The sequence below is a fragment of the Rhizobium sp. F40D2 genome, from assembly GCF_051810745.2.
Lineage (GTDB): Bacteria > Pseudomonadota > Alphaproteobacteria > Rhizobiales > Rhizobiaceae > Rhizobium.
The window spans coordinates 1-112,152 of the sequence record NZ_JBPWQX020000005.1 but is presented as its reverse complement, the minus strand read 5'-3'; the positions used below and the strand labels follow the sequence as shown (position 1 = coordinate 112,152).

The window sequence follows — 112,152 nt, the reverse complement described above, 5'->3', positions numbered from 1 at the left end:
CGCGCTGGGCATGCGCCGCCGCCTGGAAGATAGCCCGCTTGTCGTCAGATAGGACCTTCAGCCACGAGTCCAGGTAAGACGCATGGTCCGGCCGTGGCTCCAGCTCCGGTGCGATCCCGAGATCGGCGCAAAGGAAGCAGCTTCCAAGTTCGGCGATCAGTTCTTCGCGAGCCCGCTCGCTCTTGTCTTTGGCATATCGGCTGAGATCGCGCCCGACGCGATCGGCGCCCGCCGTCCAATGGCAACTTTCGTGACTCAGGGTTGCCACGTAAGACGCGGCGTCGCGGAACGTCTCGAACGGCGGCATCTGGATGTGGTCCGTGACTGGCGAATAATAGGCCTGCACCCCACCATGGCGGATGACTGCGCCGGTGTTGCGGAAAAAGCGATCGGCGTGCTCCATGCGCTCGTCAGGATCGAGCACCGGACCTGGTTTGTGATGGTACGGCTCCGGCAGCCCGTCGATCTGCTCGATGTTGAACACTGTATATGCTTTCAGAAACGGGATTTCCCGGTCGACTTCTCCACCATTGCCGTCCGCCTCGGACTTGGTGAAGCGGCTGGCGAAGACGACCGTCGAACCGGTCTCGCCCTTGCGCACCGCCGCTCCCAGTTCGAGCGCCTGCTTGAACGTCATCCACATGGGTGAGGTGAAGCCGCGCGCCATTCCCTCCGACCATAACAACAGAATGTTCATGCCCGAATAGGGCTGACCGTTGTAGCGTAGCGGCCGGGTAATCCGGCCATTGGTGTTGGCCGCGTGCCAGGGTTTCATCCAGGGTTTTACACCTTTTTCCAGATCGGCAACGATCCGGGCCGTGATCCGTGCATAGATGTCGGCGCGTTCGCCCTCGGCTTTCCTGCTCATGTCATTATCCTCCGTTTTGGAGGCCGCGCCCACCGCGGCCCCGTCGCGGAGGTCCGAAGGCAGGAGCGATCGGGTGGCATGCCGCACCGGAACGGCCGGAACGGAGAGAAGGACGGCGAAGCCGTTGCGGCGGACAACCGGCTCCTGCAGGACCGCCGACCGGGACGGGGTCGCGTGGCGAGCGGGGTCCATGTTTCTCTTCCTTATGATGACCTGGAAAAAGGCCGGTCCCAAAGGAACCGGCCTAATGATCAGGGAGAGGGAAGAATGGGCGGAGCCGAAGCTCCGCGCGAAAAGCGGCTCAACCGAGTGCCGCCATCTGCGCCTCCGCCGCTTTGCGGTCGAGCGACTGGCCCGGGTTTTCGACCGGGCGGTCGAAAGGCTTCCAGGCTTCGCCGATGACGTGGCTGTAAGCTGCGACTGCGCCCTCGGCGGCCATCCGCAACGCGTGGGACTGTATGCCCATGTCGGCGGCGAATTCGCGTTTGCGCTGGGCGGCGCTGTCGTAACCGACCGGGCCATCGAGGTCCTCGTCGCGGGCATCGTTTGCCGATTTGGCGGTGGCGTCTCGCGCCTCGGAGACCGCCCGACTGTAGAACTGGCCGGCTCCGTGCGCCGAGCCGACATAGGCCCCGACGATGCGCTGGAGATGGATCTGCATCGCTTTCTCGCCGAGACCGTCCGAGAGGCTGTCGGCGGTCGCAATGATCAGGCGCTCGTGGAGCTCACGGATGCCGTCGCTGTCGACCACCGCGGATCCAAAGCTCTCGGCGATCAGCATTGCCTGGACGGTGTCCGGGCATGTGAGCCTGACCATCTCGAGGGTCGCGCCCTTGCGGAGCGGCACGACGCGGGGGGAGGGTCGATTGGTTGCGGGCTTGGCCATGGGATCTTCCTTTCGTGGTTTTCACCGAAGCGGCTCCGGCCCCTGCCGGTCTGCCCTTCGATGCGGTCGACAGGAACCGGTTGAGGACGGGCGCTTTCACGGGTCCGGGACGGCCGGACGAGCGAAACGGGTTTGCGGACAAGCGGGGTTAAGCCCTGCGAAGGACGCGGAGCCGTTTTGCGAGGGAGGCTGCACCGGCCGCTCCGCGGCGCCGCCAGCGGCCTTGAAACGACCGGCCGCCGGTTCAGACCGCAGCGAAAACGAAGGGCAGACCGGCAGGGGTCGGGCTATGGATCCGAAACCCCGGAGGAGAGAAACCCCTGGGAGCGACAGCCAGCATTCCTCCTCCAGCGCATCAGCCGCCGCGAAAGCCCCCATACGGTCGGACTCACGCCGCCGCATTACCTGCATCATCGCCGAGCATCATACGCATGGTAGTGATCGCCCGCTCCTGATGTTGGAGTTTGCGAGCTAGGGCAGCGATTTCCGTTCGCCGTTCGAAGCTGAGCCGCTCGACGTGATCCTGAAACAGCTGTTCGTCGGAGCGCGTCCACCGCGACCCGCCCCGGCGGTGCGAGCGGGCTTTCGCCTTCTCGGTAACCGCTATGCGTTCGGCCCGGCCCGTGATCTGCCGGTGAATGCGATCGAGATGGTGGCGCGTCTCTCGCCGCGCCGCCTCCATGCTGGACAGAAGAACGCGGGGACTGACCGGATTCATGGACCGGTCACCCGCGCCTGCCAGTTGATGAAAGACGACGATCCGTCATAGGCAGCGTGGCGCGCAGGATCGATGACGAAGCCAAATCGGCCAACCTCGTACTCGTCGCTTGGCACGAGAAAGCGTCGCTCTTCCGCATCGGTGGCCCGCGCGCCGCCGATCGTGGCGATGACCTCGGTCATCCCGGCATGATGACCCGAGCGTAGCGCGGAGATGACGATCCAGTCGCCGGCACTCTCCCGCTCAAAGGCGCGGCGATCCTTCTCATGGGATTCTCCGGACGCAAGCAGACGGCCGAAAATTGCCTCCCAGGCATTGGGCGAGGTATCTCGCACCGTCCGATCGGCGCACTTGCGCTCGTATGCGGTAAAGAGGCTTGGATAGGTGAGGGCAACCGCGGCCCACGCGGCATCTTCCTCGTACCAGCCGTTGGCGCAACGCAGCATCGGATGGATCTTGGCATTGCGCTCGTTGGACAGCTTGAACCCGCCATGCCCGGCAGTGGTGTGAGCGACGATACCCTCCGCGTAGACGGTGGCGCCCTGCGACGGTCCCCAGGGGGTGGAGCAGTTCATCCGGACAGTTTGTCGGTCGAGCGCCCGGAGGTCTCGGACGTGCTCGGCCTGCTCGATCATCCGTGCCCGAAATTCCGCCTCGTCCGCAACGGCGCCATGATGCGAGTAGAAGTCGTCGCGATTGAGCTCGTGAAGCTGCCGTGACACACGCCAGGCGCTGGCGAGAAAATGCTGGCCGTCACGTCCCGGCACCATGGCGAAGACGAAATCGCCGACACGGGCGACGGGCATGTCATCGGCGCTGCGACCGAAGGCCACCCCTGAACCTTCAGGGGTGGAAGCTGCTTTGGCTTGGAGAGCAGGCGTGTTCATGCCGCGACCCTCCCTTCGACATGGGCGGCCGCCACTTCATCGGCAGTGACCTCTTCCAGCACGGCATTGGGATAGCTATGCCGGGTCAGCCATTCCTCCGCGGCTTGGCGATTGGCGGCGAGGTGGACGAGCTCGGCGTTGTCGCCGGCGCGGTCGAAGACCCTGATGTAGCCGAGCTGCGGGCGCGCGATCACCTTGAATGTCAGGCTGCTGTCGAGTGAGAACGTCCTGTGGTTACGGATAGTGATGACGCTATTGGTGCCGAAATCGCCCTCATGCAGCGTAAAATCCGGCGACAGGCAGGCATTGCCGATGCCGCGCTTGCCCTGTTTGCGGATCAGCCTGCCCTTGCTGTTGCGGTTTTCCCAAGCGGCGAGTTTCCTCCTGTGGCGCTCGGGCGGGCGGGGCGTGCCGTCGGACCAGGTCACAATCGCGCCGATCGGGGCGAGGTCATAAATCAAAGACGCAGACATCTTCGTTCTCCTGTTTTGAGGTGTGGAAACAAAGCCGCCGCCGGTGATGGCCGGCGGCGGTATCGATCAGTATGACGTTGTGGGGCAGGGTTACTCGGCCGCAATTCCGTAAGCGGTATCGGGATCCTCGGTGCTGGTGTCAGCGTCGGCTTCATCCAGTTCTTCGAGCCCGGTGTCGGCTGCGTTGCCGCCGTCCCCGGCTTCCGGAACATGGGGTTTGTCGACCGCGCGGTCTTCGATCGACGGATCAGACTCACCGTCGGCGCCGTCCTCGATGCCGCCCATCGGCCCGTCGTCGGGTGCATCGTCGTCCTCGCCACCATGTCCCATGTTCTTGGCCAGCCACTCGGCCAGCTTTGCGTCATCGGGTGCGAAGAGGGCAGACGGATGTACGAAGCGTTCATCCTTGAAGTGCTCGACAAGGGCAGCGCGGGTGTCCCTGACACGCGGGCGGGGAACGACACTCGTGCCGCCGCAGGACGCTTCCAACGCCGGGCGGGAAAGGCACGCGAGGAATTGCTCCGTGCCCATGTTCGGAAGATAGGTGTCGGCGCCGATGGCATTGCCGGCGATCCGGGCGACAATGCCGCTGTCCGTGCGGTTGGTCCGCGCCGACAGTGCGTCGATCAGGGTCAACCTGGCCACGACACGAAGCGTATCCGTGGCGAACTCCAGCTTGCCGCTTTCACCGATCAGCCGGACGGCGTGCCGGGCGAAACGCCTGGAGCCGTAGAGATGGTTGGAGGTTTCGGAGCCGGAATCGACCGAGACGTTCTGCCCGGCGAATGAGAGGACGAGCAGCGCCATGAGCGTATCGTCCTCGATCGGCGCTCGTGCCAATGCCTCGTGCAGAGCGTCTGTGCGGAAATCGCCGATCATGTCGAGGCCGTTTCGAGTCACGTCGGGCCGTGTCTTGGCTGCAACGTCGATACCCTCGTTTCCGTCCTCGCCGTCGAGCGCGGTCGGATCGGCGCTACCCTTGACTTGTCTGACCTCCGGCATCCGGAAGTGAGCAGTCTGCACCTTGCCGTCACGGTCGAGATACATGGCGGTGCAATCGCCCTTGCCGGGCTTGCCGTAGACGCGGTCCGCCTTCGGCGGCAATTGCGGCTGGCCGAAATTGCTAACTTCGACGATGGCGCCCTTCTTGGGAAGATTGCTACTCATCCATTCCTGCTGCGCACCGAGGAATGCTTCGACGTTGGTGGTGTAGCGGTTATCCTCGTCGGCCGGTCCGAACAGGTCTTCCGCCCACTCGATGCCGTAGGCCTGGCGGAGATCGTCGCCGAAACTTGCATCGCGCGCGAACATGCGGGTCTTGGTGAGGCCGTTGGCGATCGCCCACCAGGACGCCGTGTCACCCTTCTTCGGCTTGTGGGCCTTCCAGACTTCCTTCTGGTCGTCGAGTGACGCCGCGGAAATCGTGCGCAGCTGCTGCTCGCTCGGCATGTCGCCCCTGGCCATGTGATCGAGCATCGCCGGCAGCACGTTGGCGAGCAGGCGAAGCTTGCGGATTTGTCTGACCGGCAGTGCCAGCGCGATCGCAATCGCCTCCTCGGTCCAACCGAGTGCAATGAGGCGCTCGATGCCACGCCATTGATCGACCGGATTGAGCGGCTCGCGCGCGATGTTTTCGATCATCGAACGCATCGCGCCATTGTCGTTGGCCGCCTCGACGACGATAACATCGATTTCCTCGATGCCGGCGGCGATCGCCATGCGGGTGCGCCGGTGACCGGCTTCGATGACATAGCCGTTGCCGCCGGCTTCGGCGAAAATGACGGGCGGCTGGATGATGCCGACGGCCTTGATGGTCGCAAGCAGCAGCGCGTCGGCCTGGGGCGTCGACGTCGACTGGCGGGTGTTGTCGGGATTGTCCTTCAGCGCACGCGGATCGACCTTCATGAGTTGCATGGGAGTGTTCCTTTCCGGGGGATGCGGACCTGGCCCTCTGCCGGTCCTTCCTGTCTTCATTTTTTCCTGAAGACATCTCCCGGACCGCAAAGCGGCCCGACCGGCGCAACTGCGGTCGAGCAGCCCTGCCGCGAAGGACAAGCGGGGCTAACAGCCCTGCGAAGGAGGAGTGGCCGGGATGCGGAGGCGGCGGTTGAGCGACAGCGGCGGCGGGAGGACCGATCTGCGACCGGTTTTCCTTCCCTTTCCCCTTCTCCCTTTCCCAACTTCTTCTGATAAGCGCTCTGCTACAGAGCTCGCAATCTGGTTGCGAGGGAACAAAAAAATGGGCCGTCGGAAAACCGAGGCCCATGAAGTGTGAAGGTCAAAAACCTCCAGAGGGGAACAGCTGTTGCGGCGGCACTGGGAGGAGACCGCCATGTGCATCAGCTGTGTGCACTATGATCATTTTTTGATCAGATGGAAAACATTTATTGTGCAATGCACGTATGCGCATGCTGCACTGATTACCTGGCAGAGGTACCTGCCTCGCGCGCCTCGGCTGCGAGTTCCGCCTCAACGTCCCGGAGCTGGCGACGCTTTTCGCCCAGTTCCCCGGCAAACGCGAATTCGCCACACTCACGGGTTTGGTATGAGGCAAGACGTCTGCGCGCCTCCTCCAGCCGCTGGCGATAGCGTTCCCGCTCCCCGTCGAAGTCGTCGAGCGCGTGCTCAAGGCGGGAGACCGCGCCGAGCGGCGTCACCGTGACAGCGAGATCGATCTCGTAATCCGCGCCCGTGCGCTGAAGCATGGTCGTGTAGCGATAGCCGTCAGACCTGCCGAACCGCTCGCCATCATAGACGAGATCGAAGCCACCAATGGAAGCGATGACGATCTCACCCTCCTGTTGAAGCTGGACGAGGGTAAGGATTTCCTTCATCAGCGCGCGGCCGGCTTCCTTTCGCTCGTCGTATGAAACGGCCGTGACGGTCATCGTGAAGGCATCTCCCGCAGTCGGAACCAGCCGTTGGATATCCTTGCCGATGTCGCCGATGCGCCGGGTCGACACCTCAATGTCGCGTTCGGCGTCCCGGACCTGCCGGCGCACTGCGAACAGGTCATCATCATGCGCGGCGCGTAACCGCTCGAGACGAGCGATATCGGCTTCGAGACCAGCCTTCTGCATCAGGCGCTCGTCGCCCGAGGCAATCGCCTTGGCCATGGCGAACTGGTTGGCCTGGCCTTCGCCGAGATCGTCCAGCCTGCGGATCGATGTATCGCCGGAAAGAGCGGCAGCGATGAAGCGGGCCTTGCGCTCGTTGTTCTGCCACATGGAGGCATCAAGTGACCCTTGCGTGGCGTAGGCGAAGATGTCGACGACATCGTGCTGATTGCCCTGCCGGACGATGCGGCCCTCGCGCTGCTCGATCTGTGACGGCAGCCACGGCACATCAAGGTGATGCAGCGCCTTCAACCTGAGCTGGGCGTTGACGCCAGTGCCCATGGTCTCAGACGAGCCGATCAGGAAGCGAACCTTGCCCGATCGGACGTCACCGAACAGTCGCTGCTTGGCGTCGGTCTTCTTGAAGTCTTGTATGTAGGCGATTTCCGAAGCGGGCACGCCCATGCGGATCAATTCGTCACGAATCCAGCGATAGGCGCTGAAGCCTCGCGTCTTCTCGACATTGATGGTGCCGAGATCGGAGAAGATCATCTGCGCGGCGCCCGGAAGCTCGTAGGGCTTGCCGTCCCGACGGACATAGGCGTTTTCGCTCGTTTCCGTCCAGATGCGAAAGGCGTTATCGATGAGGAGATTGAGCTTGTTGTCTGGCTCATTATCGTTTGCCGGAATGACCAGGCGCAGGTCGATCGCCGCGTGGCGGCCGTCGGTGATGACGGACAGTAGGATATCGTCACCGGGCTGGGCTGGCCCCTCCCGCATCTCGATTGCCTTGATGCGTCTGTCGAGGATCTGCTGATAGAGTTTGAAGGCCGGCGTCGGCTTGGCCGTGAGAATTTGCCGCCGACCGGTCGAGAGGTCCGGAACCTTCACATATTGTTTCAGGTCCGCCGGCATCACCACATCGGCAAAACTGCGGAACATGGCGATCAGCTCCGGCACGTTGACAAAGCTCGCAAACCGGCTGACCGGCTTGTATTTGCCGGATGGCTGGATTTCGAGTTCGGTCGTCGTGTCACCAAAGGTCGAGGCCCAGGCGTCGAATTCGTGAAGCCCGCGTTCGCGGAGCGCCTCGTGGCCGAGCAGTCGCTGGATCGAGAACATCTCACCGAGCGTGTTGGTGATTGGCGTGCCGGAGGCCAGCACGAGCGCGCGGCCGGGATTCTTGGTCTCGATATAGCGGGACTTGACATAGAGGTCCCAGGCCCGCTGCGATCCGTTGGGGTCGATGCCTTTCAGTGTCGACATATTGGTCGCAAAAGAGAGTTTGCGGAATTCCTGCGCCTCATCGACGATGATCTGATCGACGCCGATTTCCGAGATCGTGAGAAGGTCGTCCTTGCGGGTTGAGAGCGCTTCCAGCCGCTCTTGCAAACCTTCCTTCAGGCGCTCGAGCCGCTTACGCGACACCCGATCCTCGCTGTCCACCTTGGTCAGAAGATCCTCGTAGAGCTCCAGCTCGTCATGGACCATTTGGCTCTCGAACGCCGACGGCACGGCGATGAACCGGAAGGCGGAATGGGTGATGATGATCGCATCCCATGTGGCCGTGGCGGCTCGGGACAGGAAACGTGCCCGTTTGTCCTTGAAAAATTCGTCTCGTCGGCGACGAGGATACGAGCGTTCGGATAGAGGGCGAGGAATTCGCGCGCCGCCTGCGCGAGGCAATGGCCGGGCACGACCAGCATTGCCTTGGCGATCAGGCCGAGACGGCGCTGTTCCATGATGGCGGCCGCCATGGTCATCGTCTTGCCGGCACCGACGGCATGAGCGAGATAGGTCGAGCCGGAGGAGATGATCCTCCAGATTCCACGCTTCTGGTGCGCGTAAAGCTGGAAGGCACCACTGGCGCCGGGCAATTGCAGGTGGGAGCCGTCGAACTTTCGCGGCGCGATGTTGTTAAACCGGTCATTGTAGACTCGCGCCAGCCGGTCGGTCCGATCAGGATCGGTCCAAACCCAGCCCTGAAATGCCTCTTTGACCTTCTGGAGCTTGTCGCGGGCTGCTTCGGTATCGACGACATTCAGAACGCGACGTTCACCCCCAACATCCCTATACACGTCGAAGATCTGCGGAACCCGGCTGTTCAGCGCGTCGGCCAGCAGTTCGCCGGCGTGATGGCGGCTTGTGCCCCATTCGGAGGTTCCAGCGGCGTTGTAGCCAAGCTGCCGTGCCTCGACGGTCCAAGACCCGAGCTCCGGCATGTGGTGGATTCGGATGTCAGCATCCATCGTCTCCTTGACGAAGGCGACGATATCGGCAGCCGGGATCCAGGGCGCGCCGAGACGGGCGGTGATATCCGACGGCCGGAGGTCTGCGGGCTGGACGCCCTGCAGCGCTCGGACATTGCGCTCATATAACGGATCGAGCGCCGCCGCCGCTTCGGCGACCGTGAGCTTCGTGCGGACCGGGCCAGAGAGAAAGGCGTCAGAGGTCTGCCATGACCCGTCGGCGGGATCGCGGAAGATGGCGTCCCCGAGCTCGCCGATCACAGCGCCGGGATCGCGATGCAGCAGCTCGGCAATATGCTCGGGATCGACGCGGCCACGCTCGTTGAGAACGACGGCGAGCGCATCGGCCGCTGAGGTTATGACGGGTGGTGCAGGAGGGGAGATCACCCGCTCGGAGAAAATCAGACCGGGCTTTGCCGTATCGGTTTCGAGGTCATAGTCCTCGATCGAGGCCACCAGCCAGCAATCCGGGTCGTCCAGGAACGGCTGGAGATTGGACCGGCGATGGGTTTCGCGGACCTCGCCGCTTTCCTCAAAGTCCGAGATCGAAACCGTCGTATGGTTGATCGGCCCGAAGTCGCGCACAAAACTCGACCAGGCGATGCGCAGCCGAACCTGCAGATCCCGCCACGGTCGGTCCAGCTCCTGCGCTTTGAGAACCTCGCGCACGGCGTCGCGGATCGGAATCAGCTTCTTGATGATCCGGACATGCTTTTCGGGCAGGCCGTCGCCTGACCGGCCTTTCCGCACCGAAACCGCGAGCGGCACTCCGTCGATCATTTGCATGAGGCCGTGGCGGTTATTGATGAAGAAGCTGCCCTCGCGGACCTTGTCGTTGCCGGAGCGGAGATCGACGATCTCGCCCAGTTCCTCCTCCAGATCGATGTCGATCTGCGTCGGCTCGCCGTCATACAGATCCTCCGGAAGAAGAGCGATCACGGCCTTCAGTGCCGTTTCGAGATCTTCACCGGCGCGTGGCCGGCACGTATAGGTCTCGCCGAACGGGCCAGACGTTAGGGCGTGCTCGCCGAGCACGAGATGCGGGCGCCGCGCGAACCAGCGGTTCACTCGGATTGCACCGTCGTCGGATGTGGCCGGGCGCACCTCCTCCAGATCGAGCCACGACAGCTCGCCCTCCGGCTCGGCGATCCGGCGCTTGCGGAAGAACAGGATGTCCACCACTACGTCCGTGCCGGCATCTGCCCGGAAGCTGCCCTCGGGCAGGCGGACGGCGGCGATCAGATCGGCGGATCTGGCGATATGCTCGCGGGCCGTCGCGTCCGCCTTGTCCATCGTGCCCGAACTCGTGACGAAAGCGGCGAGTGCGCCAGGCTTCAAGAGATCAATCGACCGTGCGATGAAGTAGTCGTGCAGCCGGAGACCGAGCGGACGGTACTGCCGGTCCGACCGAACCGTGCGATCGGAGAAGGGCGGGTTGCCGATGGCGAGATCATAGATCGCGTTGAGATCGGTGCGCGCGAAGTCGGCGTTGATGACGCGCGCCTTCGGCTGAAGCAGCCGGGCAATCCGTGCCGTCACCGGATCGAGTTCGATTCCGGTAACATGGCTGGTATCCCTGAGAGCTGTTGGCATCAGCGCCGGAAACAGTCCCGTGCCGATCCCTGGCTCCAGAACACGTCCGCCACGCCAGCCGAGACGCTGAAGGGCCGCCCAGATTGCGCGGACGATGAACTCGGGGGTGAAGTGAGCATACTGGGTACAGCGCGCGAGCGAAGCATAGTCGGCATCGGTGACGGCGCTTTCCAGCGAACTGCCGAGGTCGTCCCAGCCTTCCCGGAAGTCGACTTCGCCTAGACGCCGGAACATGCAGTTTGCGAGTTCCGATGCGCCAAAACCGATGAAGCGGATCAACCTCGCCTGCTCGTCACGGGTGGCGGGTCGATCCTGCTTTTCGATTTCGGTGGCAGTCAGGATGGCCGCAAGATTTGCCTTCGCCCGCTCCTTCCAGGTCGCGGCCAAGCCGCGGTCGTCGCCGTCGTTGAGATAGAAGTTGGTTCGCTCGCCTTGTCTCCGCGTCGCCGGCCGCTTTGCAGCTGGCAGAGGCAATGCCGGCGTGGGGGAGGACGGCGGCGGATCGGGATCGTCGTCATTGGCGGCGAAACCGCCAAACGCGGTGACGCCCAGGCCGAAGCCGGACGACAATGCGCTGCTGCCGAACATATCGAGGGTGAAGGGATCGTGGGACATGAAAGCTCCTTTTCGAGGATGTGCGCCATCGCTCCCGGGACAGGTCCCGTGGCTGCGAAGGCGGATGAAAATGAGTTGTGGGAATTTCGACCTGGTTCGTCCGGCGGCAGCGATCGCGACCTACGAGCGTGTGATTACGGAGAGCTGCATTGTTTCCGTCGCAAACTCCGCCCGCAGATGCGTGGCTTCCGGGTTTGTGGAAAGCATGGCTTCCAGGCTCTCAGCGTCGATGAAGACGATGCCGTCGTCTCCCCCGAAATACCGGCGCTTGTAGTGCCAGCAGTCCGGATTGGTCTTCGGATCGCACTCGTCGGCATAGACCGCGAGTGCCCTTTGGCCCTCTGCCAATTTTCCGTTAGAAAGCAGATAGACGCCTTCATCGCCGACGATCCACAGGCCTTGCCGTTCGTCCTTATCCGGGAGAAGTCCATAGTGAGGATTGCGGAAACCGCCATTGGCTGCCGCGTCGGTGCGTCCGCGCGCGATCACCGCACGGACGTCGACCACGCTAAAAGTGAACATGGCGTCCTCCTCACGCGGCGATCGGGGAGGGAAGGTGGCGAAGATGCACCGGCAGCTTCACAGCGATCTCCCCGTCGGTGAGTTCCTCGAGCAGCTTCAGGAAAGTGCCCTCGTTGCCGCCATAGAGCACGACGGTGCGCTTGCCGCGAGCGGACTGCGGCCACTTGTCTCCGGCATAGCCGCGGTAATCGTCGGCAGTCGTGCTCCAAATATGCTCAAGCCGCTCTTGCCGCGTCATGGCCCGGACCGGACGGCTTTCGCGCTCGATGATGGCGACGCGCATCGTTTCGACGGATGCCTTGTCGGAAAGATCGCAATAGCCATGGAAATATCGAATGGCCGCGTCGATCTTGAGCGCAAAGAACACTGATGTCACCGAGCCGGTCATGTATTCGCGCATCGCAAACATGGACCCTCGGATCCACAATGGCGGTAGGATCTCTAACATGTAATCATGCTCGGTCTCGCCGATCTCGAACCATTCGTCTGCGTAGAATGGTGCGGCATCACCATCCCAACGGTTTGGGCGCGGCGCGTGGCGATCGAACATGCGGAACATCTGCTGGCGGCTTGCGACGCCCTGAAAAACCTTTCGGATGACGGGAGAGGGGATCATCTGCGGCTCCTTGCGCGTTTTCAGACCGAAGTGCGGCGCCGTCATCTCGACCTCGCCATCCCCTTCAATCCTTCATGACCCCTTCCGAGCCGCCGGCATCGTGTCCGGCCGGGTCAAGGGCCGGCTCAGCCGGGCGAAGCCTCCCTTGACGCGGGCGGCGGGAATGCGGCACGCCTGCTTCCTTTCTCTCTTCCTTCTCCCTGATCTTCAGGGTCTCGTTCCAGTCCTCCTCGGGCGGCCGCAGCCGCGTCCAGTCGCAGCCGGCATGTTCGGCGAGCGCCCGCAATCGCTCGGCAAAAAGATCGCCCTGAGAGTTGGCGTCGGTCGCCGCGACCAGCTGGGCGTCAGGTCTGGAGGCCAATTCCCTCAGCGCGGCTTGCGTGGACGGCGACCATCCGCCGCCGGTGCTGAGATAGAGCGTGCCGTCACGCAACGCCTCGATGGCCGCGAGACTCATGGCATCGATCGCGGCTTCTGTGACGGCCAGGCGCAACGCAGTAGGCGGCCCGAGACGGAAAAGAACCTTGTTCCCTCCAGAGGCGAACCCTCGGTATTGTGGACCTCGCGCCTCCCAGCCAGTCACAACGCCGACATCGTCCGTATGCGCTGCCCACATGCTGCCATGTGGGCCTTCCCGAAGAAGCTCCACTTTGATCGCCGCGTGGAGCAAAGACGCCGGCAGGCAACGCTCACCATTGAGGTAACGCCATGTCGAGGATCCGGGCCATGGGCTGCGGCGCGCCTGCCAACGCTCAGGGAGAGAGGGGTTGTATCCACCGCCACCACTCGCAGGCTGCCACTCCGGTTCCGTGATCGCGAAACCGACGAGATCCGCGACCCGCCCGGCGCCTTCGAGAAATCCGACATGATCCAGGTGCTCGACAAGCCCGAACACGTCGCCTTTCGCATCGCTGAGCGGATCGAACCATCCGCGCCCCTCATGCGTGACGATGATGATTTCGCCGCCACGGCGAAACTTGATCGCCCGCCGGGTGCTTTCCTTGATGTCGATGGCGAAGCTCGCGTGTTCGAGAACGGCTGCGCAGCTCACTTGACTGCGCAACGCTTCTACTCTCTCTCTCTTCATTTTGTTTCCGATCGCCCGGCGATCGGCCTCCATTGCCTTTCCTTGCCCGTCGTTTCGCGGGCACCTTTCGGCCAGCCGCGAAGAGCAAAGGCGGCAAGGGCGCGGCTGGCAATTGTCGGATCATGCAATGCCAGCTCAGCCGCGGCGAAGCCTCCCTTGCGGCGTGCAGCGCGCAAGCGGCACGCCAAAAGCAAAGGCCGGCTCAATGCGCCGGCCAGGGGAAAAATTCGTGTACGATCGCAAGATCGTCGTCGGCGTCGATCTCGTCAGAGGGCAGGACGCCGTACTCGCCGTCGACTTCGAAGACGGTGACCGGGACCATCAGGTCGCGGGAGAGCTGGAAGGCGTGGGACTGTGCGAGCGAGAGGTCGTGCGACATTTTGAGAGGCTCCATTCGGGAGCGGGCCAATTCCCGCTCGATGGCTCCTCAAAAGGCTTGGGTCCGGGCGCGATCACCGCGACGGCAAAGCCATAGCGGCCGCAGCTTGCTAGCGGACCCTTTACGGGTTGATCGTGGAAGATCCGGAGCCGGGCCAGGACGCCATCAAAAGAGAGCGGGATTGGCTTGCTTCCGCTGGGGACTCGGATTTCCGCTCGGCTCTCGTGCTTGATCCAGCCGCTCTGTGTCACCCCAGCAGCAACGATCGCCTCCGTTTTCTAAACCGGCGGCAATGTCCGCTCCATTGGATGCCACGTCGATATCGCGGCAAAGCGTTGCAAGGCTTGATTGCCACCTGAGGCTTCAAGCGTGCTCCGCGGCCGCCGGACAGCGATCCGCTCAGATTAATCGGACTCAGACAGGTTCGCTTTCTGAAGCGCCTGTTTTATCGACTTAGCCTCAAGCGCGACGAGGGCACGCTGCAGGTAGAGCTCGATTTCGGGGACGCTTTTACCCTCCAGCATGGCGATCTCGGCGAGGGGCCTGTCTTGCGACACCCAACGGAGGCAAGCCTTTTCAAGTGGCGAAAGCATCCGTGTCTTCATGACAAAAGTCAACTTATGTTGTTATGTTATAACAGATCGCATAAGCATATTTATGGAACTGGAGGTGGCGGGCTCTTTTTAGCTCGCCGTGTCCAACCCGCGGAGTCGAGGTGGCATCTCAGTTGACTGGCAAACGCGCATCGAAGTGACCGGGCGGCAAACTTGACTGACCGATCCCGAAGAACTCGCGGGCGGTCAAGCAAGCGCCATCGCCTGGGACGCAGGCGCGGCAGACGTCAGGCCGAAGATCGTACACTTGACAGGATGTCTCTGAACCGACCAGGCCGAACAGAGCGGAACAACGGGCACCGTCGCAACGCATTCTTGCGGCTACGAAATGCGCCGGCAGCAAATCGAGAGCAGCTTCTGTTTCGGTGGAAAATCTGGGCCAGCTCGGCGAAAAGGAGCAGCAGGCTCCGCAGCTTCGACAATCGAAATCGATCAGCGATGTCATGACCCGCTCCTACCACACAACCTGCCAATGATAAGGCTGCAGGCTAACCGCTTCTCTTGGAGCGAGCGCACCCCATCGATAGCCGACGCCAAGCGTTCGATCCCGACGGCGGGTTCTTGACATCGCTTTCCTTTGACAAGGCGCCGTCACACGGAGGTCGAGCCTGCCGATGGAATCTCAATGATAAGCAGCCCTTCATCCGACCAGATTTTCTGAAGACGTCCTTTAAGCTGCTTTTCGACCATTGCGCCGACAATCACCGTGCCAAAACCTCGTTTGGCTGATCTAGGTGGAGTGGGAGCGCCCACCTCCTGCCAGCGGATGTTAAAGCCGGCCCCGGACGGTCGGGGCTTCCAACTGATTGTAAGCCTGCCTTGCGCCGCGGCAAGCGCACCGTGATGGGCCGCATTGACAGCGAGTTCATGGAGCACGAGCGCAAGGGGCTGGACGACCGGTGCAGGCGTTCGGATGCCAGGCCCACTGAAAATAGCGCGGGTGGCTGCGAACGGCGTCACTTGTAGGCGAATGAGTTCCTCAAGAGAAATGCTTGTCCATCCCCGTGCAGCAACAAGGTATGGGCCCGGGCGAGCGCCTGCACGCGGTGTTGTATAGCGGCGGCATAAAGGGCCGGGTCATCGGCATTGCTCAGTCGGACGATGCTGTCGACGATCGCCAGGACGTTCTTGGATCGGTGGTCGACTTCCATCAGCAGGCGGTGCTCGGAGGCCTCCAGTGCCTCGATCCGCCGATATTCCGTCATATCGATCTGAGATCCAAAGAAATACAGTATCCTTCCGTCATCCCCATGGATGGGACTTAGATGCAAGCGGTTCCAGAACTGCTCCCCGCTCTTCTTATAATTGAGGATCTCTACGCTGACCTCACGCTCGCCGGCGATGGCGGCACGAATTTCGGCGACGGCGATCGGAGACGTCGCAGGGCCCTGCAGGAAACGACAGTTGCGGCCTAACACTTCATGGGCCTCATAACTTGTCAGTGCGAGGAATGCCTTGTTTGCAAGCACGATCGGCTGATCGGATTTACGCGCGTCGGTGACGACCATCGGCATCCTGGTGCGTTCAAACGCGATCGCTGCCAGCTCTTTCCGATCGGCGGAGGCTGCTTTTGAAGATGCGGAAGGCAAATCCCCATGCAGTTTTTCTCTCGAATGGCCTGTCATGCTTTCACGCTCACTAAGACGTCGGCTGATAACGCGGCTCGCGTATCTTTGTTTCCGAGAAGGTCGCTCGTTTGAGTGCGTGATTTACTCATCCGACACCTGCCCGGCGAAGAGCCACATCCGCATCTTGGTCAACACGACGGCCTCCGCTATAGAATCGGGATGTGGTCGATCGGCCTTGCAGCTCCGGAGGATCAGGCGCAACATATGATCATGAAACTCTTTTCCAATTCCAGCCGGTCACGGGAGCGCTTTCTCGAAGCCATCCTGCAAAGCGCGATCGAGTATGCGATCATCTCCACGGACTTGGATGGGCTGATAACCACATGGAACGAGGGCGCGCGCCGGATTCTCGGATGGGATGAGCCCGAGATTATCGGCCAGCCCGCGGCCATGATCTTCACCGAGGAAGACCGGCAGGCCGGGATTCTCCAGCGGGAAATGGCTGCCGCTTTAACGGAAGGTCATGGCAATGATGAGCGCTGGCACGTTCGCAAGGACGGCTCATCGTTCTGGGCATCCGGGCAGATGATGGCGTTGACGTCGGACAACGGGGAGGTCGAGGGCTTCGTAAAGATTCTGAGAGATCGCACCGAGCAGCGAGAGAATGAGGAGCGACAGCGCGTCCTGATGCACGAACTCTCTCACCGCATGAAGAATACGCTGGCCGTCGTTCAGGCTATCACCAGCCAATCCTTCCGAAACGCCAGCTCTATGGAGGATGCGGAGCAGTCGATCGCGGCACGCATCAATGCTTATTCGAAGGCGCACGACATTTTGCTGCAGCAAAACTGGCTGGGCACGACCATGGCGACAATCGTCGAGGCGACCGCGATCAATCTTGGGCTTGAGGCGTCACGACGTTTCGAAGCACGCGGTCCTGCGGTTGAACTGGGGCCCCAGGCGGCTCTTTCGTTTTCCCTCGTGCTGCACGAACTTGTCACCAACGCCAACAAGTACGGCGCGCTGTCGGTCGATACCGGGACGATTGAAATCGAGTGGTCTGTGCGCGGCGCGGTGGGCGAAAAGCGCCTGGACTTCAGGTGGCAAGAAGCCGGGGGCCCGGCGGTGGTGGCGCCGAACAACAAGGGGTTTGGTACGCGCCTCGTCAACTCCAGCCTGGCGGCCTTCGGAGAAGTCGCTCTCGATTACCCGCCGACAGGGTTCATCCTGAAGCTCGATGCGTCGCTCCAGAAGCTGCAATACAAGACCTATTCCGACGCCGAGGAATAAGTGGAATGTTGAGCGGGCATTGGGGAAACCACACGGCGCCAGGCTGCAGGCGTCTCAGTCTCTCCGATCGAATGGGATAAACCGACTGTCCTCATAGACTCGCAGATAATTCGAGTGAACAGGCTCGGCGAGCCGACGCGATTTCATGTACGCCAGTGCTGAACATATTGGCCCGCCGGCGACTGGTTCCACGTCTAGCACTACGCGCAGGTTGCCGGGTATGCCGATCGATTCCAGCCGATCCAAACTTGCTATCGTATCCTCGCCGGGCTCGTAAAGTTCACCGACGACGCGATAGCCAATGCCCGGTTCATTGAACATCATCGGAGCGAACCAAGGGCCGGCAATCAGCATCGGATAACATTCCCGCGTCCGGAAAATTCCAAGAAACCTGGCGCGGAAAAGTCCCTGCTCATGAAGGGGAAAGCCTTTTTTTAAAGTTCCAAAAACGAACAGGTTCCGTGTCATCCGGGCCAGCCCCATGCGCGATCGGCTAATCCCCCAAAAGATTGGAGCGATCGTGATCGCCTGCGTTTCCATCAGGCCGAAGAGGATCACGCTCAGTCACGCTTCATCACGGGTGGCGCCGTCGCCAGGTTGTCTGCTGCGTCTGTTTCCGGCAATCCTTCTACCCTTTCATTGTCCGGCTGGGCGCGGCGCGTCGTCGATCTCTCCGAAGGACGGCCGGCTCGCGCTTTAACGCGCTTGCCGACAACTGCACCGGGGTCTTCACCTCCACCTTCGGACCGGATCGGCTCGAGCTCCATCTCCGGTGGGCGCAGCTTATTCCGGTCTTCGATAGGGTCGTTTGATTTCTTCTGCATGATCGATCGGGCCTTTCTTCAATGCCGGCGGTGATCCCAGGACGTCCGCGGCTTTCCCTACGGCTTGAGAACGACCTTTATGCAGCCGTCCTTCTTGTCGCGGAAAGTCTTGTAGAGCTCAGGACCTTCTGCGAGGGTCGCACGATGCGTGATAATGAACGACGGATCGATTTCGCCCTTTTGGATGCGTTCCATGAGTAGTGGCAGGTAGTGCTGCACCGGCGTCTGCGCCATTCGGAACGTCAGGCCGCGATTGATCGCCGAACCCATCGGGATCTTATCGAGGAACCCGCCATAGACGCCAACGATCGACACCGTGCCGAAGTTGCGGCAGCAATGGATTGCCTGGCGAAGAACGTGGGGGCGATCGGTTCCCATGAACGTAGCGATCTTGATGCGGTCAAGCCTTGAGTCCCAGCTCGCCGACGGATCGGCTTCGGTGCCAACCGCGTCGATGCACGCGTCGGCGCCGCGCCCGTTGGTCAGCTCCATGAGCTTGTCGTAGATGTCTTCGTCCATGAAATCGAGAGTGGTTGCTCCCGACGCTTCGGCAAGAGCAAGCCGCTCCGGCACGGTATCGATTGCGATAACGCGTTCGGCGCCGAGGATGAAGGCCGACTTGATCGCCATCTGTCCGACAGGGCCGCAGCCCCAGATCGCAATCGTGTCCCCCGGCTGGATATTGCAGAAGTCAGCCGCCATGTAGCCCGTCGGAAAGATGTCGGAGAGAAAGAGCACCTGCTCATCTGTCAGTCCGTCCGGCACCTTTATCGGTCCGACGTCCGCATAAGGCACGCGCAGGAACTCCGCCTGACCTCCACTGAAGCCGCCAAGAAGATGCGTATAGCCGAACAGGCCCGCGGGTGAATTCCCCCACATCTTCTTGACCTTCGACGGATCGGGGTTGCTGCGTTCACATCCGGAATAAAAGCCGCGCTGGCAGAAGAAGCATTCGCCGCAGGAGATGGTGAAAGGCACCACGACACGGTCACCGACCTTGAGCTTTTTATTGTCATTGCCGACTTCGACGACCTCGCCCATGGTCTCGTGGCCCATGATGTCGCCGCTATGCATATCCGGCATCACACCGTTGAACAGATGGAGATCCGAGCCGCAGATCGCGCAGGCTGTCACCTTGATGATGGCGTCGCGCCCTTCCTCGATTTGAGGATCGGGAACGCTCTCGCATCGAATATCGTGTTTACCATGCCAGGTCAGTGCTTTCATGTCGCCGTCCGCCTTTCGATCCCGAGCGCAAAGCGGACGCGTCGCCTTGCCACTCCTTTTCGTCCCTGTCCTGAAACTCAAGACAACCAAACCGTGATCCGAGGGAGTTGTTCCAGAAAGCGAGATGGATCCGTTTGCCCGGAACAAATCCGCCTTGGGTTTGTTTAGCCGGCGAATCGACAATGGCGGGCATGAAATGGCCTTCAATCTTGATCCGTATTGTGGCAGCGCTCCGGCACCTCAGCTGCTGATGTCGGATTGGAATTTCGATCCCTACCTCCTGCTTGCGGTAGGCATTGCGGCTGCGTTGACTTGGCTCCCGGCGCGTCGGGACAAGCGGGTCGGGCAGTGGTTTGCAGCCGTCGCTCTTTTCACCGTCGCCTTCGTTTCCCCGCTTTGTGCGCTCAGTTCAGCATTGTTCTCGGCAAGGGCAGTTCATCATATCGTATTGATCTCGCTCGTTGCGCCGCTCGCGTGGCGCTTTCTCTTCAGCCATCCGATGCTCCTGGATCGAGTGCCGTCGATCTTCATATTCGTCTTTCACACGACGATGCTCTGGCTATGGCATTTGCCCCTACCCTACGCCTGGGCTCTCTCTGGGAGCATTCCCTATTGGATTATGGAAATCCCGCTTTTCCTGTCGGCGGCGTGGCTGTGGAAGGAAATCCTCGATGCTCGACGGCCTTCAGGCGGCGCACTTGTGGTCTGCGCCGCAACCCTTCTGCAGATGACAGCGCTCGGTGCGTACCTGACTTTTGCATCCCATCCTCTGTTCAGTCCGCACTTCCTGGCGGCTCCGGCCTATGGCCTATCCCCGCTTGAAGATCAGCAACTCGCAGGTCTGTTGATGTGGATTCCCGCATCACTGCCCTTTGCCGCGGCCTTCCTGTTCAGGATCGCTCAAGCCATCACCCGGCCAGACGGAGGGCTCTCAGCCGGACGGTACCCAGTCGCGGCGAGATTGCCTCGTTAGGCTTCGGCGCATGGCCGGAGCGTTTCGCCGAAGCAGCGCCGCGCCATCGTGGTCTCTTCGTGCAGCCGCCCGACGGCAGGCATGCCGTTTGCGTTTGATAAGGCCAGCGAGCGCCTGACAATTGCTGAGCGGGCCGGGAACAGTTTGGCGCTTTTGAAGTTCTGATGCCACCAACCAGGAGACCAGACCATGAAGAAAATCATCATCGCCTCCATCGCGGTTTCGCTTGCTGGACCCGTTATGGCCCAATCAGCCGCGGAAAAGACCGGAGTCAACTCGCTGATCGGCGTTGCACCGAAGACGGCGGACTTCGTGAAGGAGGCCGCCACCAGCGACATGTTCGAGATCGAATCCAGCAAGCTGGCACTCGAGCGTGGCGATGCGGCAACCAAGACCTTTGCCCAGCAGATGGTGACGGACCATGAGAAAACGAGCAGCGAGCTCAAGGCGCTGATTTCCGGCGGCAAGGTTAAGGCGCAGCTGCCAGCCGCCATGACCAGCGCCCAGCAGAAAATGCTCGACAAGCTGAAGGGCCTTCAAGGTAGTGATTTCATCAAGCAATATCATTCCGATCAGGAATCCGCGCACGAAGATGCGGTCGACCTCTTCAAGCGCTATGGCGAAGGCGGCGACAATGCGGAGCTGAAAGCTTGGGCGGCAAGCACGAGGCCTGCGCTTGAACACCATCTGCAGATGGCGGAGGAGCTTAACAAATAAGATTGCGCCGAAGATGGGATGGAGGATTTCCATGACTTGGAGAGAACGGAAATGCTTCAGGAACCTTTCTTTCCCCTTCAGGGTTAGGCGGCCGGACATTGGGAGCCTATGCTGATGAATTATCTCTGGCTGTTTGCGGTGGCAGGAGGAGCAGCGCTTCTCGGAATTGCCCTTGCTTTCGGAATGATCAAGCAGGACGGGCGACGGTCTGTCTTCGCCATAGCCGGTGCGTTCATCGTTGCGATCGGCGCGCTAGGAGCGGGCGTCTATATTGCCCGGGCGCCGGCGGCTCCGGTGCGCGGCTCGGACAGGGAGCAGTCGCAGCAAAGGCTTCCAGGTGCTGCGACGACCGAGAAGGACCTGCCGGGAAAGTGACGCCCAAACAATTGCCGATCAGTGCTTTCTGGCTAAGGCCCAGAAACGCGCCGTCGGCAGGAGGTGCATGGTGATGAATTTTGCGGCTGTCTCGGAGCGTGAGTTCGCCTTGGCTCTCGAGGCAATGACGGACGACGAGCTTTTCGAACTGATGGCTGATCTGGAGAAGCGGAGTGAAGCATTGAATCGAGCTTCGCCGACCGATGAGATCTTCGCAAAAATCGTTCTGACGGAGAACGCGATCGAAAGGCGGTTTCCCGGCCAGATGCTGTTGCCATACAAGGAATGGAAGGATCGGCCCGACCGGTTGACGCTGCAATAGCGCCCACATCTTATATCAATGAACTACTGAACCGCAGCCAATGAGCGATGGCCGGAATCCGGCCAACTGCGGCCTGATACTCCCGGAACATCGTAGGCGTCAGCTGCGAACGCTTCCAAGGATGTGCGATTGCGAACGATAACAAGCCCCCGGTGAGAATAGATGAAGTGCTCGCCTTCGAGGATGTGCAGCGCTTCGGTGACGCTGGAGCGGCGCACTCCGAGCATGGTCGCCATATATTCATGCGTCAGCTCGATCTCCTCGCCGTCCATACGGTCATGGCACATCAATATCCACTTCGCCAATCGGACGTCGATCTTGTGAACGGCATTGGAAAGCGCAGTGTGGGCGACCTGTGCGAAGAAGCCTTGAAGAAAGCGTGCTAGCAGTTGCCGAACGGCGGGCTGATCAAACAGAAACCCTGCCAGAGCGCGCGCTTCCACGCGACGTCCCGCGCCGCCGACCTGCATCATTACGTCAAACGAAAATGCCTCCGCCTCCATCGTCAGGGCCGGCGGCGATACGCCGTCTCTGCCGACCAGGCCGATCTCGGCTTTCTTGCCTTCGGGCGAAGTTGCCACCATGGAGGCGATGCCGCTTTCCAGGAAATAATAGTGGCTGACCGGCAGCCCTATAGAGGCGAGTTCGAAATCGCGCGGCAAAGCGAGCGGCTCGAGAATTCTCTCGAAAACCAAAAGCTGTGGCGTCGTCAAATGGAGCAGGAAGAGATTTTTGCTTTCGAAAGGAGGCATCGCCTTGCCCTCTTGTGTGGCAAGAGCGGATCGTCTCCCAGCCGTCGGCGCCAAGAATTCTGCCAACGATGATCGAAGTATGGGCCGCAAGAGACCCCATTGCAAGTCGTTTGTCCATCGGCCGCGAATGTGGGCGGGCCATCTATCGCCGCGTCGCGGCGCCAGCCGCATATCGCGACGGTGGATCTCGCGGATTTCCCGTCCAACCTCTGCCAAAGCCTTCACCAGTCCCAGCGCAATCTAGATCGCCCTTCTGGTCAATGAGTTGGTGACGAACGCCTGCAAACACACCTCCCTGATGTCCGGCAGGGGTATCGTCAGGGCGCATAGTGCCGACGACCAAATTCTCGTCGAAATCGCAGAAGGCTGAAAGGCCTGCCGCCCGGAATTTTTCGTCCTTTGAAAACGACGGCAAAAGCCTGGGGATGAGCGTCGTGCACGGTCTCGTGCAGCAGCTGAAAGCCGAGATCGAGATCAAAGATCAACGGCCGGGCGCGCGATTTTTGATCCGGTTGCCACGCAATCCATAATAATCTCACCGGCAATTGGATCGGCTTGGCGCCTGATATTGGAATTGTCAAAACCGCACAAAGCCCCTCCCGAATATGGCTATACCAGCCTTTTTGACGCATAAGCTGATCATTACCACGATCGTGACGGCTGCTGGTATGAGCGCGGGCTCCCTCCCGAAGGAGACGTGCATGCCCGCACCCGACCAGCGTAACGTTCGTAACTTGCTGCTGAAGGCTCTGCCCGTCGATGCGTTCGACCTGCTCACTGCAGATGCCGAAACGGTCCACCTGCCGACCAGGCATGTCTTGGTCGAATCCGATCAGCCGAATGCGCATGTCTGTTTCATCGAGGAGGGTCTGGCGTCGATGGTGGCGACCAGCGCCGAAGACGAAGCTGTCGAGGTCGGGCACGTCGGATATGAGGGCATGGTGGGGGCCCATGTGGTGCTGAAGACCGATACAACGCCCAACCGGACCTTCCTTCAAGTCGCCGGCTCCGGCCTGCTGGTCGCCGTCCAAACCCTCAAGCGGGTGTCGGCTGAATTTCCGGCGGTCAACGACCTGCTCCTCAATTACGTGCATTGCTGCGACATACAGCTGTCTCAATCGGCTCTCGCCAACGGGCGCTACAATATGCATGAGCGGCTCGCTCGCTGGTTGCTGATGTGCCATGATCGTCTGGTCGGAAACGATCTGCCCCTCACCCATGAATTCCTGTCGCTTATGCTTGGCGTACGCCGATCGGGGGTCACCAACGAGCTGCATATTATCGAAGGGATAAAGGCGATCAGGGCCACCCGCGGAAATGTCAGGATCATCGATCGGGCAAAATTGGAAGAAATCGCCGCGGGCAGTTACGGCATACCGGAGCGGGAATATGAACGCCTAATTGGCCTGCCGGTCCGGCGATCGGTTACTCGAAAGGTCTGATCGTTTCCGTGAAAGGGACGATCAATAGAACAGCGCCCTCTTCGTTACAAACCTGGATTTCCCTGGCTGAGATATCTTTCCCAGAAAGCACCGCTTGGCTCATCAGCGCTCTGGCGTCGCGTACAGCCTCATGCTTGGCGTCCTCGAGCGTCGCTAGCTCGGTACCTTCGAAGTCGGCGATCGTCCCTGTGCCGGAAACGATGTTGAAATAAAATCGTGGCATCGCCCGCCCCATCGCTGCGGAATCAATGCCATAAATTTCTAGTCAGTTCCTTAGAAATATTTCGCCTGCTGTCTCGGTTCGAAGATAGCGGAGGACGATCAAGAGGGTCCTGTCCACGACTATTTTAGGCGCCTCAATGGGAAATCCTGCTGCTCTGGCCGCCCTTCAAATCGACCATTGTCGCGCGAAGTTGTAGGAGCTCATCAACGATCCTCTGCCAACACTCGTCGTCGGCTCTGGCGATCGATAGCATTGAAGCGCGGATCGTCTGAAGCAGACGAATGAGCGCCGGGTATCGGCCGGCACCGCCGCCTGCAGCGTCGCCATCGCAGATTTCTTGAAGTTCATCAACGATCTGCCCCACGACAATCTGCCGATCGACGGCATCGAGCGCGGCCGGATCCGCGGCGATCGCCTTGAAATAGAGAAGTCTGTCCATCATAGCACACTGGTTAAGCCAATATTGACGGCAGGACGCAGCGTTTCGCAATGCGGTGCTTTCGTCGAGGTCGATACGCTGTCGAAATCCATATGCATATATCGCATCAGGCCACTGAGTTTGCGCTGGTCTCGAATGCCGCACTCGAACCAAGATACAAGTTCCCTCGCGACATGCTGCGCCGCCGGACTGGAAATGCCATATGACTTCTCTTGACACCATCCCTGCAAAACAGCCTGCAACATGGCGATATCACCAGGCTGCAGAGCCGGCTTCGTAATTCCAGAGTGCTGCGTCATCGTGTTCCTCCCAAGCATATGAGGCGATCCTAAAATTCCAAATTTTCGATTTCAACCGCTGGTGCGGAACCGTACGAGTCCGGATCCCTTTCACCTTGCCGTCGGCCAGGGAACCAACGCGGCACGATCGGGTTCGGCGGATTAAATGAACGTGGTACGGCAAGCTTGAATATGATACCCACAGCCCTGCCAGAGCGGCCTGAAATGCCATTTGGCGGCATGATCACGGTCCAACCGACTTTTGCAGGCGTCCGCTATGAAATCGCTCAGTCCGGTCGCTGGAAAGACGATCGTCATCATCGGAGGCCCGGGCTTTGTCTCAGATGGCGTCAAAGAGGCATGGGCCGCCCGCCGAGCTGTGGTCGTCATCAGCAGCGTCGATGTGGTCGCGATGCATAGCTCAGATGAAACCTTGCCATACGACGCCGCGATCATCGACGTCACCATCCCCGACCAGGCGATGCTGACAATGAACGAATGGCTGGAGATGCGGCGAATACCCTTCGTCTTCGCGCAAGGGCATCGTTCCGAAGCGCTCTCAGCCGGCTTTGTCCTCAGCGATCGCCCTGGCGATATCAACGCGATCGTCGCCGCATTGTTCGGACCCGGTTCGGGTTATTATCACTAGATCCGTGCGCTTGCGTACGCAGCGTTGCGCTTGATGTGTGCGGACCTCATGATGATGGCTGCATAATTCGAAGCCTTTATTCGAGGAAAGGCACTATGCTCGATTCTCAGTCTGCTCACTTGATGGCCCTTGATTCAGCTGACCTCAGTCATCTGCAGGCGATTTTGAACACCATATGTCGCGAGACGGGAAAGCCTCTGCGAGCGCCTGAGACGCAGGAGATCGCGGCTTTGCTGATCAGCCTTTACCGACATGGAGTGGCAGACCAGAACAAATTGCTTTCGGTGGGTCGCCTGGCATCTGTCCGCAAGCGCCGCCGCTGAACGCCGATCACGCCAGTCTTGATCAAAAGATCACTCAGCGCCCAAGTGGACTGCCGATCAGCCGTCGATATTCCTCCTCCGCCGCGCCGTAGGAGCCATGCGCCTCTTCGATCAATCCGCGCCTGTTAAGAATGACGATCTGCCTTCGGGTGGACCTGATCAGACCTTTGCCTTCCAGCAGATGCAACGCAACCGTCACTCCGGCGCGGCGGACCCCCAGCATCACGGCGAGAAACTCGTGCGTCAGGGATATCGTCATGCCGTCCGTCCGGTCATGGACCATCAACAACCACCGCGCGAGCCGCTCTTCGAGTTTGGCGTGACCATTGGCCAGCACCGTCGACGTCGTTTGCGCAAGCAGCGTCTGGACATAGGCGAGAAGCAGGCTGCGCAAGGCGCGGCTTTCTTCCATGGCCGCGGAAAGGATGGGTGCCGGCAATTTGAAGCCATGGCCTGAGATCTGCATGAATGTCCGGTTGGCGGATTGATCACCGCCGAGCATCACGGCGGCACCTGTCATTCCCTCCCGGCCGACGATGCCCACTTCGATATCGCGCCCGCCTGGAAATCTTGCCACGATCGATGCAAGCCCAGACTCGGGGATATAGATGTCGCCGACCGGCGTATTCTCCATCTCAAGCATCAAGGGGACATCGAGAGTGATTGGCTCCAGATGAGGCACGATCAGATCGCGCTCTTGTGGGCCCAAAGCCCGCAACAGCTCATTTCTAAAATTCAATTGCTCGTCATCCATGTTTCGTCCACATGCGGCCATCCTTCGCCCGTTGCTGCTGCGAACCTAACCATCTAGAATCGTTGAGCAATACACTGTGCCATACCGTACAGACGGTTCGAAGTCTGCGCGACCCTGTTCGCCGTGAACAAGAGGGCCTGACGGTTTCGATGGCCGAAACCACTCGAATGACGGCCCGTCGGCTACCCCTCGTCGGCAGCCCCTTTCCGGTGGAAGTGGCCAGGCGACGAGGGTTATTTTCAGATGGAGAGCGTGAGCCGGAGCAGTCGGTCTCAGCGTTGGATTGGGGAGCGCCAAGACGGCATCGAGATCAGGACCTCGGACAATCCGCCCTCCAGGTAGCACACCAAGGCAGAGCCAAACGCGATTTGAACCCTCGGCATGACTCTTCTCAGTCGCAATGATTAAACATCAGATTATGTCGGACTTCAAAGCGCAAAGCGTGCTTTACACCTCTCAAGGACCCGCGCCACCGCGTGGTTGCACGAGCCACGACACCCTTTGCGGGAACAATTCGCAATGGTGAGGGTTAGCTGCACCTGAGCGCCTCATGTGGATCTAAGACATGACCTATCCAACCCCTTCTTCGCGCGTACTCATCTATTCTCACCCGTTTCGCGCTGTCCCACTTCATTTTTCAGCGGCGTGTTTTGTCGGAGCGTTGGCCACGGATATCGCCTATTGGCGGACCGCGGAGATGATGTGGACGAATTTTTCGTCATGGCTGCTGGCCGCTGGCCTGCTGCTTGGCGGAATCGCCGCAATCGGAGGCATTGCCGATTTCGCGACTGGGCGGCTGCCGTTAAGAGCAGGCATCGGATTGCTCTACGCGCTCGGCAATCTCGCGGTCTTTGTGCTCGCGCTCTTCAACGCCTTCGTTCACAGCCGCGACGCATGGACATCCGTGGTTCCGACCGGCTTGACGCTGTCGGCGGTGACGGTGGTCGTCATTGTCATCAATGCGGTTCTTGGGCGGATGGTACAGCGGCAGTTTTTTGAGGACGCTGCATGATGAGCCGATCTTTTCTCTCCCGCAATCTCCGTGTCCTGGCCTTCTCGCTGCTTTGCGGTTGCAGCCTCGGCCTGACAGCCTGCAGCGAGAATGAAGCCGATCCCAGCAGCGAAATCGGTGCCAATCCGAAACTGCCCGCACAATCGCAATATCTCCTCCCGCCGATGCATATCGCCTCGGTCGTCGGGTGGAAGGAAAGCGAGACGCCAGTGGTTCCGAAGGGTCTTCAGATCAAGGCTTTCGCCACAGGACTGAAACATCCTCGCGCCGTCTACCTGCTGCCGAATGGCGACATTCTCGCAATCAGATCGGTCGCGCCGCCGGAGGCGGCCATCAAGCGCCCGAAGGACCTTGTCATGGGGTGGATCGAGGCAATGGCAACGTCAGGCGGCAAAGCGAGCACCGAAGGGAGCAACCGCATCACTTTGCTTCGCGATGCCGACGGTGATGGCGTGGCCGAGGTCAAGGAGACTTTTCTCGATCATCTCAACTCGCCATTCGGCGTGGCGCTTGTCGACAACGATCTTTTCGTTGCGGCGACCGACGCGATCATCCGTTATCCCTATCAACCGGGTGAAACCAAGATCAGTGCGCCGGGCATGGTACTGACGGAACTTCCGGGTGGACCGATCGACCACCACTGGACGAAGAGCCTCGTTGCCAGTGAGGACGGCAGGTTGCTCTATGTTGGCGTCGGCTCGAACAGCAATATCACAGAGAATGGCTTGGAGGCGGAGAAGGATCGTGCGTCGATCTGGGAGGTCGACAGACAGACGGGACGCCACCGCATTTATGCGGACGGCTTGCGCAATCCCAACGGATTGAGCTGGGAACCACAGACCCATGCTCTTTGGACCGTGGTCAACGAACGTGATGAACTCGGCCCCAATCTGGTTCCGGACTACATGACCTCGGTCAAGGATGGCGGCTTTTACGGATGGCCCTACAGCTATTTCGGCCAGAATGTCGACCCGCGGGTCGAGCCGCAACGGCCTGACCTTGTCGCCAAGGCGATCATTCCCGACTACGCGCTGAGCTCCCATGTCGCGCCTCTCGGCATGGTGTTTTACACCGCCCAAAATCTGCCGGCGCAATATCAAGGCGGAGCGTTCATCGGCGAACATGGAAGCTGGAACCGTTATCAATTCAACGGCTACAAGGTAGTCTATGTGCCCTTCAAGGACGGGCGTCCGAGCGGCAAACCGGAGGATGTCGTCACCGGCTTCCTGCGAGGCGAGGACGAAACACACGGCCGGCCGGTCGGACTTGCCGTCGACAAGGCCGGGGCGCTGTTAATCGCCGACGACGTCGGTGATACGATCTGGCGCGTCACCGGCGCGCCTTAGCTCCTGGCGAACATAGAGATGGCAGCACGGCCTATTCGACGATGTCAGCCAATCATTTTCGACTGACGAATTTGTTGAACCGGCTTGTCCCATCCTCGGTCTTGTCCTGATAAAGAAAGGCCAGCTCGTTTTCATCGAAAATGGCGAAGAATTCGTCCCAGGAGATCTTTTCCAGGTTCTCTTCCGGCTCTCCGAAGTCAATCCGCAGTATGCCACCTTGCTTGGCGCCTTTGACACGGGAGGGTTGTCCCTTGCGCGCTTCCACCCATTTGCGAATTGCCGAATGATCGGTCGTCGTAGTTGCCGTCGTCATGGAAACCTCCGTTCGATTTCGGCCCCGCGGTCTCTCGCGGCACGGTGCCGAACCGATCTCGCGAGGGAAAGTTCCAGGCGATAGCGTGCCTCAACATGACACGGGGCAAGAGGCAGAGATCGTCTCGCGCTGGAGCGGAGCTTCCGACACCTATGGAAAATCTGAGGAGGAATATGAGCGAATGATTAAGCCTCTCAGAAAATCGAAACGATGAAGGATCGCGATGATACTGATATTTGATAACCGACATGCCGCAACAGATGCTCAGGTGAGATGACGGTGCGATAGCGCACGATCCCTGCATTTTGGCCGGAAAGGTTTATTGTATCACCCTGTATTTTAGGAGTTTGGCCATGAACGTTGCAGGGACGACGTCCATCCTTCTGATGGAGGATGAGATTTTCATCGCGATGGACGTGGAAGACATCCTTCATGGCGCCGGCTTCGATCGGATAGAGACAGTGTCGTCTTGTCGAGCAGCCGAAGAGTGGCTGACAGCGAACGATCCCGATCTCGTGGTGATGGACATCGAATTGACGGACGGGGTCGCTGGAGCGATTGCCAGATCTTTGCGCGACCGCAATATCCCATTCATCGTTTACACCGGTGCTCAGCGGAAGATGCACCCGGATGCCTTATCATTTTCCGAAGGCGTGTGGTTGGAAAAACCATGCGAACCGGCGACATTGCTGACGGAAGTTATGCGCTGCATACGTCAGGGGCCGACGTCGATTGTGGTCGATGGCTGCAGGGAAAGCAAAAAGACGCGATAAGGCCATCTGGCGGGAACATTGCCGTTGTTCTTTGGTTTGGCGAACCAGGGGAGAGGCAGATGAACCAGGAATCGGACGGTCGGACTTTGATCATCTACATCGGCGCCATCACCGTAGTCGAGCTTTTGATCGTTTGCGGCTCAATTATCTCGTTTAACGCAAGCGGCAGAAATGACGAGCCTGCAAAGATTCTGACGGAAGTGAAACCCTGATGGACAGGCCCGAAAACGGTCCCATTCAGGCAACCCGTACCAGCGCTGAACAACAGCGAAATAGCCTTTCAGGTGGGCGGATTGCGGTCATCTTGATCGCGACCGTGGCCGCCATCGCCTTCCTGCTTTACACCGTGATCCTCGTCTACGGGCTGGCGCACAGAATGTGACTGCATCCGTGGCGGATCTGCCTGGCATATTCGGGTGCTGGCTCAAGGACGCAAGCTCGGAACCTTTCATTGCGACACAGGTTTGCGGTCTTTGACAAGCAGAGGACGAGTTCGATGCCCAATGCCGCCGATATATTGATAGACACGCTGATCGAGTGGGACGTGAAGGTCATCTTCGGCCTCCCTGGAGACGGGATCAATGGGGTCATGGAGGCGTTGCGCAAGCGCCAGGATCAGATCCGCTTCATCCAGGTCCGGCATGAGGAATCGGCCGCCTTCATGGCGAGCGCCTACGCCAAGTTCACCGGAAAACTCGGCGTTTGCCTTGCGACGTCTGGACCGGGCGGCACGCACCTGCTGACGGGTCTCTACGATGCCAAGCTCGACCAGATGCCGGTGCTTGCGATCACCGGAACGCAGTTTCACGACCTGATCGAGACCTTCACCCAGCAGGACGTCGACCTGACCCGCGTTTTCGACAATGTCGCTATCTACAATGCGCATGTCAGTGATGCCTCGCATATGGAAAATGTCGCCAGCCTTGCCTGTCGTTCTGCGCTTTCGCGCCGCAGTGTTGCCCATCTCTCCATCGCCAACGACATCCAGGAGATGGACTCGAAATCGCGCTCGAAACGCAACCGGCCAAAACACGTGCCGAACCGCTTTTTCCGCGGCCGCCAAGTGCCCGACGATAGCGAGCTCGATCATGCCGCCGAGATATTGAATGGCGCCCGCAAGGTTGCCATCCTCGCTGGCCGGGGCGCCGTCGGCGCCCAGGAGGAATTGCGCGAGACTGCCGACCTGCTCGCCGCGCCGGTCGCCAAAGCCTTGCTCGGCAAAACGGCTCTCGCCGATGACGATCCACTGACGACCGGCGGAATCGGAATTCTTGGCACTGGACCGTCGCAAGAGGTCATGGAGGAATGCGACTCCGTACTGATCGTCGGCTCCTCCTTTCCCTATATCGAATATTACCCGCGACCCGAAGCCGCCCGTGGCGTGCAGGTCGACAGTGACCCCCAGCGGATGGGCCTGCGGTTCCCCATCGATGCTGGCCTAGTGGGCGACGCGAGGGAAACGCTGCGGCTCCTCAATGTCAGGCTGAGGAGGAAGACGGATCGCTCGTTTCTGGAACAGGCGCAAACAGCAATGTCCGGCTGGCGCCGAAAGATGGAAATGATGGAGACGGAGCGAAGTGCGCCCTTGAAGGCGCAGGCGGTGGTCCGCGCCTTCGGCAATCGCATTGCACCTGACGGTGTCCTCGTAGCCGATTCCGGACAGAACACCGAACTCGCGGCCCGCCATATTGATCTCGGCACGGGGAACCGGTTCGCCGTCTCGGGCGCGCTCGCCTCGATGGCCTCGGGCCTGCCTTACGCGATCGCCGCTGGCGTTGCCGATCCGAAACGACCGATTTACGCGGTCGTCGGCGATGGCGGGTTCGGCATGCAGCTCGGAGAGTTCTCGACGGCCGTCCGTCTCGCTCTCCCGCTGAAATTGCTGGTGATTTGCAACGGCATGCTCAATCAGATTGCCTGGGAACAGATGATGTTTCTTGGAAATCCGCAATTCGCCTGCGAGTTGGCACCGATCGATTTCGCCCTCGCCGCAGAAGCAATGGGAGGCCGCGGCTTCACGATCCGGGAGTTCGATCAGATCGAACCGACTTTGACTGAAGCTTTCTCAGTTGCCGGGCCTGTCGTCGTCCAAGCCTTCGTCGACCAATACGAGCCGATGATGCCGCCTAAGATGCCGAGAGACTACGCCAAGAACTTTCGCGATGCTCTTCCCGAGACGCCTGGTCATGAGGCGATTGAGGCAAACATATCCCGCCCGCCGCTTCGCGAGATGATGATCGCTGGCGAACAGCAACAGGAGATATCCGAAACTACGACCGATTTGCCGGGCACGCCGTGAACTGTGAGCTGGCGGAAAGAACATTGTGAGCAGTTTGTCTACTGTCGATGACTGTCTTCGCGGCGTAGCGCATCGCTTGCGTAGCTTGTTGTCGCCCCTACCAATTGGGCTTATAGCCGGGGTTCTGGCTTGCGCTTTGGTCTTGGTTTTTCTCTTTCGCTACATCACCGATGCTGATCCGCGCTTCGATTCAAAGACCGCCGCGTTAACGGCTGGCGACGCAACGAAAGGAAAATTGGTTTTTCTGGCCGCCGATTGCACGTCCTGCCACGCGACCCCGGGCCAGCCCGACCGATTAAAATTAGGTGGCGGTCTGGCTCTCGCCTCACCGTTCGGAATATTCAGGCCGCCGAACATCTCGCCGGATCCAACGGACGGAATCGGAGCGTGGTCGGTCGCCGATCTTGCCAATGCATTGATCGCCGGCGTTTCTCCCCGTGGCGAGCACTACTATCCGGCATTCCCCTATCCAAGCTATACCGGCATGTCGCTCGACGATGTGAGAGACCTTTACGCCTACCTGCAGACGTTGCCGCCGGTAGCCGGACGGCCGCCACCACACGATCTGGCTCTGCCGCTCAAATTTCGCCGTCTCCTTGCGTTTTGGAAGCTGCTGTTCTTCCGCGAGGGTAAGTCGGGGGCGACGGTCGGGGGCAACGCCGCTGATCGCGGCGCTTATCTGGTCGAAACGCTCGGCCACTGCGCCGACTGTCATTCGACCCGGAACGTGCTTGGCGCCATCAAGCCGTCGACACGCTTTGCCGGAGGCTCGGACCCCGAGGGCACCGGCTTTGTGCCGAACATCACTCCGCGCCGGATAGGCCACTGGTCTGAGGCGCAGATCGCCCTCATGCTTAGCACCGGTGAGACGCCGGACCATGGCCGGGTTGGCTCGTCAATGGCGGATGTCGTCATCAACACTGCACAGCTCCCGCAAGGCGATCGTGATGCGATTGCACGCTATGTCAAATCGCTGCCGCCTCGGCCGACGCCGCATCCGTGAGTTACTGCTCGTAGAGATAGGCGGCGAGATCCCTTGCCTCGGCCTCGGAAATCCCGGTTGCCGGCATGGCCGAATTCGCCGAAAACCGTTGCGGAAAAACGATCCATTGCACGAGGTTCTCCGGCGTGTTGTTGACGACGCCGCCGATGTAGACGCGTTGCCGTAGATCGGTCAGCGGCCCGCCGACCTTCCCGTCGGCGCCGGGAACGCCTGGGATAATGTGGCATCCCACACATCCATAGCGGCGAAATATCTCCGCCGCCCGCGTGGGGTCGCCTGATGTCATGGCGATGGCAACGTTCTGCCGCCTCTCCCGGTCTTTGACGATATTGGCTGCGACGCCGATCGAGACCAGTATCAGGACGACACCGGCCATGACGTAGCTAAGGCGAGCATAAGAGATCTGCATTGGCGCCTCTCTTGTCTATTGTATCGATCTGCAGCAACGCCATATCGAGCACCGCAGAACCGGAATCATCAGGATGAAGGTGATCAGTGCGCGCATGGATTCAGCAGCAGCGTCGCCGCCCCCTGTAGAATGAGAGCAAAGGCGAAGACGGCCCCAAACAAGATACCCACATTGCTGATGAAGCTGGCGCTGCGTGAGACAGCGGAGAGATGGCTCCGCCATGAGATCAGCGCGCCTGCCATAGCCAGAGCAGCTGACAGAAAAGTTGCGAATATGATCCATCCGGTTCCCGTGTCGCAATCTGCGGAGGGAAGCATCTGCCCGAGCTGGGTGCTTACGGCCCAGGCGGCCGGGGACAGTGTCAATCCTGAAATTCTTGCGATAGCGACACTCATTGGCGAGGCACCCAATAGATGCAGAGGTAGAGCGGAAGCCAGGCAATGACGACAAAGTTCCAATAAAGCGCGTTGTCCTGGACGTCGCCGTAACGACGGGCGTTGTCGCCGTGCCGGGAAAACATCAGACATGTCAGCACCAGCGTGTCGATCAGATCGGTAAGGATATGCGTCGTATGCAGTCCGAGCAGGGTCCAGACGATCGAGCCATAGGCGTTGTCATCCCAACTGATATGAAGAGCCGGAAATTCGAAAACGCGCAAAGCAAGCGGAGCAATGCCCAAGAGCGACATCACCACGAGGCCGAGCTGTACCCTTCTCAGTTTCTTATGCTTTGCCCAACGCGATACCATCATATTAGGGATGACGCTGATAAGAAGCAGGCCTGTCAGACACGTACCGGCCAGCAAGTCTGGCGGTGGCGCATCGATCGGCCACTGCGGTGCGAGGCTCATCAGGTAGAAGTAGACGGCAATCGCCAGGCCGAAGCCCGACCCTTCGATGAGCATGAAGGCTCCCGTCGCCCACCACGTCGGAGACGCAGTGCCCATCCCGTGCAGGGACAGTTTCGAGACGTCGAGCACAATCCGATCCTTCATGATTCATCCTCCGGGCTGCCCTTTGGCCAGAACCATCCGATCAATGTGACAGCAATCGGAATGGAGCCCCAGACGACGGCCCAAGGCGAGAACATCGACCAGATCAACATGACCGCTGTGGCGATCGCCGCCCAGAGCGGCCAGACGCTGTCACGTGGCGACGACTCGCGCGCTTCCGGCAGCGCTTCGACCACACTCGTCACCAGAAGCTCCCGACGATCCGTTCTCAGCCCGCTTGCAACCGCCAGCTCGCCATCGTTCGGCGAAAGCGCTTCGCGCGCATCCACGACGGGAATGCGGCGAAAATTATAGGAGGGCGGCGGCGAAGATGTCGCCCATTCCAGGGTCGTTGCCTTCCAGGGATTGGGGCCGGCGGGCAGGCCGTTTCGCCAGCTGCGGACGACGTCGACGAAGAAAACGAGGAAGCCCAGTGCCAACAGGACCGCACTCAGACTGATGAACAGGTTCAGACCGGCCCAGGGCAGCTCGGGCTGATAAGTGTAGACGCGACGCGGCATGCCCAGCAGGCCGAGAAGATGCATCGGAAAAAACGTCAGGTGAAAACCAATGAAGATCAACCAGAACGCCCAACGGCCCAGCCGTTCGCTCATCATCCTGCCGGTCATCTTGGGAAACCAGTAGTAAATGGCGGCTATCAAGGGAAAGACAGCGCCGCCGATCAGCACGTAATGAAAATGTGCGACGACGAAATAGGTGTCGTGCACTTGGGTGTCAAAAGGAACCGACGCCACCATGACTCCGGTCAGACCGCCGATTACGAATGTGGCGATGAAGCCGATCACGAACAGCAGCGGCGTTCGAAAGACCGGTCGCCCCGCCCACATCGTCGCCAGCCAGCAGAAGATCTGGATACCGGCCGGGATGGAAATCGCCATGCTGGACGCAGTGAAAAAGCTCTCTCCGAGCCGCGGCAGCCCGACCGTAAACATATGATGCACCCAGAGCCCGAACGACAGCACGCCGGTGGCGATCATCGCCATCACCAGCGGGAGATAACCAAAGAGCGGACGCCCGACGAACGCCGGCAGGATGGTCGACACCATTCCGACGGCTGGCAGAAAGATGATGTAGACCTCGGGGTGGCCGAAGAACCAGAACAGATGCTGCCACAGCAGCGCATCGCCCCCTTCCGCCGGGTTGTAGAACTGCGTTCCGACGAGGCGGTCGAGGATCAGCGTCGAACTGGCGAACATGATCGCCGGCATGGCCATGATGACGAGGAACGACATGACAAGCATCGCCCAGACAAGCACCGGGATCCGGTCCAACGACATACCCGGCGCCCGTTGCTTAAAGACGGTGACCACGATTTCAACGGCGACCGCGAGCGCCGAGAGTTCGGTGAAGGTGATCATCTGCGCCCAGATATCGGCGCGTTTGCCCGCACTATATTCGGGTCCCGATAGCGGCACGTAGGCAAACCAGCCGACATCGGGGGCGGTGTCGAGCGCGAAGGACAGCCAGAGCAGGACTCCCCCGAAAAGGAATACCCAATAGGAAAAGGCGTTCAGCCTCGGGAACGCGATGTTGCGGGTGCCGACCATGAGAGGCACGAAGTAAACGCCGATGGCTTCCATCACCGGGACGGCGAAGAGGAACATCATGTTCGACCCGTGCATGGTGAAAATCTGGTTGTAACGGTCGGGGCTGATGAAGCGGGCTTCCGGCTGCGCCAATTGCAGGCGCATGGCGAGCGCAAGCAATCCGCCGAGGATGAGGAAGATGAAGGCCGTCACGATGTAGCGTCGGGCGATGACCTTGTGATCGACGGATGCGACGGCGCCCCAGAAACCCGGGCGCGAGCCCCAGATTGTCGTAAGCTGGCGCTCGACCTCGGCATCGGCAAGCCCGGTATCGGCCGGAACCGCTGAGGCTTGATCCTTTTTCATCGGAGACTTTCCATGTAGGCGGAAAGCTGCCGCAGCTCATCGGCCGTCAGCGGTACCATCGGCATGTTGTTTCCGGGTTTCAGGGTCTGGGGATCGGCAATCCAGGCGGCGAACGAGCCGCGGGTGGTCTCAAGCAGGCCGGCTGCGATAGTGCGCCGCCCCGCGACATGGGTGAGGTCGGGTCCGGTTGATCCCGATGCGGAGGTTCCGCGGATCGCGTGACAGGCGGCGCACTGTTTTGCCAGAAAGACCCCTTGCCCGGCGATCGCCTCGGCTTCGGTCGGCGTTGCGGCATCGAGGCGTTGCCTGGCCAACCAGCGCTGATAGTCCGCATCGTCTTCTGCAATGACGGCGAAGGCCATGTGGCCATGCTGAAGACCGCAGAATTCGGCGCACTGGCCACGATAGATACCTGGCCTTTCGGCCCGCAGAGTCAGGGTATTTTCTCGCCCCGGGATAAGATCCAACTTGCCTGCGAGGCTCGGCACCCAGAAGGAATGAATGACATCGACCGCCTGAAGTCGAAGGCGGATGGTTTTACCCACGGGGATGTGAAGCTCATTCGCCGTCTGGAATATCTGCGTTTGATCGTGATCGGCATAAATGAACTGCCACCACCACTGCTGGGCCCGGACAACGACCGTCACATCGGCGTTTCCACCGCTGTTCAAGGCGCGGGTCGTATAGAAACTTGCCACGGTGAGGATGCCGATGATGAGCGCAGTGGCAGCAGTGGCCGTCGCAACGGCGATCGTCATCGTCCGCTCCGAGCGATTATCCGGGCCCGCGGAGTGGTTCCTGCGGGGCACCAGCGCGAATGTCAAAAAACCCACCACGGCGAGCCAAATGATGGCAGCTACCCACGCAATGAAGATGATCAGGTTCTTAAGCGCAATGGCCGCTTCACCATGAGCGTGGAGTACCGACTGCGCAGTGCTGCACCCGGAAAGCATGATCAATAGCGCGAGCGGCAGACAGCGGAGCTTCACGGCGATGGCCCCTGCTGAGGATGCAGCGGGATTGGACCTTCCTCGAAAAATTTGGCGGCGGGCGCTCGGTTTTCGGCCGGGCGCGTATATCGATCGTCGTTGCGGCCGGGGGCGACAGGGTTGGCGGAATAGGCTCCGATCGTCTTGACATAGCCGGCGAGCTGCCAGATCTGATCGATCGTCATCCTGTCTTTGAAGGCCGGCATCCCATGCGGCCGTCCGTCGCGAATGGAGGCGACGATCGACACCATTGAAGGGCCATAGAGCCACCATCCGTCGAGGAAGGACGGACCAGCCCCGCCTCTGCCGTCACCGTGACAGGACGCACAACCGAACCAGCTGTAGAGCCGCTTACCCTGGCTTAGGTCGTAGCCAGTCGCCTCATAAGGCTTGTCGAGCGCAAAATAGATTTCCGGGGGCGCGCCGCTGATCCCGTTTGCCATCAACCGGATACCGTCCAGCGCCGCCGCTACCGGCGGGTCGACACGGTACTGCCTCGGCTCCCGCAGCCAACCGATAGCGGCGGCCAAGATGATGGCAAGGATTAAAACTAAGATGCTCGAATACCAGCCAAGGCTCCCCTTCAAAATCTTCTCCGGCATCGCTTGATCCTCTAGAGCATGATCCCGAACGCATGACCGGATTTCGGATGACATCATGCTCCAGCTATGTATTGTGAAACAGAATTCGGTCTTGGGCCGACTGATCTCCTAAAATCATCCTGTTTATAAGCCATTCACTCGAGTGGTGCTGTTTCACATCGACTGAGGCGGACTGGCAGCAGCTTGTAAGATGGCGTTTTGGCCTTCTCGTCGTGGTGGTCGAGTGGAAAGAGCGGATTGGCTTCAGGGTAATAGGCTGCGCAACATCCGACCGGAATGTCGTAGGGGACAATTCTGAAGCCGGAGATCATGCGTCTAGTCTCGGGCTCAATGGCCGTCGACAGATCGACAAAGTCTCCGGCGACAAAACCCAACCGGGCAATATCGGCGGCGTTCACAAAAACTACGCGGCGCGTACCGTCGATGCCCCGGAAGCGGTCACTGTAACCATAAATCGTCGTGTTGAACTGATCGTTTGACCGTAAGGTCATAAGGTGAAGAACTCGTTCGTCGCCAACGCCTTCGAACTGCGGAAACAGGCGTTGCGGAGTGATGAAATTCGCCTTGCCGTTCGGAGTCACCCAGCGGCGCTCCCTGGCTGGCAGCGGCCGTGGAAAACCGCCGGGCTGGAAGAGCCGCCGGTTGAATCCCTTGAAGGTCTCCGGATATGTCCGCTCGATGGCATCGCGAATCTCGGAATAATCCGCAACCCAGCTATCCCAAGGCACGGGGCTTTCCGGCAACGTCGCCTTCGCCATGCCGGCGATGATGGCCGGCTCGGACAGCAGGTCTGGGCTGGCAGGCGTCGCCCTGCCCCGCGAGCCATGGAAATGTGCCACCGAACTTTCCATCGACACCGCCTGCGGGCCGCTTGCCTGCTTATCGATCTCCAACCGGCCAAGACACGGAAGAAGATAGGCGATCTCGCCATGGATGACATGGCTTCGGTTAAGCTTAGTGGCAATCTGCACGGTCAGGCGTAGCTTTTGCCATGCAGCTTCCATCGCCTCCGTCTCAGGGGCTGCGCGTAGGAAATTGCCGCCGAGGCCGACGAAGGCCCGGCTTTCGCCGCCCAGAATGGCTTTGCAGACATCGACGGTCGTGTGACCCTTCCAGCGCGGCGGATCGAAATGATAAAGTTCCGCCAGCTTGTCCAGCGGCACAAGATCCGGCTTTTCGGTTATGCCGACCGTGCGCTGCCCCTGGACATTGGAGTGGCCTCTGACGGCGCAGATATTGGCGCCGGGTTTGCCAATATTGCCTCGCAACAGGGCAAGATTAACCACCATCTGAACATTTTGAACGCCCATGACATGCTGTGTCAGCCCCATCCCATAGACCATAAGAACCGCATCGGAAGCGGCATAGGTACGGGCCGCGTGCGTCATCTGCTCGCGGGTCAACCCCGATACCCGTTCCAACTCCGGCCACTGATAGCCCCGCGCGGCGGCGGCGAACTCCTCGAAGCCGGAGGTGTGTTCGGTGATGAAATCATGATCCAGGACGTGCTTTCTATCGACCGCCCGCATCGAGGCCGCAAAGGCAACGGCTGCCGCATTGGCCGGATCGCCCGGCACTGCATCGGATCCAGCGACTCTGCTGAAACCGGAGCTATGCAGGGCGTCGTCGGCCTCTATCAAAGCCTTGCAGACACCAAAGATGGCCGCGACGTCTCCACCGTTCCTGACTTGATAATATTCGCTGGAAATCGGCGTTTCCTTACCAGTCAGCATCTGGCTCGGCGCCTGCGGATTGATGAAGCGCAGTAGCCCCGGTTCTCTGAGCGGATTAAAAGTTACGATCTTCACACCACGGTCGACCGCATCCTGAAGGTCATGCAGCAGACGTGGCGACGACGTTCCGACATTCTGGCCAATATAGAATATGCAGTCGCAATTTTGAAAATCGGAAAGAACCGCCGTGCCGACGGAAGCGCCGATGCTTTCCGGCAGCGCGACGGATGAACTCTCGTGACACATGTTGGAGGAGTCGGGCAGATTGTTGCTGCCGAAGATGCGAGCGAAGAGCTGATACATGTAGCAAGTCTCGAGCGAAGCTCTGCCCGAGGTATAGAAGTCCACCTTCTCCGGCGAAATCGCCCGCAATTCGCGTCCGATCTCTTCGAAAGCGGCAGCCCACGAAACCGGAACATATTTATCCGCTGTCGGGTCCCATCGCATCGGGTGGGTGAGACGCCCCTGTTCCTCCAGGTCGTGGTCGCGCCAGCTTTCAAGTTCGGTCAGGGTATGCGCTGCGAAAAAAGTCCGATCTGCTCGTTGGTTTGTCGTCTCCCATGTCGCCGCCTTGGCGCCGTTCTCGCAAAATTCAAGCGGATGGGTCTTGGCGGGTTTGGCCCAGGCGCAGCTCACGCACATATATCCATCCGGCTTGTTCTGATGCGCCAAGAGCGCTGGGCCCGAGAGGGGGATATGTTCGCGGATAAGAATTTCTCCCACCGATTTTGCCGAGCCCCATCCGCCCACTGGCCCGCTGTCAAATCCAATTTTCGGTGTTCTTCTGGGTTTTGACGTCATGGTTTGAACTATCCCGAAAGTTACTTCGCAACTGCTGCTGATGCCCGGCGGGGCAGCCGCCGGTCGGACATCCAGTCTTGACACTGGAAGGTCGAATCGACTGCAGCCAATGTTGCTGCCAAACTCCCGAAAGGACCCGTTGTTCCGCGGTCGCAGAGATGCGGTTGGGCCCCCCCGGAATTCTGCCCATCACGCGGTAGTGCACCGATGGTCAGGCAGGCCTTGGCGCCCTTTTACGCTGGCGGCGGTTTTGTGCTCCCCCGCCGGTGCATTTTCTCTTCGATTTCGTCCAGCACCTCTTCCGGCCTCACCTGCTCCTTTAGTTCCTCGAGCTCTTCTGTCGTCTCGATTTCGATGCCGAGCTTCTCGGCAATGGCTGAGACCAGGGTCAGCAACTCCGTCGCCTCATGCTCTGCCAGAAGACAGATCTGCAAATTGAGATCGGCGCGTTTGTCGTCAGCTTCCGCCATCCGATTTTGGCTGATCAGCACGAATGTCGAGATGAAAATGGCTTCGACGGAAGCGACCATCGCCAGAATGACAAATGACGGGTCGAAGACCGGCATGAGCGGAAGCAGGCCGATATTGAAGATGACCCAGAGCGTAACGACCAGCAGGTGCAGGTAGACGAACTTCATCGATCCCGCGAAACGGGTAATGGCATCGGCCACCCGCTCCTGCCGGCTCGCTTGTCGCGCCTCCTCCTCTCGCCGCTTCAGCAGAGCCTCGATATTGCGGTCGAGACGTCTCGATATCGTGCTTTGCTTCTGCTCGGATCTCGGCGCCGACATTGAATCTTCCATGTTGGAAATCCAAACCTCCTTGAAAGCAGAGAGTTCCGCGCGTTAGCAGTGCTGCTCATTTCGCCGGTGAACCGGCGGTTCCCGATGGCTTGGCTTCCCGCTCCCGCCGCTTTCACAGCTGTTCAGGGACGACCGGATGAGTTCCACGGCCCGCTTACCTATGCCGGGAAGCGCCAGGAGTTCGTCGTCGGTCATGGAGGACAATTTACTGACGCGCTTGATGCCGCTGGAAAAAAGCGCCTTGACGATCCAGGCAGGAATTTTGCTGCGGGCGAGCATATCACTCGAGGCTCCCCGCGGCTTTGATGTCTTTCCTGCTGGTCGAGGGGCCATGTTCATCCCGCAGATGATTTGCGACCGTCAAAACCGGAAAGAGGCTCGGTGGTTCCAGCCGATTCACCGATGACTGCAAACAATTTCATCCGGCCGGGCCGACCTCGCCCCTTCATCCGTGCCGATAGATGTCGTCGATGATTTCCGCGACCTCGACAAGTCGTTCGCAGGACGGATCGTAAGCCTGACCACCGGCGAGCCGGGCGGCCCAGTCCGCTGCCGCCCGGCCGCCCCAATCGTCGGGAGGCCGGACAATTTCTTCGGTCGATGTGCCGCGGAAGCGATAGGCCGCAAAGTCATAGAACGACCCGCCGACATTCCTGAAGGATGCACCCCCTGATGTTCCGAAGAAGTCGGCGCCGATGACCGCATCGCATCCTGCCTGCAGCCGCCAGGAGCAGGCGAGGCGGATGACCGCGCCAGTCGCCAACGTCAGGGTGGCAACAGCGAAATCTTCGACATCCCCCGCTGCACTGATCGGCTGGCCGCCTTTCATCAGCGTGCTCGTGGTGTCGACCACCTGGGGAAAGTCGAGGCACCAGAGCGCCATGTCGACGAGGTGGACGCCGAGGTCGATCACGCATCCGCCACCCGACAGCGACTTGTCGTAAAACCAGGATTTGTCCGGGCCGTAGGCATTGTGGAAGACCAGATCGGCGGCGAATACGGAGCCAAGCTCGCCATGTCTGATCAGATCGCGAATGCGCTGCATGCCTTGCGTATAACGATAGGAGAGATCGACGCCCAACAGCCTGTCGGCTGATCTGGCGGCGGCCACGACCGCTTCCGCCTCCGCCGCGGATCGGCCGAGCGGTTTCTGGCAAAATACGGCAACACCGGCCTGCAGCGCCCGGATCGACTGCTCGGCGTGCAGAGCACTCGGTGTGGCGATGACGACGCCGTCGAGGTCGAGCGACAGGAGCGCATCGAGACCGCCGACGATTTCCGCATCGGGCGCAAGGCGCAGGGCTTCTGTTATCATTTCCTCGCAGGGATCGGCGATGGCAACGGCTTCGGCCATCCGCGTGCGAAGAATTGCCTCCATCCGGTTTCTGCCGATCCAACCGACACCGAGGAAGCCGAGCCTGACGGGCTTGACCCGCGTCCGCAGGGAGCGATCTACCATCCTGTTCATCAGCACGTCACCATCGCCTTGAGGAAACCATCTGGCCTGTCCCGGGTGGCGTCGAGCGCTTCGCCCAGGCCTTCGAGCGGAAAGTCATGGGTATAGAGCGATGACGGGTCGAGCCTGCCGGAGACGACCGCTTCGATCGCCTCGTGCATGCCACTGATATAAATCCTGGGATCGCGTTCGTGAGCATTGATGACGTCGAGACCACGCCAGTTCCAGAGCTGCATATTGACATGCCTCGGACCGTCCTGATGGTATCCGGCCACCACCAGCCGGCCGCGCTCGGCGGTTAGTTCGCCGGCGAGATCGAGCGGCCACTGCTTGCCGACAGCCTCTATGACGCGGTGGCAGAAAGCACCGTTGGTCAACTCTCTCACAGCTTCGATGATCCGCCAGTGGTCGTCCATCGCCACGGTCTCGGCGGCGCCCATGCGCTTGGCGATTTCGAGGGAAAACGGGCGGCGCGAGATGGCGATGACGCGCGCGCCGGCGCCGCTGACAAGCTGCGTCAGCATGGCGCCGAGAAATCCGATCCCGATGATGGCCACGGTCTGACCCGCCTCGATGCGGCTGCGCCGGAATATGTTCATCGCGCAGCCGAGCGGCTCGCCAGGGAAAGGCTGGCCGTCGAGCGCCGGCGGCAGCGGCACGACCATGTCGGCATCCGCGATGTCGTGGGTGGCGTAGGCATGATATGAGAGCGCAGCGACACGGTCTCCGAGGTTAAGGCCAGACACCCCGTCGCCCAGCGCATCGATCCTGCCCCAGCCCTCGTGACCGAGACCGCCCGGCTCCGTCGGAAAGGTCATCCATTCCGGACCCGCCCAAGGGCCAAGATTGGAAGCGCACACGCCCGAGCCTTCGAGCCTGATCCTGACCTGGCCCGGCTTCGGCTGGGGAAGAGGCCTCTCTTCGACGGACACTTCTCCGGGGCCGGTGATGATCGCCGCCCGGATTGCTCCCTCGGCCGCTCTTGCCAATATGTTCATGAATTGCTCCTTCGTTTGGCATGGCCGGTCTGCTTGCCTACAGACGCCGGTGGCCGCTTCTCAATCTTCGAGGAATATTTCGCTCATGGATTGGCCGCCGAACCAGCGACGCCGCCAGATGTTCCGGATGATGTCAAAGAACATGTCAAAGAAGATGACATTGAAGCCGGAACAATCTTCGCCGCGCTTGGTTCGGCAGGTCATCTTCAACTTGAGCGGACGGAAATCAGATGGTGATGATCCTTGTAACCGGCGGCTGCGGCTTCATCGGAAGACATGTCGTCGAGGAGCTTCTCGACAACGGCTATGAGGTGCGGGTCCTCGATGCGTTGATCGATCAGGTTCACGGCGATGCTGAAACCGCGCTGCCCGAGGCTGCCGAAATCATGCGCGGCGACGTCAGGGATAAGACCGCGGTCGAACGGGCTTTGTTGGGTGCCGATGGCGTCATCCATCTCGCCGCGGAGGTCGGCGTCGGACAGTCGATGTACGAGATCGCCCGATATGTCGGCGGCAATGATCTTGGCACGGCTGTCCTTCTGGAGGCGATGATCGGTCGCCTGCCCAAACGCGTCGTCGTCGCCTCGTCGATGAGTGTCTATGGCGAGGGCCGATATGAAACCGCCGACGGTGTGCAGCTCGGTCTGGTCAGGCGACGCGGCGACCAGATCAAGGCCGGCCAATGGAACTTGCGCGGCGCTGACGGCAAAGTCCTGAGGCCGGTCGCGACGGATGAGGAAAAGCCGGTCGATCTCGCCTCGATCTATGCGCTGACCAAATATGCGCAGGAAAAGCAGGTCTTGATCTTTGGCGAAGCCTATGGCGTCGAGGCGGTGGCGCTCCGCCTCTTCAACGTATTCGGCGCCGGCCAGGCCTTGTCCAACCCCTATACCGGCGTCTTGGCGAACTTCGCCTCCAGGCTCGCCAATGGCCAGCCGCCGATGATCTTCGAGGACGGCGAGCAGCAGCGGGATTTCGTGCATGTGCGCGACGTTGCGCGCGCCTTCCGCCTGGCGCTCGAAAAACCCAGCGCTCCGGGACATGTGATCAATATCGGCAGCGGCCAGGCCTATACGATCGCTGAGGTCGCAACGCTTCTCGCCGATGCGATGGGCGTGCCGGAGGTACCGCCCGAGATCATGAACAAGGCGCGCTCCGGCGATATTCGCAACTGCTTTGCGGATATCGCGAAGGCGCACGAGCTGCTTGGCTTCGAGCCGCGCTTCAAGCTGGAAAACGCGCTCGGACCTTTCGTCGATTGGGTGAGACAGACCGGAGCGATCGATCGCGGCGCGGAGATGAAACGGCAGTTGGAGGAAAGAGGGCTGGTATCATGACCATATCCGCATTGTCCGCCGGGGCCGGCACGTCTTCTAGATCCTATGGTTTCGTCGAGTGGTTCCGCCCAGGCGAATATGAGCGGACGTCGCAGACGATCGCAGACGTGGGAATAGGCGGCGCCAGCTACTTGCGCACGCATCTATCATGGGCCGAATATCTCGCTCCGGGTGGCGAAGCGTGGTTTGATTGGCTGATCCCGAAGCTTGGGCGCGAGATCGATCTTCTGCCGTGCATTCACTACACGCCGCCGTCCTTATCCCGGACGGGACGATCGTCCGGCGCACCGGCCGATCTCAAATCCTATGCCGACTTCGTCGACCACGTACTCACCCGATACGGTCGGTATTTCAGCCATATCGAATTGTGGAACGAGCCCAACAACCTGCTCGACTGGGACTGGCGCGAGGACAAGGACTTCCAGCTGTTTTGCGAGATGGTCGGAGCCGCCGCCTATTGGGCCAAACATCGCGGCTGGAAGCCGGTGCTCGGCGGGCCATGCCCCTTTGATCCCTATTGGCTCAACCTGATGGGCGAGCGCGGCGTGCTGGGCGTCGTCGATGCCGTCGGCTTCCACGGCTTCCCCGGCACGTGGGACAGCGAGGAAGGCGCCTGGGGCGGCTGGGACATGCATCTCGGCGAGATGCGAAAAATCATCGACCGCTTCAACGACAAGGCCGAGATCTGGATAACCGAAACCGGCTATTCGACCTGGCGCAATGACGAGATGGAGCAGGCGCGGCGTTTCGTGAAGGCTCTGAGCGTGCCGGCTGACCGGATGTATTGGTATTCCTGGCGGGATGTGCCGCCGGATGTACCGGTGCAGGAGGGCCTCTGGTTCGACCCCCGGCACTACCATCTCGGTGCCGTCACCCATGAGAACCAGCCGAAGCTGCTCGCGCGCCTGCTGATGGAAGGCGGCGTCGAACGGCTCGAGCAGGTCGCCCGGCTCGCCACCCCCAACGTCGCCAAGGGAGCCGCCCCCATCGTCATCACCGGAGGCTGCGGCTTCATCGGCTCCAACCTTGCCGACAGCTACCTTCAGGACGGTGAAGACGTCGTCGTGCTGGACAATCTCGGCCGGCCGGGCGTCGATCAGAACCTCGGCTGGCTGACCGAGAGGCATGGCTCGAACGTACATCCGGTCCTTGCCGACGTGCGCGACGCCAGAAGCATCGAGGCAGCCTTCGCCGACGCCAAGGCGGTCTTTCATTTCGCCGCCCAGACCGCGGTCACGACAAGCCTCATCCATCCGATCGACGACTTCGAGGCCAATGCGCGCGGCACGATCAACGTGCTGGAATCGGTGCGCAAGGCCGGCCGCCGTGCGCCGGTGATCTTTGCCAGCACCAACAAAGTCTATGGCGGACTTGACGACCTTGCCATGCGTGAGGCCGAGGATCGCTACCTGCCGGTCGACGAGACCGTCCGGTCATACGGCATCGGCGAAGACAGACCGCTCGATTTCTGCACCCCCTATGGCTGCTCGAAAGGCGTGGCCGACCAATATGTGCTGGACTATGCGAAATCCTTCTCCATCCCGACGGCCGTGCTGCGCATGAGCTGCATCTACGGCCCCCGCCAATTCGGCACCGAGGACCAGGGTTGGGTGGCGCATTTCCTGATCCGGGCGCTCGCCGGCGAGCCGGTCTCGATTTACGGCGACGGCAAGCAGGTTCGCGATATTCTTCACGTCGCGGACGCGGTTGCCGCCTATCGCGGCGTCCTCGATGGCATTGACGGGATCAAGGGCCGCGTCTTCAACCTCGGAGGCGGTCCGGCGAACGCCGTCAGCGTGCTCGCAGTGCTGCGCGAGATCGGCAAGCTCATTGGCCGCCCGGTCGAAACCTCCTTCGACGACTGGCGGTCCGGCGACCAGTATTTCTTCGTCGCGGACACCCGTAAACTCCAGGCCACGCTTGGCTGGAGCGCACGTGTCGGCTGGGAAAGCGGGCTGCGGCATCTGGCGGAGTGGCTTATCGAACACCGTTTCGGCGGCCGGCCGATCCTGCGCCGCGATCGAAGGGTCTCGGCATGATCCGTCGACGAAACCGGATATTGATGACCCTCGATGCGGTTGGCGGCGTCTGGCGCTATGCGATGGATCTCGGTGCCGGGCTTCGACGGCAGGGAATGGAAATCGTCTTCGCGGGCCTTGGACCCGCACCGTCGGTGACGCAGGCAGGTGAGGCGAAAGCGCTGGGACAGCTGGTGTGGCTCGATGCTCCTCTCGACTGGATGGCGGCGAGCCGCGCTGAAATAGCCGCGGCTCCCGCCGAAATCTCACGGGTCGCCAAGGACTACGGCGTCGATCTGCTGCATCTCAACCTGCCGTCCCAGGCCGCCGGGATCGAAACGCCGCTGCCCGTCCTCGTGGTGTCGCATTCCTGCGTCGTCACGTGGTTTGCAGCGGTGCGCCGGACGCCGGTGCCGCCGGACTGGGCCTGGCAGCGCGATGCGAACCGCGAGGGCTTCGACCGCGCCGATGCCGTGCTGGCGCCGAGCATGAGCCATGCGGATGCACTGCAAGCCGCTTATGGTCCGCTCTCCCGGCTGAGGGTGGTCCACAATGCGAGCCGGGTCGGGTCCGACCCGCGTCCGAAGAAGATTTTCGTCTTCGCGGCCGGGCGCTGGTGGGACGAGGGCAAGAACGGCGCGGTGCTCGACAGGGCGGCAGCGGTGATGCCTCTGCCCGTCGTCATGGCAGGTTCGTGCTCGGGTCCCAACGGGCAGCGACAGCAGCTCAATGACGCCGACGATCGCGGACCACTGCCCTATCCGAAGACCATCGCCTTGATGCAGCGCGCGCAAATCGTCGTATCGCCATCCATTTACGAGCCTTTCGGCCTGACCGCCTTGGAGGCGGCGCGATGCGGCGCGGCTCTGGTGCTGTCCGATATCCCGACCTATCGCGAGCTATGGGATGGATGCGCGCGGTTTTTCGATCCGCATGATCCGAAGGCCTTGGCAGCCGCGTGCATGCGTATCGGCGAAGACGAGAAGCTGCGCACCGAACTCATGGTGAAATCGCTGGAGCGCTCGCGAGCCTTCAGTTTGGAACGCCAGGCGGCGTCGATGCTCGAAACATATGCACGACTGATGAACCACACTTTCACCCCGGCAGCGGCGGAGCGATCATGAAATTCCTGTTTTACACCCATTCGCTGGTTTCGGACTGGAACCATGGCAACGCCCACTTCCTGCGCGGCATCATGCGGGAGCTGACCCGCCGCCATCACGAGGCGCTGGCGCTCGAACCCCAGGAATCCTGGAGCCGCGGCAACCTGCTGAGCGATCAAGGGCCGAGCGCGGTCGAGAAATTTCACGACATGTTCCCGCAGCTCCGTTCGCAAATTTACGGACCGGATTTCGATCACGAGGCGGCGATCGCCGAGGCCGACGTCGTTGTCGTCCATGAATGGACGCAGCCGGCGCTGGTGGAACGGATCGGGCAAGCCCGGCGTAGCGGCGCCGATTTCACCCTGTTGTTCCACGACACACATCATCGGGCCGTGTCGGCAAAAGGCGATATCGCCGGACTGACGCTTGAAGACTATGACGGGGTGCTCGCCTTCGGCGAGACGCTGCGGCAGCGCTATCTGCAGGCCGGTTGGGGCAGATCGGTCTTTACCTGGCATGAGGCGGCCGACGACGCGCTGTTTTACCCGAGACCGGGGATCGAAAAGACAGGCGATCTTATCTGGATCGGTAATTGGGGCGATGACGAGCGCTCCGCCGAACTGATGGAATTCCTCGTCCGCCCCGCGCATGCGCTCGGGCTGAAGGCGACCGTTCGCGGTGTGCGCTACCCCAGGCATGCGCTCGACGCTCTTAAGGACGCAGGCATCGCCTATGGCGGCTGGATCGCCAATGCGGAGGCACCGCTCGCTTTCGCAGGCCACAAAGTGACCGTGCATATTCCCCGACGCCCCTATGTCGAAAACCTCCCCGGCATTCCGACGATCCGTGTCTTCGAAGCGCTCGCCTGCGGGATACCGATGATCTCAGCACCCTGGCACGATGCCGAGGCGCTTTTCAGGCCAGGCAGGGATTATCTCGTCGCCGAGAATGGAGCCGAGATGACGCGCCTGCTGCGCGAGGTGCTGACGGACGATGCTCTCGCGGCCTCGCTGATCAGCTCCGGTCTCGAGACGATCCGGGCGCGGCACACCTGCCGGCATCGCGTCGATGAACTCTTCGCCATTCTGGAGCGATGCGGCACGGCGGGCGTCGTCGGGCAGCTGCCAACCAAGGAGGCCGCCGAATGAAGATCGCCTTTTACGGATCAAGCCTGGTTTCCGCTTACTGGAACGGCGCCGCCACATATTACCGCGGCCTGCTGCGCGCTCTGGCACAGAAGGGCTACGACATCACCTTCTACGAGCCCGACGTCTACGACCGGCAAAAAAACCGCGATATCGACCCGCCAGAATGGTGCAAGGTCGTCGTCTACCAAGGCACAATCGAGGCGCTGAAGGAGGTGACGGCGGCTGCGGCCGAGGCCGATATCGTCGTCAAAGCCAGCGGCGTCGGCTTCGAGGACGATCTCCTGCTCCAGGAAGTCCTTCGCCACGCCAGGCATGGGGCTCTGAAAATATTTTGGGATGTGGATGCGCCGGCAACGCTCTCCGAACTGCGGCAGAGTTCCGAGCACCCGCTTCGCAAATCCTTGAGCGGAATCGACCTCATCCTCACCTATGGCGGCGGTGATCCTGTGGTCGACGCTTATCGCGGCCTCGGGGCAGCCGACTGTGTGCCGATCTATAACGCGCTTGATCCTCAAACCCATCATCCGGTGCAAGAGGAGGCGCGTTTCACCGCAGATCTTGCCTTTCTCGGCAACCGCCTGCCCGACCGCGAAGCCCGCGTCGAGCAATTTTTCCTCGAACCGGCTGCCCGCCTGCCGCAGCAAAAGTTTCTGCTCGGCGGGTCCGGCTGGAGCGACAAAGCGTTGTCGTCGAACATCGTTCACATCGGGCATGTCCCGACCCGCGACCACAACGCTTTCAACGCGACGCCGAAAGCGGTGCTCAATATATCCCGCGCCAGCATGGCCGAAAACGGCTTTTCGCCGGCAACCCGCGTTTTCGAAGCCGCCGGCGCCGGCGCCTGCCTGATCACAGACTACTGGCAGGGTATCGACTTGTTTCTCAAACCCGGCGACGAAATCCTGGTGGCGCGCGACGGCCAGGATGTCGCCGATCTTTTGACCGGTCTGACATGGCAGCAGGCCAAGGCGATCGGACAGCGGGCACTGAGACGCGTGCTTGCCGAACATACCTATAGCAATCGCGCCGAGACCGCCGATGCCATCTTCCGCGTCCGTGCCGGCCGAGCGGAGGCCGCCGAATGACCAATCCGCTCGATATCGTCATCCTCGGCCTCTCCTTGTCGTCGTCCTGGGGCAACGGTCATGCAACGACCTTCCGCGCCCTCATCGGCGGCTTGCACGCCGAGGGGCACCGGGTGCTGTTCCTGGAGCGCGACGTGCCTTGGTATGCAGCGCACCGAGATCTTCCCGATCCCGACTTCTGCCAGCTCGTCCACTACAGCGACATCGACGAGATGATCGAAAACCATGCCGATCGGATCAAGGCGGCGGACGCCGTGATCATCGGGTCTTACGTCCCTTCCGGCGTCACAGTTATCGACAGGATCACCGCCCTGAAGCCGCGGCGCCTATGCTTTTACGACATCGACACGCCGGTGACAGTGGCGAAGCTCGACCGCGGCGACGAGGAATATCTGGCGCGCCGACAGCTTGCGACCTTCGACGCCTACTTCTCGTTTTCCGGTGGTGACGTGTTGGCGAGGCTCGAGCGCGGATACGGCGCGCGCAAGGCGATCGCTCTCTACTGCTCCGTCAATGCGAGCCGATATCGGCCAACGGACGAAGCCTTCCGCTGGGATTTCGGCTATCTCGGCACCTACAGTTCCGACCGACAGCCAACGCTGGAGCGGCTGCTGATCGAGCCTGCCAGGCAACTGCCGCATCTGAGCTTCGTGGTTGCCGGTCCTCAATATCCCGGGGATATCGACTGGCCGGCAAATGTCGAGCGGATCGAGCACCTGCCTCCCGCCGATCATCCGAGCTTCTACAGCCGGCAGCGTTTTACGCTCAACGTCACGCGAAGCGACATGATCGCAGCGGGCTGGTCGCCGAGCGTGCGGCTGTTCGAGGCCGCTGCCTGCGGCACGCCGATCATCAGCGACGAGTGGCGCGGCCTGGAAGAGTTCTTCGCCGACGGTCAGGCGATCGTCATCGCCAAAGGATCTGAGCATGTGGTCGACGCCCTGACTGCGATCCCACCCGAGGGCCGCCGTGCACTGGCATCGGCCGCCAGGGCGACGGTGCTTGAACGCCATACCGGCGAGGTGCGCGCTCGTGAACTCGCCGCCGCACTGAGGGACCTGCCGGACGGCGTGAACGAAACCCAACCGAAGCTTCAACCCCTGTCAGCCTAGGAGACGCATCATGTTGCAAAGGACGCGAAACGGAAAAGTTAAGACCGTGCTTGTTGCCGGAGGAGCCGGTTTCGTCGGTTCGCATTTATGCGATGCGCTGCTGACCCGCGGCGACCGGGTGATCTGCGTCGACAGCTATATCACCGGATCGGAGAACAATGTCCGGCAGTTGATCAACCATCCGAAGTTCCGTTTGATCGAAAAGGACATCTGCCATCTCCATGGCGTCGACGAGCCTTTGGACCAGATCTACAACCTCGCCTGTGCGGCATCGCCCCCACAATATCAGGCAGACCCGGTGCATACGATGATGACTTGCGTCGCTGGCACCGGCAACTTGCTTTCGCTGGCCGAACAGCATCGTGCCTCGCTCCTGCAGGCGTCGACGAGCGAGGTCTATGGCGATCCCGTCGAGCATCCGCAAACGGAGAACTACCGCGGCAACGTCAGCTGCACAGGCCCACGTGCCTGCTACGACGAAGGCAAGCGGGCGGCGGAAGCGCTTTGCTTCGATATGCTACGGGCCGGCAAAGTGGATGCGCGCGTTGCCCGCATCTTCAACACCTATGGGCCGCGTATGCAGCCGAGCGACGGCCGGATCATCTCCAATCTGCTGGTGCAGGCCATATCCGGCGCGCCGCTGACGATTTATGGAAGTGGCGACCAGACGCGCTCCTTCTGCTTCGTCAGCGACCTCGTCGCAGGGTTGATGGGGCTGATGGATGTCGATCCCAATCCGCGCGTCCCGGTCAATCTCGGTAATCCCGGCGAGTTCACGATCAAACAGCTCGTCGACATGGTGCTGGCCATGGTGCCGTCGACATCCGTCGTGGTCCATGAGCCGCTGCCGCAAGACGACCCGCAGCGCAGACGGCCCGATATCTCACGCGCAAAAGACCTTCTCGGCTGGCAGCCGACGATTCCGCTTGCCGAAGGTCTGCGCCTGACGGCCGATTGGTTCATCGCCGCGGCCCGTCCTGACGGCGACTTCGATGGCGCGCAAGTCACGCGGCGCTCGACTTGGCGACGGCGCGCAAAAACTGAACGCGCCGCGATTGGCATCTGACCCGCGAGCGACAATCGACAAAGGAGAGCCGAGATGGATGCAGCACAGCCGACCAGAGATCCGGACCTGCAAAAGCGGATCCAGGAACTCGGCCCGTGGTTTCAGAATTTGAACCTCGGCGGCCACATGACAGCGGCCGATCATTTCCTCGGAGATTATCCGACCTTTAAATGGAAAGGGTTCCAGCATGTCCTGCCGGCCGATCTTAGTGGTCTCAGCGTGCTCGACGTCGGCTGCAACGCGGGTTTCTATGCCCTCGAGATGAAACGGCGCAACGCCGCCCGTGTCGTCGGCATCGATTCCGACCCGCGCTACCTGGCGCAGGCCCGCTTCGCGGCGGAGCACGCGGGAGCGGACATCGAGTTCCGGCAGATGTCGGTCTATGACGTCGCCCGACTGGGTGAAAAATTCGACCTGGTGATCTTCATGGGCGTGCTCTACCACCTGCGCCACCCCCTGCTGGCGCTGGATCTTCTCTATGAACACGCTGTCGGCGACATGATGCTGTTCCAATGCCTCCAGCGCGGCGACGAGCGCATTCCCGACCTTCGGGAAGATTACGACTTTTCCGAATGGAGCATCTTCGACCAGCCGGAATATCCGAAGCTTTTCTTTGTCGAGGAACGCTACGCGTCCGATCCGACAAACTGGTTCATTCCCAACCAGGCGGCGGTCGAGGCAATGCTGCGCAGCGCCGGCTTTCGAATCAACGACCATCCGGAACGCGAGGTCTATCTGTGCCGACGAAGCCAACGCCATTATGCGGTTGAGGCGCCGCCGGTAGCTGTGCCCTGATAGATATTGTCGTGCCACTGCGACGAGGAATGGATTCGACGAGGCGGAAAGCCTGCCGCAGCATGCGGTGCACGGGCTTCAGCGGGCCGCTTCCTCAGCCGTAGCCGAGTATCGAAGTGGTTGAGGGTGCCGGGCAGGTCGTCGACGGTCAGAGATGGCTGAAGCAGCGTGATATCCGCCTCCGACAACAGCGCGCCGAAAGGGACGAATCCGACTGTTGGCAAGGCGTCATTGAGCCCCCAGATACTTGGTTCCATCCGGCTTGCATAAGCCAGCTCGGGATCACGGCTGAAAGAAGGGCGCGAAAATAATGACGCCCGTGCCGCGCGCCACGGTCCCGTCGCCGGATTGGATATCCGATCGGCTTTAATTTCGAACCGGGACAACGACCGATTGTTACCGGCCCGAACCACCGATCCTCGACAGACGATGCAACTTGGAGGCAGCGGAACAGAAGCCGGCTCACCCGCGTTGTGTCGAGCGCATAGATGCGTGGAGGTCCAATGCCTGACGAACCAGCCGCGAACGCACCTGACCTCGAACCGCGAAAAGGCAGCCCGAGCCCTCGCCTCGACGAGCGCGAATTCAAGAAGCGTTTCCTGAGCCAGTTCAAGGATCAGGCGTACGAAACCCTGGGTAACGAACTCGGCAAGGTCGCCGCGGCCGCCTGGGATGCTTACGCCCATTCGCGAAAGAGCCCGATAACCAGAAAGGCCGGACCAGAATTTGCCGACCCGGACTATGATCTCGGCGTCGATTGGCTCGCGGCGAGAGATCAAATCCGCGCTGCGCAAGCACGCTTCGAGGACGAGACCGCGCCATTGCGCGTCCTCCTCATCAACGGTTCGTCGCGAAGTGAACATAGCTGTCCAGGCGAGCTTTCCAAAAGTTTTCGGATGGTCGAAATCGCCAAGGAGGTGTTTGCCGAAGCCGATGCCGTGGTCAGCGTCCTCGACCTCAGTCGCATTGCTTCGGAATACGGCCGGCAGATCCATCCGTGCAAGGCGTGCTTCTCGACATCGGCCGCGCTCTGTCATTGGCCATGCTCCTGCTATCCGAACTATTCGCTCGGACAGATCCACGATTGGATGAACGATATCTACCCGATGTGGGTCGAGGCCCATGGCATCATGATCGTCAGCCCGGTGAACTGGTACCAGACGCCCTCGCCGCTGAAACTGATGATCGACCGGCTTGTCTGCGCCGACGGCGGCAATCCGGATCCGACGAGCACGCATGGCAAACACGCTAAGGAGGCCAAGGAGCTTGAGATGCAGGGATGGGACTATCCCCGCCATCTTTCCGGCCGCCTGTTTTCGGTCGTCGTCCATGGCGATACCGAAGGTGTCGAGAATGTCCGGCGCAGCGTCTCGGACTGGCTGAAGTCGATGGACCTCCTCCCGGCCGGAGCCTTGGCCGAGGTGGACCGTTACATCGGTTATTGGGAGCCCTACGCCACCAGCCACGACGCCTTCGAGAAGGATAGGGCTTTTCAGGAGGAAGTGCGCAATGCCGCCCGAACCCTGTTGGAAGGCATCACGTCACGACGCAACGGCGAGATGGTGACGGCGGGAAGACGGTTGAGGCAGCCGCGTGAGAAATGAGCGGCCGAACTGGGGGATGGTGATGACGAGATTCTATTTTCATATTCGCGACGGCGACCAGGTCGAACGGGATCTCGAAGGAATAGAATTTTCCAACGTTCAGGCTGCCGAGCAGGAAGCCTTGATGGCCGCCCGCGAAATGGTCGCAGAACTGGTCATGCAGGGGCAGCGCATCGAGGGAAAAATCTTCGAGATCGATGATGAGAACGGCAACCGTGTGCTGGCAGTGCCGTTCCTGTCGACAGTGATCAATTGAGAGATGCCGTCTGGCACCCCCGCAGCCCGGCTATTCCCTGCCCGAACCTGGTTCAGCCATCTTGGCATGCTGATGCGCAAGGATGCTTGCGGGTGTGACGTTGGCGACGGCCGCCTGCAGTTTATTCTTCCAGCCGCTGACGACATCTCCTTCGCCGTCCATCATGGCATCGAAGCCGATCTTGGCGACATCAGCGGGATCATCTTTCTTCGCCTGGCCGACCAAGGTATCCATGAGATCGGCGCGCTGGAAAAATTCGGTATCGGTCGCGCCGGGCATCAGGCAGCTGACGGTCACGCCCGTTTCCTTCAATTCCTCGCGCAACGCGAAGGAGAAGCTGTTGATGAAAGCCTTCGTGCCATTATAGACGGCCTGGTAGGAACCGGGCATGAAGCCGGCGATGGAGCCGATGAGCAGAATGCGACCCTCGCCGCGGCTGCGCATCAGATTGCCCACCTGCTGGACGAGATAGATGGTGCCGATGATATTCGTATCGACGACTTTCCGGGCCTCGGCAAAATCCTGGTCGAGGAAACCCTTGCCGAGGCCGCGCCCGGCATTGGCCATCAGCAGATCGACCAAACGCCCGGAAGCTTCGATGGCTTCCATCAGTCGGTCGACGCCGTCTTCGGTGGAAAGGTCGCTTTCGATTGCCTGGACCGACGTGCCAAGCTCCTTCAGGCTCGCCGCTGCCTGCTGAATGCGTGTCTCGTCGGCGGCGATGATCAGATCATATCCTTCCCGCGCCGCGCATTTGGCGAGTTCGTAGCCAATGCCGGTCGAGGCGCCGGTGACCACCGCCAGACCTTTACCGAGTTCACGCTTATCCATGGTTCTTCTCCTAGACTTCAAGACTGAAATCACCGAACCTGGAACGCGAAGATATGTTCTGGCGAAGGAAACGTCTTTTCTGCGGTAGGCCCAGCGGATCGGGCATATGGCGCGCGCCTGTTCCACTGCGATAAAGAGACGGCTATGCGAAGCCGCCATCCGGAATTCTTCCCATGCCGATGTGACGATTGTCGGAAGCGGGAGCGCGGTCAGTCGATCAGCTGGTTCCCAAGCAGCGACTGCAAGGTTTCACGGGCCCGGCTGACGCGGCTCTTCAAGGTGCCGATCCGGCAGCCGCAGATCCTGGCGGCATCTTCATAGCTCGTTCCGGCTGCCACCAGCGTCAGTGCGCGGCGTCTGTCGTCGGAGAGGCGCGTCAGTGCTTGTCGCAGCTCACGCTCGCGAAGCGCCCACTCCTGGCTCGGGGCGACCGCGACCTGTTCAAGGACCACATCCATTCCGACCGGCTCGCGCTTCCGCCGACGATAATTGCTGCAGAACGTATTTCGAAGGATGGTGAAGAGCCAGGACTTGAGAGAGGTGCCAGGATGGTAGAGATGGATCGAATTCAACGCCTTCAGCAGCGTTTCCTGGACGAGATCATCGATGTCGTCCTCGCTACGCAGGAATCTTCGGGCAAATGCGTGCAACGCAGGTGTCAGTTCGACAATCTCCAGCTCGATCGAGGATGTTTCTTGGCGATGCGACGCGGGACGTGGTGAAGATACAGAGAGACGTCATTTTTTCTCTCCTGGGATGAAAGGAAAGTTCCGGACATCTTAATTGTTGCTGTACGATACCGGACAAAAATCTCGGTTTCGGTCATCGGCAGACCTCTTCCAAAGCAACAGAACGCTCAAGATGCCGGAAGGCAGCGGACCGTCCAAAGGCATCGCTGGTAAGCGACACGATCCGGAACTCGAAACGACGATCCGGCAAAAATCGTTCCCACGCGATGCCGCACAACATTGATCTTTCACGTTATCCGGAGAGCTCCGTGCGTGACGTCCCAGATCTCGTGAAAAAATGGGCGGGGCAGGAACAACAAACGTCGGCAATGGTTTGATCTATCGCCGACTGCAACCCGTTGAGTCGGTCTCGTCCTTGGCCGGACAGAGATGGCGCCGCCGTTACCGGGGCGTCACTCGGCGCTCAAATGTTCGACCGGGAGAGAACTCATCAACACGCCATAGGAGGACTCAATGGCAACCGAAAAGACGCTGAACGACTTGTTCCTCGACACGCTCAAGGACATCTATTACGCCGAAAAACAGATCCTGAAGGCGCTGCCGAAAATGGCCCGCGCCGCCCAGTCGGAGGAGGGCAAAGCCGGTTTCCTGCAGCATCGGGACGAGACCCAAGCACACGTCGAACGTCTGGAACAGGTTTTTGAAATGATCGGCAAGCCGGCACGCGGCAAGACCTGCGAAGCCATTCAGGGCATCATTGCCGAAGCTGATGAGATCATGGAAGAGTTCAAGGGCACGGTCGCCCTGGATGCCGGACTGATCTCTTCGGCGCAGGCGGTGGAGCACTACGAGATCGCCCGCTATGGCACGTTGATCGCGTGGGCCAAGCAGCTCGGCATCAAGGACGCCGTACCGCTGCTGCAGGCAACGCTTGCGGAAGAAGAAGCGACCGACAAGAAACTGACGCAGATTGCCGAGTCCTCGGCAAACGCCAAGGGAAAGCGGGCGGCGTGATACCGCAACGCGCTTTCACGGCCGCCGCATGGCGGCCGTTCATCGTTCGGCTTTTGCAGCCGCTTCGGCGAGACGGCAAGCCATCATGTCTTTGTGCTAGATGAGTTCGATATGAGCGTAATCAGTTTCGATAAACTCCGCGACACGCGCGAACAGCCGGACGCTCAATTCGTCCGAAAGGACGAACACGGGCAGGCGATGTATCTCTTCGCACTGGAATACGAGATGGGCCCATCGACTTGGTCTGCCATGATCTGGGCCTATTCATTCGAAGATGCCGAAAGGCGGGTGAAGGCAATGCGTGGAAGCCTTGCGGTCTGCGGGCAGATGCATGCGTCGATAGGCGCTTAGTCGACCGAAAGACCTCGATCCTGGCGACCGATGCAGTCAAGATTGGCGCCAGTTCATTTATGCCCTTCTACAAAGCATTCAAGACAAAAAGGCATTGAGCGTCGCCGTCGGCACATTGTTCGCTGACTTCGGCCTTGGCCCTTGCCGAGCACACCAACGAGCGCAATTCCGCGATAAAACACATGAAAAGCGGAATTTCGCTCGTCAGTCGGTACCAGTGGCGTTCCGCAAACTCGTTTTTGGGCTGAGCCTTGCAATATGTCGACGAGGACGGCTTCGCAATCGCTTGGGGATTCTTGCGACGCGCGATGACAGCCGCTGGACGATCATGTAGGGTCACCATCGGTCGGATTGACTGTCTTGAATTGGACCCCGCTCCGACGAACGATTCATCGTTGCATGCGAGTTAGGCGATTGGGAGTTCGCGGATGCTTGAGTTGTCCAGCCTTGAACCTGAGCTTTTCTACTGGGCCAGACGCCAGGAAGTGGGAAGCGTCTGGGAAGTAGTGCAAATTTCGACCGTTTTCGGCGCCGCCCGCGACTATTGGACTGTCGCCAGGATCGGATCGGATGTCCACCATATGGTTGATGACTACGAGTTTCTGGTCCGGATCGCCATGCCGAAGACCCTCGTTCGTCACCTGCGGCAGGCCGCGGAATAAGCATCGAGGGCAAATCCTACCGCGACCTTTCCCCGGACGACCCGGAGGCATGCTGGTTGAAGCCGATGTTTTCAGGGCGCAGGTCATAAAGACCCGTCTCGGCCTTGTCCGCCAGCCACGCTTCCAGGCACCCGCCAACAAACAGGGCTCAGATTGGTAAAAACCAAAGAGTCCTCCGCTGGCGAATTCGATCGAATGTCGCGAAGGGAATTTTCGCATGCGCCGAACGGCGGGTGGATCGTGCGATTAGATATTGAAGGCGACACTGCTTGTTCCGCCGCCCAGACAAGACCTCTCGCGCTCGTTTATTCCTGATGCAGGCAAGATTGAACCGCTTCCGGCTTTCGCGATGAGCGTAGCTCGGTCCAATCAGGCCAGCAGTGGAACCGGCACTCTGTTCAGGTGTTCCTCTTGATCAGCAAGGAGCTTCCAAATGACCTATGTCGCGTCGCCGAGCTACCACCGTGAAGACGCCAACCGCGCTTCGAACCTCCGTCAATGCCTCGAAACCGCCAGGCGCCACCTGGATGAGACTTCGCGGGCCCCGGGAAACGCTCGTGGCTTCAGCCGTCCTGGGACGAGAAGAAGTGCGTGAAGCATTGAGCGCCTCCGATAAGCAAGCCGTAAAGAGGCCGAAGCCGGAGCGACCTGGGCCAACTGTCGGCGTGGTTCCCTCGTCATCTTTTTGACAAGTGGCGAAACTTGCTGGCGCGGTCGTCATGTTCCAGCGAGGATCTGCCGATGAACATCTCCAAGCTAAACGGCTGCGTGATCTTGAGGATTAAACCACCGCTTTCAGCGCGGTGGAGAAGGACCTTTCAGCGCTGGCACTCATGTCGCTTGTGGCCGGTAAGAGCATAGCGCCTCCGCAAGCGGACCGCCAATCCAACTGAACCCCGTCATATGTCGATGTCTGGCGACGAGGAGAACTCGACACGCACTTGATACAGGTATTTATTCCGGCAGCGCCGCAAGTGACAATCAAGGTAGAAGACGTCATCGCGACAGTTCAGCGCGAGATGACGGCGCGCCATGGCGGGGCGACGGCATATCTCAACTCGCCGGCAAAAGGGCTTTGGTCGAACGGCGAGGGCGCGGAAGAGGATGACGTCATCGTAGTTGAAGTCATGGTGGACACTCTCGATAGGGCCTGGTGGCGCCAATATCGTCGCAACCTCGAACAGCTGCTCGGACAGGATGAATTGCTGGTGCGGGCGCTTCCAGTCGAGGCGCTCTGACGGTCTGGAGCCCACATGGACACGCAACTCCGCAATCTCGAGTTGTACCGCGAACGCGGCGAGTTCGCAGGCTGGCCCGCGAACTATGGTCTGTGGTCGTGGGGTGACGAAGTGGTCGCCGTTTTCGCGCGCGGCAAACTCGGCGCGAAAGGGGCGCTTCACGAACTGGACCGTGATTACCCATTCGTGCCTTGGCAGGCTCGCAGCCTGAACGGCGGTCTGACATGGACGAGCGAGCGGTTCTCCGCTCGCGTGCCAGGTGGGCTCTCGCTGTCGGCCGACGAGCACTTGAACGCCGATCTCAAGGTTCGTTTCCGTCTGTCGGCTCATGACGAACTCCGCTGCCTGGAAGAACCCATAGATTTTCTCGATCCAGAGACGATCGTCATGTGCGCCAGAACCGGCGTGCACGGCGACGCTGTGAGTTGGTTCTATGTCAGCCGGGATCGGGCGCGGACATGGCGGGGTCCACATCCTTTCACCGGTCTGGAGCTTCCGATTTCTGCGCGCACCGATATCGTTCCTATAGGCAGGCACGATGCGCTCTTCATGCTGAGCACTTCCAAGCAGGATGGTGCGGAAGGCAGAGTGTTCTGCGCCCGCACGGCGGACGGCGGGCGTAGCTTCGGCCTTCAAGGCTTTGTCGGCCCAGAACCCGAGGGCTATTCAATCATGCCGGCATCGACGGCACTTTCCGATGGCGCTGACGCTGACGCGCTGCATGGGAACAGGCGGCGACAAGGGCTGGATAGAAGCCTTCATCTCCGATGACCAAGGAAAGACTTGGGGGCCGAAAGGCTGCATCGTCAACAATACAGGCAGCAATGGCAATCCGCCCGCGCTCGGGCAGATCGACGGCATGCTTCTGCTCGTCTACGGTTACCGTGATCCGCCATTTGGCATCAGGATGCGCGTGAGCTCCGACGACGGTCAGACATGGGGCGCCGAGAAGATCATCCGAAGCGATGGCGGCACGGGCGATCTCGGTTATCCTCGCGTCGTGAAGCGCGATCAAGCGTCCATACTGGCCGTCTACTACTTCAACGACGGTCAAGGGGAGGAGCGCTACATCGCAGCCTCCATTGTCGCGTCGATCAGAGATTAAGATCGGGCGTTGCGAATGTTCGCTCATATCCAAATTGGCGCCCTGTTCCTGTCGAGGCCCGAAGGCGCGTTCCGACGGACAAATTGGCCAAGGCGCGCAACGAAATATCCCGACTCGTCGCAATAGCCCCGTCCAGGCCTGGCGCATAACAAGCAGATCGTTTCGCGGCTATGCTCGAGTAGTCACGGACGGCCTGCATCCAAAAGTTCCGGCGAGTCCATAATGACGAGATGAAATGCCACGTGAAAAAATTCAAAGCTATCACTGGAAGATGGCCGGGCAAACATTTGACCCGTCCCGTTGTCAACGTCGAGCATGATGAGGCGCAATCAAGAGTCAGCCGAACTCACGGTAACCCAGACCCATGCCAATGCCCGATGGCTTGATGACAGTATCAGACCGCCGATAGCCGCGACCATGGCAATCAGGATGACGACATCGGGAAAAGCGATGCCGGACGGTTTCTCGTCATGGTAGATTATTGGTTCCTCCTGCGGTCCTGGCGGCGCGCAAGGCGCCGCCAGGACATCCGCGTTAAGCCTCGATGATGTAGACGATCGTCAGCGCATCGGGATCGACGATGACGATCCGACCATCCGCGAGGATGAAGAAGCGGTAGCCTTCATACTGCGGAACGATCTTGATGATGCGCGGCGGCAGTGGTTCAAGACGAACCTTCTTCGGGATCGTCGTTCCGACGGAGACCGTGAAGTTTACTTCCTTCACAGGCTCGACGTGGACTTCCTGTACGACTGTGCGAATTTCGGTCTGCTGTTCAACGGAAATGTTGACGTTGGTCTTGGTGTTGGATGTCTGATTTTTCGTTGTAGCGTTGTTGTTGACGTTGGTTTCGGAAGAGCTTTTGTTGGTCGTCGACGAATTCTGATCGGTCGACTGTTTGGATGCGTCGCCGCTCTGCGTGGTCGTGGTGTCCGAACCCTGCGCGGGCTTTGCATTTTGCGTGCTGCTCTTCGCGCCTGAGGTGGCCGAGCCGCTGCCATCCGTGGTGCCGGACTTCTGTTCGGTCGTGGTGCCACCGCTGGCGTCTTGCGATCCGGGTTTAGTTTCTGTCGAAGACTTGCCGGAGGCGCTCCCGCTCGTCGAAGAATTATCGTTCGAGGGCTGCTCGGCGCTCTTTTTCAAGTCCGGACCCTGGCCGGATTCCTGCTGCGATGACTGGCCCTTGCCTCGCGGGCAGGCTCCCGAAGCATCGGGGGTACAGTCGGTGCCGGTTCCGGCGGCGCTGGAGCCGGACTGCGAGCCGGCATCCGTGCCCTTCTGAGAGCCGGATTGGGCCTGGCCACTGCTCTTGGTGTCCTGCTGGGCTGCGATAGGCGGTGTCGCAAGTGGCGACACGCTCAGTGACAACGCTGCGGCGAGCATGGCGAGATGGTTGCTTTTCATGATCAATCTCCGAGGTTTCGGGCACGCGATGCCGCGACGCATTCTCATGCGACGCCTCTGTGCCCTCACTGTTTGAAAGGACGGCTGGGCCGCCCGTCGGTCATTGGAAGACCTGGATGACCTTCCGCGAAGAAGGTTCGACGATCACACGCTGATCGTTGACGATCGCGTATGCATACTTCGGGTCATCGGGGATCGGCGTGACGACCACGGTCTCGGGTAGCGGCTGTCCGACGACGATCTTCTCCTTCACCACGACGCGTTCGGTCGGGGCCGGAGCCTGTTGAACATAGGTCACCACCTTCTGCGGCGGCGGATCGATGACACTGCCTGCCACGCCGCCGACGATACCGCCGACAGCAGCACCGACCGGGCCGCCGACGACTGCACCCGTCGCGGCACCACCTGCTGCGCCCGTAACCGTCGATGATTGCGCAAACGCAGAGGTCGATGCCAACAGGATGCCTGCGGCGATTCCTACTACTTTGATATTCATCTGTTTTCCTCCTTGGATGCGGTTGGTTCCGCTGGGAGGCCAAACCGTCAAATACAGGACCGGTTCCGGATCTGGGACTTCATGCCGGGATGCATCGGACCTTAGTCCCAGCCCGTATGAAGACCGCTGACTATTGCCTGAGAAAACGGCTCAGCATCCGGTCCTGGACGTTCTCCTCGCCGACGATCATCGCAGCAAGCGAGATGGCTTTGTCGCGGTCCGCCCCGTTTGTTATATAGCCTTCGAGCAGGACCACGGGGCCGAGCATCCTGATCTCGATGGCACTGCTGTCAATGTCGGGATCGGCGGAAAGAGCTGCTGATATCGTTGCGATGGTCGAGGCCGCACTATGGCCTTCCGAACATCGCTCTTCGTGATTGTAGTTATCGGGGCCGAACTTCATATTTTCCTCCTGTCCCGCCCCTCCACGGACCTTCACGTTACCTCGAACCTAATATGTGCAGTGCGCCCGATAGGTGCCAGCCGGACCTAAGTCCGGCTTTTTCTCCGCATAATCCGGCCTAGTTTCTCCTGATCCTTGTTAAAAGGACGTCAGGGAGGTTTTAGCGATGTTGCTGAGCTCCAGTCAGAACCTCCCTGACGAATCGTCAACTTATCGACCGATCTCGGGCGCCCGAGCGCCGCGACGGATGCCGAAGGCGAGTTGGAGGAGACGGATAGGAACGCAAATAGTCGGCGACCTCTCGTCCTTGGCGATCAGCCCGTGCGCCTCACCGCCGTCGCGACTCTGTATCCGCTAGGCGCCCTGTCGCCACCTGATTGCTGCTTCCGTTCGATCGCTTGCGCCAAGCTTGAACAGTATTTCGGTCATGTGATGCGTGATCGTTTTCTCATGCAGGTTGAGGCAGCGCCCGATATTCTTTGTGGGAAAGATCCGTCGGCTACCGGTTCTATCACCTCGAGCTCGCGGGGAGGTAGTAACGTCCGTTCGACGAAGAGCCCTTTTTCGACCATCTTGGCGCGCATGGACGGCGAGACGAACCACCGGCCTCCAGCCACCGTTCGAACGGCTGCCTGTGCCCCTCCCTCACTGCGAGTCCGGCTGACTAAGCTCAGCATGACGGCAATGTTAGATCACGATTATCGTCCTGGAATGGATGGAGAAGAACGCATATCTGCCGGGTGCACGACCTCGACGGAGGCGTCGATCTCGGGTAAGTGCGTAGCATATGTCAGGTATAGGGACTGGCCGTTACTCGCCCAAGCGGCCCATGGATCCCATGGATCACGGCCCGGCTTTTCTTGGGCATTAGCCATCTCGTCGCTGACATCCTCCCGCAAGACGGGACGTGCGCTCGTCACCAATGATGTGATGCGATATCCGCTCCCACTGCTCGTCCCGAAGGATCAGACGATCCAAAACACCCATGACTGCCTCCAAAAGACAGTCTTGAATCTGATTTGCTCAGCCTTGGAAACCCAAGAGTCCACACCTCCTAAGCCTTAGTGGACAGCTTCCGATGTCGGCGCGTTGATCCGAGTGGCAGACAGCCTGACATACGTCCCGATCAGCACCGTGGCAATTTCGTCGATAGTCCGATAGCCGTCTCTGTAGAGATTGAGTGCCGCGTTGCAAAGGGCGTCCAACGCATATTGTCAGGCGTGATCTCGTAGAATTCGAACCAGCGCCGGACGGCCTCGGAAACCACCGCGACCACCGGCTCGACGTCTCGTCCAGCCATGTGGATCTCCTTGTTCAGCGATGAGAGCTAGGACCGCGCCGAAAACCTTCAACCACCATCGCAGACACGGCGACGGCCTTGGTGCAGGGCCGCACCCGGCGAAGAATCCGAATACAGGCGTGGAATGGCATCTGCAACAGCGTCGCTGAGCAAGCGACGAGAGCTTGGCACGTCCGAGTGAACCTATCGAATCGTTCTGCGTTTATCGGTGGGCCAACAGGAGATCCGCTATGTCTAAACGAGAACTTATCGATACCGGAACCGACAAGCGCTACCTCCGCCGCGACGACGAAGGCCGTTTCAAGGAGTCGGTCGACGTCAGCCGATCGCTCTCTGCGGACAGCCGCCACAAGGCGAAGACTGACGCCAAGCAAGGCGAGGGCGACAAGGGCGACCATCACGCAAGGTAACACTGAAGCCACGGCGATGACGACAACGATCCGCGACCTTCCAATCAATCAATGGAAGGCGGTTCTTGAAAAACTGACCACTCCGCTTGCGAGCATGCCCGCTGGGCGGCGGCCAGAGGGAACGAAGCACTGGAGATTGGTCACCCGTCGGAAGCGCCCTGCAGTCCGTCGCAGCCGCAGAGAACGAGGTCGCGTTTGCCGAAGACGTCGCGGCAGTGGCGGTGACCCTCAATATGCCGGCGTACCAGCAGTTCGAGGGAGGTTAGTCCCGTCCTCTTGCCATTCCTGTGAAGTCGCCCATCCAACTGCTTCTCGACCCCGCTTTGCCAATTCGTCCAGGGCAATGGCACTGCCCAAACAACAGGCGATGTCTTTTATGGGGGATGATCCGTTCGCTTCTTTTGGGTGTTAATGCCATCGAAAGAGACTTCGATCCCACATGGTCTTGCATTGTGAGTGCTTGAATAGGTGTGATTCCGCCCTACTCTCGATCCGGAGGAAAAGTGAGGGCACCATGATCCGTTTCCAAATAGCCGAAGCACAAACCGTGTTGAGCGACGAAGAAGTCGCCCTCTGCCAGAGGGTATATGATCATGTCATCTCGGTGCGACAACCCCAAACAGACGCCGAACGGGAGGACATGGCCAGCCGGATAATCCAGTCGTTCCAACATGGGGTCAAAGACGAGGATGCTTTGGTGAGATTGCTGATCTGACGCTCCGGTTCAAAAGGCAACCCCTTTGGAACGTTTCCGCGCTGGCGCGTTAAAAGTGCGGACGGGATAGGTCCTCCATTCGCGACCTCTTTACCGTCCGAGAGCAGCATCGCCGCCTCATCAGATCGTTGGAGAACCGCCGGTCGGCGATCATGAGCGCGAACGAGGCCATAGCATCTCCCCTGCCCATTGAATGGTGAGCGCTGGCGCTGTAGCTTCCGCTTCACAGGGCGAAAGACACGGGAGGCTCTCATGCCGACAGGTACGGTTAAATTTTTTAACGACGACAAGGGCTTCGGCTTCATAACGCCTGAGAACGGCGGAGAGGACGTATTCGTTCACGTATCTGCCTTGCAACGCGGCGGTTCGCTCCGTCAAGGCGATAAAGTCAGCTTCGAGGTGGGACAGGACCGCAAGACCGGGAAGTCGAAGGCTGAGAACGGTCGTTTGATCGACCGCCGTATGTTTCCCAGGCTGTCCAGGCCTAACTAGGACTCGCATCACGATGTCGTCGTAGGCAGACGCGACGGCGCCGAAGATCTGCGAATTTACGCAGATGTTCCGTTGCAAAGAGCGCGGGCGTGGCACCACGTTCAGGGAAATGGCTCCGTGCGCCGGGTCGACTTTCTATTACGAACCCATAAACCGCCAATGAGAGCAACCATGGCGAAACAATACCACCCGAAAATTAACCCCAGGACCCATAGTTGGTCGCCGCCACGAAGCGCGAAGATCGCTGTGGCCAGGGCAATGTGAGCAAGGACAAAGCTAATCGCAATGAACAGCACCCAGCGCAACCCTCGTTGGTAATTCGATCGTACGCAAAACAACCGCCATTTCCAAGATGGGTCCGCCCCCCGTTTGAAAGCTGGTAAATGCCTTATTATGAATAAGGGTCCGGTAAATGGTCGACGGGCGTTGCCCAACAATGATCAGGCCACCGCAGCTCAGGGCGCTCCGGCATGAGGTCGTAGAGCGCCCTTTCCTTTACATGCGGCAGCCCTGCGTCAACGCAGCCATCATACAGTCTTCAATTCCAGATTCTAGAATACCGCCTTTGTTACGGTGGGATGCGATATCCGTACCTTGAGGGATGGAGGGCGATGTGCTGGAATAATACATCGTCGGCGTTCACGCCGGTTGCCCTTGCCCTGCGCGGTCCGGTGGCAACGCGCAAGATGGTGCGCACACTCGGCGACGCAGCGCATATCCTGATCAAGGACTGGCCATGCGATGACGGAGAGGATATGTCGTCGCCGTAAAAGCCTGCGTCGATGCAATTAGCGGGCAGATAGCCCCGGAGCAATCTCGCCAATCAGCATGGGGACTATCCAAACCGCTCTAAATGTGAAAGTTTTGCCTTTTCAGGAGTGGCGCCACCAAGGAGACTTTCGAGCCCGGTTTCGGAGGCGGGCGACGCGGCTTCGTGAACCGAGAGTTGCGCCAAGCGCGACCTGGGGACACGGCTTCCAAAGTCCATGCGCGGTGACAAGTCCAGGTCGATGGCATCGAAGTCCAACTTCTCAGATGGCCTTCGAGCCAAGAGATGTTCCTGGCCCGCTCCGGCGAATTCTGCAATTCTCCCATTGGCTGTCTCGCCACCTGAAGGTGCGCGTCGATGTCTGCCACACCCAGCCGAAGAGGAGTACTCTTGCGCGATCGCACCTTCTGATCTCGAAAATCAGCAATGACGGCTTCGCGCTGTTCTGCGCCATTCGGAGCCTCATCGAAATCAGGTTTTTCATCGGGCAATGGTACGCTCGCACCTGGAGACGGTCAGGCCGGTGTCTGTTTGCTTTCCGCTTTTTCGTCGGCGACGTCCTCGACATGCTCCGCCTTTTCGGCGAGTGCCTTGCTCATCTTGCGCAACTCCTCCTCATCGAGCTTCTCGATCCCGACGAATTTATTCTGTGCCTGAGACGTGAGGATGAGCTCGTCAAGCTTCGTCTGCAGGGCCTTGCCATCGCGGTTCTGTGAGTTCTGGAGAACGAAAACCATCAGGAATGTGATGATAGTCGTGCTCGTGTTGATCACGAGCTGCCAAGTCTCGGAATAACCGACGAAGGGCCCGAACACCCATCCGATCACGAGCGTGACGGCGACAACGAAGGTTCCCGGCTTGACCGAGAGGTCGGCGATATAGGTAGAGAACCTTGAAAAAACTTGGACATACATTCCTCCGCGCCGCTGGCAGAACGCGGCAGGGTACCGGTTCCGCAGCCGCATTAGAGCGAACTGAGGAACTCTTCCGTGGTGATAAGATCGAGCTGCACGGAAAATCTGTCGCCCAACACTTCAAGTGATGCGTCGTGCGTCTCGTCGGCGCCGCTGCACACGGCATCGCGCAGCACCATCACGCGATATCCCAGATCGATCGCGCCCATCGCCGCGGCGAGAAGCAGACGTCGGTCTCTCCCCCGGTGAGGACGATTGCATCGACTCCGTCCCTTGAAAGGATTTGGTGAAGTTCGCCGCTTATCCAAGGCGAGTATGTCAGCTTGTCGAATACGCGTGCCGGCGGGATAAGATGCGTCAGCGTTGGCACGATGTCGAGCAAACGCGGATCGAGTTGCTCGCGCGTCATTGTCCGCCATTTCTCGTAGTAGGCCCGCCACATCCCCGGCATCTGTTCCGGCTTTTCCGGTGTGATGAAGCGAGTGAACATCGTCCGCTGGGCATACCGACTGGCTATCTCCTCGATCTGAGGCGAAACTTCCCGCATCCATGGAACGTGCCAGGGCGTGTCCTCCGCGAACACCCGCTGCATATCGATACAGAGATGAATCCAATTCTCGTTCATCGACTTCCTTCCGCTTCGATTTCAACTAAGTGCGCATGGAGTGGTTCCTAAGGGCGACAACGAAGACTCTCGACGACCTTTTCGTTGCGCCGGTCTGATCTCCTCGGCCCAGGCGGTCGAACAGCGCGAAGTCGCCCGCTACGGCACGTCATTGGCTGGGGCGGCCAGCTCAACGGTCCTCGGCGAACGCTGCCGGAGAGGCTCCTCGCAGGAAGCAACTGGACATTGCCGAGCATCTCGTCTAGCGGCTCGCCGGGTCGAGACATTGAACACTCAAACCGGTTCGCGAAATCAGGCTGTTTCTCGAAGAGATCGTCGAGCAGCCGCCCACCACCACCACTCGCCGGAAGATAATGGTCGCCTGTCCGACACCTTCGTGGTCTAGCAGTTGGCAATCGTATGAGGGCATCCTCAGTAGCCACCCACGATCGGAAGAACTTCGCCCGTGATGTAGCTGGACATGTGCGGTGACGCCAGGAACACATATGCAGGCGCGATCTCTTCGGGCTGGGCGGCGCGCTTCATCGGCGTTTGACCGCCGAACCTCTCGATATCGTTCGCTTTCTTGTCCGAAGGGTTGAGTGGCGTCCAGACCGGACCGGGGGCGACTGCGTTGACGCGAATGCCTTTGGGGACCAATTGACCGGAGAGCGCTTTTGTAAAGGCGTGGATTCCGCCCTTCGTCATGGAGTAGTCCAGCAGTTCCTTCGAACCTTCGAGGCCAGTCACGGATCCTGTATTGATGATGGCAGAGCCGTTCTTCAGATGCGGAATCGCCGCCTTGGCCATGAAGAAATAACCGTAGAGATTCGTCTTCAGCGTCTCGTCGAAATGCTCGTCGGTCAGGTCTTCGATCTCCGCCGTGTGCACCTGGAACGCGGCGTTGTTGACCAGAATGTCGAGCTTGGAATACTGTTTCACCGTCTTTTCAACTGCCGTCCGGCAAAAGCCTGCATCCTTGACATCGCCGCGAATGATAAGGCATTTCCGGCCCTCCTTTTCGACGGCGGCCTTGGTGATATTGGCGTCCTCGCTTTCATCGAGATGTACGATTGCGACGTCGGCGCCTTCGCGGGCGAACAGGATGGCAACGGAACGACCAATGCCGGAATCACCTCCAGTAATCAGAGCGACCTTGTCCTTCAGCTTTTCGGAGCCTTTGTAGAATGGCGCGTCATACATCGGCGCAAGGGGCAATTCGGCCTCAGATCCCGGCTTGTCTCGGTGCACCTTCGGAAAGGGCGGTTCCGGATAGCGGCGAGCGCCCGCCTGCATTGCTCCGGACGGCTCCGGCTTTTGCTTCTTGTCGGCCTTCTCGACCTGTTTTTGGATCTCGCGTTGTTTCGATGCGGTGGCTTCGGATGACATCTTACTCTCCCGTCGATTGTGGAGGTACAACGTCTGTCGACAGAAAAAGTTTGAACGGAGTACAAAGCACTCTGGGCCCGGTGCCCCGAGAGGATGGAACTTCAAGTCGGCTTCCGACTTCTTCCTCCACGCAGGAGGACGGCCATGCCAGATCCAAAGGAACCCCCAGGCCGCTCGGGCAAAGGTGACGGTTCAGGCGCCATGACCGATCTGACTGCCGATGAGGTTACCGAAAACGCCGTCCTTTCCAACCGCGATAAGGCGCGTCATTCGAAGGAGCGCGGACTGGACAGCAAGCGCGTCGAAACTGAGCAGCTTCGAGATCACGGCGCCAACCGTGATTCAGCCTGATCGTCGAATTGCTCGAGTGCACTTCGCCTTCCAACCGCGGGTCGCCAAAAACGAAACGGACATGGGTAGAGTACTGAACGAGGTCGATGACAAGGGTGAGGGCGCGGCGGCCTTCGTTGCCTATCGATCTCACAGTGGTTCTCTGTACACCACCGCCGAACCGCGGCGGTGACGAGTTTGATGTCTTGATCGGACAATGAAATGAGGGAATTGAAGCAGTTAGGTGCTCTCCAATATCCGATAGGAGCGCCTTTTCACCCTCTGGAGTCACACCAGGAAAGGAGACCTATATCGCTAGTGATGAGACGTGGACGATGGCGCGTTGACGCCCAGTGAGTGAAGGCTATCAAACTTCATGATCAGCAGCGTGACCAGTTCCTCGCGCGTCCTGTGTCCTTGATTATAGAGGTCGACCGCCGCGCTGCAAAGCAGCTGTGTTGATTGTTCCGTTGGCGTGGCGTGATTATGCCGGTACCAGGTCCGAACAGCATCCGAAAGCACGTTCACGTCTTCCATCTGGAGTGAGAGATTGAAGTCCGTCATATCATCCTCCTTGAGCGTCGCAACAGCTCACCCGGATCGCGATAAGAACCGTAGTGCATCAATCTCCCAAGGCCAACCATCAGTGCGATTGCGCACAATTGTCGGCGATGACATGGCACCGTGGCGAACGCATTACCGATGCTGTTGCTTTGAGCGCGACGGAAAGGCAAAATGCACAGGCTATCCTGCCGGCCATGCCGGCTTTGAAGGATTTCGAATGCCACGCTTCTACTTCAACATACTGTCTGAAGCAGGATCGCTCGACGACTGGGAAGGAACCGAGCTTGCTGATCTGGACGCCGCCCGCGTTGAAGCGGTGCGTGATGCGCGCGCGTTGATGAGCAGTGCCGTGCTGCTCGGACATGACATTGCGTCAAGAAGCGTCGAGGTCAGAAACGAAACGGGCGATATCCTGCTCGTGTTGCCGTTTTCGGAAGCGGTGAAGCGAGTGGGCTGATCTATCCGGCGCGGAGCGGACCCAGCAACTTTTCATATTCGCGCTCCGGCACTCCATAGCAGCCACCGGCGATTTCGATCAATTTTTCTCTGTCCACTATTCGCACGTTCCCGCGGGTCGATCGGATCGCGTGGACGCCCTCAAGGACGTGTAGTTCGTTGGTGACGCCAGAACGCCGGACACCGAGCATCAATGCCAGAAATTCATGGGTAATCGCCAGGTTGTTGCCTTCAAGGCGGTCGTGACACATCAGGATCCATCGAGCCAGCCGTTCATGCATGTTGTAGCGGGCGTTCGCCAGCGCCGAATGGGCGAGCTGCAGCACGGTCGTGTGAACATAACGAAGGAAGAAATCCTTCATCTCGGGATCATCGGCGAGCGCGCGCTGGAACGTCTCCATCGGGACCATGATTCCCGACCCCGCGACTTGCATGAACGTGCGCGTGGGGGTGGTCTCCACCGCCAGGACAACGTGCATGCCGGATGCGCCTTCGCGCCCGATGTGGCCAATTTCCACCACCTCTTCGTCGATGCTGCTGACAACCATGGATCCCAAGCCCCTTTCCAGGAAGCAGACATGCGTGGTTGGGACGTCGCTGGCAACAAGAACGTGCCGTAGTGGAAGGTCGACACGCTCCATCTCCCCGGAGAGGCGTGCGAAGCCGTCTACGCTCAACAATTTCAGTAGAGTGTTCTCGACGGTCGATTGGTCGAAGTGGGGCATAGCAGCTCCGCGTGGGGAGCTTGGATGTCAAACCAAACGCCTGTGGGTGTGGTGAAAGCTACGGGACGGCCAAAGATTTGGTTATAGGTCCCGGGAAAGTGTGCGTTTATGACAAAACCGCACATAAGCCACTGAAGTTGTTGAGGATCAGCGACGACAGACCGGCAACGATGTTCGGTACCGGCCAAGAGACCTTAGCACATTTTGCCTCGGCATGCGCGCTCATTGCGAACGGGCGAGCGGTTGGCAATATAAATATCTGTCTTTTGTGGATCGTAGCTGTAAGTCGCAATCAATCTCGCCAGCCAAGCAGGCGGCAATGCGCTTCGGCGGTTAGGACGGCCGCCTTTCGGTCAGCATAGGGACCTGGCAGATAGACCGTGACTCCGCGGAAACTTACGATCACCGCTTTTGTCACGCTATCGAAGACGATAGCCATATCCCGCTCGTAAGCCATTTGTTTTCCAGACGACGCTTACTCCATCGAGATGGGCTTTTATTCGAATGAAACAAGGAGCCGACAGCAATCCTTAAGGCGTAGGGCGCTTTTCACGGCTTGTGAGCGAAGCGGCTGAAATGACTGGTGCGACTGGCGTCCCTGAATCGCACAGGAACCTTTCTGAATATCTATCGTTTGACGACAAGGATCGCACAGGTGCCCCCTCTTGTGACGGGGCCGTACGCCAACCCTTCCTTCCTGTGCGATCCGTCCGTTCCCAATTGCCCCGTTTCGGCGGGGCTTCTTTTTGATCCGCGGCGCGCAAAGCGAAAGCAAGAAGCGTTCCAGCGCGTCCAGATAGGCGTTCATGTGATTGACGGCGGCGGCACGAAAAGTGCGTTGCCAGGTCGCGTCTCGATCCATTTCTGTGACCGCCAGTGTTCACCGGGATTTTTTGTGCCGCCGCGCCCACTCGAGGGATCAACATGGATTCCTGCGGTTCATGGCGCAGGAGGTCGTGCCCGCATATCCGATAACCACATCATCCGCGTGAAGCGGCGGCGGGGGATTCCATGGGCCATGCCCCGCCGCCCTTCTTCTCGTCGAGAGGACTGTCAGCTTACTGGGCGCACGCTTGACCCTGAGGGGTCGCGTCGCTCAGACCGCCCTGGGTCTGGACCGAGCCCGACGCGGTGGAGCTTGCGGGATCACTACCGCCGCTGCAACCGCCTGGCATGGTCGAACCCGTTGATCCGTTCATCGTGCTGCCGGTTGAGGTTGGATCGGAAGCCATAGGCTGCATTGTCTGGACATTAGCACCACCATCGGTACCGACGGCATTGGGTTCCATCGTGGTTCCAGCTCCTGTGCTGGACTGGGCAAAAGCGCTCGTGGCCATACCAGCCGCAAGCAGAGACGCGCAGATGAGCTTGGTATTCATTTTCTTATTTCCTTCGTAGTTTACGTTGCGGCCCCCGAACATCAAGATCACTCTTCTGTTCCCAATTATCTGAGGCCGAGGTATCGATTGCGGGCACCAAGCCGACACGCGACCGAAAGCGGACGACCGCGTTGACCTGTCGCGTCCGCGGTCGACTTGCTCGCAGAGCCTAGAACGCTGGTCAGATGGCGATGGGACGCAAGCGCCAGAGGGTGACCCAAGCAGGCGCATTTGAACGACGGGATCACCCACGATCCGAGACGAATTTGACGCCACCACGTTTCCGATGGTTGGTTTTTCATGCAATCGAGAGCACGCGTCTGGCCGGGCGAGCCCTCGCCCAAGAGCTTCCCGCCTGAAAACCATGATGCACGGCGCATGCTGTCGGCAACCTTTGCTGCTGAGACAAGGGGCCGTTTGGCCTCAAAAGATGGCCGCTGAACGTTTGAGATGGAATCGCTCCGATAGCATCCGATCCGCATTGCGCCTTGCGGAAGTCGTTCCACTTCCGCTAGCGTATGACGGCTCATCCGACTTCGGCGAGCAGGTGTCGGAAGCGTCCTCTATTGCGCGGATGACGTACTGCTCGATTTAGGAGCAGATCGTGTCCCAGGACGTGGTGTAGCTTAGACGACCACGGCTCATCCCAGAGGGGCGGATGAGTGTCAGCCTGCTGCTGGCAGGCTGATAAGTGGATCATCGCTCATTGTGGCGATTGTCTCAAGGGTCATGTAGCGGGATCGCTGGACGGCCCATTCATCATTCTGTTCGAGCAGCAGTGCACCGACGAGGCGCACGATGGCGTCGTCGTTGGGGAAGATGCCGACGACCTCTGTGCGGCGCTTGATCTCGCCGTTCAATCTCTCGATCGGGTTGGTCGAGTGAAGTTTGGCCCAATGCTGCTTGGGAAAGGTCATGTAGGCAAGCACGTCCTGCTCGGCGCTGTCCATGAGACTGGCGAGCTTCGGTACCTTTGGTCTGATCTGGTCGGCGACGCTGCGCCACTGAGTGCTTGCCGCTTCCGACGTGTCCTGAGCGAAGGCCGTGGCGATGAAGGCGGAGACGACGCGCCGTCCGCTCTTTCCGGCATGGGCCAAGGCATTGCGCATGAAGTGGACACGGCAGCGCTGCCAGGTGGCGCAGAGCACTTTCGATACGGCTGCCTTGATACCCTCATGGGCATCGGAGACGACGAGCTTTACGCCGCGCAAACCCCGCCTGGTCAGCTTGCGCAGGAATTCCGTCCAGATCGCCTCGGCCTCGGACGTGCCGATCTCCATGCCGAGCACCTCGCGCCGGCCGTCGGTGTTGACGCCCACCGCGATGATGACGGCGACAGAGACGATGCGCCCGCCGCGACGAACCTTGAGGTAGGTCGCATCGATCCACAGATAGGGCCATTCACCTTCGATTGGCCTGTCGAGGAAGACCTTCACCTTCTCATCGATCTCCTCGCACAGCCGGGATACCTGGCTTTTGGAGATACCGCTCATGCCCATGGCCTTGACGAGGTCATCGACAGATCGGGTCGAAACGCCCTGGATATAGGCCTCTTGGATGACCGCCGTCAGGGCCTTCTCGGCCATCCTGCGTGGTTCGAGGAAGCTCGGGAAATAGCTGCCTGTGCGAAGCTTGGGAATGCGCAGCTCGACGGTGCCCGCCCGTGTCTCCCAATCCCGGTCGCGATAGCCGTTACGCTGGGCCAGTCGGAAGCCATTCTTCTCGCCATAGTCCGCGCCGGTCTTCGTGCCGACCTCCAGCGCCATCAGCTTCTCGGCAGCAAAGCCGATCATCTCGCGCAGCAAATCGGCATCAGCGCTCTTCTCAACGAGTGAGCGCAGGTTCATCATGTCGTCGGTCATCGGTGGTGTCCTTCAGGTTGGCTCTAAGCAACCCGACCCTACCGGAAATCACCGATGGCTATGAAACCCAGCTACACCACTCCATGGGACACGATCTAGGAGCAGGTCTCGTCGCGTTCCGCACCAGATTCGAGTGAACGGATGCGCTCGAAGAGTGTGCGCGCTTCGACTGCCATTTGGTACGCCTCGAAGCTTGCCGGTGGCGCGTATCGCGAGACGAAGCTTTTCTCCAATTCCGCCCTCTCGCGAGGCGTTCCAGATCAAACGGCTGCGTAACTAACGAGCGCACTTTACGCAGTCTTTAAGGGCGGAGGATACCCGCTTCGATCGCCGCTTCCAAAAAAGCGCGTGCCGCCGCGGCATGCTCCGCTTCTCCGCTGAGCGACTTCATGCAGGCACGTTTTGCAATTGCGAAAGATTTCCCGCCTTTTTCGGGCCAACAGGTCATGAGGGTCGCAAGGGCCTCGCGGCTGTTTTTGACGCTTTTGAAGTGATCACCGCCCCCGACCGCGACCTCGATAGGCGTAAGCCAGATTTCCGTCGGCATCGATGCCTCCTGCTCATGAGTCTGACAAGGTAAATGCCCCGGTGCGAACGGCGTTCCAACGCTAGGACCTCGGTCTGATGGGTGCAGTTGCGAGAACCTGTTGCGCGGTAACCGGTGCTCCAATTCGAAGGCGCCGCCTCAATCCGTTATCGCCTTTCCATGGACGAGCAATGGGGATTTTCTCCATGGAACCGCATGCTGCATATCGGGCAACATCACTCACCCAACCGGGTGATTGCAGTCACCGGTCCGGTCTAAAGTTTAGAGCAGGTTTCCGGCGACCCTTCGCGAAAAGTCGCCGACTTAACGGTGGTCGTCTTTCGATCCTTCTACCGCCGTTCGCGAAGCGCGGTCGCGCCGGCTGGAGCGGAAAATACTTCTTCAGAACCGGCTGTTGTTCCTGCAGTTCCAGCCGCAGATCGATTTCGGAAGCAGGCGTCTCGTCGGCGCGGAGGCTTTGATCAGATGGAACCATCCGGAGTTCGAGTCGATATCTCCGGCCTAGGTCATCCCGATCGCTGAATCCTTGCCTGCCTATCCCTGCTAGAGCCCTCGATTGTTGACCGCGCGATGCCTCTCGAACGCGGCAGTGCATTTGTCGGCGGCAGCGGAACAATGATCCAAGAACGAGGTTCTGAGTGGGTCAAGCACGCAAAGACCCCAAGGAGGACTTAAAATGCGCATGAAACTCGTAGCAGCTTCGCTCTTGGCTATCGGCATGTCCACATCCGCCTTCGCCCAGTCCAACCCGGCGCCGGCCGGCGCGACGATCGACAAGAACCAAGCCGATCAGGGTGGTGGCGCAACCACCGACACCAAGGCCAAAAAGCCAATGGCAACGGATTCAACCACCACGAATTCCACGACTAGCGGCACAACGATGGACAAGTCCAAGTGCCCCAATCCGGTCAATAACTCTGCCAACCTTCAGACACAGGGCGGCACGAGCAACGCCACCCCGATGGATGAAGCCTGTGCGGCCCATAACAATTGAGCGGCGTCTTCATGAACACCCTGCCGGATGAGCTGTTTCCTTAAAGCTGGCGGTTCACCAACGGGGAAAATCCATGGGCTGGGTCCTGTATCGTACAGGGCTCAGCCCTGTGAGTTCAGCCTGATGCCGTCGTTGTTGTACCGTCGTTCCCGAGTTCACTTCCTGCAGGAGGCATCGTTACACGTCACCAATCACAGGCGCATGGTTTTTACCGCCTGTACGAAGCTGCGACGCGGAGGAAGGTTTGGCAACAACTCGTTGTTGAACCGGTTCTGCTGAAATGTCTCGCGACAACGGGAGCCGCCTCAAACGAGAGCCGCGACATAGCGGTGCGAGGAGAGGGCCCGCGCGGTCTCTGCTTCGATTTCACGGCGCAATGCGGCTCTGCATGCCTTGAGTGCGACCGGGTGCGTCGCGTCTCTCAGTGAAGCCGGCCATCGAAGGGCCGATTTTGGAAAACATGGAACTGGATTCAATGGCCGGAATGAGGGCGCCGAGGCGAATCTGAGGCACTAGGTATGCGCTGCTCGTGTGCACGCGCCATCTAGAGGAACCCCTCTGAGGAGCGCGCGTGGAGGCCACTCCGTCGGGAAGATAGGGCGGTTTCAGTACCCCACATATCCTCCTTCTCGCCGCGTCCTCACGCGCAGTCAAATGTCTGCGCACCAATTGTGAAAGTGGCTAGTCCGAGGCGCTCGAAATCATGCCTGAGATAGAATCGGATCGCCCGCTGATTTTCACGGAGCACCGCGAGCCAGATCGCGCTCGTCCGAAGCGAAGCGGCTCGTTCAAGCGACGCCTTCGAGAGCGGCGCGCCCAGACGTTGGGCAAGGAAGTCCCGTAACACGTAGATCTTTTGGAGCTGGGCGAGATCCGATTGTGGAAGCATTTTCGTTCAGGGCGGACATTTAAGCTTCGCATAGCCAACGGGCAGCTCAGCGGCGAAGGCGAGCCAATAGTGATTTTCCGGCTCCCTGAGACTATGCTTGGTCTTTGCTACGCCGAATGAGTCGTTCCTTAGGGATGGTCGTTGTACGGAACCGCACGCAACTGACGATTTCCGACAGAAGCCGACGTCTGGGGCGCCCGGTCGAGGAACATTGGCGGCGAGACGTCGTTTTCCTTGCTTCATCCAAGCAAGAGGAGATGTTCCATGCCACAGGGTGACAAATCCGCCTATACCGACAAGCAGAAACGCAAGGCCGAGCATATCGAGGAAGGCTACGAGGATCGTGGGGTTTCCGCGAAGGAAGCCGAACGCCGGGCCTGGGCCACCGTCAACAAGGAAAGTGGCGGTGGCAAGAAGTCAGGCTCTGGCCGCGGCCATGCCGAAAACCACGCCTCCTCCAAAAAGGGCGGACGCAAGGGCGGCGTAGGCGCCGCGTCGCGCACCAAGGAAGAACGCTCGGCTTCAGCGAAAAAAGCTGCAGCCACTCGCAAGCGCAACGAGCACCACGCGCATCATTCATAAGACAGGACATCACGTCAGTGGCGCCGTTCTATGGAGGAACGCTCATGCCGAAGAATAAATCCAAACAGAAATGGTCGCAGGATGTGACCGACCCGATGCGATGGATCTGAAAGGCGGCGTCTTCAAGCGGCGCAGTGCCAAGAAGATCGCCGACTCGCTGCAGACATCGGCCGAACAGAGCGACCGCCGCAAGGCCAGTCCTTTCCAGTCCGCCATGTCGATGCTGGATTTCCATATTAATCGCGCCGGCAAGCCACTGTCGAAGTCGAGGTTGGCGACGCTCGACAGGGCCAAGGTCGAGTTGCGCAAGGACTTCGGCAAGGAGCCGAAACGCTTATCATCCGAGCGGCATAGCAGCCAATAATCCGGTCACCGCTAAGCGATCCGCGCCGAAAGATGAACGACTGCATTGGGCGGCGGTGTACTTTTCAAAATTTACTCTCCAGCTCTCAAAGGAAACCGATCATGCAAGCTGTCCGTATCCACCGCTTCGGCGGTCCGGAAGTTATGGCAATCGAGGAAATTGATCGACCAACGCCTGCCGCCGACGAGGTCGTCATCAAGGTCTTTGCTGCAAGCGTCAATCCGGTCGACGCGAAGATGCGCGAGGGCAAATATCCCGTCGTCACCGAAAAGGATCTTCCCTATGTGCTTGGCCGAGATGTCAGCGGCGAGATTGCTGCCGCCGGTTCCGACGTTGCCAGCTTCCTGGTCGGCGACGAGGTCTTTGCATTCCTGGCCCCGGAACATGGCGGCTACGAGGAGTACGTTCTGGCGCGGACTGACGAGATCGCTGCCAAGCCAAAATCACTGGACGCGGTCGGCGCAGCCGCCGCACCGCTCGCTGGTATCACCGCGTGGCAGGGCCTGTTCGAGCATGGCGCTCTCCAATCAGGCCAACGCGTTCTTGTTCATGGTGGTGCCGGTGGCGTCGGTCATTTGGCCATTCAGTTCGCCAAGGCGAAGGGTGCCTGGGTCGCAACGACCGTGTCCTCGTCCGACAAGGACTTCGTGACCGATCTCGGCGCTGACCAGGTGATCGATTACAAGGCGGAAAAGTTCGAAGACGTGATTGCGCCTGTAGACCTGGTGTTCGACCTGATCGGCGGCGAGACACAGGAGCGTAGCTTCAGCGTCGTCAAGCCAGGAGGAGCGCTGATCTCGACGCTCCAGGAGCCGGACAAGGCACGAGCCAAGAAACTGAACCTTCGCGCGGGACGATACACCGCTCAGCCGAATGGCGCTCAATTACAGGAGATCGCGGCGCTGATCGATCAAGGCAAGGTGAAGGTCCTCGTTGCCAGCACCTTCGGGCTACGCCAAGTCGCAGAAGCCCAGTCCGCCCTCAAGGAAAAGCACATCCGCGGCAAAGTCGTCCTGAAGGTCATCGAACAGCAAGCAAGAACCGTGATTGACGACGACACACGGAGATTGCGGGCATACCAAATCTGGGAAGACGAGGGGCGTCCGGACGGTCAGGACCTCGCGCATTGGCATAGAGCTGGTGATGTCGGCGCAACCGAGGAACGTCCTGACTATCGGCGGTACTCTTCCGGCGTCGCGCCTACTGGATCGCTGGTGATCAAATTCTATCATTCCGCCGATCAGATTCGCGGATATGTGCGCAAGGTCGCGGACACAGACACGGACGATACGATCTTTCCGGGCGAGGAGATGGAGCCGGAAGCGGCCTTCAAACTGGCAGATTCTCATAAGACCGATAGCAGCGAACTCGTCTTCGTCGAGCTTGTCGAAGGCGTTGAATGGAATCCCGCCTGGGGTCGGTTAGGATGACCGAGGAAGGAAGTCGACAATGACGAAACGCGAAACGCCGCCGGACGCCATCCCGGCCGAGACAGATGATGCCCGCTCGATAGACAGCCCCGCCGCCGATCGTCACCGCAACGATCTGGCCAAGGCGGTGGCGAAAGGATTGGACCGGGCCATGAAAGAAGCAGACCGGGCATCAGACACTCACACATCGACAACTAAGGAACGTTAGCGACATGGAAAAAAGTAAAAAGCCGTCGAAGGCAGAAATCGAGCGCGACGCCAGAGGACAGTCGGAAAGCAATCATGCCGGAGGATCCAACAACGGCGTGAGCAGCGCCAAGCCGCGTGTTATCACCCATTCGGACGACGCGACCGTCAATACGAAGACCCCGGGCAAAGATGGAGATGCCAAGGATTGGGACCTCAACTACGACGAACGTGACATGAACGAAAGCGAATTTCGGGGCTGAAGGCCGCCGGCGGGGGCCGACAATTTGTCGCACAGACCGGGCGCCTTGGCCTCTATTTGACAGATGATCGATTTGATGGCCCGTCTCCGTGAACGGACAGCAAGCGGTTCAGGGTACTGGAACTCGAGCTTCAGAACGCATTACTTAACGGCATCCCCACGGCCGGATTGCCGCCGATTAGTGAAATGCCGAGACCCTACGGCCCTTCGCCTTGACAGGAATCGAACGGCAAACCCGCACCTGAGGTTCGATAAGCTGTCGGAAATTAATCAAATTTCCAACCGCATCAAGTTAGGCCTTGCGAAGTCGCTCAGCGAACTGCTGCGTCGCCTCGAAGGCGACTTTGAACTCCGGCCTATCGCCGTAGACAAGATCACCAAGTAATTTCGAATAGCCTGCTGCAAATTCCGTATGGCTGGCCATGATCTCGTACGTGCGCAGTGTCTCGTCCCTGGGATCATCCTTGTAAGCAGGATAGTCGCCCGCGCGCGTCGCGGCTTCCGCCTTCATCGTCTCGAGCGCGATCGTGACGGCTGCATCCAGATCGTATTTACCATCCATCCGCGATAGATCGTAGACGTGTCGGACGAGCGTGTGGTCAAGCTCGCCAAGACCGGAAAAGGCGAAGCCGGCGCGACGCGCCAGAGCGACGAACTTGTCTGCCGCGGGTTCCACCAGCCTCACACATTTAACGTCGATGGCTTCCGGCCTCTCCTTCTTTGCCTCCGCTACGAACGATGACACCGAGCGCGTTTCCGGGGCTGCCGCGACCGGGAACGACGAAAGTTCGATCTTGATCTCCGGACGCAAGACGCCTTCGCCTCTCGCAATCGGCTCATACGGCAAGTCGTATCGAACGTATTTGTCGTTTTGCTTCACCTCGTAGTGGCCGTCGACAGCGAAACCAGCTGCGGCCAGCCGGTCATTCACCTCGCTCCGAAGGCGCTTCAGCACGCTCCGCGAGGTGGATTTTTTGCCAACGATGCGGAGGTCGATGTCTTCCGACATGCGCTCGAGCAGGCGGTAGGCGCGACCGAGCGCAGTCCCACCGCCGAATGCAAGAGTGAGACCATCGACCTCGACATCGTGAATCGCTGCCAACGCTTGAACGACAAACCAGTCCTTCTCGACCAACGCCGCTGACGGAAGTCCGAAATACTCCTGCACTTCGAGAAGCGTCTGACGATCGGGCTTACCTTTCAACGCGAAGCTCCGTGCGGCCGTCAGAGAGTCGCCGGTTAAAACGCGTCTTGACCTTGACCGTCGGATTGACCGGAATCTGCGTCGAGCGGCCTTCGTTGTAAGCCTTGGTGCTGTCGCTCTGCTCCCAGGCGACACCCAGTTTGGTAAGGGCTTGAAGCGCCGCACTATGGAAACCGTTCGAGCTCGAAATAATCGGCCGGCCCGATATCCGAGACCGCATCGCGCGGGCATAGACGCCATAGCCGAGGCGCATCAGGCTGCCGTCCTTGACAAGCGACCGCAAAGCGCGAAGAACCTGATCCTCGCCACTCAGATCGGCAAAATCGCGAGGCAAGAAGACGTCGGTCTTCTTAGTCCTGGCGACGCGATTTTCAATTCGCTTTTTCAACGTCTTCGGCTGGCTCACAGTCAACCTCGTTGTTACAAAAACCCGACAATGTGTATATGCAAAAACCCGACATCTGGCAAGGTTTATCCACGCGACCTCCCGATTAGAGCAATTTTTCCCCTCGCCCAGACCCTACCCCTACGGTTAGAGGAGCTGTCTCCGTCACGCGGCAAGACCACATGGGTGGCACTTGAAGCGAGCAAAGACTTCGGGAATCTTCCTCCACCCTAGGGACCAGGCGGCTATACAATCCCCCATGCCCGAAACCTCCCCCTCCCCGTCATCTCGCGCAGGCCGAGTTCCAAAACAATCCGCCGCGCCGCCTGCGGCGTGACGTCCAGCGCCTTCGCCACCATCCCGGCCGACACCAGCGGCCTTGCCATCACCAGCTCCACCAGCTCCGGCAATTTCGAGGAGGCTCGCCGTCCGTCCAGTTTTCGGTCCATCATTGTTTTCGCCAGAGTCAGCCGGTCATGCTCCTTCAGCCCGATCTCGGCGGCCGCGATCAGCCCGTGGGCGATCGCCGATAGCCGCGTTTCCCGATCACGATGCCGGCGCCGATCAACGGGAATGGTTTTCAGTCCGAGGTTGATGGTGGCGAGATGCGCGCCGGTGGTGACGCCGGAGTGGCGCAGGATCGAGGCGGCCAATAGCCGCCCAAGCCAGGGTGCATGCTGGAGGACTGAAAGCTCGTTCCAGGCATCGATGGCGACAGTAGCCTGCAGCACCGCCGGCAAATTTTCGACCTGGCGCACCACGCTGCGCCATTCGTCGAGCCGCGCATCCTCGTCCCAGTCGAGGTCGTAGATCATTGGATCTCTTTCCGCCGCGCCACCACGGCCAGGCCGCGTCGCATTCTCGATCGCCGCCTCTGATCGGGCGAGCACCGCATCGATGGCGGCATAGTCGACGCCGGGGAGATTTCCGATGTCGGCACCGTCGTCCCCCTCCCCGTCCGGATCGATCGCGGCCGCGCGCCCGATGGCACCGATCGTCTGCCCCTCTTCCGTGTCAGACGACGTGATCTCCGCGGTCTTTCTGAGAGTGCGGACGCCGTCGGCCGACAGCGCCCATCCCGGCGGCTGCGCCGCAATGCGGCGGCGGGTGCGCAGCACGTCGCGCGCGATTGTCAGCTCATGGCTCGGTGTGCGAATATCTTTCGTGGCATCGTGCAAGACGAGGTCCTCGAGATGCACCAGTTCGCCGTCGATCCACAGCGAGGCGCACGCATCCGTGAAGTGGGTTCGTTCGATCCACCCCTGCCCGACCGGTGATCGCGAGACTCGCTCGTCCAGGCGAGCGAGCGCGATGCCAACTGTGGCTTTTACTTTGCGACTTCAATCCGGGAAATGTCATACCTCCGTTAGGTTTAGCCGATAAATACAAGGCGATTTTCCGCTAACGATTTCAGCGAGAGCCGCCGTTTGCCAAAGCGATTGCGCGATGGAACTCCCAGGACGGCCGCCGCGATCACGGACGAGCAATGGTCAGCGGCGCGCCGCGCGGCTCGCGAACTGGACAAGGTTCTCGATGATGGTGGTTCGAAGCAGCAAGCCGTCGCCCAGGCCGCGGCCGAATTACGACTGACCACCCGCCAAGTCTACAATCTGCTCGCACGCTATCGCACTGCGCGAACGGTAACGGCATTGCTGCCGCGCACCCCCGAAACCCGGCGCTCGCGGCTTTCGGCCGAAGTGGAGGCGATCATCGGCACGACGTTGCGCGAGCAATGGCTGGTATTGGAGGCGCCGCCTCTTGCGCCGGTCGTTGCCGAAATCCGCGCTCGCTGCGAAGAGGCCGGCTTAGCCATTCCGTCCTACGTTTCTATCTCCCGGCGTATTCCGGCATTGTTCGGACCCGAAGAAATCGCCAGGAAGCGATCGGCCAATCCAAAGCACCTGCTGCGCCTGAAACCTCGACCGGGTTACATCCACGCAACGAACCCGCTGGACGTCTGTCAGATCGATCATACGCCCGCCGATATCAATTTCGTGGAGGTCGTCGACACAAGCGGGGTGTTCGTCGGTCGACCCTATCTGACGATTGTCACCGACGTTGCGACACGATCGATCCTCGGCTTCTGCCTGACACTGGAAAAGCCGTCGGTCCTGTCTGTCGCGCTTTGCCTCGCGCATGCTATGTGCCCGAAAGAGGCCTGGCTCGCCGCACGGAACCTTGATCACCCGTGGCCGATGTTCGGTCGGCCACGGGTGCTCGTCACGGACTCGGCAAAAGAATTCAAGGGGCACGCGTTCCAACGCGGCTGCGATGACTTTGGCATCCGGATCCGCTACCGCGATCGCGGTCGGGTCCATCAGGGCGGCGTGGTCGAACGCCTCCTGGGCAAGCTCAACGCGGTGCTCGCCACCTACCCGGGCTCGTCCGGCCGATCGGTGGCGGATCGTGACGGATATCCTGCCGGTCAGCATGCCCGACTGAGTTTTGGCAATCTGGAGCGTTGCGTCGCTCTGGCGGTCATCGATCACAATCTACAGGAAAATTCCAAGACGCTGAAGGTGCCGATCACGGAATGGCGGCAGAACGGTGAGGACTTGCCGCGCTTCGAGGACGACCCGCAACATGTGTTGTTGTCGTTTCTGCCAGGAACGGAGAGACAATTGTCGCCGCAGGGCATCAGCATGTTCGCCTTGCACTATTATGCGCCATGGCTTGGCGTCCTCGTTCCGCAGCGGGACCGGCTTGGAAAACTAGAGATCCGATACGATCCCCGCGACATCAGCCATGTCTACGTCCGAGACCCGGAAACCCGGCAGTATCGGGCTGTCGGGCGGCGCGATGGTCGACTGACGTCGCTGACGCTGTGGGAGTTTGAGGCGGAGCGCGCCCGTCGGCGCACGGCAAACCGGCGCTCAAGCGTCGAACAAGTGGCGTTTCGCCGGGAAATCGCCAGCATTGCGTCGGCCGCAAAACCTTCGAAGAGCCAATTACGCGACGCCGTTCGCAGTGCACATGCCGCCGCGACGGTGAAGCCGTATTCAGCGATCCGGCCACAAGAGCCGGCGACAGCCGAACATCCTGTCCGCCAGAAACGCACTCTACCGGTCGAAGATTGGTGACCAGGCATGGCGAACCACCTCCTCGAGCATGCACGCTCCTATCTGGATCGTGACCTGGAAGAACGGGTCGCCTATGTCCGTGCTTCGCGATGGATCGGACATCAGGTGGCGCAACACGCTCATCGGCGGCTGGAGGACTTGCTGTCGCGACCACCATCGTTGCGCACGCAAGGTCTGATGCTGGTGGGACCGTACGCCAATGGCAAGACGATGATTGCCGAGCGGTTCGCTGTCGAACATTTGAGGCACTCGCCCGAACAACGAATATGGATCATCCAGACGCGCGAGGGCGCCGGGCTCGGACACTTTTACGGCAGCATTCTCCAAGGGTTGCGAGCCCCTGGCAGCGACTTTCACAATGTCGGGCGCAAGGCCGAGCAACTCGATCACCTGCTGGCGACCCTCAAACCGAGGATGCTGATTTTCGACGAGTTCCACAATGCGCTACGCGGACGCACGCGCGACGTCGAGGCTGTCTTTGCCTTCCTGCGGCGGATCGGGCGCCAGTACGATATTTCCCCGGTTCTGATCGGCGAGGTGGCCATCTACGACTTCATCAATGCCACCAGCGAGATGGCAAGCCGGTTTGACTTTCTCGCCGTTCCGCGGTGGCAATATGGCGAAGAGTATCTGATGCTCCTTGACAGCCTGGAAGCGGCCTTGCCTCTGAGAAAGGTTTCGGATCTGTCCGACGAACGGTTGGCGCGAGGCATATTCAATCTGTCGGAGGGATTGATCGGCGAGACGGTCGCCATCGTCACGAAGGCGGTGATCGCCGCGATAAGCTCCGGCGCGGAACGCGTCACCAGGGCCGGCCTCGATGAACTCCGCTATGTACCGATCTCGCAGCGACGCAACGCCGCCCTGCGCGAGAGCCTGCTATGACAACCTTCGACGGCGGGCCGAGGATCGCCATCCGCGCGCGATACGATGAAGTCGTTTCGGACCGATGGCCGGTCTTCGTCCGACCTCAGCCCGGCGAGCTGCTCTCAAGTTGGATGCATCGGCTCGCATTCGCGAACGGCATTGCCCCTCGGCCATTTGGTCGTGTGCTCGGCTTCAGCGCCGGGATGTGGTCTCCATCCCTCGACATGAATTTCCAGAGCGACGCCGTCAACATCCTCAGCGCGCACACCGGTATCTCCCTGCCGCAACTTTTCACGATGTCTCTGAAGGGATCGCCGCTGAAGCGCCTGCTGCTCCCCCTTCGCGATGATGGACGCCGCCGCAGTTCGGCTTGGCTGCAATTCTGCCCGCAATGTCTGGCCGAGGATGCCCAACCGTATTTTCGCCGGCAATGGCGCTTGTCGACGAGGATCTCTTGCCCGCATCACCGATGTGGATTGCGTGATCGATGCTCGTCTTGTCGCAGTCGCATCCGCGGCTTTCAACCAGGTTGAGCTCGTTCCACAGCATTTCTGTGTCACCTGTGGGTTCGATCTGCGACGGGCTTCAAAGGTTCCTGTCAGTCCATCGGTACGGTTGCTGGACCAGTGCCTTCACGATATCTGCAGGCTGGAGGCAATCAGCGGTTCGCTCCTCAATAATTCCCTCATCCGACGCCTGCTCGCCATTCCGGACATTTGCAGCCAATATACGGCGGCATCTCTCGTCAGCCTGTCCACGTCAGCACGCATTCGATGTTTCGTGCGCGTCGCGATGCGACCGAATGACTGGCTGATAGAGGATGACGATGCTGTGGTCGTGCTTTGGCGACGGTCCATCCTGTCGGCCGATGGACATGCTTCCTTGATAGGCTTGCTTGCGAACGCCCTTGATCGCAGGAGACTACGGCTCCGTCCTGAAAAACGCCGGCAACCGACGACCGAGCTTTCCACCTTGCTGACAGCCTACTTACGCATGATGGAAAATCCTCGACGTCGGCCTGTTTGAACAGAACTGGCGAGCTGAGGATGTCCTTGGCCTTTAGCCACAGCAGGCGCTTTTTCCGGTCGAGGGACCGCAGCATGAGGATGCCTCCTGCTCGGCCAGCCAACGATCGCGCGGCTTACAAAACAGCACCATCGACTTTTTTTGGGAACTCCGGCAGCTTCAAACCTATCGTTCCACAGTCATTTTTTCTCTGGCAACAAAGGCTTCGACAAGTGGTTGTTGAGCAGCCTGTCCTATATCGAACAAGATGCAGTAGGGGAAAGCTTTGCCGTGCACGAGACGGTCAATCATTCCAGGCATGAATATGTCCGGGATGCCGTACACGTCAATTCCGCCGAAGGATTCAATGCGCGGGTCCGCCGGACCATAGCGGGCGTTTTTCATCACATCAGCCCGGCACTTGCCGGTCTATATTTTCACGAAATCTGCTTCCGATGGTCGCAGCCCGTCGTTACCGGCCAGGTGGTGCGAAAAAGTCGAAGCGGTAAGGAAAGGACGAAAACTCTCTGGTCACGCGTGCCTCCTGCACTACAATTGCAGCAGGTGTTCCGTGCTGCTATCGGCCGCCAGATGCGCCGCAGCCATAACGGAGGCATCACCATCAAATCTGCCGTAGCTATCTTTGGTTGATAAACATCGTCTGTCTGGGGGAACAAATCTTGTTCCGACCCTAATACGGATTCCCCTGTGACAGGTTCGTAGGCGAGCCAAGAACTTCGGCTGGCCGGAATTGACGAGTTTGGGGCCGTCAAGAGAAGGCCCGCTTTCCAGTTGCCTACTCGGAAAGCTGCCGTTCGGTTGCGATTGGCTCGCGTGCTCGCTCCAGACTCATTGAAGTACCTCGGCCGCATTGCTGCACTTCCATACCAGGCGGCGCGGATAAACTTTCTCACCTTTAGTCGACTGCAGGAGTCCCGCCGAAGTACACGACAACCTCGGCGGCCCTCATGGGATGTCCGAGTTTGTCAGGTTAGTCAGACCTTGGATTGGATCTTCGGGTGATAACCAAACTGGCAAACCTCGTTGCTATTTTAGCCTTGGCCACATTTTTGGTAGGTTGATTGCGCGGCAACCATTGTTGGAACAGGGGGCGGATGAGGTGATGCGGACCGGGCTGAACGATCTCGACCGATCGGCACCAAAGCGGAGGGCACTCCATCCTTTGCTGGGAAGCTACACGGTCGCCGTTCTATGCCTGACCCTGATATTGTCGTTCATCGATCGTTTTATCATCAACCTGGTCGTAGATCCCATACGCTCTGAGCTCGGGCTTAGTGATGTGGAAATTAGTTTGCTTCAGGGCGCTGGTTTTGCCCTTATATTTGCGTTGGCGGCCCTGCCGGCCGGAAGGCTGGCAGACAAGCTGAACAGACCAAGGTTGATCGCCGGGGGCGTGGTTGTCTGGTCCTTCGCCACGATAGCTTGTGGTGTTTCTGAGGGTTTCTGGAGCTTTTTCGTCGCGCGGGTATTCCTGGGGTTCGGTGAAGCGGCCCTCATACCCGCGGCCTCCTCGCTCATTATCGATAGCTTCCCCGCAGCGCGTCGCGGTACCGCTCTCGGGATATTCTCGCTTGGCTCGACAAGCGGGAGCGGCATCGCATTGATCGTGGGAGGCGTGGTGCTTAGCTATCTCGGGTCGCGTGCAACGGCCGATTTGCCAATCATCGCTTCGCTGGCGCCCTGGCGCCAACTGATGCTCGTCATGGGAATTCCTGGCTTCCTGTTTGTGCCGTTGTTGTTGCTCATTCCAGAACCGGCTCGCGCCAATAGGCTCGCCCTGCCTGACCTGCACCTTTTGCGGCGCAATCTGATGGCAGAGCGCGGCCTTGTACTGCGCCTTTGCTTTGCAAAAGGGGTGATGAGCCTGGCTGATTTCGGGATGGCGGCATGGCTCCCGACCTTACTCATGCGGCATTATGCTACGACACCCATCGCAGCGGGCGCCACCGTTGGTATTGCCACCGCGATGGCAGGCATTATCGGTTCTATCGGCGGGGGGATGCTGTCCGATTGGAGCGCGCCACGCTCCAGTATCTCGAGACGTGCAAAGCTTATCGCGGGAAGTTATCTGATTGCTCTGTGTGGCGCCCTCTCGATCGGCCTCAGTTCTTCAAGTCTTCAAGTAGGCATCGCATTTTCCCTTTGGGTTGCGGGATCGGTGAGCGGTTCTGTTGTCGGGCGCGTTACCATGCAGGAGCGCGTCCCTAACAATATGCGGGCAACGACGGTCGCGTTGTCGATCACGATTTCGGCGATCATCGGAATAGCCGCCGGGCCAACTCTCGTGCCGGTCATCGCCGGACGAATGCATGGAGCGGACAACGCACTCCAATTTGCAATCGTCGTCGTCGGAATTATTTCCGTGATGCCGGCTTTGCTCTTGATCGTACGGTCGGCATCGACGGTATCGGTAGCGCCCGCGCCAGAAGGTTGAACATCTGCATTGCCTGGACTGTTCAAATCTTTCGAGCATGATTTGACCTCAACGCTTCATGAGCGGCGACAATGTCCATGCTCCCTGCGCGGTCGCAACGGTCGCTAATGGCCTTCAGCTCGGCCAACGGTAATGCTGCTGGGGATCCGATCTCGTTCGCGAGCTTGACGCGGCTCGTTGCGGCACGCAAGGCGAAACCGAGGGAGCCTCTATCACGCCCCAGATCCATCGCCTCCTGAAACCGCTGCGCCGCTTCTTCTGCATCGCCCTCCCGCCAAGATAGCAACCCTCGAAGATGTAGGAATTCGGCGTCGCACCATCTGTCCCCGCGCTGCCGGCAATAGTTCATGCCCTCATCGATGCTCTGGCGAGCGACCTCGACTTGGTCGTGCGAAAGCGCCGCATGAGCGAGCATCACATACCGCAGGGGTAAATGGACAAGGTAATTGCACTCACGAATGGCGCCGATTGCGTTCCTCAAACGCTGGACCGCCTCCTCGTCTCCGCGCGCGGCATCAATCGCCGCCTGATGAAAGCGGGCGAATGGTGGCCAAGTATCGATCTGGCGCGACTTCAATCGCTCGAGCAGCATCGTCGCCCGCTCTTGCGCCAAATCAACCTGTCCGCATAACAGAGCTAAGGGGGTGGCCGCGAGTGCCAGAGAATGCGCGCAAGACAAGTCGTGGTCTAAGGTCAGGGCGGCGTTCAGTGCTTCCTCCGCGATTTCGAGCGCGCGCTGATGCTGGCCGACCACCCAGGTGGACATCGAAAGATGATTCCGGAAATTGACGAATCTGTCGATCTGGAACCGTGATGTCTGACTGCGATTGCCGAAAACAGTATGCTCGCGAGCCAGACGTTCGAGACCCGCATGTCCCGATCTGATGTTTCCCTGGTAGAATTCGCAGGTAAAGAACTGCCGATCGGCATTTGGGGCTGCAGAGTAATCGTCAACAGACGCCATGAAGCGGCGAAGGTCGACAATCGTCTCTAGCGCCCGTTGATGAAAGCCCATGGCAGACTGGATGTTTGCCAGGCCGATCTTCGTCCGGAGGCAGTGTTCCACGCTTCCCGCTTTCAAAGCGAGCTCGAAACCCCTCGTCCAGGTGGCTTCGAGCTCTTCACCAAAAGGATAGCGATAGCAGAGATTCCAGCCATGCGCCGCGACCAGCTTCATACGGAGCGCGAGATGATCATCAGGCAGGTCGTCCAGCGCCGACAGCGCCTTTTCGACGCGTGACCCGCTTTCCACCATTGTCGAGCATTCTACCCAGAAAGGCAAAGCAGCAACCGTCAGCCGCACCCCAAGTTCGGCCTGTCCATGCGAGCGATAGGCCCAATCGATCATACGGCGGAGATCCGCGCTCCAGCCACCATAGAGTGCCATCCAGTCTTCACGCGGCCGCCATGTCCATTCCTTCTCGGCCCTTTCGAACAGCGCAAGAATGAAGCGGCCATACGCGATCATGGCGACCTCCTGCTCGCCCTGTGCAATGAGCCGCTCATTGGCGAACGTTCGGGTACTGTCGAGCAACCGGTATCGGCGACGTCTTCCCGTGTAGTTGACCGACACCATGGATTTGATCGCGAGGGCTTCCAGCCATGCGGTGACGTCTTCCTCATTCGCCAAGTGTCCAAATGCGTCTATGACATCGCCGAGCGAAAAGGTGCCGCCGAAAACGGAAAGGTGACGTAGTAGCCGGGCCTCGTTCTCCGAAAGCAGCCGGTAACTCCAGTTGAGCGTCGCCGTCAGCGTCTTGTGCCGGTCCATGCCATCTCCGCGCGACGCCAGCGCTTCGAAGTCACGTTCAAGCATTTGCAGCAGCCCCGCGGGACCGCTTTTCTCGAGTTGCGAAGCCGCCAGTTCGATCGCCAGCGCAATACCGTCGAGACGCCGGCTCAAACTCGCGAGCGCAGGGACGTCTGGGTCCGTCAGTCGATAGCCATGTGCCTCTGCACGTCGAACCAGCAATTCGATCGCCGAAAAGGCCATTGCCGACCCGGCATCCAGAATCGCGTCCTCGGGCGGACACAGAAGAGGCGGGAGCCGATGGACCGTCTCGAACCTGCATCTTAACGGTTCGCGGCTTGTCGCGATGACATTCAACCCGTGCAATGCGTGGTTCAGATGATCTGTTATGCTGGCTACTGTCGCCAAGACGTGCTCGCAATTGTCGAGGACCAGAAGCCGGTTCTGGCCGCGCAACGCGTCAACGAGGCCTTCCAGTGTGTCGATCGGCTCGCTTTCGATGCCGAGCGCACGGCTGATGGCCAGGGCGACAAGCTGCCCATTTTCGATCGCGGCCAGGTCAACGAAGCACACGGCTTGCGCCTCGGCATCACCGATGTTTCTTGCGGCTGCGATAGCGATGCTCGTCTTGCCGACGCCGGCGGGTCCGACGATCGTGAGCAGCCGGGTCTGGCGCAACGCCTCGACAATCCCCGCCAAGGCATCGGCGCGGCCGACCAGGGGCTTTGACGGAGGTAGCGCGCCGTCAATCTCCTTGATCGACGCGGGAAGCGCTGACTCCCGTGGACCCAGCACCGTCAGCGGTGCAACGAAGCGATATCCCCGGCCCGGGACCGTCGCTATGCATGGAACGTCAATGCCGTTGACCTGCAGTGCACGGCGCAGAGCAGCAATGTTGACCTTGAGGTTGCTTTCCTCGACGAACAAGCTGGGCCACGCCGCGTTAAAGAGTTCGTCCTTGTTGACGACCTGGCCTGGCCGGCGCACGAGCGCGTGAAGCAAATCCATCGCGCGCGATCCGACGCGGATCGGGATATCGCCGCAAAGTAGCGATTGCCGAGCTGGTGTGAAACGGCAGTTGCCGAAGCAATAGGTCGTGGCATCGATCGCATCAGCCCCTTCCATCATTCCCCCTTTCGCGGCGGCAATTGTGAGAACGCGATGCGTTGCAGACGCGCCCCCCCCGACGATGGCCACCAAATGGTTTTCTGACCATTCCGGGCTTTTCAGGCCTCCATAACCTTATACCAGCAGATTCACCTTTTTTAACCGGCCATGTCGGTGCTGCAGTGCTATCAAGATAGCGGGCTGACCGGGTGATCGACATCCCACAGCGTTCGCGCAGGTTCGCCAACATTCAGCACGTTCGAGCTTCCAGTGGTCGTTTCTGGCCATGGCGGTTTGCGTCTGGACCGGATTGATCGAGGAGGCCAGGATATGCCCCGCGCGCTGAGCACACTTACATTGTCGGACGCCAAGCAGATGCTTGAGGCGGGCGAGGCAAAGGCGGCCGACCTCGGCATTCCCTACAATATCGCTGTGGTCGACGTGGGTGGCGCATTGATCGCATTCGCGCGCCAGGACGGCGCGCTCGAAGGGAGCATCGATCTTGCAATCGGCAAGGCGAAGACCGCGCGGATGTTCGACAAGACGACGGAGTATCTCGCTGAACTTGCACAGCCCGGAGCCCCTCTGTTCGGGATAGAGCAGAGCAATGCCGGCCACGTCGTGATTTTCGGCGGAGGTTTGCCAGTCACCATCGAAGACCAGATCGTCGGTGCCGTCGGCACCAGTGCCGGTTCGGTCGACCAGGACATCGCGGTCGCCGAGGCGGCGGCCGCCGCGATCACAACAAACCCAAAAGCCTGAAGGAGGCCAGTGATGAAAGCTGCGCGCATTCTTGAATACAAGAAGCCCCTTACCCTCGAGGACATCAAGGTTCCGGACATTCAGCCTGACGAGGTCCTCGTAAAGGTCGCTGCTTGCGGCATGTGCCGTTCGGACGTGCTCCTGATCGATGGCTTCTTCCAGGGTTATGGCGATATTCCACCCCCCGTTATTCCTGGCCACGAGATTACTGGCACGGTCGAGAAGATCGGCGGCGTCGTGGCCAAGGCTGCAGGCCTGGAGGAAGGTGACCACGTCGTCGTGTCACCCGGCTGGGGTGACGGCGTATGCAAGCATTGCCAGGTTGGCAACACGCACATCTGCCCCAATGTCCGCTGGCCCGGCTTTGGTACGTATGGTGGCTTCGCCGAATATATCCCGGTACCGGCCCGTTATGCCATCAAGGTCGCCAAGCATCTCAAATTCGAGCAGCTTGCACCACTGACCGACGCCGGGCTGACCCCCTATCGCGGGCTCAAGAAGATCCGCGACGCCGGCGGCCTCGGCCCCGACCGGGTGATCGGCGTGTTCGGCATCGGCGGCCTTGGCGCCTACGCCGTCCAATATGCCAAGCTGCTGGGCGCAGGTGGCCCTGTCGTCGCCGTCGCGCGAAACGAGGAAAAGCTTCAGGTCGCGAAGAAATATGGCGCCGACCACATCATCGCGATCGAAGGCAAGTCCTCCGAAGAGGTGGGAAAGGAGCTTAAAAAGGCGACCGGCCAAGACAAATTTGACGCGATCATCGACTGCGCGGGTGCGACCGAGATGATGCAGCTCGGCTTCTCGCGCCTCGCGATCAGCGGTCACTATGCCGACGTCGGCTTCATCGGCGACCGGATCAATATTCCGCTGTTCCCGCGTGTGTCCGGCGAGCAGACTTTTCACGGCTCATTTTGGGGAAACAACGCCGATCTGATCGAGGTCATGGCGCTCGCCGCGGAAGGCAAGATTCAGCACACGATCAAGACGATCTCGTTCGACGATATCAACGAATACATCGATCTCATGCGCGACAATAAGGTCGTCGGGCGTGCGGTCGTCACGTTCTGACCGCGTCGATCGCGAGAATAAGTCGAACTATATGTCTAGGAGACAATCATGACCCAGCATGTCCTATTCATCGTCACTAACGCCGCGGTTATCGGCCCACAAAGCCGCAAAACCGGCTTCTTCTTTGCAGAGATCGCGCATCCGTTCGAGGTGCTCGACGCCGCCGGTATCGCGGTGGAGTTCGCTTCGCCCGCCGGCGGATGGACGCCTTATGACGCATACGATGACAAGGACCCGGCGCAGAAGGCGTTTTTCGAGAGCAAGGCTTTTCGCCGGCTGAATCGTAGCCGCAAACTCTGCGAGGTGGATGCGGCTGACTACGATGCCATTCTCGTGCCCGGCGGCCTCGGACCCATGGTCGACATTCAGCGCAATGCGGAGGTCCAGCAGGCAATCGTGCGCTCCTGGACGACGGGCAAGCTCGTCAGCGCCGTTTGCCACGGACCCTGCGCGCTTCTTGGCGTGGACCTTGGAGACGGCACGCCGTTCGTGCACGGCAAGAAGCTCACATCCTTCTCGAAGAAGGAAGAATACGACTATGCGCGCGAGGATGTGCCCTACGAACTCGAGGATGCGCTGAGAGCAGAGGGGGCGGAATATTCGTCGGTTGCCAATTGGCAGCCGCATGTCGTCGTCGATGGACGCTTGATCACCGGACAGAACCCCGCTTCGGCGGGTGAACTTGGGAAGAAACTGCTTGCCGCCCTGCGGGACCGTGCCACGGAGATTGAGGCGCACCGTTAGCCGGGAGAACCACCATGTCGCATTCATCCGTCAAAATCACCGCCAGCCTGACGGCTCTTCCTGGCAAAGCCGAGGAACTGCGCGGATTGCTGCTCGACATGGCGCCGCATTGTCGCGCTGAACCGGGCAATCTGCGATGGGATGTCTGGCGGGATACTGCAATGCCCGAGCGCTACGTGCTCGACGAACTTTATCGGGACGTTGAGGCGGTCGATGCACATCGCCAGACGCCGCATTACCAAGCCTATCTCGCCAAAGTGCCCGGTTTGGCAGATCGCTCGGCGCTCGTTCTCGAAGCTGTCGCGCTTGAAGATAACCGGTCCGGAGGATCCCATGCTTGAGGTCGTGCAAGCCTATGATCGCGAACATATCGCCGATTTGCCGACAGACGATGCCACGGCGCTCGAACGCAAGCTGACCGTCGCTCACGAGCGCTTTAAAGATCGGGGCGGCTGGCTGAAGCCGCACCAACGTATGGCTGTCTTGCGTCGGCTTGCGGATCTGGTCTTGCAGCAACGCGAGACATTCGCGATGCGCATTGCGCGCGAAGGGGGCAAGCCTTACACTGATGCGCTGGTTGAAACCGATCGCGCCATCGACGGGATCCGCGACGCCGCCGATCTGCTTCGCACCCGCGGCGGCACCGAGATACCGATGGGGCTGACCCCAGCCAGCGATGGGCGGCGCGCCTGGACGATCCTGGAACCCATCGGCGTGGTTGCTGCGATCTCGGCGTTCAACCATCCCCTCAACCTCATCGTGCATCAGGTCGCGCCGGCGATCGCCACGGGCTGCCCGGTCATCATCAAACCCGCCGCGGCGACACCGCTTTGCTGCCTCGAGCTGGTAAAGCTCGTCCATGAAGCCGGCATGCCGGAAGGCTGGGTTCAGACCCTACTCCCCGAGAACCGGGATCTGTCGAGCGCTTTTGCGAGCGATCCGCGAGTGGCCTTCCTCAGCTTCATCGGCTCGGGCGCTGTGGGCTGGCATTTGCGCGCCAATCTGGCGCCAGGAACGCGCTGCGCTCTCGAGCATGGCGGTGTCGCGCCGGCGATCGTGGACAAGAGCGCCGATCTCGATGCGATCATCGAGCCGATCACTAAGGGCGGCTACTATCATGCCGGGCAAGTCTGTGTGTCGGTACAACGCATCTACGTGCAAAATGCTATCAAGGACTCCTTGGTAGAGCGCTTTTCGGAGCGGGTCGCGCGCCTCCGCGTTGGCGACCCGATTCACCCAGAAACCGAAGTCGGTCCACTCATCAATCCGACGGAAGCCACGCGGGTCGAAACTTGGATCGAGGAAGCAGTTAGTGCCGGGGCGCGCCAAATCGGCGGAGGTCGTATCAGCAACACCACTCTCAAGCCCGCAATTTTGGTCGATCCGCCACGCCAGGCAAAAGTCTCGATGTATGAGGTTTTCGGGCCGGTCACTTGTGTCTACGGGTATGACGAGATCGACGAGGCGATCGATGCCGCCAACGCTCTTCCCGTCGCTTTCCAGGCAAGCATCTTCACGCGCAGCCTTGACGTCGCTCTCGACGCCGCCGAGCGGCTGGACGCCTCGGCAGTGATGGTGAACGATCACAGTGCGTTTAGGACCGACTGGATGCCTTTCGCCGGCCGGCGGGAATCGGGCTACGGCGTCGGCGGCATTCCCTACACAGCGCGCGAGATGACCGTGGAGAAGATGATCGTCTTCAAACGGCAGTACCACTCGTCCTCGCGGCGCCCCCCGACAAGGGCGTAGTCGGACGACCGGACGTTTGGGCGTACCACTCGGAGCGATATGCGTAGCCACGACCAAGGGAGGTAGTGATGTTGGAGAAAGCCTATCGCAGTCAATGCGCAGCCGTAAAGGTGCATTGCACGAACGAAGCGGAGCGTCGCAAGCGGGGCTTCACGCTGTTCGCCCTGGCACTCGGCAGTTTCTGCATCGGGACGTCGGAATTTGCGAGCATGGGGATTCTCCAGCTCTTCTCCGCGAGTCTCGGCATCGACATCCCCACGGCAACCAATGCAATTGCGGCCTATGCCCTCGGTGTGGTGATCGGCGCTCCTCTCGTGACGCTGGCGGCCGCGCGGCTGAACCGGCGAACGCTTCTCTTGTGTTTGATGGGCCTGTTCATCGTCGGCAACATGCTATCGGCGGTCGCCACCGATCTCGGAATGCTCGCTCTGGCGCGCTTCATCAGCGGCATGCCGCAAGGAGCCTATTTCGGCGCTGGCGCCGTGGTGGCGTCGTATATCGTTGGCCCCGGTCATGACGGAAAGGCGTTTGCGCTGGTCATGATGGGCTTGACCATTGCGACGATCGTCGGTTCGCCGCTGGCGACCTTCCTTGGCCAAACCTTGGGCTGGCGGAACACCTATTTCACCGTTGCTGCGGTGGCTGGCCTAGCCTTCCTTGCCCTGCGAGCCTGGGTGCCTCGAACAGAAGCGCTACAGGGCGGACCGGTGATTCAGGAACTGGCCTCCCTGTGCAGACCGGCGGTATGGGCAATGATGCTCGTGGCGGCGCTGGGCGTGGCCAGCATCTTCGCTGTCTACACCTTTATCGGTCCCTTTGTCACCGACATGGCGACGCTCGATCAAGCTTGGATCCCGCCGGCTCTGGCGTTGTTCGGCCTCGGCATGACGGCAGGCAACTTGATCGGAGGACGGTTGGCGGACGCCTATCCCGCTATGGGATTGGCCGTGGGTTATGGCAGCGCCCTGATGGTACTAGCCGTGCTGGCGGTCGGTGGCGGCAATGTGTGGATATTGATGCCGGCGCTGTTTGGCGTTGGTGCCGCCATGATGGTCGCCATCCCGACGATCCAGGTGCGCCTGACGCGCTTCGCTCCGGAGGCGCCCACACTTATGGGCGCCATGAACCTTGCAGCGCTCAATATCGCGAACGCTATCGGCGCTTGGGCGGGTAGCGTGACGATCGCGGCCGGTTATGGTCTGCTGTCCGCCGTGTGGGCGGGCTTCGGGCTTACGCTCTTGGGCCTTCTCGTTTTCGCGCTCACTTTGCTGAGGGAACCTCGGCTTGCCCCCGCATGATCCACCATGGAATGCGTATGAATGTCCGCTGGCAGAAGCCCCGAAAGAGTTGGCTTTAATGGTGCGAAATGTAGGCTGGCGAACTGTTCCGGATTTTGTCCACTAGTACAGGCCGATACGGAGTTCACATCATGGCGATCAGCGATGCTCGGCGGGAGCAAACATATCCAAGACTTTCGGCTCTTCAAATCGGTGCGGCGCGACGCTTCGCCAGTGGTAAGCCGAGCCGTTTCGGCCCAGGCGCTGTGCTCTATGAGATTGGCACTCGCAACGTCCCTGCCTGGCTAGTTCTAGAGGGCTCGGCCGATGCAATTCAGCGTAGCGCGACTGGGAGATCATCCGTGATCGGCACCTACGGTCCGGGCCAGTTCACCGGCGAGACCAATCAATTGTCTGGTCACGCAACCCTGGCATCGGTAGTCGCGGGCGATAAGGGCGTATTGGCGATACCCTTCGATGCGCCACATCTTCGCGCGCTTGTGATCGGATCGGCGGATGTTGGTGAAGCGATCATGCGCGCCTTTATTCTCCGTCGCGTTTCGCTGATCGAAGAAGGGCGGATTGGTGGCGCAGGGTCAGTTCTCGTTGGACGCCGGGATGCCCCCGACATCGTGAGGTTGTCTGGATTTCTCACCCGCAATGGCTATCCCCACGCCCTAATCGCTGCATGCGAGGTCGAGGGGCGCGAGTTGGTCGAACGGCTCGGCATCGCACCGGAAGATCTGCCATTGATGATCTGTCCAAACGGGACACTGCTCAGAAATCCAAGCAACGCGGATGCTGCATCTTGCCTTGGCATCATGCCGGATCTCGATCCGAGGAATGTCTATGACGTAGCACTCGTCGGAGCGGGACCGGCTGGGCTGGCAACTGCCGTCTATGGAGCATCTGAGGGACTGTCTGTTCTCGTTCTCGATTCGCGGGCCTTCGGTGGTCAGGCAGGCGCCTCCGCCCGGATCGAAAATTATCTTGGCTTTCCCACGGGTATCTCGGGACAGGCTCTTGCGGGCCGAGCCTTCAATCAAGCCACGAAATTCGGCGCCGAAGTTGCGATCCCGCTGACCGTCGAAAAGCTTTGCTGTCATGAAACCGATTCGGCAGCTCCGTTCTCCCTTGAGCTTAGCAATGGATGTATTGCACGGGCGCGTTCCATCGTGATCGCGTCAGGAGCGCGCTACCGTCGGCCCAATATTGCCAATGTCGAAGAACTGGAGGGGGCCGGCGTCTCCTACTGGGCATCTCCGATTGAAGCTCGCCCTTGCGCCGGAGAGGAAATCACCCTGGTCGGCGGCGGAAACTCCGCCGGCCAAGCCGTTGCTTACCTCGCACCGCAGGTAAACCGCCTGCACCTCGTAGTCCGGCGACCACTCGAGCAAACCATGTCCCAATATCTGATCGACCGGATAGCGGCATTGCCCAATGTCGAACTCCATGCGGGTATCGAGATTATGGGCTTGCATGGTGATCGAGAGACAGGTCTGACCGGCGTCATGTTCCGTGACGTTCGGACAGGAAAGACCGAGGAATGTGCCTCGCGCCACCTCTTTCTGTTCATCGGCGCCGATCCCCACACCGGCTGGCTCGACGGCTGTGTCGCGACCGATGGAAAGGGCTTCGTTCTCACAGGAGAACGCGACGGTGATGGCGAGCGACTGCCGCTGGAGACGAGTTGCCCTGGCATTTTTGCCGTCGGAGACGTACGCGCCGGCTCTACCAAAAGGGTAGCCGCTGCAGTCGGTGAGGGTGCGGTCGTCATCGCGCAGATCCATTCATTCCTGGCACGATATATCGGAGGGCAAAATAGGCACTAGCCGACCACCGGCAACCCGTCATTTGTATTCGTCACTCCCATTCAATTGCTCGCAGCAAAATTAAATTAGAGGACGTAACGGGTGGACAGGTAGTTTTAAGCTCTGGCGACCAACCGAAGTTCGCCGTTAACGCCGCGCGCCGCGTCCCGGGCGACACTCAGCGCGTCAGCGTTGAGGTTTGCTAAATCCGCAGTGCGCCAGTTCATCGCTCATTTGCAGGCGTTTTCGCGCATAGGAGCAGAACCCAAGGCGACCTCATTCGACACCGGCCGTCGCCTGGTGCAGGAACTGGTTGGAACGTAAAGAAGCCGCAGACCATCGTCAATCCTCCAGGACGTCACTCTCAGGCGCAGCGGTCGCGGTCTGCTCCAATGCCTGCCGGCTGAGCAGTCCGGCATCCTCCAATCGCTCAAGGTCGGGCAGGTCGCGCAGCGCTCTCCATGCCAAAGCTTGAAAGAAAGTGCTTGGTCGTGACATAGGTGTAGGGTGCCCCCGGCGTCGGGCTGCGGGGTCCGGATGCGATAAAACCCGCGCCGCGCAAGGCTCCGATTGTGTCGCGTGACACCTCCTTGCCGAAGATCTTTGAAAGCTCGCCGCGTGTGACCGGCTGGAAATATCCCACCGCCATCAGCACCATCGCCTCGAATTCGGACAGTGCTGCCGCGCCTCCCCGCGTCGGCGCCGACGAGACGCGGATCGTCTCTGAAAACCGCACCCGGGTCCGATACTGCCAGCCGCCAGCGACCGACACGAGTTCGTAGGGCCGGGAACGAAGTTCCTCGCGCAGATCATCAATGAGCAGGTCGATGCTGCAGTCTTTTCCGACCACCCGCGCCAACGTCTCGCGGCTGACCGGCTCAGCGGAGGCAAAGATCACCGCCTCGACCCGCAGCATCCATTCCCGCCAGCGCAGCTCCGACGGCAGGTCCTCCAATTCCCGATCGAACAGCAGCTCGTGTTGTGGATCCTTGTCCTGTCGGCGCCTGGTTTTTGCTGCGCTCTGTCCCGCCATGCTTACAACCCGTAAATCCGGAAGGACGAACGGCCGGACAATTCGCGCACCGCCCCGAAACCTTCGAGCCGCTCGAACAATCGCGTGCTGGCCCAGCGGGAGAGACCAGCGCCTGGTGCGGAAGCCGGCATCGCATCCTCATCGAGCAGCTTGCGGATGACGGCCTCGGCGCCCTTGGTGCGCAGCTTCGGCGCGACGGCAAGAAGCTGGTCGGCCCGGCGGGCGATTTCCGAGGCGGAGCGTAGCGCTGCGCTGGCACCGTCGACCAAGGCGAGGCAGACGGCCCGCGGAAAGGCCGCATCGCCGGGCTGCACCCGTCCCCTGCCGCCGATGGTCCGGAACGCCGGCCCATACCGTCCGGTCATCAGCAGAGGCAGGGGAAAGGGCCATTTCAGCATCGCGGCGATCAGCATGTCGGCAAGGGCCCAGGCGAGCACTTCGGCATCCGGGCGTTCGGCATGGACAGCGATCATCAGCTCCGCCGCGGCGAACGGTGCCGGGCGGCCACGCTGCAGCGCGGCGTCGGCATGATCGACCGCGGCGGCGAGGTGATCGTCCCAGCCGAGCCCAATCAGATCGGCCAGTTCGGCGATGAGCTTCGACGAGAAGCCGGGTTTTCGCGCGGCGAGCCTTTTGTAAGCCGAAAACACCTTGCCGGCAGGGCCAGGGTCGTCGCCGGCTGCAACGAGCAGCACAGCGTCACGGAGCGCCCTCTCGTCCTCAGTTCGGCCGATCAGGCGCACGGCGGCCGCGGCGCATGTCAGCGCCTGGCGGGATCGCCAGCAGCCGGCCCACGTCGGCTCCGAACGCACGAGATCGTCAAGCGATGTCAAGGCGATGCCGGCGGCAAAGGCGGCGTCCGCTTCGGTCTCTCGCCCGCGCGCGACTGCCCATTCGGGCAGCCGCGGCAGCCAGATCGGGGTCATCGGTGACGGTTTGACGGTCGGATCCATACAGCAGAGCATAAACCACATGTGCGGTTTAAGCCAGTAAGAATGCTCGTAACAGCACGCTATGTCGACAGATAAAAACGAGCGATAAGATTGCCTTATCATTCATTTCTGTCATTATAAAGAAATGACTGATAGCACCGAGCAAAACAGCGAAATTCACGCCGAGGCGAGCTCTGCTCCGTCTCTCAGCACGGCCGCCGACGGTGACATTTCCGCGGCGCAGGCGTCGGCCGGTCTCCCCTCCCCTCTTCCGGAAGCACGCACCGCCTTGTCCGCCCACCTGGAGCAGCTCGCCGATCGGGCGCGCGGTTATGTCGAGGCGGCGAGCTCACCGAACACCCACAAGGCCTATGCCTCCGACTGGAAGCATTTTTCCGGCTGGTGCCGCCGGCAAGGGCTGGAGATCCTGCCGCCCAACCCGCACACCGTCGGCCTCTACATCACCGCCTGTGCCGGTGGCAGTGACACCGCCTCGGGTGCGGCAATCGCCCGCCGCAAGCTGAATTCGGTGACGACGATCGAACGGCGGCTGTCCGCGATCACCTGGAACTATGCGCAGCGCGGGCTCCCGATCGACCGCAAGGATCGCCATATCGCCACCGTGCTCGCCGGCATTCGCAACACCCATGCCGCCCCGCCCCGGCAGAAGGAAGCGGTTTTGCCCGAACACCTGATCGCCATGCTGGAAACGCTCCCCCGCGGCACCTTGCGCGGCCTTCGCGACCGGGCGATGCTGCTGATCGGCTTTGCCGGCGGGCTGCGGCGCTCCGAGATTGTCGGGCTCGATGTCGGCCGTGACCAGACGAAGGACAGTCGCGGCTGGGTCGAGATCCTTGACAAGGGCATGGTTGTGACGGTCCGGGGAAAACGCGGCTGGCGCGAAGTCGAAATCGGCCGCGGTTCCTCGGACGCCACCTGCCCTGTCGTCGCGCTGCAGACCTGGCTCAACCTTGCAAGGATTGCGCACGGCCCGCTCTTCCGGCGGGTCACCGGTCAAGGCAAGGATGTCGGCCCCGACCGGCTGCTCGATCAGGAAGTGGCGCGCCTCGTCAAGAAGGCGGCCCTGGCTGCCGGCGTGCGGCCCGACCTCACGGAGACAGAGCGTGCGGAAAAGTTCTCCGGCCACTCGTTGCGTGCCGGCCTTGCCTCCTCCGCCGAGGTCGACGAACGATACGTGCAGAAGCAGCTCGGCCACGCTTCTGCCGAGATGACCCGAAAATATCAGCGGCGGCGAGATCGCTTCCGCATAAATCTGACCAAGGCTTCCGGGCTTTAGCTGTCCCCTGCCCTGCGGTGAGTGCCAACTCCTGCACTTCGCGTGGCACCTCGAGCAGTGATAGCGGCGGAGTTACTCATCCGGAACAATCATGCGCCAGACATGTTCGTCATACTCCCACAAAAGGAGACAACCATGTCGTACGGCCGCTTTGCCGCAATGATCGTCACCTCGACAGTGGTGATGTTCGAGTTGATGTATCTCAACACCTACGCGCTCGATCATGTGACCTATAGCCAGACAAGGACCTGGATGGCCTTGTTGATGGGCGCCGTCATGGCAATCATCATGATGGCGTTCATGTGGTCGATGTACAAAAACAAAACCACAAACGCAGCCATCATTGCGGCAAGCGTCCTCGTGTTCGCCGGTTCGCTCTGGCTCGTGCGCAGCCAGGAAACCGTCTACGACGTCAGTTACATGAAAGCGATGATACCGCATCACTCGATTGCGATCATGACCAGCGAACGTGCCCATATCCGAGATCCGCGCGTGCGAAAGCTGGCGGACGGGATCATTGAAGCCCAGGTCCGCGAAATCGGTGAAATGAAATCGCTGATCGCAGACCTGCAGGCACATCCTGTCCCGGAAAACGCGCCGGATCTTCCCTCCTACCGCGAACGAGGGGCGCCGGCGCCGGAATAGGTGAGCTAAGTCGCAAACCTATGTGGCCAGCGTGAAATCGTAAGCGCTCATCCCGGTGCGGGATTTTCAGCTTAGCGCTTCAATTGAAATCGGCAAGTAAAAGCCACACCAACGCCCGAGATGGGCCGCAGCAGGCTCTGGATGGGCAATTTCGACAAATCGTAAGACATTGAAATCATGGTAAATGATTTGCTAAAGGAACACTAGTAGCTTATTACGGTTCCTCACATGGCATGATTGGCGGTTGATGCGCTAACCATCGATAAGTACTGGTTATCGATGGTAGATCGACTTCACGGCGCAAATCAGCATGTCGGTCGCCTTGGATGAGTGGAAAAGCCCGGCTGTCCGGCCTTTTGGGCAGGTTTCGGCGAGGTTCGGCGGAAACGTCTCTGCTCTGCGTGCTACTCACGGCGGCCTTCCCCTGCCGATGAGCAGCAGATACCTCCATCATCTTTTCGCTCAAACCGGCTTTCATGCTCCCCCTTCTCCGATCTCCTTATTTTCAGGCATTTTGGACGCAGACGGCCACCAGAGCGCGTTTCATGTTGGTTACGATCGGATGCTCCTCCGATGCGGCTTTTCGAGTCTGACGGGGCTGCATTTGGATCATAAAACACGCTTGCAACTGCTCGTTTTCTCACGCATTCCTTATCTGTACAAAGCACCCGAAAAGCGCGCAAGAAAACCATGGCAAAACGGCAAGTCGCCAATCCATCGCCGGCTCCAAAACGTCTTGTGGGCTATGCACGCGTCTCGACCGACGATCAGGTTCATGACGCTCAGATGGACGAGCTGCGTGCCGCCGGCTGCGAGCGGATTTTTCAGGAGCACGGATCGGGCGCATCGCGGGCGCGGCCGGTTCTAACGAGACTGCTCGGGGAGCTCACCGCCGGCGACGTGCTAGTCGTCGTCCGGTTAGATCGCCTCGCCCGGTCTGTCAGCCACCTTCTGCAGGTGATCGAAGATCTCGAAGAGCGTGGCGTCCATTTTCGGTCGATCCGCGACCCGATCGATACGTCAACGCCACAGGGCATGTTTTCTCTCCAGGTCCTTGGTGCCGTCGCGCAGCTCGAACGAGCGCTGATCGCTGAGCGAACCAAGGCCGGCATCACGGCGGCAAAAGCCCGCGGCAAGCTGCCAGGCAATCCAGGCCTTCGCGAGAGGCGACCGGAAGCGATCAAGGCGGTGTCGAAGGCCAGGGAAAAACTCTATCTCGACGAGCTGATCTCCACTGCCCAAACTTGGCTCCCGACCGTTCGGCAACTTCGCCCAAAGCATAGCTGGGACAATGTCGTGCGGGTCCTCAATCGCCGAGGCCATGACTGGACGGTGGAAAGGCTACGTCGAGCCGTGCATCGCATGGTCCGCGAGAAGCTGGCCGAGCCTGAGCTATTGGTCCGCTCTCCGCGCCGCGCGCCAGAAGATCATCTGATGAAGCTCGTCGCAGCGATTGCCATTGCCGATCCCGATCTATCGCTGCGCGACATTGCCGCCAGCTTGATCAGATGGGAGAGCGACCGGCGCGCGGCGGACGCAAATGGCAGCCATCATCCGTTCGTCACCTGCTGGATGAGGCGCATCGGTTTGGTCTCATCCGTCATTGAGGGCACGGAGCATCAACTTGCCGATTGCGCGGTTTCTTGCGCGCCCTGTTTTTGGCGGCAGAGATTTCCAGCCTTGGCTCTGGAGATGTCGCATGCGAGCTTCCGGTATTCGGATTCAGGACGAAGTTTCAAGATCGATCGGCCCGACGCACCGTCGACGGTCTGCCGGCGGCGGCGACCTGGTCGACGCTGACCCGGTGGCGCGGCCTCGAGGGCGCCTTCGCCTCCCCTGCCCTGAAGTCGGCCATCCGTCTCGCGGTCCGGGCCGGCTGCCGACCCCGTCGCTGCAAGAGCGCCAAGGCCGTCACATCCGACGTGTAGTTCAAGCTGTTGGCGACCTGCGCGACGGACAGCCTGCGCGATACCAGAGACCGAGCCATCCTGATGGTCGCCTTTGTTTCCGGCGGTCGCCGACGCAGCGAGATCGCCGGGCTGCACACCGACCAGCTAACGATCGAACCCTCCATTCCTGTACAGAACGGAGCCCCTCCCCTCGCTCGCCATCCATCTCGGTCGCACCAAGACAAGCAGCGGCGAAGAGGACGATGTCGTATATCTCACGGGCCGGCCGGGTGGATGCGCTAAGCGCCTGGATGACGGCGTCGAAGATCGACAAGGGCAGCCTGTTTCGGGCAATCGGGCGCTGGGGGACGGTTTCGCGGCGAGCGCTCGACCCGCAATCGGTCAACGCCATCATCAAACAGCGCGCCATGATGGCGGGGTTGGACCCCGCGGAGTTTTCCGCGCATGGACTGCGGTCGGCATGGTTTCGGGAAGGCGAGCTTTCCCTGCCCATCAGCTGTCTGTCGATGGCGATGCAGCACTGACTTGATGCGTCAGTAGAGCAATCGCGTCCTAATCGTTCCCGGTATCTCGCGAAGCGACTGAAGAATCTCGTCGGCTGTACCGGACAGGTCCTCGACTTCGATGACCACATAGCCCGTATCGCCATGGGTCTGCAGGAATTCGGCAACAATGTTCAGCCCGCGTGAAGAGAAGATCTCGTTCAGCTGAATGAGCATCCCGGGACGGTTTCCATGAACATGAATAAAACGCGTGCCGTTCGGGCGCTCGGGTAGTTGAACCTGTGGGAAGTTGACTGCACCCATCGTCGAGCCGATGTCGGAATACTCGACCAGTTTTCTTGAGACTTCTCCACCGATGCGCTCTTGGGCCTCCTCAGTGGACCCGCCGATATGTGGTGTCAAAATGACGTTGCTCAAGCCCTGCAGCGGCGTTTCGAAACGTTCCTTGTTTGATGGTGGCTCCTTCGGGAAGACGTCGATGGCAGCACCGGCCAGATGTCCTTCTTTCAGCACTTTCGCGAGCGCATCGAGATCAACCACAGTTCCGCGGGAATTGTTGATGAAGATGGCGCCTTTTTTCATACGGCGCAGTTCCGTTTCGGCGATCATATTTTGAGTCGATGCCGTTTCCGGAACGTGCATCGTCACGTAATCCGAAATCTCGAGAAGGTCACCGAGCGAAGCCATCGATTCTGAATTGCCGCGGCGCAGTCGATCGGAAAAATCGAAGTAGCGCACCACCATGCCCATACTTTCCGCAAGAGCACTTAGCTGCGAGCCGATATTGCCATAGCCGACGATGCCGAGCGTTTTTCCGCGGACTTCGCGACTGCCGACAGCGGATTTCTCCCATCCACCCTCATGCGCGGACGCCGAACGCGGGAAGATCTGCCGGGTCAGCATGATGATCTCACCGATCACAAGTTCGGCCACCGAGCGCGTGTTCGAATAAGGTGCGTTGAAAACAGGTATGCCGCGGCGCCGCGCCGCCTCTAGATCAACCTGGTTTGTGCCGACTGAGAAACAGCCGACGGCAATCAGCTTCTTGGCGGATTCGAAAATCTCCTCCGTTAGCTGCGTTCGGGAGCGAATGCCAATGATATGCGCATCGGCGATATGGCTTTTGAGATCCTTGTCATCGAGGGCCTTCGGCAGATGAACGAGATTTGTGTATCCACACGCAGTAAAATGGTCCACGGCGCTCTGGCTGATGCCTTCGAGCAGCAGCACGGAGATTCGGTCGCGCGAAAGGGAGAGCTGGGGCATCATGATAAGACTTTCGATTTCCGATTAAAGCTGGCCAAAATCGTTTCGAGGCCACTGCGGCGCTCTACAGGATGCCTTTGCGACCATCCGACAAGCAGTGCAAGCGCAAATACCAATATTCTCCACTTCACACGGCCGGGCGTCGGCGGCTAATTAGATCACGCGAGATCCTTTGATGACACGTCAAGTCCGCTAATTGCTTGTTTTTCATATCTTGTCAGCCGTATAGCGCCATCTTAGCCTCGCAAGGGTTTCATTGGCTAACTCACACGAACGTCCTGCCGATCATTTCCCTTCAGAAGCGCCATCAACATCGGGCCGAGCGAAAGCTCACGGCGCTTCGAGCGCTTCGTCACGTCACGCAGATATCCACTAGCGGAATTGATCACATGGCCACCGCCGTCGGAACCGGCGACTTTGCCAATAACTTCCGCAGTACCCAATCCGCGGTCAGGCTTTGCGGATTGAGCTAGGCGTGAGCCGTCAGGTATCCTTGAACCAAAACCCTGACAGCTGTCAGGGTTTTTCGTATCGCCCGCTCCTAGCCGACGGCTCGATCGCCTTGCCCATGCGCTCTCAACAGCGCCATAAGAACCGGCCCCAAAGAAAATTCGCCCCGCTCCGCCTTACGCGTAAGGTCACGCAGGTAGCCGCCCGGCGAATTGATATGCCCGGTCCGCTCAAGGATGCAGGCGATCGCCGTGGCCGCACTTTCCGGCCCCATCACCTCGCAGGCCTCTTGATAGGCCGATGGGCTGACGCCCAGCATCGACCGGACGACCACCGCTGCACCCATCATTTCGCGCCAACTCCCGATCGCACCGCCCGGCCCATACATCGCGATCTCCGGGCACGCTCGTAGGACCATACCAAGCGGAAAATTCCGGATCGGCCCCCGCTTCGCCTGATCATTCCCCACTGCCCTCGCGCCCTGCTCTTTTCTTGAGCTAGGTTCAAATTCATGGATAGATTCGGTTTTTGAATTCTGTATGTGATGCTCATTGTGAGCAGCATTGGTGCTAATATTTTCGTCTTTTTCCTGCATTTCTAGGATGTTGATAATCTCCTGCTGCAGGAGCTCCATCTCGTCCAGGATTGAATTCACGTCACTAAGCGTCGGAGATCGCGGAATCCTGCCTACGAGACTGATGTACATCGCTTCGATGCTTTCCCAGTCGCCCGATGCACCTTCCTCGATCGCCGCAGAAATGAGCTTTCGAACGTCGCGCCTGCATATCGTCAAATTTTCCTTCGCCCGCCGGAGTGCAAAACGATCGGCAACGACCTGTTGCGCCATCATGGCGAGTTCATCCACTCGAAGGAGCAACGGTGACAGGTCAAAGCCGAATGCGCTATCGATCGCGCCCGCCTTGTCCTTCCGGGCATAACGCTTTCCGTTCGCGCTGTCCTTCCGCACGATCAAGCCGGCATCAACGAGAAGCGCCAGATGCCTGCGAAGCGTCGCGCCGGCGATACCGTGCGCCCGAAGCGTCAACTGCGTGTTCGAGGGGAAAACGATCAGTTGCGCATCTTGGCGCAATTCGTTGTCCGGATAGAAGCTCAGGAGCGCGTCCAGGACAGCCAGGCTGCGATCTTGCAGCCCGAGCAGTTCCCTTGCTTCGGAAGCATCCCGAAACACCTTCCATTTGTCCGTCGCCTTACCTGGTTTGATTTCACTCGTCTCGATTTGCCGCCTCACCAAGGCGAGCGTTACCGGCCGCCGCCCAAAGGGCGTCGTGACACTTCCAATCTGCATTTTCTTCACCTTCAAAAAGGCAAAAGAAACCCGCTCACCAAAATTACGGTGCCAAAGACTCTTGACTGGGATTCGGGGAAATGCGATTCTCTAGTTGTCACACATTGAGAGAGGCTTCCACGACGGCAACGTTTAGGGGGCCTTTTTCTTTTGCAGTTCTTCCTTTCTTCACCTCCAAACCCTGACAGCTGTCAGGGTTTCTCGTTTTCCCGCAGACGGGCAAAGCGCTCCGTAAGCGCTGGAAGCTCCGCCTCAACAAACTTCAAAAATTCGATCCCGAGTGAGCCCTCGGCCGAAATTCGAACCTCTTTCGAAGACATCAACAAAGCGCCGAGCTTCGTTCCGCTCTTGTCTGTGAGCGGACTTGGCGCCCGACGACCCGTCGATGCTGGCTTGATGGCGCTCAAGGCACGCTGAAACCTTTGATCGGATGTCTCAGCATCGCCTTTTCTATCCAGCGCCGCTCGTAGGGCATCAAGCGTTCCCGCATTGCCCGCAATTGTCTTGGCAAGATCGAGCCAGCGTGGCCGCCCGATCTTTGGAGCCCTCCCAATGGCTTCGATGATATCCGTGGGAATGATCCTGTAGACATTCCTCATCCGTGCCAGTTCCGCGTCTTCGATCGACAGCGCCGCGTAAATGTGCCGAGGCTTGATCCCCGCATCATCCATGCGCGACGCAAATAACGCGCGCTCAATCCAAGTCAGGTCTTGCCGGCCCGCGTTTTCGATGCCTTGTGCAAGAACCAGGTCGAGGTCAGAAATCTCGACTTCGAGAGCGCGAACGGGCCTCTCGAGCTGCATGGCAGCGAGCCAGCGCCGATGACCATAGACTATCTGGTAGCGGCCTGGCGACGAAGGGTGTTTGCGGACTTGAACGGGAACTTTTTGCCCCTCAGTCTCGATCGACCGCTTGAACGCCTCAAAGCTCGTTGTGTCATCGTCCGGCAGTCTATCCGGGTAAGGGGAGGGGTCGATGAGCGACGGATCCAACTCGCGAACCGCACCACCACCCGACTCAACGATAGCCTTCAAGCGATCTCGCTCTGTTCGGATATCGTCGATCGCTCGGTGAGCAGCACCGATCACACCTGCGCCGACACGATTTCCGGGAACCGGGGCAGGGGCCTGCGACGGCTGCTCTTGATCCACAGCCTGATCACTCTCCAGCTCTGCGGAAAGCAACCCGAAGCTGGCGACAATCGACTTGCGAGGGGATTTGCTCATGTCCGCCCCCAGCTCTCATTGACGAGGCGAACAATCGCCTCATTCACAGCATCTACCGCCTCGCGGGCACGCTTGTGAGTATCGCGTCCGATCTGCCCCAATTCGAGCTCGTATACCGAACGTTTTGCCAAGCCGGCGGCCTCAACGGCGGTGCTTTCAATGGCCGTGGGCAATAATACATCAGAGCCGAACAGGTGCCGAAGCATCGCGACGACTTGCGACTGTGGCGCGTCATTGGGGTCGTGTCGTGTAACCAGATACCGAATGAAGTCCTGGTCCAACTGAGCGCCGCTCTCGTTCAGAACACTAATCAGATCGCCCATCATGAGAAGGAACTGGCTCATTGACGCGACGTCCAGCATGGCCGGGTGGACCGTAATGATCATGCTGGTCGCAGCGTATATCGCGCTCAACGTCAGGAAGCCGAGCGACGGCGGAGTGTCAAGAATCACGATGTCGTAGTCCGCCTCGACTTCCGAAAGGGCGAGTTTCAGTCGCTCAAAGAAGATTGCGCCGGAGCTGGACTTGTTCGCCAAGATCCGTGGCGTTTCGTGCTCATACTCCATGACTTCAAGATTGCCAGGAATGAGGTCGATGCCATCGAAATATGTCTTGCGAATTATATCGCGGATTGGACGACGTTCGGCGTCGTCGTAACGCAAAGCGGCATAGATCGTTTCATTCGAGCCGACGTCAACTTCTGGCTGAGCACCGAACAAAGCGGACAAGGATGCTTGCGGGTCCAGGTCGAGTGCGAGGACACGATAACCATGAAGGGCGAGATAGTGGGCGAGGTGGACGCAGGTTGTCGTCTTCGCGCTACCACCCTTGAAGTTGGCTATAGCAAGAACCTGGAGGTGTTCGCCGGCACGACGGCGTGGGAGGAAGCGCAAGGCGTCTACTGGCTTCTGCTTGGCGAACAACTCGCGCAACTCATTGATCTGGCCCAGCGTATAGACGCGGTGATTGTTCTCCAGCCTGCTGGGAACGGGTCCGCGTGCTTCGGTCGACATGAGCTTTAGCGTGGAATCAGGTATCGATGTCAGCTTCGACACTTCGTTGGTCAGGAACGGACGGAGCGTCTTTTCCGACTTTGGCGGATACATACGAGTTCGAAGTTGCTGCAATTGCCCGGACAGAAGCCCGGCATGGCGCATAATTTTGGTGCCGGCATCTTCCTTCGAGCCAACAACTGCTTCTACTCGGTTCGCTATCGCCATCTGTCCCTCTTGGCGGCTTTCTACCGGTTTACCGGTCACTGCCCGCTAAAGGTAGAACAT

General features: G+C 60.0%; 108 protein-coding genes and 15 pseudogenes (1 of these 123 only partly in view). 60 read left to right on the top strand and 63 right to left on the bottom strand.

Features of this window, described 5'->3' with window-relative positions; all coding sequences use genetic code 11:
- From ACS4RS_RS33430 to lov, 14 genes and pseudogenes are all read right to left on the bottom strand, one after another.
- Positions 1–868: the 5' portion of a zincin-like metallopeptidase domain-containing protein gene (locus tag ACS4RS_RS33430; RefSeq protein WP_439013804.1), read on the bottom strand. It extends 59 nt beyond the left edge of the window; only the first 868 of its 927 coding nucleotides appear in the window; its start codon is at positions 866–868; its stop codon lies beyond the left edge, outside the window.
- A 301-nt stretch (positions 869–1,169) separates the two neighbouring features.
- Positions 1,170–1,754, bottom strand: coding sequence for a hypothetical protein (locus ACS4RS_RS33425; protein ID WP_207603821.1), 585 nt, complete (start codon positions 1,752–1,754; stop codon positions 1,170–1,172).
- A 388-nt stretch (positions 1,755–2,142) separates the two neighbouring features.
- On the bottom strand, positions 2,143–2,472 hold the full coding sequence (locus tag ACS4RS_RS33420; protein ID WP_439013736.1) for a hypothetical protein: 330 nt from the start codon (positions 2,470–2,472) through the stop codon (positions 2,143–2,145).
- Positions 2,469–3,359: a DUF7007 domain-containing protein gene (locus ACS4RS_RS33415; RefSeq protein WP_439013737.1), complete on the bottom strand. Its 891-nt coding sequence runs from the start codon at positions 3,357–3,359 to the stop codon at positions 2,469–2,471. Before ACS4RS_RS33415 ends, ACS4RS_RS33420 begins: the two co-directional genes overlap by 4 nt.
- Entirely contained in the window at positions 3,356–3,832 is a 477-nt protein-coding gene (locus tag ACS4RS_RS33410; RefSeq protein ID WP_439013738.1) for a hypothetical protein, read from the bottom strand. Before ACS4RS_RS33410 ends, ACS4RS_RS33415 begins: the two co-directional genes overlap by 4 nt.
- Before the next feature lie 90 nt (positions 3,833–3,922).
- Entirely contained in the window at positions 3,923–5,746 is a 1,824-nt protein-coding gene (locus tag ACS4RS_RS33405; protein WP_439013739.1) for a ParB N-terminal domain-containing protein, read from the bottom strand.
- A gap of 506 nt (positions 5,747–6,252) precedes the next feature.
- Positions 6,253–11,345: pseudogene (locus ACS4RS_RS33400) on the bottom strand (DEAD/DEAH box helicase family protein).
- 120 nt (positions 11,346–11,465) lie between these two features.
- Positions 11,466–11,867 (bottom strand): DUF3085 domain-containing protein, encoded by a 402-nt coding sequence (locus tag ACS4RS_RS33395; protein WP_439013741.1) that lies wholly within the window; start codon positions 11,865–11,867, stop codon positions 11,466–11,468.
- 10 nt (positions 11,868–11,877) lie between these two features.
- Positions 11,878–12,483, bottom strand: a complete 606-nt coding sequence (locus tag ACS4RS_RS33390) for a DUF1419 domain-containing protein (RefSeq protein WP_439013805.1) — start codon at positions 12,481–12,483, stop codon at positions 11,878–11,880.
- A 64-nt stretch (positions 12,484–12,547) separates the two neighbouring features.
- Entirely contained in the window at positions 12,548–13,603 is a 1,056-nt protein-coding gene (locus tag ACS4RS_RS33385; protein ID WP_449314145.1) for a DUF3991 and toprim domain-containing protein, read from the bottom strand.
- A 169-nt stretch (positions 13,604–13,772) separates the two neighbouring features.
- Positions 13,773–13,949 carry a hypothetical protein gene (locus tag ACS4RS_RS33380; protein ID WP_165505568.1) on the bottom strand — a complete coding sequence of 59 codons (177 nt, stop codon included), beginning with the start codon at positions 13,947–13,949 and terminating at the stop codon, positions 13,773–13,775.
- Positions 13,950–14,353: 404 nt separating this feature from the next.
- Complete coding sequence (locus tag ACS4RS_RS33375; protein WP_260690608.1) at positions 14,354–14,542, bottom strand: LuxR family transcriptional regulator; 189 nt, start codon at positions 14,540–14,542, stop codon at positions 14,354–14,356.
- Between the two features lie 130 nt (positions 14,543–14,672).
- Entirely contained in the window at positions 14,673–15,008 is a 336-nt protein-coding gene (locus tag ACS4RS_RS33370) for a YkgJ family cysteine cluster protein (RefSeq protein ID WP_439013743.1), read from the bottom strand.
- A 146-nt stretch (positions 15,009–15,154) separates the two neighbouring features.
- Positions 15,155–16,188 (bottom strand): annotated as a pseudogene (gene lov / locus ACS4RS_RS33365) (blue-light-activated histidine kinase).
- A gap of 207 nt (positions 16,189–16,395) precedes the next feature.
- Here lov and ACS4RS_RS33360 point away from each other — a divergent pair.
- Positions 16,396–17,421, top strand: a complete 1,026-nt coding sequence (locus tag ACS4RS_RS33360; RefSeq protein ID WP_017967278.1) for a sensor histidine kinase — start codon at positions 16,396–16,398, stop codon at positions 17,419–17,421.
- Between the two features lie 54 nt (positions 17,422–17,475).
- Here the strand turns inward: ACS4RS_RS33360 and ACS4RS_RS33355 are convergent, their stop codons facing one another.
- From ACS4RS_RS33355 to ACS4RS_RS33345, 3 genes are read right to left on the bottom strand one after another with little or no spacing between them, the layout of a single operon-like run.
- Positions 17,476–17,979, bottom strand: coding sequence for a gamma-glutamylcyclotransferase family protein (locus tag ACS4RS_RS33355; protein WP_315854840.1), 504 nt, complete (start codon positions 17,977–17,979; stop codon positions 17,476–17,478).
- A gap of 2 nt (positions 17,980–17,981) precedes the next feature.
- The gene (locus ACS4RS_RS33350) at positions 17,982–18,245 is read right to left on the bottom strand and encodes a hypothetical protein (protein ID WP_017967276.1); all 264 of its coding nucleotides are present in this window, start codon (positions 18,243–18,245) and stop codon (positions 17,982–17,984) included.
- A gap of 57 nt (positions 18,246–18,302) precedes the next feature.
- On the bottom strand, positions 18,303–19,472 hold the full coding sequence (locus ACS4RS_RS33345; protein ID WP_439013806.1) for an alcohol dehydrogenase catalytic domain-containing protein: 1,170 nt from the start codon (positions 19,470–19,472) through the stop codon (positions 18,303–18,305).
- 124 nt (positions 19,473–19,596) lie between these two features.
- On the opposite strand from ACS4RS_RS33345, the gene ACS4RS_RS33340 reads away from it, so the two are divergent.
- Entirely contained in the window at positions 19,597–20,445 is an 849-nt protein-coding gene (locus tag ACS4RS_RS33340; RefSeq protein ID WP_449314144.1) for a cytochrome c oxidase assembly protein, read from the top strand.
- On the opposite strand, the gene ACS4RS_RS33335 is transcribed toward ACS4RS_RS33340, so the two are convergent.
- On the bottom strand, positions 20,442–20,651 hold the full coding sequence (locus ACS4RS_RS33335; RefSeq protein ID WP_449314143.1) for a hypothetical protein: 210 nt from the start codon (positions 20,649–20,651) through the stop codon (positions 20,442–20,444). The genes ACS4RS_RS33340 and ACS4RS_RS33335 overlap by 4 nt on opposite strands.
- Here ACS4RS_RS33335 and ACS4RS_RS33330 point away from each other — a divergent pair.
- The 3 genes from ACS4RS_RS33330 to ACS4RS_RS33320 all read left to right on the top strand — a co-directional run bounded on the left by ACS4RS_RS33330 (position 20,635) and on the right by ACS4RS_RS33320 (position 21,859).
- Entirely contained in the window at positions 20,635–21,162 is a 528-nt protein-coding gene (locus ACS4RS_RS33330; protein WP_017967272.1) for a DUF4142 domain-containing protein, read from the top strand. The two genes, ACS4RS_RS33335 and ACS4RS_RS33330, sit on opposite strands and share 17 nt — an antisense overlap.
- Positions 21,163–21,276: 114 nt before the next feature.
- On the top strand, positions 21,277–21,537 hold the full coding sequence (locus tag ACS4RS_RS33325; protein ID WP_026154469.1) for a hypothetical protein: 261 nt from the start codon (positions 21,277–21,279) through the stop codon (positions 21,535–21,537).
- Positions 21,538–21,604: 67 nt separating this feature from the next.
- Positions 21,605–21,859, top strand: a complete 255-nt coding sequence (locus tag ACS4RS_RS33320) for a hypothetical protein (protein WP_017967270.1) — start codon at positions 21,605–21,607, stop codon at positions 21,857–21,859.
- 23 nt (positions 21,860–21,882) lie between these two features.
- Here ACS4RS_RS33320 and ACS4RS_RS33315 read toward each other — a convergent pair whose 3' ends face one another.
- Together ACS4RS_RS33315 and ACS4RS_RS33310 are read right to left on the bottom strand one after the other, a co-directional pair.
- The gene (locus tag ACS4RS_RS33315) at positions 21,883–22,611 is read right to left on the bottom strand and encodes a Crp/Fnr family transcriptional regulator (protein ID WP_162115696.1); all 729 of its coding nucleotides are present in this window, start codon (positions 22,609–22,611) and stop codon (positions 21,883–21,885) included.
- A gap of 317 nt (positions 22,612–22,928) precedes the next feature.
- Complete coding sequence (locus ACS4RS_RS33310) at positions 22,929–23,243, bottom strand: hypothetical protein (protein ID WP_439013745.1); 315 nt, start codon at positions 23,241–23,243, stop codon at positions 22,929–22,931.
- A gap of 69 nt (positions 23,244–23,312) precedes the next feature.
- Here ACS4RS_RS33310 and ACS4RS_RS33305 point away from each other — a divergent pair, with 69 nt between their 5' ends.
- Positions 23,313–24,053 (top strand): helix-turn-helix domain-containing protein, encoded by a 741-nt coding sequence (locus ACS4RS_RS33305; protein WP_439013746.1) that lies wholly within the window; start codon positions 23,313–23,315, stop codon positions 24,051–24,053.
- Here the strand turns inward: ACS4RS_RS33305 and ACS4RS_RS33300 are convergent.
- From ACS4RS_RS33300 to ACS4RS_RS33290, 3 genes are all read right to left on the bottom strand, one after another.
- On the bottom strand, positions 24,037–24,276 hold the full coding sequence (locus ACS4RS_RS33300; RefSeq protein ID WP_168724661.1) for a DUF6894 family protein: 240 nt from the start codon (positions 24,274–24,276) through the stop codon (positions 24,037–24,039). The two genes, ACS4RS_RS33305 and ACS4RS_RS33300, sit on opposite strands and share 17 nt — an antisense overlap.
- Positions 24,277–24,409: 133 nt before the next feature.
- The gene (locus ACS4RS_RS33295; RefSeq protein ID WP_439013747.1) at positions 24,410–24,766 is read right to left on the bottom strand and encodes a hypothetical protein; all 357 of its coding nucleotides are present in this window, start codon (positions 24,764–24,766) and stop codon (positions 24,410–24,412) included.
- Positions 24,715–25,014 carry a hypothetical protein gene (locus ACS4RS_RS33290; protein WP_162115699.1) on the bottom strand — a complete coding sequence of 100 codons (300 nt, stop codon included), beginning with the start codon at positions 25,012–25,014 and terminating at the stop codon, positions 24,715–24,717. Before ACS4RS_RS33290 ends, ACS4RS_RS33295 begins: the two co-directional genes overlap by 52 nt.
- A gap of 256 nt (positions 25,015–25,270) precedes the next feature.
- Between ACS4RS_RS33290 and ACS4RS_RS33285 the strand changes: the two genes are divergently transcribed.
- Entirely contained in the window at positions 25,271–25,642 is a 372-nt protein-coding gene (locus ACS4RS_RS33285) for a hypothetical protein (RefSeq protein ID WP_439013748.1), read from the top strand.
- A gap of 357 nt (positions 25,643–25,999) precedes the next feature.
- On the opposite strand, the gene ACS4RS_RS33280 is transcribed toward ACS4RS_RS33285, so the two are convergent.
- Positions 26,000–26,719, bottom strand: a complete 720-nt coding sequence (locus ACS4RS_RS33280) for a Crp/Fnr family transcriptional regulator (protein ID WP_162115701.1) — start codon at positions 26,717–26,719, stop codon at positions 26,000–26,002.
- 661 nt (positions 26,720–27,380) lie between these two features.
- On the opposite strand from ACS4RS_RS33280, the gene ACS4RS_RS33275 reads away from it, so the two are divergent.
- Both ACS4RS_RS33275 and ACS4RS_RS33270 read left to right on the top strand, forming a co-directional pair.
- Positions 27,381–27,731: a DUF2231 domain-containing protein gene (locus ACS4RS_RS33275; protein WP_246726230.1), complete on the top strand. Its 351-nt coding sequence runs from the start codon at positions 27,381–27,383 to the stop codon at positions 27,729–27,731.
- Positions 27,731–29,077, top strand: coding sequence for a PQQ-dependent sugar dehydrogenase (locus tag ACS4RS_RS33270; RefSeq protein ID WP_449314160.1), 1,347 nt, complete (start codon positions 27,731–27,733; stop codon positions 29,075–29,077). The genes ACS4RS_RS33275 and ACS4RS_RS33270 overlap by 1 nt, the downstream gene beginning before the upstream one ends.
- Positions 29,078–29,129: 52 nt before the next feature.
- Here the strand turns inward: ACS4RS_RS33270 and ACS4RS_RS33265 are convergent, their stop codons facing one another.
- Positions 29,130–29,390: a hypothetical protein gene (locus ACS4RS_RS33265; RefSeq protein ID WP_017967256.1), complete on the bottom strand. Its 261-nt coding sequence runs from the start codon at positions 29,388–29,390 to the stop codon at positions 29,130–29,132.
- A 353-nt stretch (positions 29,391–29,743) separates the two neighbouring features.
- On the opposite strand from ACS4RS_RS33265, the gene ACS4RS_RS33260 reads away from it, so the two are divergent.
- The 5 genes from ACS4RS_RS33260 (at position 29,744) to ACS4RS_RS33240 (ending at position 33,465) form a co-directional block, all read left to right on the top strand.
- Complete coding sequence (locus ACS4RS_RS33260; protein WP_017967255.1) at positions 29,744–30,163, top strand: response regulator; 420 nt, start codon at positions 29,744–29,746, stop codon at positions 30,161–30,163.
- Positions 30,164–30,222: 59 nt separating this feature from the next.
- Positions 30,223–30,375, top strand: coding sequence for a hypothetical protein (locus ACS4RS_RS33255; protein ID WP_439013749.1), 153 nt, complete (start codon positions 30,223–30,225; stop codon positions 30,373–30,375).
- Complete coding sequence (locus ACS4RS_RS33250) at positions 30,375–30,545, top strand: hypothetical protein (protein ID WP_439013750.1); 171 nt, start codon at positions 30,375–30,377, stop codon at positions 30,543–30,545. The genes ACS4RS_RS33255 and ACS4RS_RS33250 overlap by 1 nt, the downstream gene beginning before the upstream one ends.
- A gap of 114 nt (positions 30,546–30,659) precedes the next feature.
- A complete protein-coding gene (locus tag ACS4RS_RS33245; protein ID WP_439013751.1) occupies positions 30,660–32,462 on the top strand; it encodes a thiamine pyrophosphate-binding protein in 1,803 nt (600 codons plus the stop codon).
- Positions 32,463–32,625: 163 nt separating this feature from the next.
- Positions 32,626–33,465, top strand: a complete 840-nt coding sequence (locus tag ACS4RS_RS33240; protein ID WP_439013807.1) for a c-type cytochrome — start codon at positions 32,626–32,628, stop codon at positions 33,463–33,465.
- 1 nt (position 33,466) lies between these two features.
- Here ACS4RS_RS33240 and ACS4RS_RS33235 read toward each other — a convergent pair whose 3' ends face one another.
- The 7 genes from ACS4RS_RS33235 to ACS4RS_RS33205 all read right to left on the bottom strand — a co-directional run bounded on the left by ACS4RS_RS33235 (position 33,467) and on the right by ACS4RS_RS33205 (position 41,694).
- Entirely contained in the window at positions 33,467–33,874 is a 408-nt protein-coding gene (locus ACS4RS_RS33235) for a c-type cytochrome (protein WP_017967250.1), read from the bottom strand.
- A gap of 391 nt (positions 33,875–34,265) precedes the next feature.
- Complete coding sequence (locus ACS4RS_RS33230) at positions 34,266–34,868, bottom strand: cytochrome c oxidase subunit 3 (protein WP_162115705.1); 603 nt, start codon at positions 34,866–34,868, stop codon at positions 34,266–34,268.
- On the bottom strand, positions 34,865–36,778 hold the full coding sequence (gene ctaD, locus ACS4RS_RS33225) for a cytochrome c oxidase subunit I (RefSeq protein WP_170258596.1): 1,914 nt from the start codon (positions 36,776–36,778) through the stop codon (positions 34,865–34,867). Before ctaD ends, ACS4RS_RS33230 begins: the two co-directional genes overlap by 4 nt.
- Positions 36,775–37,767: a cytochrome c oxidase subunit II gene (gene coxB / locus ACS4RS_RS33220; protein ID WP_162115707.1), complete on the bottom strand. Its 993-nt coding sequence runs from the start codon at positions 37,765–37,767 to the stop codon at positions 36,775–36,777. Before coxB ends, ctaD begins: the two co-directional genes overlap by 4 nt.
- Positions 37,764–38,369: a c-type cytochrome gene (locus ACS4RS_RS33215; protein WP_439013752.1), complete on the bottom strand. Its 606-nt coding sequence runs from the start codon at positions 38,367–38,369 to the stop codon at positions 37,764–37,766. The genes coxB and ACS4RS_RS33215 overlap by 4 nt, the downstream gene beginning before the upstream one ends.
- 134 nt (positions 38,370–38,503) lie before the next feature.
- Positions 38,504–40,903: an FdhF/YdeP family oxidoreductase gene (locus tag ACS4RS_RS33210; RefSeq protein ID WP_162115901.1), complete on the bottom strand. Its 2,400-nt coding sequence runs from the start codon at positions 40,901–40,903 to the stop codon at positions 38,504–38,506.
- A 233-nt stretch (positions 40,904–41,136) separates the two neighbouring features.
- Complete coding sequence (locus ACS4RS_RS33205; RefSeq protein ID WP_162115709.1) at positions 41,137–41,694, bottom strand: DUF1003 domain-containing protein; 558 nt, start codon at positions 41,692–41,694, stop codon at positions 41,137–41,139.
- A 205-nt stretch (positions 41,695–41,899) separates the two neighbouring features.
- On the opposite strand from ACS4RS_RS33205, the gene ACS4RS_RS33200 reads away from it, so the two are divergent.
- On the top strand, positions 41,900–42,112 hold the full coding sequence (locus ACS4RS_RS33200; RefSeq protein WP_162115623.1) for a hypothetical protein: 213 nt from the start codon (positions 41,900–41,902) through the stop codon (positions 42,110–42,112).
- 39 nt (positions 42,113–42,151) lie between these two features.
- Here the strand turns inward: ACS4RS_RS33200 and ACS4RS_RS33195 are convergent, their stop codons facing one another.
- On the bottom strand, positions 42,152–43,174 hold the full coding sequence (locus ACS4RS_RS33195) for a Gfo/Idh/MocA family protein (protein ID WP_439013753.1): 1,023 nt from the start codon (positions 43,172–43,174) through the stop codon (positions 42,152–42,154).
- Complete coding sequence (locus ACS4RS_RS33190; RefSeq protein WP_439013754.1) at positions 43,174–44,160, bottom strand: zinc-binding dehydrogenase; 987 nt, start codon at positions 44,158–44,160, stop codon at positions 43,174–43,176. Before ACS4RS_RS33190 ends, ACS4RS_RS33195 begins: the two co-directional genes overlap by 1 nt.
- Before the next feature lie 33 nt (positions 44,161–44,193).
- Here ACS4RS_RS33190 and ACS4RS_RS33185 point away from each other — a divergent pair, with 33 nt between their 5' ends.
- The 11 genes from ACS4RS_RS33185 to ACS4RS_RS33135 all read left to right on the top strand — a co-directional run bounded on the left by ACS4RS_RS33185 (position 44,194) and on the right by ACS4RS_RS33135 (position 55,684).
- A complete protein-coding gene (locus ACS4RS_RS33185; RefSeq protein ID WP_449314156.1) occupies positions 44,194–44,397 on the top strand; it encodes a hypothetical protein in 204 nt (67 codons plus the stop codon).
- A complete protein-coding gene (locus ACS4RS_RS33180; RefSeq protein ID WP_439013755.1) occupies positions 44,391–45,497 on the top strand; it encodes an NAD-dependent epimerase/dehydratase family protein in 1,107 nt (368 codons plus the stop codon). The genes ACS4RS_RS33185 and ACS4RS_RS33180 overlap by 7 nt, the downstream gene beginning before the upstream one ends.
- Positions 45,494–47,536 (top strand): NAD-dependent epimerase/dehydratase family protein, encoded by a 2,043-nt coding sequence (locus ACS4RS_RS33175; RefSeq protein WP_439013756.1) that lies wholly within the window; start codon positions 45,494–45,496, stop codon positions 47,534–47,536. Before ACS4RS_RS33180 ends, ACS4RS_RS33175 begins: the two co-directional genes overlap by 4 nt.
- Positions 47,537–47,559: 23 nt before the next feature.
- The gene (locus tag ACS4RS_RS33170) at positions 47,560–48,639 is read left to right on the top strand and encodes a glycosyltransferase (RefSeq protein WP_449314159.1); all 1,080 of its coding nucleotides are present in this window, start codon (positions 47,560–47,562) and stop codon (positions 48,637–48,639) included.
- On the top strand, positions 48,636–49,766 hold the full coding sequence (locus tag ACS4RS_RS33165) for a CgeB family protein (protein ID WP_439013757.1): 1,131 nt from the start codon (positions 48,636–48,638) through the stop codon (positions 49,764–49,766). The genes ACS4RS_RS33170 and ACS4RS_RS33165 overlap by 4 nt, the downstream gene beginning before the upstream one ends.
- Positions 49,763–50,851 (top strand): CgeB family protein, encoded by a 1,089-nt coding sequence (locus ACS4RS_RS33160; protein WP_439013758.1) that lies wholly within the window; start codon positions 49,763–49,765, stop codon positions 50,849–50,851. Before ACS4RS_RS33165 ends, ACS4RS_RS33160 begins: the two co-directional genes overlap by 4 nt.
- Positions 50,848–51,963, top strand: coding sequence for a CgeB family protein (locus ACS4RS_RS33155; protein ID WP_449314155.1), 1,116 nt, complete (start codon positions 50,848–50,850; stop codon positions 51,961–51,963). The genes ACS4RS_RS33160 and ACS4RS_RS33155 overlap by 4 nt, the downstream gene beginning before the upstream one ends.
- 10 nt (positions 51,964–51,973) lie before the next feature.
- Positions 51,974–53,029, top strand: coding sequence for an NAD-dependent epimerase/dehydratase family protein (locus ACS4RS_RS33150; protein ID WP_439013760.1), 1,056 nt, complete (start codon positions 51,974–51,976; stop codon positions 53,027–53,029).
- Between the two features lie 33 nt (positions 53,030–53,062).
- Positions 53,063–53,824: a TIGR04290 family methyltransferase gene (locus ACS4RS_RS33145; protein WP_439013761.1), complete on the top strand. Its 762-nt coding sequence runs from the start codon at positions 53,063–53,065 to the stop codon at positions 53,822–53,824.
- Positions 53,825–54,327: 503 nt separating this feature from the next.
- Positions 54,328–55,428 (top strand): NAD(P)H-dependent oxidoreductase, encoded by a 1,101-nt coding sequence (locus tag ACS4RS_RS33140; RefSeq protein ID WP_439013762.1) that lies wholly within the window; start codon positions 54,328–54,330, stop codon positions 55,426–55,428.
- Between the two features lie 22 nt (positions 55,429–55,450).
- Positions 55,451–55,684 (top strand): DUF6894 family protein, encoded by a 234-nt coding sequence (locus tag ACS4RS_RS33135; RefSeq protein WP_003551473.1) that lies wholly within the window; start codon positions 55,451–55,453, stop codon positions 55,682–55,684.
- A gap of 30 nt (positions 55,685–55,714) precedes the next feature.
- Here the strand turns inward: ACS4RS_RS33135 and ACS4RS_RS33130 are convergent, their stop codons facing one another.
- On the bottom strand, positions 55,715–56,515 hold the full coding sequence (locus ACS4RS_RS33130; RefSeq protein ID WP_439013763.1) for an SDR family NAD(P)-dependent oxidoreductase: 801 nt from the start codon (positions 56,513–56,515) through the stop codon (positions 55,715–55,717).
- A gap of 209 nt (positions 56,516–56,724) precedes the next feature.
- On the bottom strand, positions 56,725–57,198 hold the full coding sequence (locus ACS4RS_RS33125; RefSeq protein WP_449314158.1) for a sigma-70 family RNA polymerase sigma factor: 474 nt from the start codon (positions 57,196–57,198) through the stop codon (positions 56,725–56,727).
- Positions 57,199–57,717: 519 nt separating this feature from the next.
- Here ACS4RS_RS33125 and ACS4RS_RS33120 point away from each other — a divergent pair.
- The 5 genes and pseudogenes from ACS4RS_RS33120 (at position 57,718) to ACS4RS_RS33100 (ending at position 61,574) form a co-directional block, all read left to right on the top strand.
- Positions 57,718–58,218, top strand: a complete 501-nt coding sequence (locus ACS4RS_RS33120) for a DUF892 family protein (RefSeq protein ID WP_439013765.1) — start codon at positions 57,718–57,720, stop codon at positions 58,216–58,218.
- A 111-nt stretch (positions 58,219–58,329) separates the two neighbouring features.
- Positions 58,330–58,569 carry a hypothetical protein gene (locus ACS4RS_RS33115; protein ID WP_439013766.1) on the top strand — a complete coding sequence of 80 codons (240 nt, stop codon included), beginning with the start codon at positions 58,330–58,332 and terminating at the stop codon, positions 58,567–58,569.
- A 428-nt stretch (positions 58,570–58,997) separates the two neighbouring features.
- On the top strand, positions 58,998–59,231 hold the full coding sequence (locus ACS4RS_RS33110) for a hypothetical protein (protein WP_439013767.1): 234 nt from the start codon (positions 58,998–59,000) through the stop codon (positions 59,229–59,231).
- Between the two features lie 974 nt (positions 59,232–60,205).
- A complete protein-coding gene (locus tag ACS4RS_RS33105; protein WP_439013768.1) occupies positions 60,206–60,469 on the top strand; it encodes a hypothetical protein in 264 nt (87 codons plus the stop codon).
- Positions 60,470–60,484: 15 nt separating this feature from the next.
- Positions 60,485–61,574, top strand: a pseudogene (locus tag ACS4RS_RS33100) (sialidase family protein).
- A 534-nt stretch (positions 61,575–62,108) separates the two neighbouring features.
- On the opposite strand, the gene ACS4RS_RS33095 reads toward ACS4RS_RS33100, so the two are convergent.
- The 6 genes and pseudogenes from ACS4RS_RS33095 to ACS4RS_RS33070 all read right to left on the bottom strand — a co-directional run bounded on the left by ACS4RS_RS33095 (position 62,109) and on the right by ACS4RS_RS33070 (position 65,177).
- On the bottom strand, positions 62,109–62,978 hold the full coding sequence (locus ACS4RS_RS33095; protein WP_439013769.1) for a DUF1236 domain-containing protein: 870 nt from the start codon (positions 62,976–62,978) through the stop codon (positions 62,109–62,111).
- 100 nt (positions 62,979–63,078) lie between these two features.
- Positions 63,079–63,474, bottom strand: coding sequence for a DUF1236 domain-containing protein (locus ACS4RS_RS33090; protein ID WP_439013770.1), 396 nt, complete (start codon positions 63,472–63,474; stop codon positions 63,079–63,081).
- Positions 63,475–63,604: 130 nt separating this feature from the next.
- Positions 63,605–63,877 (bottom strand): BON domain-containing protein, encoded by a 273-nt coding sequence (locus ACS4RS_RS33085; RefSeq protein WP_439013771.1) that lies wholly within the window; start codon positions 63,875–63,877, stop codon positions 63,605–63,607.
- A 354-nt stretch (positions 63,878–64,231) separates the two neighbouring features.
- Entirely contained in the window at positions 64,232–64,480 is a 249-nt protein-coding gene (locus ACS4RS_RS33080; RefSeq protein ID WP_439013772.1) for a LuxR C-terminal-related transcriptional regulator, read from the bottom strand.
- A 288-nt stretch (positions 64,481–64,768) separates the two neighbouring features.
- Positions 64,769–64,864 (bottom strand): annotated as a pseudogene (locus ACS4RS_RS33075) (IS5/IS1182 family transposase); the annotation flags it as partial.
- Between the two features lie 74 nt (positions 64,865–64,938).
- Positions 64,939–65,177 (bottom strand): annotated as a pseudogene (locus ACS4RS_RS33070) (hypothetical protein).
- Between the two features lie 230 nt (positions 65,178–65,407).
- On the opposite strand from ACS4RS_RS33070, the gene ACS4RS_RS33065 reads away from it, so the two are divergent.
- The 4 genes and pseudogenes from ACS4RS_RS33065 (at position 65,408) to ACS4RS_RS33050 (ending at position 67,647) form a co-directional block, all read left to right on the top strand.
- Entirely contained in the window at positions 65,408–65,587 is a 180-nt protein-coding gene (locus tag ACS4RS_RS33065) for a hypothetical protein (protein WP_439013773.1), read from the top strand.
- A 514-nt stretch (positions 65,588–66,101) separates the two neighbouring features.
- The gene (locus tag ACS4RS_RS33060; protein WP_017992679.1) at positions 66,102–66,302 is read left to right on the top strand and encodes a hypothetical protein; all 201 of its coding nucleotides are present in this window, start codon (positions 66,102–66,104) and stop codon (positions 66,300–66,302) included.
- A 252-nt stretch (positions 66,303–66,554) separates the two neighbouring features.
- On the top strand, positions 66,555–66,794 hold the full coding sequence (locus ACS4RS_RS33055; RefSeq protein WP_439013774.1) for a cold shock domain-containing protein: 240 nt from the start codon (positions 66,555–66,557) through the stop codon (positions 66,792–66,794).
- Positions 66,795–67,405: 611 nt separating this feature from the next.
- Positions 67,406–67,647, top strand: a pseudogene (locus ACS4RS_RS33050) (DUF982 domain-containing protein).
- A gap of 431 nt (positions 67,648–68,078) precedes the next feature.
- Here ACS4RS_RS33050 and ACS4RS_RS33045 read toward each other — a convergent pair.
- The 3 genes and pseudogenes from ACS4RS_RS33045 to ACS4RS_RS33035 all read right to left on the bottom strand — a co-directional run bounded on the left by ACS4RS_RS33045 (position 68,079) and on the right by ACS4RS_RS33035 (position 70,470).
- Positions 68,079–68,477: a low affinity iron permease family protein gene (locus ACS4RS_RS33045; RefSeq protein ID WP_439013775.1), complete on the bottom strand. Its 399-nt coding sequence runs from the start codon at positions 68,475–68,477 to the stop codon at positions 68,079–68,081.
- Positions 68,478–68,527: 50 nt separating this feature from the next.
- A pseudogene (locus tag ACS4RS_RS33040) lies at positions 68,528–69,102 on the bottom strand (cysteine hydrolase).
- Positions 69,103–69,513: 411 nt separating this feature from the next.
- Complete coding sequence (locus ACS4RS_RS33035; RefSeq protein WP_439013809.1) at positions 69,514–70,470, bottom strand: SDR family oxidoreductase; 957 nt, start codon at positions 70,468–70,470, stop codon at positions 69,514–69,516.
- 144 nt (positions 70,471–70,614) lie between these two features.
- Between ACS4RS_RS33035 and ACS4RS_RS33030 the strand changes: the two genes are divergently transcribed.
- Positions 70,615–70,821, top strand: a complete 207-nt coding sequence (locus ACS4RS_RS33030) for a hypothetical protein (protein WP_439013776.1) — start codon at positions 70,615–70,617, stop codon at positions 70,819–70,821.
- Between the two features lie 294 nt (positions 70,822–71,115).
- Here the strand turns inward: ACS4RS_RS33030 and ACS4RS_RS33025 are convergent, their stop codons facing one another.
- A complete protein-coding gene (locus tag ACS4RS_RS33025) occupies positions 71,116–71,364 on the bottom strand; it encodes a hypothetical protein (protein ID WP_439013777.1) in 249 nt (82 codons plus the stop codon).
- A 217-nt stretch (positions 71,365–71,581) separates the two neighbouring features.
- Here ACS4RS_RS33025 and ACS4RS_RS33020 point away from each other — a divergent pair, with 217 nt between their 5' ends.
- Positions 71,582–71,821, top strand: a complete 240-nt coding sequence (locus ACS4RS_RS33020; protein ID WP_439013778.1) for a DUF6894 family protein — start codon at positions 71,582–71,584, stop codon at positions 71,819–71,821.
- A gap of 1 nt (position 71,822) precedes the next feature.
- Here ACS4RS_RS33020 and ACS4RS_RS33015 read toward each other — a convergent pair whose 3' ends face one another.
- From ACS4RS_RS33015 to ACS4RS_RS32995, 5 genes and pseudogenes are all read right to left on the bottom strand, one after another.
- Positions 71,823–72,545 (bottom strand): Crp/Fnr family transcriptional regulator, encoded by a 723-nt coding sequence (locus ACS4RS_RS33015; protein ID WP_449314154.1) that lies wholly within the window; start codon positions 72,543–72,545, stop codon positions 71,823–71,825.
- A gap of 772 nt (positions 72,546–73,317) precedes the next feature.
- Positions 73,318–73,457: pseudogene (locus ACS4RS_RS33010) on the bottom strand (Fic family protein); the annotation flags it as partial.
- A 146-nt stretch (positions 73,458–73,603) separates the two neighbouring features.
- On the bottom strand, positions 73,604–73,924 hold the full coding sequence (locus tag ACS4RS_RS33005; RefSeq protein WP_439013810.1) for a hypothetical protein: 321 nt from the start codon (positions 73,922–73,924) through the stop codon (positions 73,604–73,606).
- Positions 73,925–74,589: 665 nt separating this feature from the next.
- On the bottom strand, positions 74,590–75,786 hold the full coding sequence (locus ACS4RS_RS33000; protein ID WP_128409364.1) for an IS256 family transposase: 1,197 nt from the start codon (positions 75,784–75,786) through the stop codon (positions 74,590–74,592).
- Between the two features lie 301 nt (positions 75,787–76,087).
- The gene (locus ACS4RS_RS32995) at positions 76,088–76,333 is read right to left on the bottom strand and encodes a DUF982 domain-containing protein (RefSeq protein WP_439013780.1); all 246 of its coding nucleotides are present in this window, start codon (positions 76,331–76,333) and stop codon (positions 76,088–76,090) included.
- 394 nt (positions 76,334–76,727) lie between these two features.
- Here ACS4RS_RS32995 and ACS4RS_RS32990 point away from each other — a divergent pair, with 394 nt between their 5' ends.
- Positions 76,728–76,838, top strand: a complete 111-nt coding sequence (locus ACS4RS_RS32990; protein ID WP_449314153.1) for an EAL domain-containing protein — start codon at positions 76,728–76,730, stop codon at positions 76,836–76,838.
- A gap of 171 nt (positions 76,839–77,009) precedes the next feature.
- Positions 77,010–77,327: a hypothetical protein gene (locus tag ACS4RS_RS32985; protein WP_439013781.1), complete on the top strand. Its 318-nt coding sequence runs from the start codon at positions 77,010–77,012 to the stop codon at positions 77,325–77,327.
- A 338-nt stretch (positions 77,328–77,665) separates the two neighbouring features.
- Here ACS4RS_RS32985 and ACS4RS_RS32980 read toward each other — a convergent pair.
- Positions 77,666–77,764, bottom strand: a pseudogene (locus ACS4RS_RS32980) (DUF982 domain-containing protein); the annotation flags it as partial.
- A 203-nt stretch (positions 77,765–77,967) separates the two neighbouring features.
- Positions 77,968–78,216 carry a GNAT family N-acetyltransferase gene (locus ACS4RS_RS32975; RefSeq protein WP_439013782.1) on the bottom strand — a complete coding sequence of 83 codons (249 nt, stop codon included), beginning with the start codon at positions 78,214–78,216 and terminating at the stop codon, positions 77,968–77,970.
- A gap of 264 nt (positions 78,217–78,480) precedes the next feature.
- On the opposite strand from ACS4RS_RS32975, the gene ACS4RS_RS32970 reads away from it, so the two are divergent.
- The 5 genes and pseudogenes from ACS4RS_RS32970 (at position 78,481) to ACS4RS_RS32950 (ending at position 81,041) form a co-directional block, all read left to right on the top strand.
- Positions 78,481–78,798, top strand: coding sequence for a plasmid stabilization protein (locus tag ACS4RS_RS32970; RefSeq protein WP_439013783.1), 318 nt, complete (start codon positions 78,481–78,483; stop codon positions 78,796–78,798).
- A 44-nt stretch (positions 78,799–78,842) separates the two neighbouring features.
- A pseudogene (locus ACS4RS_RS32965) lies at positions 78,843–79,162 on the top strand (DUF3175 domain-containing protein).
- Between the two features lie 32 nt (positions 79,163–79,194).
- Positions 79,195–80,592 (top strand): zinc-binding dehydrogenase, encoded by a 1,398-nt coding sequence (locus tag ACS4RS_RS32960; RefSeq protein ID WP_439013784.1) that lies wholly within the window; start codon positions 79,195–79,197, stop codon positions 80,590–80,592.
- 19 nt (positions 80,593–80,611) lie between these two features.
- Entirely contained in the window at positions 80,612–80,800 is a 189-nt protein-coding gene (locus tag ACS4RS_RS32955; RefSeq protein ID WP_439013785.1) for a hypothetical protein, read from the top strand.
- 4 nt (positions 80,801–80,804) lie between these two features.
- The gene (locus ACS4RS_RS32950; RefSeq protein ID WP_221964783.1) at positions 80,805–81,041 is read left to right on the top strand and encodes a hypothetical protein; all 237 of its coding nucleotides are present in this window, start codon (positions 80,805–80,807) and stop codon (positions 81,039–81,041) included.
- A 291-nt stretch (positions 81,042–81,332) separates the two neighbouring features.
- Here ACS4RS_RS32950 and ACS4RS_RS32945 read toward each other — a convergent pair whose 3' ends face one another.
- From ACS4RS_RS32945 to ACS4RS_RS32935, 3 genes and pseudogenes are all read right to left on the bottom strand, one after another.
- A complete protein-coding gene (locus tag ACS4RS_RS32945) occupies positions 81,333–82,244 on the bottom strand; it encodes a nucleotidyl transferase AbiEii/AbiGii toxin family protein (RefSeq protein ID WP_439013786.1) in 912 nt (303 codons plus the stop codon).
- Positions 82,234–82,650 (bottom strand): DUF6088 family protein, encoded by a 417-nt coding sequence (locus ACS4RS_RS32940; RefSeq protein WP_245459841.1) that lies wholly within the window; start codon positions 82,648–82,650, stop codon positions 82,234–82,236. The genes ACS4RS_RS32945 and ACS4RS_RS32940 overlap by 11 nt, the downstream gene beginning before the upstream one ends.
- Before the next feature lie 224 nt (positions 82,651–82,874).
- A pseudogene (locus tag ACS4RS_RS32935) lies at positions 82,875–83,945 on the bottom strand (RHE_PE00001 family protein); the annotation flags it as partial.
- A gap of 111 nt (positions 83,946–84,056) precedes the next feature.
- Here ACS4RS_RS32935 and ACS4RS_RS32930 point away from each other — a divergent pair.
- The 5 genes and pseudogenes from ACS4RS_RS32930 to ACS4RS_RS32910 all read left to right on the top strand — a co-directional run bounded on the left by ACS4RS_RS32930 (position 84,057) and on the right by ACS4RS_RS32910 (position 90,036).
- Positions 84,057–85,709, top strand: a complete 1,653-nt coding sequence (locus tag ACS4RS_RS32930; RefSeq protein WP_439013787.1) for a transposase — start codon at positions 84,057–84,059, stop codon at positions 85,707–85,709.
- 6 nt (positions 85,710–85,715) lie between these two features.
- A complete protein-coding gene (locus ACS4RS_RS32925) occupies positions 85,716–86,594 on the top strand; it encodes a TniB family NTP-binding protein (RefSeq protein ID WP_439013788.1) in 879 nt (292 codons plus the stop codon).
- Positions 86,591–87,109: a TniQ family protein gene (locus tag ACS4RS_RS32920; protein ID WP_449314152.1), complete on the top strand. Its 519-nt coding sequence runs from the start codon at positions 86,591–86,593 to the stop codon at positions 87,107–87,109. The genes ACS4RS_RS32925 and ACS4RS_RS32920 overlap by 4 nt, the downstream gene beginning before the upstream one ends.
- Before the next feature lie 742 nt (positions 87,110–87,851).
- Positions 87,852–88,232: pseudogene (locus ACS4RS_RS32915) on the top strand (transposase); the annotation flags it as partial.
- A gap of 322 nt (positions 88,233–88,554) precedes the next feature.
- A complete protein-coding gene (locus ACS4RS_RS32910) occupies positions 88,555–90,036 on the top strand; it encodes an MFS transporter (RefSeq protein ID WP_439013790.1) in 1,482 nt (493 codons plus the stop codon).
- Positions 90,037–90,058: 22 nt separating this feature from the next.
- Here the strand turns inward: ACS4RS_RS32910 and ACS4RS_RS32905 are convergent, their stop codons facing one another.
- Entirely contained in the window at positions 90,059–92,983 is a 2,925-nt protein-coding gene (locus ACS4RS_RS32905) for an ATP-binding protein (protein WP_449314157.1), read from the bottom strand.
- A 240-nt stretch (positions 92,984–93,223) separates the two neighbouring features.
- On the opposite strand from ACS4RS_RS32905, the gene ACS4RS_RS32900 reads away from it, so the two are divergent.
- From ACS4RS_RS32900 to ACS4RS_RS32870, 7 genes are all read left to right on the top strand, one after another.
- A complete protein-coding gene (locus ACS4RS_RS32900; RefSeq protein ID WP_439013700.1) occupies positions 93,224–93,655 on the top strand; it encodes a heme-binding protein in 432 nt (143 codons plus the stop codon).
- A 12-nt stretch (positions 93,656–93,667) separates the two neighbouring features.
- On the top strand, positions 93,668–94,723 hold the full coding sequence (locus tag ACS4RS_RS32895) for an NAD(P)-dependent alcohol dehydrogenase (protein ID WP_439013701.1): 1,056 nt from the start codon (positions 93,668–93,670) through the stop codon (positions 94,721–94,723).
- Positions 94,724–94,771: 48 nt separating this feature from the next.
- Positions 94,772–95,467, top strand: coding sequence for a DJ-1/PfpI family protein (locus ACS4RS_RS32890; protein WP_439013702.1), 696 nt, complete (start codon positions 94,772–94,774; stop codon positions 95,465–95,467).
- 14 nt (positions 95,468–95,481) lie between these two features.
- Complete coding sequence (locus tag ACS4RS_RS32885) at positions 95,482–95,808, top strand: antibiotic biosynthesis monooxygenase (RefSeq protein WP_439013703.1); 327 nt, start codon at positions 95,482–95,484, stop codon at positions 95,806–95,808.
- Positions 95,801–97,216: an aldehyde dehydrogenase family protein gene (locus tag ACS4RS_RS32880; protein ID WP_439013704.1), complete on the top strand. Its 1,416-nt coding sequence runs from the start codon at positions 95,801–95,803 to the stop codon at positions 97,214–97,216. Before ACS4RS_RS32885 ends, ACS4RS_RS32880 begins: the two co-directional genes overlap by 8 nt.
- Positions 97,217–97,284: 68 nt before the next feature.
- Positions 97,285–98,514: an MFS transporter gene (locus tag ACS4RS_RS32875; RefSeq protein WP_439013705.1), complete on the top strand. Its 1,230-nt coding sequence runs from the start codon at positions 97,285–97,287 to the stop codon at positions 98,512–98,514.
- 131 nt (positions 98,515–98,645) lie between these two features.
- Positions 98,646–100,325 carry an FAD-dependent oxidoreductase gene (locus ACS4RS_RS32870; protein WP_439013706.1) on the top strand — a complete coding sequence of 560 codons (1,680 nt, stop codon included), beginning with the start codon at positions 98,646–98,648 and terminating at the stop codon, positions 100,323–100,325.
- Positions 100,326–100,646: 321 nt separating this feature from the next.
- Here the strand turns inward: ACS4RS_RS32870 and scpB are convergent.
- Positions 100,647–101,337 (bottom strand): annotated as a pseudogene (gene scpB, locus ACS4RS_RS32865) (SMC-Scp complex subunit ScpB).
- A 2-nt stretch (positions 101,338–101,339) separates the two neighbouring features.
- On the bottom strand, positions 101,340–102,263 hold the full coding sequence (locus ACS4RS_RS32860) for a DUF1403 family protein (protein WP_439013708.1): 924 nt from the start codon (positions 102,261–102,263) through the stop codon (positions 101,340–101,342).
- Positions 102,264–102,414: 151 nt separating this feature from the next.
- Here ACS4RS_RS32860 and ACS4RS_RS32855 point away from each other — a divergent pair, with 151 nt between their 5' ends.
- From ACS4RS_RS32855 to ACS4RS_RS32840, 4 genes and pseudogenes are all read left to right on the top strand, one after another.
- Complete coding sequence (locus ACS4RS_RS32855; protein WP_439013709.1) at positions 102,415–103,566, top strand: tyrosine-type recombinase/integrase; 1,152 nt, start codon at positions 102,415–102,417, stop codon at positions 103,564–103,566.
- A gap of 135 nt (positions 103,567–103,701) precedes the next feature.
- Positions 103,702–104,211, top strand: coding sequence for a DUF305 domain-containing protein (locus ACS4RS_RS32850; protein ID WP_439013710.1), 510 nt, complete (start codon positions 103,702–103,704; stop codon positions 104,209–104,211).
- Positions 104,212–104,901: 690 nt separating this feature from the next.
- A pseudogene (locus ACS4RS_RS32845) lies at positions 104,902–105,818 on the top strand (recombinase family protein).
- Positions 105,819–105,960: 142 nt separating this feature from the next.
- Positions 105,961–106,594: pseudogene (locus ACS4RS_RS32840) on the top strand (tyrosine-type recombinase/integrase); the annotation flags it as partial.
- 60 nt (positions 106,595–106,654) lie between these two features.
- Here ACS4RS_RS32840 and serA read toward each other — a convergent pair.
- From serA to repA, 4 genes are all read right to left on the bottom strand, one after another.
- A complete protein-coding gene (gene serA / locus ACS4RS_RS32835) occupies positions 106,655–107,893 on the bottom strand; it encodes a phosphoglycerate dehydrogenase (protein WP_439013791.1) in 1,239 nt (412 codons plus the stop codon).
- A 538-nt stretch (positions 107,894–108,431) separates the two neighbouring features.
- A complete protein-coding gene (repC, locus tag ACS4RS_RS32830) occupies positions 108,432–109,646 on the bottom strand; it encodes a plasmid replication protein RepC (RefSeq protein WP_130679561.1) in 1,215 nt (404 codons plus the stop codon).
- 191 nt (positions 109,647–109,837) lie between these two features.
- Positions 109,838–110,872 (bottom strand): plasmid partitioning protein RepB, encoded by a 1,035-nt coding sequence (gene repB, locus ACS4RS_RS32825; RefSeq protein ID WP_449314151.1) that lies wholly within the window; start codon positions 110,870–110,872, stop codon positions 109,838–109,840.
- Positions 110,869–112,092 carry a plasmid partitioning protein RepA gene (gene repA / locus ACS4RS_RS32820; RefSeq protein WP_130679563.1) on the bottom strand — a complete coding sequence of 408 codons (1,224 nt, stop codon included), beginning with the start codon at positions 112,090–112,092 and terminating at the stop codon, positions 110,869–110,871. The genes repB and repA overlap by 4 nt, the downstream gene beginning before the upstream one ends.
- Between the last annotated feature and the right edge of the window lie 60 nt (positions 112,093–112,152).

Excerpts from the sequence above, each read along its gene's own strand:
- ACS4RS_RS33425 (WP_207603821.1), bottom strand. The coding sequence starts at position 1,754 with ATGGCCAAGCCCGCAACCAATCGACCCTCCCCCCGCGTCGTGCCGCTC.
- ACS4RS_RS33420 (WP_439013736.1), bottom strand. The coding sequence starts at position 2,472 with ATGAATCCGGTCAGTCCCCGCGTTCTTCTGTCCAGCATGGAGGCGGCG.
- ACS4RS_RS33415 (WP_439013737.1), bottom strand. The coding sequence starts at position 3,359 with ATGAACACGCCTGCTCTCCAAGCCAAAGCAGCTTCCACCCCTGAAGGT.
- ACS4RS_RS33410 (WP_439013738.1), bottom strand. The coding sequence starts at position 3,832 with ATGTCTGCGTCTTTGATTTATGACCTCGCCCCGATCGGCGCGATTGTG.
- ACS4RS_RS33405 (WP_439013739.1), bottom strand. The coding sequence starts at position 5,746 with ATGCAACTCATGAAGGTCGATCCGCGTGCGCTGAAGGACAATCCCGAC.
- ACS4RS_RS33395 (WP_439013741.1), bottom strand. The coding sequence starts at position 11,867 with ATGTTCACTTTTAGCGTGGTCGACGTCCGTGCGGTGATCGCGCGCGGA.
- ACS4RS_RS33390 (WP_439013805.1), bottom strand. The coding sequence starts at position 12,483 with ATGATCCCCTCTCCCGTCATCCGAAAGGTTTTTCAGGGCGTCGCAAGC.
- ACS4RS_RS33385 (WP_449314145.1), bottom strand. The coding sequence starts at position 13,603 with ATGGAGGCCGATCGCCGGGCGATCGGAAACAAAATGAAGAGAGAGAGA.
- ACS4RS_RS33380 (WP_165505568.1), bottom strand. The coding sequence starts at position 13,949 with ATGTCGCACGACCTCTCGCTCGCACAGTCCCACGCCTTCCAGCTCTCC.
- ACS4RS_RS33375 (WP_260690608.1), bottom strand. The coding sequence starts at position 14,542 with ATGCTTTCGCCACTTGAAAAGGCTTGCCTCCGTTGGGTGTCGCAAGAC.
- ACS4RS_RS33370 (WP_439013743.1), bottom strand. The coding sequence starts at position 15,008 with ATGACATCGCTGATCGATTTCGATTGTCGAAGCTGCGGAGCCTGCTGC.
- ACS4RS_RS33360 (WP_017967278.1), top strand. The coding sequence starts at position 16,396 with ATGATCATGAAACTCTTTTCCAATTCCAGCCGGTCACGGGAGCGCTTT.
- ACS4RS_RS33350 (WP_017967276.1), bottom strand. The coding sequence starts at position 18,245 with ATGCAGAAGAAATCAAACGACCCTATCGAAGACCGGAATAAGCTGCGC.
- ACS4RS_RS33345 (WP_439013806.1), bottom strand. The coding sequence starts at position 19,472 with ATGAAAGCACTGACCTGGCATGGTAAACACGATATTCGATGCGAGAGC.
- ACS4RS_RS33340 (WP_449314144.1), top strand. The coding sequence starts at position 19,597 with ATGGATCCGTTTGCCCGGAACAAATCCGCCTTGGGTTTGTTTAGCCGG.
- ACS4RS_RS33330 (WP_017967272.1), top strand. The coding sequence starts at position 20,635 with ATGAAGAAAATCATCATCGCCTCCATCGCGGTTTCGCTTGCTGGACCC.
- ACS4RS_RS33335 (WP_449314143.1), bottom strand. The coding sequence starts at position 20,651 with ATGATGATTTTCTTCATGGTCTGGTCTCCTGGTTGGTGGCATCAGAAC.
- ACS4RS_RS33325 (WP_026154469.1), top strand. The coding sequence starts at position 21,277 with ATGAATTATCTCTGGCTGTTTGCGGTGGCAGGAGGAGCAGCGCTTCTC.
- ACS4RS_RS33320 (WP_017967270.1), top strand. The coding sequence starts at position 21,605 with ATGGTGATGAATTTTGCGGCTGTCTCGGAGCGTGAGTTCGCCTTGGCT.
- ACS4RS_RS33315 (WP_162115696.1), bottom strand. The coding sequence starts at position 22,611 with ATGCCTCCTTTCGAAAGCAAAAATCTCTTCCTGCTCCATTTGACGACG.
- ACS4RS_RS33310 (WP_439013745.1), bottom strand. The coding sequence starts at position 23,243 with ATGCGTCAAAAAGGCTGGTATAGCCATATTCGGGAGGGGCTTTGTGCG.
- ACS4RS_RS33305 (WP_439013746.1), top strand. The coding sequence starts at position 23,313 with ATGCCCGCACCCGACCAGCGTAACGTTCGTAACTTGCTGCTGAAGGCT.
- ACS4RS_RS33300 (WP_168724661.1), bottom strand. The coding sequence starts at position 24,276 with ATGCCACGATTTTATTTCAACATCGTTTCCGGCACAGGGACGATCGCC.
- ACS4RS_RS33290 (WP_162115699.1), bottom strand. The coding sequence starts at position 25,014 with ATGACGCAGCACTCTGGAATTACGAAGCCGGCTCTGCAGCCTGGTGAT.
- ACS4RS_RS33285 (WP_439013748.1), top strand. The coding sequence starts at position 25,271 with ATGAAATCGCTCAGTCCGGTCGCTGGAAAGACGATCGTCATCATCGGA.
- ACS4RS_RS33280 (WP_162115701.1), bottom strand. The coding sequence starts at position 26,719 with ATGGATGACGAGCAATTGAATTTTAGAAATGAGCTGTTGCGGGCTTTG.
- ACS4RS_RS33270 (WP_449314160.1), top strand. The coding sequence starts at position 27,731 with ATGAGCCGATCTTTTCTCTCCCGCAATCTCCGTGTCCTGGCCTTCTCG.
- ACS4RS_RS33265 (WP_017967256.1), bottom strand. The coding sequence starts at position 29,390 with ATGACGACGGCAACTACGACGACCGATCATTCGGCAATTCGCAAATGG.
- ACS4RS_RS33260 (WP_017967255.1), top strand. The coding sequence starts at position 29,744 with ATGAACGTTGCAGGGACGACGTCCATCCTTCTGATGGAGGATGAGATT.
- ACS4RS_RS33255 (WP_439013749.1), top strand. The coding sequence starts at position 30,223 with ATGAACCAGGAATCGGACGGTCGGACTTTGATCATCTACATCGGCGCC.
- ACS4RS_RS33250 (WP_439013750.1), top strand. The coding sequence starts at position 30,375 with ATGGACAGGCCCGAAAACGGTCCCATTCAGGCAACCCGTACCAGCGCT.
- ACS4RS_RS33245 (WP_439013751.1), top strand. The coding sequence starts at position 30,660 with ATGCCCAATGCCGCCGATATATTGATAGACACGCTGATCGAGTGGGAC.
- ACS4RS_RS33235 (WP_017967250.1), bottom strand. The coding sequence starts at position 33,874 with ATGCAGATCTCTTATGCTCGCCTTAGCTACGTCATGGCCGGTGTCGTC.
- ACS4RS_RS33230 (WP_162115705.1), bottom strand. The coding sequence starts at position 34,868 with ATGAAGGATCGGATTGTGCTCGACGTCTCGAAACTGTCCCTGCACGGG.
- ctaD (WP_170258596.1), bottom strand. The coding sequence starts at position 36,778 with ATGAAAAAGGATCAAGCCTCAGCGGTTCCGGCCGATACCGGGCTTGCC.
- ACS4RS_RS33215 (WP_439013752.1), bottom strand. The coding sequence starts at position 38,369 with ATGCCGGAGAAGATTTTGAAGGGGAGCCTTGGCTGGTATTCGAGCATC.
- ACS4RS_RS33210 (WP_162115901.1), bottom strand. The coding sequence starts at position 40,903 with ATGACGTCAAAACCCAGAAGAACACCGAAAATTGGATTTGACAGCGGG.
- ACS4RS_RS33205 (WP_162115709.1), bottom strand. The coding sequence starts at position 41,694 with ATGTCGGCGCCGAGATCCGAGCAGAAGCAAAGCACGATATCGAGACGT.
- ACS4RS_RS33200 (WP_162115623.1), top strand. The coding sequence starts at position 41,900 with ATGGAGGACAATTTACTGACGCGCTTGATGCCGCTGGAAAAAAGCGCC.
- ACS4RS_RS33195 (WP_439013753.1), bottom strand. The coding sequence starts at position 43,174 with ATGAACAGGATGGTAGATCGCTCCCTGCGGACGCGGGTCAAGCCCGTC.
- ACS4RS_RS33190 (WP_439013754.1), bottom strand. The coding sequence starts at position 44,160 with ATGAACATATTGGCAAGAGCGGCCGAGGGAGCAATCCGGGCGGCGATC.
- ACS4RS_RS33180 (WP_439013755.1), top strand. The coding sequence starts at position 44,391 with ATGGTGATGATCCTTGTAACCGGCGGCTGCGGCTTCATCGGAAGACAT.
- ACS4RS_RS33175 (WP_439013756.1), top strand. The coding sequence starts at position 45,494 with ATGACCATATCCGCATTGTCCGCCGGGGCCGGCACGTCTTCTAGATCC.
- ACS4RS_RS33170 (WP_449314159.1), top strand. The coding sequence starts at position 47,560 with ATGACCCTCGATGCGGTTGGCGGCGTCTGGCGCTATGCGATGGATCTC.
- ACS4RS_RS33165 (WP_439013757.1), top strand. The coding sequence starts at position 48,636 with ATGAAATTCCTGTTTTACACCCATTCGCTGGTTTCGGACTGGAACCAT.
- ACS4RS_RS33160 (WP_439013758.1), top strand. The coding sequence starts at position 49,763 with ATGAAGATCGCCTTTTACGGATCAAGCCTGGTTTCCGCTTACTGGAAC.
- ACS4RS_RS33155 (WP_449314155.1), top strand. The coding sequence starts at position 50,848 with ATGACCAATCCGCTCGATATCGTCATCCTCGGCCTCTCCTTGTCGTCG.
- ACS4RS_RS33150 (WP_439013760.1), top strand. The coding sequence starts at position 51,974 with ATGTTGCAAAGGACGCGAAACGGAAAAGTTAAGACCGTGCTTGTTGCC.
- ACS4RS_RS33145 (WP_439013761.1), top strand. The coding sequence starts at position 53,063 with ATGGATGCAGCACAGCCGACCAGAGATCCGGACCTGCAAAAGCGGATC.
- ACS4RS_RS33140 (WP_439013762.1), top strand. The coding sequence starts at position 54,328 with ATGCCTGACGAACCAGCCGCGAACGCACCTGACCTCGAACCGCGAAAA.
- ACS4RS_RS33135 (WP_003551473.1), top strand. The coding sequence starts at position 55,451 with ATGACGAGATTCTATTTTCATATTCGCGACGGCGACCAGGTCGAACGG.
- ACS4RS_RS33130 (WP_439013763.1), bottom strand. The coding sequence starts at position 56,515 with ATGGATAAGCGTGAACTCGGTAAAGGTCTGGCGGTGGTCACCGGCGCC.
- ACS4RS_RS33120 (WP_439013765.1), top strand. The coding sequence starts at position 57,718 with ATGGCAACCGAAAAGACGCTGAACGACTTGTTCCTCGACACGCTCAAG.
- ACS4RS_RS33115 (WP_439013766.1), top strand. The coding sequence starts at position 58,330 with ATGAGCGTAATCAGTTTCGATAAACTCCGCGACACGCGCGAACAGCCG.
- ACS4RS_RS33110 (WP_439013767.1), top strand. The coding sequence starts at position 58,998 with ATGCTTGAGTTGTCCAGCCTTGAACCTGAGCTTTTCTACTGGGCCAGA.
- ACS4RS_RS33095 (WP_439013769.1), bottom strand. The coding sequence starts at position 62,978 with ATGAAAAGCAACCATCTCGCCATGCTCGCCGCAGCGTTGTCACTGAGC.
- ACS4RS_RS33090 (WP_439013770.1), bottom strand. The coding sequence starts at position 63,474 with ATGAATATCAAAGTAGTAGGAATCGCCGCAGGCATCCTGTTGGCATCG.
- ACS4RS_RS33085 (WP_439013771.1), bottom strand. The coding sequence starts at position 63,877 with ATGAAGTTCGGCCCCGATAACTACAATCACGAAGAGCGATGTTCGGAA.
- ACS4RS_RS33065 (WP_439013773.1), top strand. The coding sequence starts at position 65,408 with ATGTCTAAACGAGAACTTATCGATACCGGAACCGACAAGCGCTACCTC.
- ACS4RS_RS33060 (WP_017992679.1), top strand. The coding sequence starts at position 66,102 with ATGATCCGTTTCCAAATAGCCGAAGCACAAACCGTGTTGAGCGACGAA.
- ACS4RS_RS33055 (WP_439013774.1), top strand. The coding sequence starts at position 66,555 with ATGCCGACAGGTACGGTTAAATTTTTTAACGACGACAAGGGCTTCGGC.
- ACS4RS_RS33045 (WP_439013775.1), bottom strand. The coding sequence starts at position 68,477 with ATGTATGTCCAAGTTTTTTCAAGGTTCTCTACCTATATCGCCGACCTC.
- ACS4RS_RS33035 (WP_439013809.1), bottom strand. The coding sequence starts at position 70,470 with ATGTCATCCGAAGCCACCGCATCGAAACAACGCGAGATCCAAAAACAG.
- ACS4RS_RS33030 (WP_439013776.1), top strand. The coding sequence starts at position 70,615 with ATGCCAGATCCAAAGGAACCCCCAGGCCGCTCGGGCAAAGGTGACGGT.
- ACS4RS_RS33025 (WP_439013777.1), bottom strand. The coding sequence starts at position 71,364 with ATGACGGACTTCAATCTCTCACTCCAGATGGAAGACGTGAACGTGCTT.
- ACS4RS_RS33020 (WP_439013778.1), top strand. The coding sequence starts at position 71,582 with ATGCCACGCTTCTACTTCAACATACTGTCTGAAGCAGGATCGCTCGAC.
- ACS4RS_RS33015 (WP_449314154.1), bottom strand. The coding sequence starts at position 72,545 with ATGCCCCACTTCGACCAATCGACCGTCGAGAACACTCTACTGAAATTG.
- ACS4RS_RS33005 (WP_439013810.1), bottom strand. The coding sequence starts at position 73,924 with ATGAATACCAAGCTCATCTGCGCGTCTCTGCTTGCGGCTGGTATGGCC.
- ACS4RS_RS33000 (WP_128409364.1), bottom strand. The coding sequence starts at position 75,786 with ATGACCGACGACATGATGAACCTGCGCTCACTCGTTGAGAAGAGCGCT.
- ACS4RS_RS32995 (WP_439013780.1), bottom strand. The coding sequence starts at position 76,333 with ATGCCGACGGAAATCTGGCTTACGCCTATCGAGGTCGCGGTCGGGGGC.
- ACS4RS_RS32985 (WP_439013781.1), top strand. The coding sequence starts at position 77,010 with ATGCGCATGAAACTCGTAGCAGCTTCGCTCTTGGCTATCGGCATGTCC.
- ACS4RS_RS32975 (WP_439013782.1), bottom strand. The coding sequence starts at position 78,216 with ATGCTTCCACAATCGGATCTCGCCCAGCTCCAAAAGATCTACGTGTTA.
- ACS4RS_RS32970 (WP_439013783.1), top strand. The coding sequence starts at position 78,481 with ATGCCACAGGGTGACAAATCCGCCTATACCGACAAGCAGAAACGCAAG.
- ACS4RS_RS32960 (WP_439013784.1), top strand. The coding sequence starts at position 79,195 with ATGAACGACTGCATTGGGCGGCGGTGTACTTTTCAAAATTTACTCTCC.
- ACS4RS_RS32955 (WP_439013785.1), top strand. The coding sequence starts at position 80,612 with ATGACGAAACGCGAAACGCCGCCGGACGCCATCCCGGCCGAGACAGAT.
- ACS4RS_RS32950 (WP_221964783.1), top strand. The coding sequence starts at position 80,805 with ATGGAAAAAAGTAAAAAGCCGTCGAAGGCAGAAATCGAGCGCGACGCC.
- ACS4RS_RS32925 (WP_439013788.1), top strand. The coding sequence starts at position 85,716 with ATGGCGAACCACCTCCTCGAGCATGCACGCTCCTATCTGGATCGTGAC.
- ACS4RS_RS32920 (WP_449314152.1), top strand. The coding sequence starts at position 86,591 with ATGACAACCTTCGACGGCGGGCCGAGGATCGCCATCCGCGCGCGATAC.
- ACS4RS_RS32910 (WP_439013790.1), top strand. The coding sequence starts at position 88,555 with ATGTCCGAGTTTGTCAGGTTAGTCAGACCTTGGATTGGATCTTCGGGT.
- ACS4RS_RS32900 (WP_439013700.1), top strand. The coding sequence starts at position 93,224 with ATGCCCCGCGCGCTGAGCACACTTACATTGTCGGACGCCAAGCAGATG.
- ACS4RS_RS32895 (WP_439013701.1), top strand. The coding sequence starts at position 93,668 with ATGAAAGCTGCGCGCATTCTTGAATACAAGAAGCCCCTTACCCTCGAG.
- ACS4RS_RS32890 (WP_439013702.1), top strand. The coding sequence starts at position 94,772 with ATGACCCAGCATGTCCTATTCATCGTCACTAACGCCGCGGTTATCGGC.
- ACS4RS_RS32885 (WP_439013703.1), top strand. The coding sequence starts at position 95,482 with ATGTCGCATTCATCCGTCAAAATCACCGCCAGCCTGACGGCTCTTCCT.
- ACS4RS_RS32880 (WP_439013704.1), top strand. The coding sequence starts at position 95,801 with ATGCTTGAGGTCGTGCAAGCCTATGATCGCGAACATATCGCCGATTTG.
- ACS4RS_RS32875 (WP_439013705.1), top strand. The coding sequence starts at position 97,285 with ATGTTGGAGAAAGCCTATCGCAGTCAATGCGCAGCCGTAAAGGTGCAT.
- ACS4RS_RS32870 (WP_439013706.1), top strand. The coding sequence starts at position 98,646 with ATGGCGATCAGCGATGCTCGGCGGGAGCAAACATATCCAAGACTTTCG.
- ACS4RS_RS32860 (WP_439013708.1), bottom strand. The coding sequence starts at position 102,263 with ATGACCCCGATCTGGCTGCCGCGGCTGCCCGAATGGGCAGTCGCGCGC.
- ACS4RS_RS32855 (WP_439013709.1), top strand. The coding sequence starts at position 102,415 with ATGACTGATAGCACCGAGCAAAACAGCGAAATTCACGCCGAGGCGAGC.
- ACS4RS_RS32850 (WP_439013710.1), top strand. The coding sequence starts at position 103,702 with ATGTCGTACGGCCGCTTTGCCGCAATGATCGTCACCTCGACAGTGGTG.
- serA (WP_439013791.1), bottom strand. The coding sequence starts at position 107,893 with ATGATGCCCCAGCTCTCCCTTTCGCGCGACCGAATCTCCGTGCTGCTG.
- repC (WP_130679561.1), bottom strand. The coding sequence starts at position 109,646 with ATGCAGATTGGAAGTGTCACGACGCCCTTTGGGCGGCGGCCGGTAACG.
- repB (WP_449314151.1), bottom strand. The coding sequence starts at position 110,872 with ATGAGCAAATCCCCTCGCAAGTCGATTGTCGCCAGCTTCGGGTTGCTT.
- repA (WP_130679563.1), bottom strand. The coding sequence starts at position 112,092 with ATGGCGATAGCGAACCGAGTAGAAGCAGTTGTTGGCTCGAAGGAAGAT.